General features: G+C 35.5%; 128 protein-coding genes, 3 tRNA genes and 1 pseudogene (2 of these 132 running past the window's edge). 48 read left to right on the forward strand and 84 right to left on the reverse strand.

Annotated elements, in window-relative coordinates:
* The 4 genes from NOX80_RS13900 to NOX80_RS13915 all read right to left on the reverse strand — a co-directional run.
* Window positions 1–252, reverse strand: partial view of a hypothetical protein gene (locus tag NOX80_RS13900; RefSeq protein ID WP_256550401.1) — the start only. 642 nt of this gene lie to the left of the window's left edge; 252 of the gene's 894 nt are visible here — the first part of the coding sequence; it begins with the start codon at window positions 250–252; its stop codon lies beyond the left edge, outside the window.
* A gap of 5 nt (window positions 253–257) precedes the next feature.
* Window positions 258–629, reverse strand: coding sequence for a hypothetical protein (locus tag NOX80_RS13905; protein ID WP_256550402.1), 372 nt, complete (start codon window positions 627–629; stop codon window positions 258–260).
* A 20-nt stretch (window positions 630–649) separates the two neighbouring features.
* Window positions 650–1,222, reverse strand: a complete 573-nt coding sequence (locus NOX80_RS13910; protein WP_256550403.1) for a DUF4738 domain-containing protein — start codon at window positions 1,220–1,222, stop codon at window positions 650–652.
* A gap of 96 nt (window positions 1,223–1,318) precedes the next feature.
* The gene (locus NOX80_RS13915; protein WP_256550404.1) at window positions 1,319–1,879 is read right to left on the reverse strand and encodes a hypothetical protein; all 561 of its coding nucleotides are present in this window, start codon (window positions 1,877–1,879) and stop codon (window positions 1,319–1,321) included.
* Window positions 1,880–2,197: 318 nt separating this feature from the next.
* Between NOX80_RS13915 and NOX80_RS13920 the strand changes: the two genes are divergently transcribed.
* Window positions 2,198–2,791, forward strand: coding sequence for an HD domain-containing protein (locus tag NOX80_RS13920; RefSeq protein ID WP_256550405.1), 594 nt, complete (start codon window positions 2,198–2,200; stop codon window positions 2,789–2,791).
* Window positions 2,792–2,861: 70 nt separating this feature from the next.
* On the opposite strand, the gene NOX80_RS13925 is transcribed toward NOX80_RS13920, so the two are convergent.
* The 5 genes from NOX80_RS13925 to NOX80_RS13945 form a co-directional block, all read right to left on the reverse strand.
* Entirely contained in the window at window positions 2,862–3,272 is a 411-nt protein-coding gene (locus NOX80_RS13925) for a hypothetical protein (protein WP_256550406.1), read from the reverse strand.
* 85 nt (window positions 3,273–3,357) lie between these two features.
* Window positions 3,358–3,837 (reverse strand): hypothetical protein, encoded by a 480-nt coding sequence (locus NOX80_RS13930; protein ID WP_256550407.1) that lies wholly within the window; start codon window positions 3,835–3,837, stop codon window positions 3,358–3,360.
* A gap of 26 nt (window positions 3,838–3,863) precedes the next feature.
* Window positions 3,864–4,394: a hypothetical protein gene (locus tag NOX80_RS13935; RefSeq protein ID WP_256550408.1), complete on the reverse strand. Its 531-nt coding sequence runs from the start codon at window positions 4,392–4,394 to the stop codon at window positions 3,864–3,866.
* A gap of 180 nt (window positions 4,395–4,574) precedes the next feature.
* A complete protein-coding gene (locus NOX80_RS13940) occupies window positions 4,575–5,114 on the reverse strand; it encodes a hypothetical protein (RefSeq protein WP_256550410.1) in 540 nt (179 codons plus the stop codon).
* A 36-nt stretch (window positions 5,115–5,150) separates the two neighbouring features.
* A complete protein-coding gene (locus tag NOX80_RS13945) occupies window positions 5,151–5,753 on the reverse strand; it encodes a hypothetical protein (protein WP_256550411.1) in 603 nt (200 codons plus the stop codon).
* A 760-nt stretch (window positions 5,754–6,513) separates the two neighbouring features.
* Between NOX80_RS13945 and NOX80_RS13950 the strand changes: the two genes are divergently transcribed.
* The 3 genes from NOX80_RS13950 (at window position 6,514) to NOX80_RS13960 (ending at window position 12,433) form a co-directional block, all read left to right on the forward strand.
* A complete protein-coding gene (locus NOX80_RS13950; protein WP_256550412.1) occupies window positions 6,514–9,912 on the forward strand; it encodes an RCC1 domain-containing protein in 3,399 nt (1,132 codons plus the stop codon).
* Window positions 9,913–10,365: 453 nt separating this feature from the next.
* On the forward strand, window positions 10,366–11,307 hold the full coding sequence (locus NOX80_RS13955) for an AraC family transcriptional regulator (RefSeq protein WP_256550413.1): 942 nt from the start codon (window positions 10,366–10,368) through the stop codon (window positions 11,305–11,307).
* A gap of 562 nt (window positions 11,308–11,869) precedes the next feature.
* Complete coding sequence (locus tag NOX80_RS13960; protein WP_256550414.1) at window positions 11,870–12,433, forward strand: hypothetical protein; 564 nt, start codon at window positions 11,870–11,872, stop codon at window positions 12,431–12,433.
* A 119-nt stretch (window positions 12,434–12,552) separates the two neighbouring features.
* On the opposite strand, the gene NOX80_RS13965 is transcribed toward NOX80_RS13960, so the two are convergent.
* Window positions 12,553–13,179: a hypothetical protein gene (locus tag NOX80_RS13965; RefSeq protein WP_256550415.1), complete on the reverse strand. Its 627-nt coding sequence runs from the start codon at window positions 13,177–13,179 to the stop codon at window positions 12,553–12,555.
* Window positions 13,180–13,226: 47 nt separating this feature from the next.
* Window positions 13,227–13,895, reverse strand: coding sequence for a hypothetical protein (locus NOX80_RS13970; RefSeq protein WP_256550416.1), 669 nt, complete (start codon window positions 13,893–13,895; stop codon window positions 13,227–13,229).
* Window positions 13,896–13,979: 84 nt separating this feature from the next.
* Between NOX80_RS13970 and NOX80_RS13975 the strand changes: the two genes are divergently transcribed.
* Window positions 13,980–14,447 (forward strand): hypothetical protein, encoded by a 468-nt coding sequence (locus NOX80_RS13975; protein WP_256550417.1) that lies wholly within the window; start codon window positions 13,980–13,982, stop codon window positions 14,445–14,447.
* Between the two features lie 124 nt (window positions 14,448–14,571).
* Here NOX80_RS13975 and NOX80_RS13980 read toward each other — a convergent pair.
* Both NOX80_RS13980 and NOX80_RS13985 read right to left on the reverse strand, forming a co-directional pair.
* Window positions 14,572–14,649, reverse strand: a tRNA-Val gene (locus NOX80_RS13980).
* Window positions 14,650–14,823: 174 nt separating this feature from the next.
* A complete protein-coding gene (locus NOX80_RS13985) occupies window positions 14,824–15,132 on the reverse strand; it encodes a winged helix-turn-helix transcriptional regulator (RefSeq protein ID WP_256550418.1) in 309 nt (102 codons plus the stop codon).
* A 184-nt stretch (window positions 15,133–15,316) separates the two neighbouring features.
* On the opposite strand from NOX80_RS13985, the gene NOX80_RS13990 reads away from it, so the two are divergent.
* The gene (locus NOX80_RS13990; RefSeq protein WP_256553016.1) at window positions 15,317–16,234 is read left to right on the forward strand and encodes a DsbA family protein; all 918 of its coding nucleotides are present in this window, start codon (window positions 15,317–15,319) and stop codon (window positions 16,232–16,234) included.
* A 135-nt stretch (window positions 16,235–16,369) separates the two neighbouring features.
* The gene (locus NOX80_RS13995; RefSeq protein WP_256550419.1) at window positions 16,370–17,908 is read left to right on the forward strand and encodes a serine hydrolase; all 1,539 of its coding nucleotides are present in this window, start codon (window positions 16,370–16,372) and stop codon (window positions 17,906–17,908) included.
* 66 nt (window positions 17,909–17,974) lie between these two features.
* Here NOX80_RS13995 and NOX80_RS14000 read toward each other — a convergent pair whose 3' ends face one another.
* From NOX80_RS14000 to NOX80_RS14125, 26 genes are all read right to left on the reverse strand, one after another.
* On the reverse strand, window positions 17,975–18,724 hold the full coding sequence (locus tag NOX80_RS14000) for a hypothetical protein (protein WP_256550420.1): 750 nt from the start codon (window positions 18,722–18,724) through the stop codon (window positions 17,975–17,977).
* A 176-nt stretch (window positions 18,725–18,900) separates the two neighbouring features.
* On the reverse strand, window positions 18,901–19,251 hold the full coding sequence (locus tag NOX80_RS14005; RefSeq protein WP_256550421.1) for a hypothetical protein: 351 nt from the start codon (window positions 19,249–19,251) through the stop codon (window positions 18,901–18,903).
* 256 nt (window positions 19,252–19,507) lie between these two features.
* Window positions 19,508–20,110: a hypothetical protein gene (locus NOX80_RS14010; RefSeq protein ID WP_256550422.1), complete on the reverse strand. Its 603-nt coding sequence runs from the start codon at window positions 20,108–20,110 to the stop codon at window positions 19,508–19,510.
* Between the two features lie 357 nt (window positions 20,111–20,467).
* On the reverse strand, window positions 20,468–21,031 hold the full coding sequence (locus NOX80_RS14015) for a hypothetical protein (protein WP_256550423.1): 564 nt from the start codon (window positions 21,029–21,031) through the stop codon (window positions 20,468–20,470).
* A 103-nt stretch (window positions 21,032–21,134) separates the two neighbouring features.
* Complete coding sequence (locus NOX80_RS14020) at window positions 21,135–21,569, reverse strand: hypothetical protein (protein WP_256550424.1); 435 nt, start codon at window positions 21,567–21,569, stop codon at window positions 21,135–21,137.
* A gap of 115 nt (window positions 21,570–21,684) precedes the next feature.
* Window positions 21,685–22,071, reverse strand: a complete 387-nt coding sequence (locus NOX80_RS14025) for a hypothetical protein (RefSeq protein WP_256550425.1) — start codon at window positions 22,069–22,071, stop codon at window positions 21,685–21,687.
* A 120-nt stretch (window positions 22,072–22,191) separates the two neighbouring features.
* Window positions 22,192–22,704 carry a hypothetical protein gene (locus tag NOX80_RS14030; RefSeq protein WP_256550426.1) on the reverse strand — a complete coding sequence of 171 codons (513 nt, stop codon included), beginning with the start codon at window positions 22,702–22,704 and terminating at the stop codon, window positions 22,192–22,194.
* A 73-nt stretch (window positions 22,705–22,777) separates the two neighbouring features.
* Window positions 22,778–23,332, reverse strand: coding sequence for a toxin-antitoxin system YwqK family antitoxin (locus tag NOX80_RS14035; protein WP_256550427.1), 555 nt, complete (start codon window positions 23,330–23,332; stop codon window positions 22,778–22,780).
* Between the two features lie 35 nt (window positions 23,333–23,367).
* Entirely contained in the window at window positions 23,368–23,745 is a 378-nt protein-coding gene (locus NOX80_RS14040; RefSeq protein WP_256550428.1) for a nuclear transport factor 2 family protein, read from the reverse strand.
* Window positions 23,746–23,755: 10 nt separating this feature from the next.
* Window positions 23,756–24,211: a hypothetical protein gene (locus NOX80_RS14045; protein ID WP_256550429.1), complete on the reverse strand. Its 456-nt coding sequence runs from the start codon at window positions 24,209–24,211 to the stop codon at window positions 23,756–23,758.
* 48 nt (window positions 24,212–24,259) lie between these two features.
* On the reverse strand, window positions 24,260–24,745 hold the full coding sequence (locus tag NOX80_RS14050; protein WP_256550430.1) for a DUF6756 family protein: 486 nt from the start codon (window positions 24,743–24,745) through the stop codon (window positions 24,260–24,262).
* Between the two features lie 63 nt (window positions 24,746–24,808).
* On the reverse strand, window positions 24,809–25,393 hold the full coding sequence (locus NOX80_RS14055) for a hypothetical protein (RefSeq protein WP_256550431.1): 585 nt from the start codon (window positions 25,391–25,393) through the stop codon (window positions 24,809–24,811).
* Between the two features lie 146 nt (window positions 25,394–25,539).
* The gene (locus NOX80_RS14060) at window positions 25,540–26,202 is read right to left on the reverse strand and encodes a hypothetical protein (protein WP_256550433.1); all 663 of its coding nucleotides are present in this window, start codon (window positions 26,200–26,202) and stop codon (window positions 25,540–25,542) included.
* Between the two features lie 79 nt (window positions 26,203–26,281).
* Window positions 26,282–26,710, reverse strand: coding sequence for a DUF6678 family protein (locus tag NOX80_RS14065; protein WP_256550434.1), 429 nt, complete (start codon window positions 26,708–26,710; stop codon window positions 26,282–26,284).
* Window positions 26,700–27,317, reverse strand: a complete 618-nt coding sequence (locus tag NOX80_RS14070; protein WP_256550435.1) for a hypothetical protein — start codon at window positions 27,315–27,317, stop codon at window positions 26,700–26,702. Before NOX80_RS14070 ends, NOX80_RS14065 begins: the two co-directional genes overlap by 11 nt.
* Window positions 27,318–27,409: 92 nt before the next feature.
* A complete protein-coding gene (locus NOX80_RS14075; RefSeq protein WP_256550436.1) occupies window positions 27,410–28,015 on the reverse strand; it encodes a hypothetical protein in 606 nt (201 codons plus the stop codon).
* A 126-nt stretch (window positions 28,016–28,141) separates the two neighbouring features.
* Complete coding sequence (locus tag NOX80_RS14080; protein ID WP_256550437.1) at window positions 28,142–28,525, reverse strand: DUF7079 family protein; 384 nt, start codon at window positions 28,523–28,525, stop codon at window positions 28,142–28,144.
* A 117-nt stretch (window positions 28,526–28,642) separates the two neighbouring features.
* Entirely contained in the window at window positions 28,643–29,194 is a 552-nt protein-coding gene (locus NOX80_RS14085) for a hypothetical protein (protein WP_256550438.1), read from the reverse strand.
* Between the two features lie 265 nt (window positions 29,195–29,459).
* Window positions 29,460–29,900: a c-type cytochrome gene (locus NOX80_RS14090; protein WP_256550439.1), complete on the reverse strand. Its 441-nt coding sequence runs from the start codon at window positions 29,898–29,900 to the stop codon at window positions 29,460–29,462.
* A gap of 179 nt (window positions 29,901–30,079) precedes the next feature.
* Window positions 30,080–30,430 (reverse strand): hypothetical protein, encoded by a 351-nt coding sequence (locus tag NOX80_RS14095; protein WP_256550440.1) that lies wholly within the window; start codon window positions 30,428–30,430, stop codon window positions 30,080–30,082.
* Window positions 30,431–30,591: 161 nt separating this feature from the next.
* Window positions 30,592–31,731 carry a tetratricopeptide repeat protein gene (locus tag NOX80_RS14100; RefSeq protein ID WP_256550441.1) on the reverse strand — a complete coding sequence of 380 codons (1,140 nt, stop codon included), beginning with the start codon at window positions 31,729–31,731 and terminating at the stop codon, window positions 30,592–30,594.
* Window positions 31,732–31,821: 90 nt separating this feature from the next.
* Complete coding sequence (locus NOX80_RS14105; RefSeq protein WP_256550442.1) at window positions 31,822–32,256, reverse strand: DUF4304 domain-containing protein; 435 nt, start codon at window positions 32,254–32,256, stop codon at window positions 31,822–31,824.
* 134 nt (window positions 32,257–32,390) lie between these two features.
* Complete coding sequence (locus NOX80_RS14110) at window positions 32,391–32,870, reverse strand: carboxypeptidase-like regulatory domain-containing protein (RefSeq protein WP_256550443.1); 480 nt, start codon at window positions 32,868–32,870, stop codon at window positions 32,391–32,393.
* Window positions 32,871–32,943: 73 nt separating this feature from the next.
* Window positions 32,944–33,474, reverse strand: a complete 531-nt coding sequence (locus NOX80_RS14115) for a hypothetical protein (RefSeq protein WP_256550444.1) — start codon at window positions 33,472–33,474, stop codon at window positions 32,944–32,946.
* 177 nt (window positions 33,475–33,651) lie between these two features.
* Window positions 33,652–34,479, reverse strand: coding sequence for a hypothetical protein (locus tag NOX80_RS14120; RefSeq protein WP_256550445.1), 828 nt, complete (start codon window positions 34,477–34,479; stop codon window positions 33,652–33,654).
* Between the two features lie 91 nt (window positions 34,480–34,570).
* Window positions 34,571–34,999 (reverse strand): DUF2262 domain-containing protein, encoded by a 429-nt coding sequence (locus NOX80_RS14125; protein WP_256550446.1) that lies wholly within the window; start codon window positions 34,997–34,999, stop codon window positions 34,571–34,573.
* A gap of 522 nt (window positions 35,000–35,521) precedes the next feature.
* On the opposite strand from NOX80_RS14125, the gene NOX80_RS14130 reads away from it, so the two are divergent.
* Entirely contained in the window at window positions 35,522–35,746 is a 225-nt protein-coding gene (locus NOX80_RS14130; protein WP_256550447.1) for a DUF2188 domain-containing protein, read from the forward strand.
* 3 nt (window positions 35,747–35,749) lie between these two features.
* Entirely contained in the window at window positions 35,750–36,079 is a 330-nt protein-coding gene (locus NOX80_RS14135; protein ID WP_256550448.1) for a DUF3892 domain-containing protein, read from the forward strand.
* A gap of 149 nt (window positions 36,080–36,228) precedes the next feature.
* Here the strand turns inward: NOX80_RS14135 and NOX80_RS14140 are convergent.
* The 6 genes from NOX80_RS14140 to NOX80_RS14165 form a co-directional block, all read right to left on the reverse strand.
* Window positions 36,229–36,306, reverse strand: a tRNA-Val gene (locus NOX80_RS14140).
* Window positions 36,307–36,390: 84 nt separating this feature from the next.
* On the reverse strand, window positions 36,391–36,768 hold the full coding sequence (locus NOX80_RS14145; protein ID WP_256550449.1) for a DUF4258 domain-containing protein: 378 nt from the start codon (window positions 36,766–36,768) through the stop codon (window positions 36,391–36,393).
* 58 nt (window positions 36,769–36,826) lie between these two features.
* The gene (locus tag NOX80_RS14150; RefSeq protein WP_256550450.1) at window positions 36,827–38,020 is read right to left on the reverse strand and encodes an alanine dehydrogenase; all 1,194 of its coding nucleotides are present in this window, start codon (window positions 38,018–38,020) and stop codon (window positions 36,827–36,829) included.
* A gap of 74 nt (window positions 38,021–38,094) precedes the next feature.
* Window positions 38,095–38,505: a tRNA (adenosine(37)-N6)-threonylcarbamoyltransferase complex ATPase subunit type 1 TsaE gene (tsaE, locus tag NOX80_RS14155; RefSeq protein ID WP_256550451.1), complete on the reverse strand. Its 411-nt coding sequence runs from the start codon at window positions 38,503–38,505 to the stop codon at window positions 38,095–38,097.
* Window positions 38,506–38,610: 105 nt separating this feature from the next.
* A complete protein-coding gene (gene porX / locus NOX80_RS14160) occupies window positions 38,611–40,164 on the reverse strand; it encodes a T9SS response regulator signal transducer PorX (RefSeq protein ID WP_256550452.1) in 1,554 nt (517 codons plus the stop codon).
* A 110-nt stretch (window positions 40,165–40,274) separates the two neighbouring features.
* Window positions 40,275–41,207 carry a phytanoyl-CoA dioxygenase family protein gene (locus tag NOX80_RS14165; protein WP_256550453.1) on the reverse strand — a complete coding sequence of 311 codons (933 nt, stop codon included), beginning with the start codon at window positions 41,205–41,207 and terminating at the stop codon, window positions 40,275–40,277.
* 184 nt (window positions 41,208–41,391) lie between these two features.
* On the opposite strand from NOX80_RS14165, the gene NOX80_RS14170 reads away from it, so the two are divergent.
* The 7 genes and pseudogenes from NOX80_RS14170 to NOX80_RS14200 all read left to right on the forward strand — a co-directional run bounded on the left by NOX80_RS14170 (window position 41,392) and on the right by NOX80_RS14200 (window position 51,310).
* Complete coding sequence (locus NOX80_RS14170; protein ID WP_256550454.1) at window positions 41,392–41,721, forward strand: DUF6660 family protein; 330 nt, start codon at window positions 41,392–41,394, stop codon at window positions 41,719–41,721.
* A gap of 97 nt (window positions 41,722–41,818) precedes the next feature.
* A pseudogene (locus NOX80_RS14175) lies at window positions 41,819–46,230 on the forward strand (CusA/CzcA family heavy metal efflux RND transporter).
* Between the two features lie 4 nt (window positions 46,231–46,234).
* On the forward strand, window positions 46,235–47,503 hold the full coding sequence (locus tag NOX80_RS14180; protein ID WP_256550455.1) for an efflux RND transporter periplasmic adaptor subunit: 1,269 nt from the start codon (window positions 46,235–46,237) through the stop codon (window positions 47,501–47,503).
* A 10-nt stretch (window positions 47,504–47,513) separates the two neighbouring features.
* The gene (locus NOX80_RS14185; protein ID WP_256550456.1) at window positions 47,514–48,116 is read left to right on the forward strand and encodes a methyltransferase family protein; all 603 of its coding nucleotides are present in this window, start codon (window positions 47,514–47,516) and stop codon (window positions 48,114–48,116) included.
* A 15-nt stretch (window positions 48,117–48,131) separates the two neighbouring features.
* Window positions 48,132–48,470 (forward strand): cation transporter, encoded by a 339-nt coding sequence (locus tag NOX80_RS14190; RefSeq protein ID WP_256550457.1) that lies wholly within the window; start codon window positions 48,132–48,134, stop codon window positions 48,468–48,470.
* 37 nt (window positions 48,471–48,507) lie between these two features.
* Window positions 48,508–50,496 (forward strand): heavy metal translocating P-type ATPase, encoded by a 1,989-nt coding sequence (locus NOX80_RS14195; RefSeq protein ID WP_256550458.1) that lies wholly within the window; start codon window positions 48,508–48,510, stop codon window positions 50,494–50,496.
* A 151-nt stretch (window positions 50,497–50,647) separates the two neighbouring features.
* Window positions 50,648–51,310, forward strand: a complete 663-nt coding sequence (locus NOX80_RS14200) for a class I SAM-dependent methyltransferase (protein ID WP_256550459.1) — start codon at window positions 50,648–50,650, stop codon at window positions 51,308–51,310.
* Between the two features lie 14 nt (window positions 51,311–51,324).
* Here NOX80_RS14200 and ettA read toward each other — a convergent pair whose 3' ends face one another.
* A complete protein-coding gene (gene ettA, locus NOX80_RS14205) occupies window positions 51,325–53,019 on the reverse strand; it encodes an energy-dependent translational throttle protein EttA (protein WP_256550460.1) in 1,695 nt (564 codons plus the stop codon).
* 175 nt (window positions 53,020–53,194) lie between these two features.
* Here ettA and NOX80_RS14210 point away from each other — a divergent pair, with 175 nt between their 5' ends.
* Both NOX80_RS14210 and NOX80_RS14215 read left to right on the forward strand, forming a co-directional pair.
* Window positions 53,195–54,304, forward strand: coding sequence for a hypothetical protein (locus tag NOX80_RS14210; protein ID WP_256550461.1), 1,110 nt, complete (start codon window positions 53,195–53,197; stop codon window positions 54,302–54,304).
* A 13-nt stretch (window positions 54,305–54,317) separates the two neighbouring features.
* Window positions 54,318–54,914, forward strand: a complete 597-nt coding sequence (locus NOX80_RS14215; protein ID WP_256550462.1) for a hypothetical protein — start codon at window positions 54,318–54,320, stop codon at window positions 54,912–54,914.
* A 33-nt stretch (window positions 54,915–54,947) separates the two neighbouring features.
* On the opposite strand, the gene NOX80_RS14220 is transcribed toward NOX80_RS14215, so the two are convergent.
* Together NOX80_RS14220 and NOX80_RS14225 are read right to left on the reverse strand one after the other, a co-directional pair.
* Window positions 54,948–55,700, reverse strand: a complete 753-nt coding sequence (locus tag NOX80_RS14220) for an SDR family oxidoreductase (protein ID WP_256550463.1) — start codon at window positions 55,698–55,700, stop codon at window positions 54,948–54,950.
* Window positions 55,701–55,781: 81 nt separating this feature from the next.
* Window positions 55,782–56,144: a hypothetical protein gene (locus NOX80_RS14225; protein ID WP_256550464.1), complete on the reverse strand. Its 363-nt coding sequence runs from the start codon at window positions 56,142–56,144 to the stop codon at window positions 55,782–55,784.
* 247 nt (window positions 56,145–56,391) lie between these two features.
* Here NOX80_RS14225 and NOX80_RS14230 point away from each other — a divergent pair, with 247 nt between their 5' ends.
* Window positions 56,392–57,168 (forward strand): LuxR C-terminal-related transcriptional regulator, encoded by a 777-nt coding sequence (locus NOX80_RS14230; RefSeq protein WP_256550465.1) that lies wholly within the window; start codon window positions 56,392–56,394, stop codon window positions 57,166–57,168.
* A 50-nt stretch (window positions 57,169–57,218) separates the two neighbouring features.
* Here NOX80_RS14230 and NOX80_RS14235 read toward each other — a convergent pair whose 3' ends face one another.
* The 10 genes from NOX80_RS14235 to NOX80_RS14280 all read right to left on the reverse strand — a co-directional run bounded on the left by NOX80_RS14235 (window position 57,219) and on the right by NOX80_RS14280 (window position 63,757).
* Window positions 57,219–57,977, reverse strand: coding sequence for a hypothetical protein (locus NOX80_RS14235; RefSeq protein ID WP_256550466.1), 759 nt, complete (start codon window positions 57,975–57,977; stop codon window positions 57,219–57,221).
* Between the two features lie 65 nt (window positions 57,978–58,042).
* On the reverse strand, window positions 58,043–58,375 hold the full coding sequence (locus tag NOX80_RS14240; RefSeq protein ID WP_256550467.1) for a hypothetical protein: 333 nt from the start codon (window positions 58,373–58,375) through the stop codon (window positions 58,043–58,045).
* 34 nt (window positions 58,376–58,409) lie between these two features.
* Window positions 58,410–58,799, reverse strand: coding sequence for a DUF1398 domain-containing protein (locus NOX80_RS14245; RefSeq protein ID WP_256550468.1), 390 nt, complete (start codon window positions 58,797–58,799; stop codon window positions 58,410–58,412).
* Between the two features lie 38 nt (window positions 58,800–58,837).
* A complete protein-coding gene (locus tag NOX80_RS14250; protein WP_256550469.1) occupies window positions 58,838–59,332 on the reverse strand; it encodes a MarR family winged helix-turn-helix transcriptional regulator in 495 nt (164 codons plus the stop codon).
* Window positions 59,329–59,826: a GNAT family N-acetyltransferase gene (locus NOX80_RS14255; RefSeq protein WP_256550470.1), complete on the reverse strand. Its 498-nt coding sequence runs from the start codon at window positions 59,824–59,826 to the stop codon at window positions 59,329–59,331. The genes NOX80_RS14250 and NOX80_RS14255 overlap by 4 nt, the downstream gene beginning before the upstream one ends.
* A gap of 133 nt (window positions 59,827–59,959) precedes the next feature.
* Window positions 59,960–60,259 carry a hypothetical protein gene (locus NOX80_RS14260; protein ID WP_256550471.1) on the reverse strand — a complete coding sequence of 100 codons (300 nt, stop codon included), beginning with the start codon at window positions 60,257–60,259 and terminating at the stop codon, window positions 59,960–59,962.
* Window positions 60,256–60,993: a DUF4184 family protein gene (locus NOX80_RS14265; RefSeq protein ID WP_256550472.1), complete on the reverse strand. Its 738-nt coding sequence runs from the start codon at window positions 60,991–60,993 to the stop codon at window positions 60,256–60,258. Before NOX80_RS14265 ends, NOX80_RS14260 begins: the two co-directional genes overlap by 4 nt.
* A gap of 39 nt (window positions 60,994–61,032) precedes the next feature.
* Window positions 61,033–61,695, reverse strand: a complete 663-nt coding sequence (locus NOX80_RS14270; protein WP_256550473.1) for a TylF/MycF/NovP-related O-methyltransferase — start codon at window positions 61,693–61,695, stop codon at window positions 61,033–61,035.
* 114 nt (window positions 61,696–61,809) lie between these two features.
* Window positions 61,810–63,165 (reverse strand): glycine-rich domain-containing protein, encoded by a 1,356-nt coding sequence (locus NOX80_RS14275; RefSeq protein ID WP_256550474.1) that lies wholly within the window; start codon window positions 63,163–63,165, stop codon window positions 61,810–61,812.
* Between the two features lie 217 nt (window positions 63,166–63,382).
* Window positions 63,383–63,757, reverse strand: a complete 375-nt coding sequence (locus tag NOX80_RS14280; protein ID WP_256550475.1) for a winged helix-turn-helix transcriptional regulator — start codon at window positions 63,755–63,757, stop codon at window positions 63,383–63,385.
* 86 nt (window positions 63,758–63,843) lie between these two features.
* Between NOX80_RS14280 and NOX80_RS14285 the strand changes: the two genes are divergently transcribed.
* Window positions 63,844–64,317 carry a cupin domain-containing protein gene (locus NOX80_RS14285; RefSeq protein ID WP_256550476.1) on the forward strand — a complete coding sequence of 158 codons (474 nt, stop codon included), beginning with the start codon at window positions 63,844–63,846 and terminating at the stop codon, window positions 64,315–64,317.
* 33 nt (window positions 64,318–64,350) lie between these two features.
* Here NOX80_RS14285 and NOX80_RS14290 read toward each other — a convergent pair whose 3' ends face one another.
* The 4 genes from NOX80_RS14290 to NOX80_RS14305 are packed head-to-tail and all read right to left on the reverse strand — an operon-like array spanning window position 64,351 to window position 67,765.
* Window positions 64,351–65,124 carry a methyltransferase domain-containing protein gene (locus NOX80_RS14290; RefSeq protein ID WP_256550477.1) on the reverse strand — a complete coding sequence of 258 codons (774 nt, stop codon included), beginning with the start codon at window positions 65,122–65,124 and terminating at the stop codon, window positions 64,351–64,353.
* A 16-nt stretch (window positions 65,125–65,140) separates the two neighbouring features.
* Window positions 65,141–65,965, reverse strand: coding sequence for a helix-turn-helix domain-containing protein (locus NOX80_RS14295; RefSeq protein WP_256553017.1), 825 nt, complete (start codon window positions 65,963–65,965; stop codon window positions 65,141–65,143).
* Between the two features lie 58 nt (window positions 65,966–66,023).
* The gene (locus tag NOX80_RS14300; protein ID WP_256550478.1) at window positions 66,024–66,818 is read right to left on the reverse strand and encodes an SDR family oxidoreductase; all 795 of its coding nucleotides are present in this window, start codon (window positions 66,816–66,818) and stop codon (window positions 66,024–66,026) included.
* Window positions 66,779–67,765 carry an SDR family NAD(P)-dependent oxidoreductase gene (locus NOX80_RS14305; RefSeq protein ID WP_256550479.1) on the reverse strand — a complete coding sequence of 329 codons (987 nt, stop codon included), beginning with the start codon at window positions 67,763–67,765 and terminating at the stop codon, window positions 66,779–66,781. Before NOX80_RS14305 ends, NOX80_RS14300 begins: the two co-directional genes overlap by 40 nt.
* A 196-nt stretch (window positions 67,766–67,961) precedes the next feature.
* Here NOX80_RS14305 and NOX80_RS14310 point away from each other — a divergent pair, with 196 nt between their 5' ends.
* From NOX80_RS14310 to NOX80_RS14320, 3 genes are read left to right on the forward strand one after another with little or no spacing between them, the layout of a single operon-like run.
* Window positions 67,962–68,534, forward strand: coding sequence for a hypothetical protein (locus NOX80_RS14310; protein WP_256550480.1), 573 nt, complete (start codon window positions 67,962–67,964; stop codon window positions 68,532–68,534).
* Window positions 68,527–68,961, forward strand: a complete 435-nt coding sequence (locus tag NOX80_RS14315) for a hypothetical protein (RefSeq protein WP_256550481.1) — start codon at window positions 68,527–68,529, stop codon at window positions 68,959–68,961. The genes NOX80_RS14310 and NOX80_RS14315 overlap by 8 nt, the downstream gene beginning before the upstream one ends.
* 4 nt (window positions 68,962–68,965) lie before the next feature.
* Window positions 68,966–69,409 carry a hypothetical protein gene (locus NOX80_RS14320; RefSeq protein ID WP_256550482.1) on the forward strand — a complete coding sequence of 148 codons (444 nt, stop codon included), beginning with the start codon at window positions 68,966–68,968 and terminating at the stop codon, window positions 69,407–69,409.
* Between the two features lie 12 nt (window positions 69,410–69,421).
* On the opposite strand, the gene NOX80_RS14325 is transcribed toward NOX80_RS14320, so the two are convergent.
* From NOX80_RS14325 to NOX80_RS14335, 3 genes are all read right to left on the reverse strand, one after another.
* Window positions 69,422–70,153 (reverse strand): YggS family pyridoxal phosphate-dependent enzyme, encoded by a 732-nt coding sequence (locus NOX80_RS14325; RefSeq protein ID WP_256550483.1) that lies wholly within the window; start codon window positions 70,151–70,153, stop codon window positions 69,422–69,424.
* Window positions 70,154–70,173: 20 nt separating this feature from the next.
* Window positions 70,174–70,243, reverse strand: a tRNA-OTHER gene (locus tag NOX80_RS14330).
* Between the two features lie 42 nt (window positions 70,244–70,285).
* Entirely contained in the window at window positions 70,286–70,732 is a 447-nt protein-coding gene (locus tag NOX80_RS14335; protein WP_256550484.1) for a GNAT family N-acetyltransferase, read from the reverse strand.
* Window positions 70,733–70,819: 87 nt separating this feature from the next.
* On the opposite strand from NOX80_RS14335, the gene pdxR reads away from it, so the two are divergent.
* From pdxR to NOX80_RS14385, 10 genes are all read left to right on the forward strand, one after another.
* The gene (gene pdxR / locus NOX80_RS14340; protein ID WP_256550485.1) at window positions 70,820–72,274 is read left to right on the forward strand and encodes a MocR-like pyridoxine biosynthesis transcription factor PdxR; all 1,455 of its coding nucleotides are present in this window, start codon (window positions 70,820–70,822) and stop codon (window positions 72,272–72,274) included.
* A 140-nt stretch (window positions 72,275–72,414) separates the two neighbouring features.
* Window positions 72,415–74,013 (forward strand): T9SS type A sorting domain-containing protein, encoded by a 1,599-nt coding sequence (locus NOX80_RS14345; RefSeq protein ID WP_256550486.1) that lies wholly within the window; start codon window positions 72,415–72,417, stop codon window positions 74,011–74,013.
* A gap of 11 nt (window positions 74,014–74,024) precedes the next feature.
* Window positions 74,025–77,402 carry an RHS repeat domain-containing protein gene (locus NOX80_RS14350; RefSeq protein WP_256550487.1) on the forward strand — a complete coding sequence of 1,126 codons (3,378 nt, stop codon included), beginning with the start codon at window positions 74,025–74,027 and terminating at the stop codon, window positions 77,400–77,402.
* 11 nt (window positions 77,403–77,413) lie between these two features.
* A complete protein-coding gene (locus NOX80_RS14355) occupies window positions 77,414–80,857 on the forward strand; it encodes a DUF6443 domain-containing protein (RefSeq protein WP_256550488.1) in 3,444 nt (1,147 codons plus the stop codon).
* A gap of 7 nt (window positions 80,858–80,864) precedes the next feature.
* Complete coding sequence (locus NOX80_RS14360; protein WP_256550489.1) at window positions 80,865–81,356, forward strand: hypothetical protein; 492 nt, start codon at window positions 80,865–80,867, stop codon at window positions 81,354–81,356.
* Between the two features lie 175 nt (window positions 81,357–81,531).
* On the forward strand, window positions 81,532–81,951 hold the full coding sequence (locus NOX80_RS14365; protein WP_256550490.1) for a hypothetical protein: 420 nt from the start codon (window positions 81,532–81,534) through the stop codon (window positions 81,949–81,951).
* A 214-nt stretch (window positions 81,952–82,165) separates the two neighbouring features.
* Window positions 82,166–82,720, forward strand: a complete 555-nt coding sequence (locus NOX80_RS14370) for an REP-associated tyrosine transposase (protein ID WP_256550491.1) — start codon at window positions 82,166–82,168, stop codon at window positions 82,718–82,720.
* Between the two features lie 61 nt (window positions 82,721–82,781).
* Window positions 82,782–83,510 carry a polymorphic toxin type 44 domain-containing protein gene (locus NOX80_RS14375; RefSeq protein WP_256550492.1) on the forward strand — a complete coding sequence of 243 codons (729 nt, stop codon included), beginning with the start codon at window positions 82,782–82,784 and terminating at the stop codon, window positions 83,508–83,510.
* 560 nt (window positions 83,511–84,070) lie between these two features.
* On the forward strand, window positions 84,071–84,415 hold the full coding sequence (locus NOX80_RS14380) for a hypothetical protein (RefSeq protein WP_256550493.1): 345 nt from the start codon (window positions 84,071–84,073) through the stop codon (window positions 84,413–84,415).
* Between the two features lie 9 nt (window positions 84,416–84,424).
* On the forward strand, window positions 84,425–84,859 hold the full coding sequence (locus NOX80_RS14385) for a hypothetical protein (protein WP_256550494.1): 435 nt from the start codon (window positions 84,425–84,427) through the stop codon (window positions 84,857–84,859).
* A gap of 640 nt (window positions 84,860–85,499) precedes the next feature.
* Here the strand turns inward: NOX80_RS14385 and NOX80_RS14390 are convergent.
* Window positions 85,500–86,318, reverse strand: a complete 819-nt coding sequence (locus NOX80_RS14390; protein WP_256550495.1) for an alpha/beta hydrolase — start codon at window positions 86,316–86,318, stop codon at window positions 85,500–85,502.
* 342 nt (window positions 86,319–86,660) lie between these two features.
* Here NOX80_RS14390 and NOX80_RS14395 point away from each other — a divergent pair, with 342 nt between their 5' ends.
* Window positions 86,661–86,930 (forward strand): hypothetical protein, encoded by a 270-nt coding sequence (locus tag NOX80_RS14395; RefSeq protein WP_256550496.1) that lies wholly within the window; start codon window positions 86,661–86,663, stop codon window positions 86,928–86,930.
* Between the two features lie 231 nt (window positions 86,931–87,161).
* On the opposite strand, the gene NOX80_RS14400 is transcribed toward NOX80_RS14395, so the two are convergent.
* From NOX80_RS14400 to NOX80_RS14415, 4 genes are all read right to left on the reverse strand, one after another.
* Window positions 87,162–88,160, reverse strand: coding sequence for a phosphotransferase (locus NOX80_RS14400; RefSeq protein WP_256550497.1), 999 nt, complete (start codon window positions 88,158–88,160; stop codon window positions 87,162–87,164).
* 276 nt (window positions 88,161–88,436) lie between these two features.
* Window positions 88,437–89,126 (reverse strand): hypothetical protein, encoded by a 690-nt coding sequence (locus NOX80_RS14405; protein ID WP_256550499.1) that lies wholly within the window; start codon window positions 89,124–89,126, stop codon window positions 88,437–88,439.
* Between the two features lie 810 nt (window positions 89,127–89,936).
* A complete protein-coding gene (locus NOX80_RS14410) occupies window positions 89,937–90,950 on the reverse strand; it encodes an alpha/beta fold hydrolase (RefSeq protein ID WP_256550500.1) in 1,014 nt (337 codons plus the stop codon).
* Window positions 90,940–91,503, reverse strand: coding sequence for a hypothetical protein (locus NOX80_RS14415; RefSeq protein ID WP_256550501.1), 564 nt, complete (start codon window positions 91,501–91,503; stop codon window positions 90,940–90,942). Before NOX80_RS14415 ends, NOX80_RS14410 begins: the two co-directional genes overlap by 11 nt.
* A 392-nt stretch (window positions 91,504–91,895) precedes the next feature.
* Between NOX80_RS14415 and NOX80_RS14420 the strand changes: the two genes are divergently transcribed.
* Entirely contained in the window at window positions 91,896–94,367 is a 2,472-nt protein-coding gene (locus NOX80_RS14420; protein WP_256550502.1) for a hypothetical protein, read from the forward strand.
* 48 nt (window positions 94,368–94,415) lie between these two features.
* Here the strand turns inward: NOX80_RS14420 and NOX80_RS14425 are convergent, their stop codons facing one another.
* The 4 genes from NOX80_RS14425 to NOX80_RS14440 form a co-directional block, all read right to left on the reverse strand.
* The gene (locus NOX80_RS14425; protein ID WP_256550503.1) at window positions 94,416–94,976 is read right to left on the reverse strand and encodes a hypothetical protein; all 561 of its coding nucleotides are present in this window, start codon (window positions 94,974–94,976) and stop codon (window positions 94,416–94,418) included.
* Between the two features lie 68 nt (window positions 94,977–95,044).
* Window positions 95,045–95,743: a hypothetical protein gene (locus tag NOX80_RS14430; protein WP_256550504.1), complete on the reverse strand. Its 699-nt coding sequence runs from the start codon at window positions 95,741–95,743 to the stop codon at window positions 95,045–95,047.
* A 77-nt stretch (window positions 95,744–95,820) separates the two neighbouring features.
* On the reverse strand, window positions 95,821–97,179 hold the full coding sequence (locus NOX80_RS14435) for a serine hydrolase domain-containing protein (RefSeq protein WP_256550505.1): 1,359 nt from the start codon (window positions 97,177–97,179) through the stop codon (window positions 95,821–95,823).
* 26 nt (window positions 97,180–97,205) lie between these two features.
* Window positions 97,206–98,675, reverse strand: a complete 1,470-nt coding sequence (locus NOX80_RS14440; RefSeq protein ID WP_256550506.1) for a serine hydrolase domain-containing protein — start codon at window positions 98,673–98,675, stop codon at window positions 97,206–97,208.
* A 689-nt stretch (window positions 98,676–99,364) separates the two neighbouring features.
* Here NOX80_RS14440 and NOX80_RS14445 point away from each other — a divergent pair.
* The 4 genes from NOX80_RS14445 to NOX80_RS14460 all read left to right on the forward strand — a co-directional run bounded on the left by NOX80_RS14445 (window position 99,365) and on the right by NOX80_RS14460 (window position 100,924).
* The gene (locus NOX80_RS14445; protein ID WP_256550507.1) at window positions 99,365–99,658 is read left to right on the forward strand and encodes a Bor family protein; all 294 of its coding nucleotides are present in this window, start codon (window positions 99,365–99,367) and stop codon (window positions 99,656–99,658) included.
* A gap of 43 nt (window positions 99,659–99,701) precedes the next feature.
* Entirely contained in the window at window positions 99,702–99,887 is a 186-nt protein-coding gene (locus tag NOX80_RS14450; protein WP_256550508.1) for a hypothetical protein, read from the forward strand.
* A 70-nt stretch (window positions 99,888–99,957) separates the two neighbouring features.
* The gene (locus NOX80_RS14455) at window positions 99,958–100,470 is read left to right on the forward strand and encodes a hypothetical protein (protein WP_256550509.1); all 513 of its coding nucleotides are present in this window, start codon (window positions 99,958–99,960) and stop codon (window positions 100,468–100,470) included.
* A gap of 52 nt (window positions 100,471–100,522) precedes the next feature.
* Window positions 100,523–100,924: a hypothetical protein gene (locus tag NOX80_RS14460; RefSeq protein ID WP_256550510.1), complete on the forward strand. Its 402-nt coding sequence runs from the start codon at window positions 100,523–100,525 to the stop codon at window positions 100,922–100,924.
* A gap of 69 nt (window positions 100,925–100,993) precedes the next feature.
* On the opposite strand, the gene NOX80_RS14465 is transcribed toward NOX80_RS14460, so the two are convergent.
* From NOX80_RS14465 to NOX80_RS14490, 6 genes are all read right to left on the reverse strand, one after another.
* Entirely contained in the window at window positions 100,994–101,944 is a 951-nt protein-coding gene (locus NOX80_RS14465) for a S41 family peptidase (protein WP_256550511.1), read from the reverse strand.
* A 27-nt stretch (window positions 101,945–101,971) separates the two neighbouring features.
* The gene (locus NOX80_RS14470; protein WP_256550512.1) at window positions 101,972–102,412 is read right to left on the reverse strand and encodes a hypothetical protein; all 441 of its coding nucleotides are present in this window, start codon (window positions 102,410–102,412) and stop codon (window positions 101,972–101,974) included.
* 75 nt (window positions 102,413–102,487) lie between these two features.
* Window positions 102,488–102,925 (reverse strand): hypothetical protein, encoded by a 438-nt coding sequence (locus NOX80_RS14475; protein ID WP_256550513.1) that lies wholly within the window; start codon window positions 102,923–102,925, stop codon window positions 102,488–102,490.
* Window positions 102,926–103,001: 76 nt separating this feature from the next.
* Window positions 103,002–103,358, reverse strand: coding sequence for a hypothetical protein (locus NOX80_RS14480; protein ID WP_256550515.1), 357 nt, complete (start codon window positions 103,356–103,358; stop codon window positions 103,002–103,004).
* Between the two features lie 190 nt (window positions 103,359–103,548).
* The gene (locus NOX80_RS14485) at window positions 103,549–103,953 is read right to left on the reverse strand and encodes an ester cyclase (protein WP_256550516.1); all 405 of its coding nucleotides are present in this window, start codon (window positions 103,951–103,953) and stop codon (window positions 103,549–103,551) included.
* A 36-nt stretch (window positions 103,954–103,989) separates the two neighbouring features.
* On the reverse strand, window positions 103,990–104,355 hold the full coding sequence (locus NOX80_RS14490) for an MmcQ/YjbR family DNA-binding protein (protein WP_256550517.1): 366 nt from the start codon (window positions 104,353–104,355) through the stop codon (window positions 103,990–103,992).
* Between the two features lie 144 nt (window positions 104,356–104,499).
* Here NOX80_RS14490 and NOX80_RS14495 point away from each other — a divergent pair, with 144 nt between their 5' ends.
* From NOX80_RS14495 to NOX80_RS14510, 4 genes are all read left to right on the forward strand, one after another.
* Window positions 104,500–104,880, forward strand: a complete 381-nt coding sequence (locus tag NOX80_RS14495; protein WP_256550518.1) for a VOC family protein — start codon at window positions 104,500–104,502, stop codon at window positions 104,878–104,880.
* Between the two features lie 152 nt (window positions 104,881–105,032).
* Window positions 105,033–105,713 (forward strand): GNAT family N-acetyltransferase, encoded by a 681-nt coding sequence (locus tag NOX80_RS14500; RefSeq protein WP_256550519.1) that lies wholly within the window; start codon window positions 105,033–105,035, stop codon window positions 105,711–105,713.
* A gap of 5 nt (window positions 105,714–105,718) precedes the next feature.
* The gene (locus NOX80_RS14505; RefSeq protein WP_256550520.1) at window positions 105,719–106,888 is read left to right on the forward strand and encodes a hypothetical protein; all 1,170 of its coding nucleotides are present in this window, start codon (window positions 105,719–105,721) and stop codon (window positions 106,886–106,888) included.
* A gap of 73 nt (window positions 106,889–106,961) precedes the next feature.
* Window positions 106,962–107,342, forward strand: a complete 381-nt coding sequence (locus tag NOX80_RS14510) for a VOC family protein (RefSeq protein ID WP_256550521.1) — start codon at window positions 106,962–106,964, stop codon at window positions 107,340–107,342.
* 96 nt (window positions 107,343–107,438) lie between these two features.
* Here the strand turns inward: NOX80_RS14510 and NOX80_RS14515 are convergent, their stop codons facing one another.
* Both NOX80_RS14515 and holA read right to left on the reverse strand, forming a co-directional pair.
* Window positions 107,439–107,621, reverse strand: a complete 183-nt coding sequence (locus tag NOX80_RS14515; RefSeq protein ID WP_136401298.1) for a CAL67264 family membrane protein — start codon at window positions 107,619–107,621, stop codon at window positions 107,439–107,441.
* Window positions 107,622–107,684: 63 nt separating this feature from the next.
* Window positions 107,685–108,689, reverse strand: coding sequence for a DNA polymerase III subunit delta (holA, locus tag NOX80_RS14520; protein WP_256550522.1), 1,005 nt, complete (start codon window positions 108,687–108,689; stop codon window positions 107,685–107,687).
* Between the two features lie 55 nt (window positions 108,690–108,744).
* Between holA and NOX80_RS14525 the strand changes: the two genes are divergently transcribed.
* The 3 genes from NOX80_RS14525 to NOX80_RS14535 all read left to right on the forward strand — a co-directional run bounded on the left by NOX80_RS14525 (window position 108,745) and on the right by NOX80_RS14535 (window position 111,118).
* Window positions 108,745–109,194: a type I restriction enzyme HsdR N-terminal domain-containing protein gene (locus NOX80_RS14525; RefSeq protein WP_256550523.1), complete on the forward strand. Its 450-nt coding sequence runs from the start codon at window positions 108,745–108,747 to the stop codon at window positions 109,192–109,194.
* A gap of 11 nt (window positions 109,195–109,205) precedes the next feature.
* A complete protein-coding gene (locus NOX80_RS14530) occupies window positions 109,206–110,201 on the forward strand; it encodes a glycosyltransferase family 2 protein (protein ID WP_256550524.1) in 996 nt (331 codons plus the stop codon).
* Between the two features lie 77 nt (window positions 110,202–110,278).
* On the forward strand, window positions 110,279–111,118 hold the full coding sequence (locus NOX80_RS14535) for an OmpA/MotB family protein (RefSeq protein ID WP_256550525.1): 840 nt from the start codon (window positions 110,279–110,281) through the stop codon (window positions 111,116–111,118).
* 205 nt (window positions 111,119–111,323) lie between these two features.
* On the opposite strand, the gene NOX80_RS14540 is transcribed toward NOX80_RS14535, so the two are convergent.
* Together NOX80_RS14540 and NOX80_RS14545 are read right to left on the reverse strand one after the other, a co-directional pair.
* Window positions 111,324–111,944, reverse strand: a complete 621-nt coding sequence (locus NOX80_RS14540; protein WP_256550526.1) for an L-threonylcarbamoyladenylate synthase — start codon at window positions 111,942–111,944, stop codon at window positions 111,324–111,326.
* A gap of 25 nt (window positions 111,945–111,969) precedes the next feature.
* A complete protein-coding gene (locus NOX80_RS14545) occupies window positions 111,970–114,309 on the reverse strand; it encodes an ATP-dependent helicase (protein WP_256553019.1) in 2,340 nt (779 codons plus the stop codon).
* 151 nt (window positions 114,310–114,460) lie between these two features.
* On the opposite strand from NOX80_RS14545, the gene NOX80_RS14550 reads away from it, so the two are divergent.
* Together NOX80_RS14550 and NOX80_RS14555 are read left to right on the forward strand one after the other, a co-directional pair.
* Window positions 114,461–114,979: a DUF7935 family protein gene (locus NOX80_RS14550; RefSeq protein ID WP_256550527.1), complete on the forward strand. Its 519-nt coding sequence runs from the start codon at window positions 114,461–114,463 to the stop codon at window positions 114,977–114,979.
* Window positions 114,980–115,249: 270 nt separating this feature from the next.
* Window positions 115,250–115,343 carry the 5' end (the start) of a hypothetical protein gene (locus NOX80_RS14555; RefSeq protein ID WP_256550528.1) on the forward strand. It continues 338 nt past the right edge of the window, so the window shows 94 of its 432 coding nt (coding positions 1–94); its start codon is at window positions 115,250–115,252; the stop codon falls past the right edge of the window.

The raw sequence follows: 115,343 nt of genomic DNA on the forward strand, positions 1-115,343 counted from the left end.
ATTCTCTTTTAATGTTTCGTCTTTTGCTTTTATAGCACTGTCATTTATTTCATATTTCCTGTACAATTTTTTTAATCCTTTTTCGGAAAACGAATTGCTGAAAGTCTGACTTGAAAATTCAACGCCATCTACATTATAAAAAACGATGGTTTGATTATGTATCGCTTTAAGTCGTTTTGCGAAATCATCATTCTCCTGCGAAAATGACACTGTTGTTATCAGACTAATAATCAAGAAAAATATAGTTTTCATAGCTATTATTTTACGATGTTAAAAATATAAACCGGTTTTCCGTCTTTGCCGACCGTTTTAACCCAATTTTGACCTACTTTGGGATCATTAAATTCCAGACCATCCGTTGGAAAAATAGTAAACTGCGTAAACCATTTTTCCGGGCTAACATCATTTCTGAGCGCTACTTTTCTGGCCAACACACTATCGTTTGGTTTAACTGTAAAATTCTGATTAATAACGTAAGGTCCGCTTTGGGAAAATTTGGTTACCGAAGCATCAAAACTAACCGATTTATCGGATGTGTTTTTTACATAAAATGTACTCATTGTATAATTTCCGCAACTCATAAGAATTAGCGGTAAAAGAACAAATAGTATTTTTCTTATTTTCATCATCGTCTGTTAGTTGGTTTTACTTAATCCTCAGATTCATAATCGATCCATTCCAGTTTAAAGCTTCCGTTTTTGTTGACTTTTAAATAAAAGTCATTTTCAAAATCAGTATTCGGAATTAATAATGTGGTTTTAAAAATAAGTGTATCTGTACCCTCTTCCATACGGTTAAACACAAAGTCTTTCATGATTGCACTACGCAACAAATCGTAAAATGTTCCTTCCGGCAAATCCGTTTTTCTGAATGTTTTATTGAAAAAAGGAACTCCGTTTTTTTTAATCGTGATTTTTGATTCCATCTCCGGATAAAAACTCTGAACTACAATTGAATCACTAATTCTTATATTCTGCCTAACATACTCTTCCGTATTTTTATTATTAATTCTAATTTCATAATTCCCTACAATCGTATCTTCTGTAATATTATAGGTCACATACTGATTTCTTCGAATGGTATCCGTTTTTACAGTATTATTTTTAATTTCTTTTTCCTTAGCAACGTTCCGATTTTCATTTTCAGATTTACTTTTAGTACAACTTGAAAGAAAGAAAAGCGTATTAATTAATAAAATCGGAATTAGAGGGTGTATTTTCATAAAATTTCTTAATGCGATGCGATTTCGTTTTTATCAAACTTCAAAAAGAGAAACAAACAATTTTACAAGCTGCTTTTAGTGCTCATTTTATCAACCTTATTCCGGCTGACTGTCTTCTTTTCGATACAATAATAAAGCCAGGCCTAAAGAAAAAAGCAGGCAACTCAGTAGCATATATATTCCGTTTTTCATTATAAAAAAGGAATAACCGATTGCCGGCGCGCCAAGTATCACCATTAGGGCTTTTAGCGTATGCGTTTTAATAAAGTTTGCCGCATGAACCGCTAATCCGATAAAAAGTAAGGAAGGTCCGATAATGATAAAAGGAAATAAAATGGAAGGCGTATTGCTTATGTGTTCGCTTAATTGCATTCTGGCATTATCATCGTCTCCGAAACTCCACATGATAAAGTCGATAGTACAAAGTCCGATATGCGCAATAACACCTAATGCCGTTAGAAAAGAGGCAACCGTATTCAAATTGTTTTTCGGAAATACTTTATTAAATGAAAGTAGTAATACTGCTCCGATTAAGTTAAACCAATGGGCAAAATCGATAGGTTTCTGAAAAAAGGCAAGCTTAGCACCTTGAGAAAACAGAACATAACTAACAACGAAAAACAATAACCCGATTAAACAAACACTTTTTGGCTTCATAATTTTTTCCAATAGACAATTATTTTAAATATAGTTGATACTTTGAAACCGTTACGAAAACGGCAGCGGATTTTCCTACGCCAATATACAACTTTCCCGGTTCGATCAAACGAAAAACTACTTTTACTTAATTAGCGTATTAATAAGGGTTTTCTTAATACCCCGATCAAATTGAAATCATTTCGAATCTTAAACTGTCAATAAAAGAAATATTCAGCGATAAAGAGTGCAATACTAAATGTTAATCTGATGTTGTCTTTTGTGCCGATTATACCATAACAACTATCTTTGTTCTCTTAATTAAAAAACGGTTGGAAGATGTTTTCAGATACGCTATTAAAACAAATTGATTTTATAAAAGAAATCGATAAGATTAAATACATACAACGTAAAACAAAGCTTTTCAATAGTGATCGCCGTGAAAACGATGCGGAACACAGCTGGCATCTGGCGATGATGGCTATTGTGCTTTCCGGGCATTCCAACGAACCGGTAGATCTCCTTAAAGTAATAAAAATGGTACTTATTCATGACATCGTGGAAATTGATGCCGGTGATACTTTTATATACGATACACAGAAGAACCATACGAATACCGATGAAGAACGACTGGCTGCCAATCGTATTTTCGGGATACTCCCTAAAGAACAGGCGGAGGAATTAATTGCTATCTGGGAGGAATTCGAATTAGGTGAAACGGCTGAAGCAAAATTTGCTAAATCAATGGACCGACTGGAACCGTTGTTACAAAACAGTTCCAATAACGGCGGTACTTGGAAGGAACCGGGAGTAACTTATAAAAAGGTATTTGCTAAAAAAAGAACGATTAAAGAGGGAGCAGAAAGTATCTGGCCTTATGCTGAATCACTAATTAATGAAGGCGTTAAAAAAGGATTTTTAAAGGAGGAATAAGGTAAACATCGGCAATTGTTTTTTACAAACTTTCTGCGCAAGCTTTGCTTAGTACTATTTCATTAGTAGGTTAAACACGGATATTAATTAAGTTTTTTTCTTCCTGTGTCAGGTTTTTAAGCCGGATCTCAACGTTTGTTGATGTGACACTCGATTCACCAAACTCAATATGAACAGCATTCCCAAAAGAATTTAAATTAAATCGTTTCAATTTTCCGATACCACTTACTGAATTATCGTTTATAAGGAAAAAATTAATGTAAATCTTATATTTTCCTATGTTATAAAAAGGAATTATTACCAGACCATTTTCCAGAAAAATTAAATCACATTTTTTAAAACGATAACCTGTATTTCTTCTTCCGGATATAAACGTCTCACTCTTTACCGATTTTTTCTGATATAGAATTTTATCCTTAAAATTGACATAAAGTTCTTCCAGTTGTTTAATTACGTTGTCATTTCTTCTTTTTTGAGTCAAAAAAAACAGTATGACTAGTATTACAATAATTATATAAGAATAGAGTATCATCTTTTTTGTGTGCTATACGTTGTTTACAGTAATTTTATCTGTATCGCTTCCAATCAGAAAAATAACTGAACGGGACAAAACCGCAGTCTTTCAATTTTGATCGTACTTTATTTTTGATTTCTTTGTAATTTGAAAAATGGAATTCCGAAATGTGAACTAAAACTTTATTGTCTTTTATTAAATACAGAATCTCATAGCTTTTCCCTCCTTTAGAAGTTTCAAATGTCGTTTCAAAACCATCTAAATCTTTGAATTTAATTTTCAGTTCCGATTGCAAAATATTTTTTACAACAATTTCGTTATCGGATAAATTCACTGAAATTACTCTTCGTAGTATTACTACAAATAAAAACAAACACGTAATTAGCATAAGTGAACCTACAAATAAAAACTTGATATTATAATTTTCTCCGAAAGCCTCTCCCCTTTTAATAAAAAGATAAACTGGAAGAATTAGGGTCGGAATGATCAAACCGACTTGAATATAAGCTTGATATGTTAATTTAGATTTCAATGCTTAACAAATGTATTTTTAAATTATTATTTATTTCTTTGATTCTCTTTCTTATAGAATAACCGCGGAAAAGTAGCCTCCAGTTCTCCTTTTTTGATCAGTTCGGCAACCTCTTCCTCACTCCATTCATACGGATAATCTACTCCTTTAGCAATACCGATTATTTCCATCGTATCCAAAGCGGTAGTAATGATATTCTCAAAAGCAGTTTCATGAGGCTCAAATATATAATCTCTTGTTGTAATGGCAATATATTCAATAGTTCTGTTATCTAATGATCGAAACTCAACTCCAATATCATAGGGAGCCAATCCTTCAAATTTTTCTTTACTGCCTCTATAATTTACTAATCCGCCGGTTCTGTGATTTCTAAGCTTTTCAATAGCCTCATCCCTTTCTTGTTTTGACTCCGGATAAATGGATTCAGATTCAAATATATAATCTTCACCATCATCTGTATCGATATCGCAAAGAATAACAGAATCGAATGGTTCTTCTTCAAATTCAAAGTTATTTTTCCTGAAAACGGCATCCATCTTATCAAATACGTCTTTCATATTTGACGGCGGAACGACTATTACTATAACCTGGCTAAAATGAGACATTTTCTATTTTGAATTTCTTTTAATTGTTTAGCAAGAATGCCTTTATTATCAAAACCCATGCTTGTGCGAGCGTCTCGCTCGTGCAGAAACCGGATTCACGAGCGAGACGCTCGCGCCAGCAGAAAGGCTTTATTATTTCAAATCGATTCCATCAACATACGTTTCGATATTTTTTGTTTTAAGATAGAAAACATAATTCTTTAAATCCTCTCTTTTTTCGCGATCTTCAATAACAAATCGTTGTGTTATAATACCGGTTGTTGTTTTAATTTCAATTTTGTTGTTTGCTCCTTCACTACTTCTGTTATAACCTCTTGTTCTTACTGCTCTTAAATGTATTTTTTTTACTTTTTGTAGATCAATACAATTCTCATTGATCTCAATACTATTTTCTGTTAATCTTATCTTTCCTGTAATATGATAAAGCGCATCAATATTGCAATTGAGTGCCCTGTAAATACTAATCATAAAAGCTATGATTCCAAATATCAGTAGTATTGCTACCAGCACTGCGATAAGATTACTAAACGGAATATTATTTTTTTGTAAAATCATCAGTATAAAAGCACCCAAAAACCCTGAAACAGTTATACAATCCAAGATTTTAGGGATTCTTTTTCGCTTTCCGTGCGCCAGTAATTCGATTGTTATTTTTGATTTTTCAATTTCCATTTAGTTGCTATAACTTAAAAATACTTTATAATTCTTTTAATCATTTACCGTTTTTTCAAATCTGCTTAATGTTTCGGCATATTTTTCCTGATGGTACGACCAGTCTTTGTCCGGGAAAAGCAACGGGAGTGTTTTTGCAGCCACGCGCATGTCTTCTAAAACCTCTTCAATCCGTGGAATTTTCGCAGTGATGTCGATGTAAAAATATTGCCATCCTTTAAAACCGTAATTTTCAAATAAAAGTTCCATGTAGCGATAATAATCGAAATTAAGTTTTACGTACCAATCACGTCTAAAAAATACAATAGGAGGCGGAAATGTACTTCCTGGTCCTTGTATGATAAAACACCCTCTCATAGAATCGTCTACCCCTTTCGGAAGGTTTTCGAACCTTTGCAATTTTTTTGAAAAATCTTCCTCCCCACTTACATTAGTACTCTCGTTAAAATACTCATCTCCAAAATCACAGATGGACTCCGAGGGGCTGTTCAGTACGAAACCGCCTCTTAATGTAGTTTCATTCCGCAATTTTAATTGGCTATCCCAATTCAATTTTACGGAACAAAAATTATAATACTCAAGATCTTTTTCAAGTAAAGTGATATTCTCCTCGGCGAATTCTTTTTTTCGCCGTTCCATAAACCTTTCGGAGGCGCTTCGACTCTATAATAATTTTGCTCGCTGTATTTCCCTAATTCGATATTGGGATTGTTTTGAAGTTCTTCCAGGCATTTCAGGAATTTTTCTGTAATGGTCATATTGTTGTTTTGTTTTATCTTTTTAATAATGTTTTATCTAAGCATTCTGTAATTTGTCGGCTTATCGCGAATAAGTCATAAGTCGGTTTACTTTATGCAAATCGGATTCATGGTTAACGTTTATCCGCTGCAATGTAGGAATTTGCAGCTAAAAAATTCCACTGTCCAAAAATAGAAAGATAATAATTGAAATTTTATTGGAATGTACGAACGTAACAGTTAAATGTGTAAGCGTAGGTTATAAGTATAAAACCGTACTCGTTTACCCTCTTTATCATCGCGAGCATCTTGCTCTTGAATACAATTTTTCTGCAACAATACCATACAATCTTCCCTTGTTGGCACGAGTCGGTAGCTTGTCAACATTTATACGCTCAGCGCTCGACTTGATTTTTAGAAAACTGTCGGATTTTATTATCGCTGCCGGATCTCACTAAATAACCCGGTTATTGTAAGTATTTTCATTTTTAAAACATATCCCGAAAGAACGAATATCCCGTAATAGTTTACAGTAATTCACTTATAGGTCGCAATTGTTCATTGGCTCCGATTTTTTCTTGCTTTTGAACTATCATTGCAACCTATTATTGATTTTCAAATATTAATAGCAATCGTAAATTAATTAACCCGCAATACCAAACATGAAAAGAATAATTACAATTTTATTGATGTCACTAAGTCTACAGTTGTCAGCACAATGTATTCAAAAGGCCGGCGCAGGATCATCCTCCACTTTTGTAATCAAAGCAGACGGAACACTTTGGGCTTGGGGTAGAAATAACTACGGCCAATTGGGAATCGGCAATCTTGTCAATACTCCGGCAAAAACTAAAGTCGGTACTGCTTCAAACTGGCAGAGCATAGAAGGCGGCCAATTTCATACAGTCGCCATAAAAGCAGACGGGTCACTTTGGACATGGGGTTATAATGCCAGCGGCCAGTTAGGACTTAATAATACCACTAACAAAAACATCCCAACTCAAGTATCCTCAAGTAATATCTGGGCTAGCGTAGCTGCCGGATATGACCATACGGTGGCGATTACGAATGATGGAACCCTGTATGCCTGGGGACTCAACGATCATGGCCAGTTAGGTGACGGTAGCAGTAGCAACAGGACCACTCCCCGATTTATCGGAACGGGTTGGAAGAGTGTTTCCGCAGGAAGCAATGTCACAATCGCTATAAAAACGGATGGAACACTTTGGGGTTGGGGCGAAGGTAGTCAGGTTGGTGATGGTACGACTACCGACAAATATTCACCTGTTCAGCTTGGAACAGACACTAATTGGAAGAGCGTAAGCCGTGGTGTAAGTCATACCTTAGCCGTAAAAACGGATGGAACACTTTGGGCTTGGGGAACGAACGGACGTGGTCAATTAGGTAACGGTACTACTTCCGGAGGCTCACTACCTACGCAAGTGGGAACCGAAACCAACTGGGAAAGCGCTAAAGCAGGTTTTTTCTTCAGTATCGGAAAGAAAACCGACGGTACGATATGGTCGTGGGGACAAGGTACTTACCATCAATTGGGCTTAGGAGCAAGCACTGCGAATGTATTGGTTCCTACCCAAATTGGCACTGAAAATGACTGGCATACCATTTCAGTAGGTACAAGTTCACTATTTGCCGGAGCTATAAAAAATGATGGTTCTTTCTGGGCCTGGGGCTATAACAATTACTCGCAATTGGGTGACGGGCTTACGGCGCAACTGCAAGTACCGACATTCATTATCTGTCCGGGAAGTACAAGCATAACGGAAACCGCTTGTGACAGCTATACATGGGCAGATACCGGAATAACTTACACTACAAGCGGAGTGTATATCAATTCGGTTACCAATAATGAATTGCATTTAACAATCAACAACAGTACAACATCAACTGCAACCGAGACGGCTTGTGATAGTTATACCTGGGCGGAAAACGGAACAACTTATACAACAAGCGGAACCTACACCAACGTTACAACTAACGCTTCCGGATGTACAAACACCGCAACACTAAATCTTACGATCAATAATAGTACGACATCAACTGCAACCGAAACGGCTTGCGACAGTTATACATGGGCGGAAAACGGAACAACTTACACAACAAGCGGAACCTACACCAATGTTACAACTAACACTTCCGGATGTACAAACACCGCAACGTTAAATCTTACGATCAACAACAGTACGACATCAAGCGTGACTGAAACGGCTTGTGATAGCTATACTTGGGCGGAAAACGGAACAACTTACACAACCAGCGGAACCTACACCAACGTTACAACGAACCCTTCCGGATGTACGAACACCGCAACGTTAAACCTTACGATTAACAACAGTACGACATCAAATGTTACCGAAACAGCTTGTGATAGTTATACCTGGGCGGAAAACGGAACAACTTATACAACAAGCGGAACCTACACCAACGTTACAACTAATGCTTCCGGATGTACGAACACTGCAACGTTAAACCTAACAATTAATAATAGTACGACATCAAATGTTACCGAAACAGCTTGTGACAGTTATACCTGGGCGGAAAACGGAACAACTTATACAACAAGCGGAACCTACACCAACGTTACAACTAATGCTTCCGGATGTACGAACACTGCAACGTTAAACCTAACAATTAATAATAGTACGACATCAAATGTTACCGAAACAGCTTGTGACAGTTATACCTGGGCGGAAAACGGAACGACATATACAACAAGCGGAACCTACACCAATGTTACAACTAACACTTCCGGATGTACGAACACTGCAACGTTAAACCTGACAATCAACAGCAGTACAACATCAACTGCAACCGAAACGGCTTGTGACAGTTATACCTGGGCGGAAAACGGAACAACTTATACAACAAGCGGAACCTACACCAATGTTACAACGAACACTTCCGGATGTACGAATACTGCAACGTTAAACCTTACGATTAACAACAGTACGACATCAACTGCAACCGAGACGGCTTGTGACAGTTATACCTGGGCGGAAAACGGAACAACTTATACAACAAGCGGAACCTACACCAATGTTACAACGAACACTTCCGGATGTACGAATACTGCAACGTTAAACCTTACGATTAACAACAGTACGACATCAACTGCAACCGAGACGGCTTGTGACAGTTATACCTGGGCGGAAAACGGAACAACTTATACAACAAGCGGAACCTATACCAACGTTACAACTAACCCTTCCGGATGTACGAACACCGCAACGTTAAACCTGACAATCAACAACAGTACGACATCAACTGCAACCGAAACGGCTTGTGATAGTTATACCTGGGCGGAAAACGGAACGACATATACAACAAGCGGAACCTACACCAACGTTACAACTAACGCTTCCGGATGCACAAACACCGCAACGTTAAATCTGACAATCAACAACAGTACGACATCAAGTGTGACCGAAACGGCTTGTGATAGTTATACCTGGGCGGAAAACGGAACAACTTATACAACAAGCGGAACTTATACCAACGTTACAACTAATACTTCCGGATGTACCGACACGTCAATATTAAATTTAATCATAAACAATTCAGAATCTCCAGTTGGTGAATCGTCCCAGATAATAACCGGCAATGCAACAATCGCTGATATTGTTATCAGTCCGTCAACTGTTGTTTGGTATGCATCTGAATCGGATGCAATATCGCATACTAATCCGCTGAGCAGTACTACAGCTTTGGTGAACGATGCTACTTATTACGCAGTCAATACGACTAGTCAAGGCTGTAGCAGCGCACCATATCCGGTAACGGTTTCAGTTACATTGGCTACGAATTCTTTTGATGATACACAGTTTAGCTTTTATCCGAATCCTACTTCGAACGTACTGTACCTTAAATATGACCGTACAATTAATACTATAAGTGTAAATAATGTATTGGGTCAGGAAGTATATGCCAAATCGCTAAATGCGAAAGATGGTGTAGTAGATTTTTCGAATTTACCATCAGGAAATTACTTTGTTAGGGTAACTAGTGGTGATTTCGTGAAAATTATTACAATTATAAAAAGATAAAACAAATTGTTAATTACAAAAAATCCCAAATTCCGATAAGAGTTTGGGATTTTTTTATTGATTTCCCTGAATGGAATTTGATGCAAAATAAATTTATTTTATTGGCAGAAGCGGATGAAAACGATTCATTAAGAACAGCTAACTTGGCTTTTTCTTTGTGGAGTGTCAGGGACTGTAATCGAACACTTAATTCCAATCTTAACTTTTTTTGAAAACTTAAAACAGGCTTTTAAAGAATTAAAAATCCTTTTGATATTTTTTACTTTTAAAAGTAACTGTAAACAGGTGATATTAGTTCGAGACCATTCATAAGCCTTTACTTTATAAACAAATTAACTTGCTCTAAAAGATGACTTTAAAAACATACAGTTTTATAATACATCTTAACTTTGTATATGCTAATTTGCACAAACGAATAAAATGTAACTAAGGAGACATTACAGATTAATAAACATGACAAAAGAAGAGTCTATCAAAGAGTATTGCTTTAGAATCAATAAAAGCATAGATTATATTAAAGAAAATCTTCATGAAGAACTCTCTTTAGAAAAACTGGCTGGTCTTTCCAATTTTTCAAAATTTCATTTTCATAGAATTTTTAAATCCGTAACGGGAACGACTATTAATGAGTTTATTAAAAATGCAAAAATAGAAAGAGCTCTATTTTTCTTAATGAACAATCAGTCAAAAACTATGAACGAAATTGCTAATGACTGTGGTTTTTCAAGTCTTTCCTCTTTTTCAAGGAGTTTTCGTGAAATCAAACAGATAACACCAAGTGAATGGAAAAAACTTTATAATAATAGCAATATTGGTATAACAGATAGCAATATTGGAAAAATGCAGTCCGAAATCGAAAGCTACCTTGCACTCAAATTAAATAATTTAAAAAAGATTGAAATGAGTGAAATTGTAAAACTTGATTTTGAAATCAAAAAGTTGGAAGAGTTTAATGTTATTTATATCAGAAACCTCAATATCAATAATCATGACAGCGAAACATTTGGAAAAATGTTTGAGCAGCTTTTTAGCTGGGCCACTCCAAGAAATTTAGTTAATTTTCCTGAAACCAAAGCATTAACCGTTTATCGAAGCAATGCTAATTTATCCGGAATGCTCCAGGCTGATGTTTGTTTGTCTGTTCCTGAAGGAATCGTTGGAGAAGGATTAATTGGCAATACAAGAATAAGCGGAGGATTATATGCTATTTTCCATAAAGAAGCACCAATATCTGAATGCTTCAAAACATGGAATTACATTTACGAAGTATGGTTTGAAGAAAACGGTTACCAACCGGATAATAGAAATTTCTTTCTAAGTCATTTAAATGATCCTAAATTACATCCTGAAAATCTTCATATTATTGACATTTACATACCAATTAAGTTATTGTGAGAATTGTGATATGCAAGCTTTAATAAAATCAAATTAAATTTTATGAAATTGTCATTTATTGTATCATTCTCTTTGACAGATAATGGTTTACGATTTAATTTTAGACTGAAGTATCTCTAAGAGAATTTAAAAAATATTTAAATCAAGGTCTTTATTGAAAGAAAAAAACGATAAAAAAATAAAGCCACTGTAAGACAGCCCCTTTATTTGTTTTTCTGTGGGCGATGAGGGATTCGACCCCCCGCCCCCCCCTTGCTGGCGCGAGCGTCTCGCTCGTGCAGAAACTATATTCACGAGCGAGACGCTCGCGCCAGCAGGGGGAACATTAAATTGTTCCAGATTAAAATTGCACAAAATTGTAGAATAATATTACTGCACACAACAGCAGTCACGGCTTATTACTAGATTTCATAAACCGGAAAATTTTTTCCTCACGAAAAAATTCTATCTTAGTGGAGAAAACTCGTTTCGCTTAACCGCAACAAGCCGTGGCTGCGAAACGTTATGCGATATGCTAAGAACTTGCTGATTAAAACTAAGCAATTAACCTAAAAACGCATTTATGAAATTTTTTAAATTTTTATTTACTTTATTTGGATTGTTACTTTTAGCTGGTTGTCGACTTGAAAATGCACCTAAAGGTTTAATGATAGATTATCCATATTTTATAACCAAAGATTCAATGTTTGTTAAAAAAATAATGGTTCCAAAGGGAACCGAGTTAATTTATCAAGAGGATGGTTTTAACAAAGGTAAACAAGAAAAAATTTTGAACGAAGAAAATCTCAAGACAATAAAACTTCACAATGGTGCAACAATCGATTGGGGAGGCGTACCCGTTTATGAAATTGAACTTTTTTTTAATACCAAGATGCATGGATTTACAGTTTATGCAAACTTTTACAGATTGAGTAAAGACAAAAAAACTAAATTTTCCGAGTTATGGCAAAGCTGTAATGATGGATTAGGTGTGACTGTAAAAAATCTTAATGATTGGTCTTTTAATCCTAAAAACATCTCTGATATTGAAAGTTGTAGTGTAAGCTACCAGCGATATTTCAAAGAAGATGCAAAGCAGCAAAAATTTTTGGATTCTATTTATAATGAAGTAACTAAAAAAAAATAAAGCTAAACTAATAAGCACATCGCATAACAGCGGTTAAACCCTTGCTGGCGCGAGCGTCTCGCTCGTACACAAACTATATTCACGAGCGACACACTCGCTCCAGCAGGGGATCGTAATTTTTAATCTACAGCTTCTCTTCCTTTTTTGTAAATACCCAAACTTCTTGTTTTTATAAATCCATCTTTTTGAATTTTTATATCAATTAATTCTTTGCTTAATGGATATTGATGATATTTCATTAAACGTAATTGATAGCCATTTTCAATTTTTTTATATTGACTCGCTTTCAATTCAGTGTCTAATTGATAACCATAAGTATGAGCCAAAAGTATAGCCTCTTCTAAGTTATCTATTTCACCAATAAAATTTCTAAATTCTTCATCGGTTCGGATATATTTTACTTTTTGGTTCACAATAGTTGTCACATAATTACAGCGATAACTCGGATGTCCCCCTTCAAATATTCCATATGGTTCAAATTTTTGAGTTATTTCTTTTTTCAATAAAGTATCACCACCTTCCTTTAGGATTGTTCGACTAATTTTCTGGTCACCATAGCTTTCATGGTAAGATGAATAGGCCCAATATTGAAAATTATCATTTGGTACAATTTTCTTCCCGATACTATCTAAATAATTATATTTCAAACTGTAGTCTATTTTTCGAAATTTTGTGTCGCTTTTTTCAATCTCTTCTTTTTTTGAACAAGAAATTAATAAAACTAAAAGTATAAATGTAATCCTCATTTTTAAGATTTTTTAGAGTCATGTCGAAAAACGTTTCCCCTTGTTGGTTACAGGCTGTTACCAGAAGCTGACCTTTCTTTTTCTAATCTTTTTCTTTCAAGCAAAATAGCATTTGATAAATCTTTCTGAAAATGATTTTTATAATATTTATAATAATCACGGTTACGAGTATGTTTATATCCCAATTTCATTTCAAAAATTATCTGATCATTTATTTCGACTACAAGAGCTTGCATTTCCGCAGGTTTTGGAATTACTGTGTATGCTGATTTGGTACGCAATTTTCCATCAAAGTTTACGTAAGTATACATCGCAAAATAAACATCCGCAATCGTAAGCACTTTATTTTTTAGATTTTTATTGTTTGGCAAATAGGCTTTCGACAATACATTAAGTCTTGAAACTTTACGTATAAGAGTATCATAGTCAATCATTTTAATAAAACTCTCCTTGTACTTTGCTAATGCTTGCAAATTTTTAGGTGGTTCTTTTCGGTTTGCAAGAACTTCAACTTTTTCTTCCATATCTTTAAAAAGTAAAAACAATCCTTTGTAATGAGAATCTAAAAAACTTAGTATTTCAAGAACCTCTTCGAGTTTACCTAATCTTAATTGTTTTTTTAAATTTTGCCTCGTAAAGTAAATACTAATGATTGAAATAGCAATTGCTATAGACGAAAACACAATAGGAATAATTTTATAAATATCGATTTCCATAATTATTATAAAGGTTTTTTCCAATCTCTAGTAACGTTCTCACATTACAGCAGGCTTAGGACTAAATTAAGTTTATCTTCGGATTTGCCAAATAATCCACTTTGCTGGCATAAAGGAAAAGGAGAAGAAGATCTAAGAGATTTTGGCTTAATGATGCTTGAATCGAGATATGAAAGTGCAGTTGCAGTTGGTGAAGCCTTTAACAAGGAAGGCAAAACAGATATTATTCTGAAATCAGATAATGGAAGTAATCTTTTTGTTGCTGAGTGCAAAGTCTGGCATGGGGCAGTACAATTTCATGAAGCTATTGATCAGCTTTTTGGCTATCTTACATGGAGAGATACAAAGTCAACTTTGATATTTTTTGTACGCAATGCAGACTTTACAAGTGTCCTCGCTAAAATTAAAGAAGAGGCGCAGAAGCATCCCCTTTTTATGGAGTATGTCGGCGATAGAGCGGAAACAAATTTTTCTTTCAATTTTAAACACAAAGAAGATGGAGAAAGAGTAATCAAAATTGAGATAATGGCATTTTCATTTCCAGCTAACTAATTATTTGACGATTACTACTTTAGAATTAAAAAAGGAACTCATTAATTTAAGCTATAATTGTTGTACTTATGTTGTACCAAAATAAAAGCCCCGCAAGGAAATCCTTGCGGGGCTTGTGTTTTCTTGGTGGGCGATGAGGGGTTCGAACCCCCGACCCCCTCGGTGTAAACGAGGTGCTCTGAACCAGCTGAGCTAATCGCCCTAATTTCTGTAATCAGCAATTGTGTTCCTGATTACGGGTGCAAATATAGGCAAGATATTCGATTTTACAAGCCTTTTTCAAAAAAAATGTTCTTTTTAATCCTTTATAATTCCTGTTATTCTTTGCATTTATCCGACATTCAACACTAACATTTTAAAGATCAAACAGATGTCGTTATTCCGAAACAAATTCAAGTTGTCTGAAAATCGGTACAAGCGCATGCCCTTTATCCGTAAGAGTATATTCTATATGTAGCGGTTTTTGCTGAATCACTTTTTTTTCCAGTAATCCGAACTCCTCCAATTCCCGTAAGGCCACCGAAATTGTTTGTTTATTTGATCCTTTTATATTCCGTAATAAAGTATTAAACCGGATCGGACCTTCCAGTGCATGACGAAATAACTGTGCTTTGTATTTTCCGGACAATAGTTTTAATAAACCTTGTGCCGGGCAATCATAAGCTTCATTGGTATCTTTTTCCATGGTCATTTTTTTCAGACTAATTGACTTGTATTGAAATTCTTTCAAACTTTGTATCAAAACTACGAATTTATTAGCAAACCATTTTTGAACTATTAAAAGCCATGCCTTAATAAAAATGAAACTATTATCGTTACTATTAATACTGATCAGCAGTGTAAGCTGCCAATCGCAAACCCAATCCAAGATGAGTGAAAACAAAACAAATCCGCTATTATGTGATCCTGAAACCGGTTCTTGCGAAATCCCTTCCGGTAACACACAAGGAGAATCCATAACAATTCCCGCGAATGCAAAACCCGTTAAAATAATTTATTATACTGATCCGATCTGTTCTTCCTGTTGGGGCATCGAACCGCAACTGCGCAAACTAAAATTAGAATACGGTTCGCTTATTGAAATCGATTATCGTATGGGCGGACTCCTACCCGACTGGAGCTATAATAGCGGCGGCATTAGCAAACCCAGTGATGTAGCGCATCATTGGCACGAAGCCAGTTTATACTATAAAATGCCAATTGACGGAAATGTATGGCTGGAAGATCCGTTGGATTCTTCCTATCCATCCTGTATCGCTGTAAAAGCAGCTCAAATTCAGGATAAAAACAAAGCTGTTACCTTTATGAGAGTCCTGCGCGAAAAACTTTATTTAGAGAAAATGAATATTGCTAAATGGGAAAACATTGAATTATGCGCTCAGCTAACAGGACTGGATACTAAAAAATTAAAGCAGGATTACGACAACGAAGCGAAAAAACTTTTCCAGGACGATTTACAACTGGCACGTCAACTGGGCGTAAGAGGATTCCCTACTCTATTCTTTTCGGATGCCGACGGCAACAAGTTAACCGTTTACGGTTCGAAGCCTTATAGTGCGTATGAAAATGCTCTTTTGGCTTTATATCCGGATGCAAAAAAGAAAAAAGTAGAAAACAACGAACCTTTATCTTTATTTGATCATTATCCAACACTTGCCGTAAGAGAGTATGCCGAAATTTTAGATATTCCGTTTGCTAAGGCCAATGAAATTTTAGAAAAATACACCAAAGAAGGTATTCTGACTAAAAAAAACATCGAAACCGGTGCTTTATACCGAAAAAAATAAGCTGTTTTAAAAACTATCGAAAAATTTAAATATTGAGAAAAATGCTATTGGTAACAATGGCATTTTTGTTTTTTATCCGGATACAGCGAGCCATAGCAATAGAAAAAAATGTAGTTTTGAGAAAAATAAGAACATATGAAGTTTCTTTTACGCTATCTTTTTTGTTTACTCACTCCTGCTACGCTATTGGCTCAGACTGCAAAAGCGAATCATAACATTGATCAATTGTCAGGTATCGATTCTGTACTTAACAGTGTTTTAAAAGACCAGCATATTGCCGGTTTTGCGGTAGCTGTTGTAAAGGGAAATGACGTGATTTATAGCAAGGGATTCGGTTATCGCGATGTTGCGAACAAGAAACCGGTAACCCCCAATACGCTATTTGCAATTGGTTCCAGTTCCAAAGCTTTTACGGCTTCTCTTTTAGGAATCCTTAGAAAGGAAGGAAAACTGACATTTGAAGATAAGGCTGTTGGCTTACTTCCGCAATTGCAATTCTATAATGATGAAATGAACCGTCAGATTACGCTCAGGGATTTGATGGCACACCGATCCGGATTATCCCGATACGATTTATCGTGGTTTTTATTTAATACCCAAAACAGAGATAGTATAATCGCACGGGTGAAATATATGAAGCCCACTGCTGCCGTACGCGAAAAATGGTACTATAATAATTTTATGTATCTCGCGCAAGGTATGATTACTGAGCGATTTACCGGTAAAACATGGGAACAAAATATAACGGAAAAGTTTTTTATTCCGTTAAACATGACACGTTCTAACACTGATATTAAAACCTTCCAAAACGATAATGATGCTGCTTTACCGTATACGGTAGAGAAAGATAATACGATTAAAAAGATCCCGTATTACAACATTAACGGAATGGGACCGGCCGGAAGTATTAACAGTAGTGTAACCGACATGGCCAACTGGTTAAAAATATGGCTTAATGAAGGGAAACTTAACGGAAAGGAAATTTTACCGGTTGATTATATTACGGAAGCTGTCAGTTCTCAAATGGTTATGGAAGCCGCTTTACCGGACAAACACGAAGATGTTTTTCTGGCTAATTATGGTTTAGGTTGGATGATCGGTTCCTATAGAGGCCATTATGTGGTGGAACATGGCGGTAATATTAATGGTTTTTCCGCTAATGTCGCTTTTTTCCCTTCGGATAAATTAGGGATTGTTGTTCTGACCAATCAAAGTGTTTCAAAAGTGCCGACAATTATAACCAATTCAATTGCCGACAAAATGCTTAAACTCACACCTTTTGACTGGAACGGAGAAGTAACAGCAAAGGCTAAAAAGGCAACTCAAACAAAAAAAGAAGCTCAAAAGTTTGCTTTAAATACAATGCCGTCACATCCGTTAAAAGACTATGCAGGTTCTTTTTTTAATCCTGCTTACGGAACAATCAAAATAACGTTTGAGAATAAAAACTTATATACAATATTAGGTGACGAAAAGATAGTCCTAAAACATATGCATTATGATGTTTTTGATCCGAGATCCATCGATAAAAACGGAAAAGCCGATACGGAACAAAGTAATTTAATGTTTAATTTTTCAACCGATTTAGAGGGCAAAATTCAGTCAATAGGAATTTTCCTTGACGGTAGCGAAAAACCGGTACAATTTGATTTAATTAACCCGGTAAAAAAGTAAATAAAAAACTCCGACATGGCTGTCGGAGTTTTTTATATAAAGTCATAGCAATGTTGTAAATAGCTATTAGTGAGCATAACTGTTATAGTAGCGACCATTTATTTCCGGTAGGCTTTTATCTTTAAACCAACCGGGATGTATCAGTACTTTATAAGTAGTCGATAGTGTATAATCGTCTTTTTTTCTGGATTTTTTAATTTTACCTTTTGAATAGCCGATGATAAGATTATCGGCTACATCCCGTCCGATATCAAAATAATCAATACCGTTCTTTTTAAACCACTTTCGGAACGGATTTTCCTCTCCGTTATTATCAGGACCAATTTCGTATAATTCAAGATAGATATCATGGATTAATCGTATAAGAAAACATCGTTCTTTATATTCTCTACCGATTCTATGGAAATCAAAATCAACATCCGGATGCGTTGTTTCGACTTCTAAATCCAATTCTAAGACCGGAAGTTCTTTTTTACCCAATAACGGCGCCCAAATATTATAACCGACAAATAACGGTGACCAAAAAAGCTCTTTTATTTCATTTGAATAAGAGTCTTCCAAAATTTGCCATTCTTCTTTTAAAACATAAGGATGCATCTCCTCGGGTAGCATTTTAGAATTGTACTTATTCGATTGGGATACCAATTCCTGAAAACGCTTAACACCAACAAATTTTTCTTCATTCGTTACATCAATTCCTAATGATTTAGCATACGATTTAAAATTTCGGGAAGGCGCCTGAATACAAAGATTCACTAAATCTTCTGTATCCCATAACTTCTCATTGGATTGGACACAAAATCTATATTTGCTCATGTTCTTTTGTTATTTGTTTTTAACGTTTAATATCCTTTACAATTTCAGCTTTTTTATTACTGATTACTACAAATATAATAAAAATATTGAAAGAAAAAACTTACTTTAAAACAACCGTACTTACTCTAAATTTTATAATGTTCCTTTATTAAATCCCTTTAGAACTGTGCTTACCTTTATTTATAATAGTCTGTAAAATTTACTTCGACTTTTATATAATTTTCATTGGCTTCCAAAATTGAATTTATTTTTAAAAGACATTCCTGGTTATTACCCGCCATTATAAAAGCTAAACCCCAAATATCTTTTGAGATTATGAATCCCCCCATTTCAGAAGCGATACTTATCAAAATCTCGTCATTCATCCATAGATCCGTTATGTCTTCGATATTAGGGTTCAGTTCTGAAATTGCATTTAATAAATCAGATAGAAAAGCTTCATTTTCTGCACCTTCTACAAACTCTATTAAAAGTCTTAAGGAATCATTTGAGGAGCCATATTCCGGACGAAACTTGTATTTGTACATTGTATTTACTTTAAGCTGGTCTTTTAAACTTTTAAACCCTTAATTTCACAAAACCGCAATTATAAGATGGTTGAATTGAAGCTGTATTTTTCATCCAGCTCTTCAGTTTTTATTTTGTGCGTTTCTATTAATTCACCGAACTTATTGTAAATGGTAAGCCGGCCAAATTCATTTTTATATTTAAGTTCAACTTTATGAATTTGATCATTATGTATAACAATTCTTTGAAATTTCTTAAAACTATTGCTATACATAATTATGGATTTCTTGGAATTTCACTAACTTCTGATTCATATCTCCGTTGAAATAATTCAACCTGATGATCGGTCAAAAGAAAAGTTGAAAGATCATTTCCCCCATTAACTAAATAGAATCTTTCATCTGATTTCTTTAGCTTAAGAATTTCGTTTAACTTCTTGAAAAAATTATTTGCCGCAGAATTCCAAAACGTTTCATTATCTAATTCTTCCTCTGTATAAAGAATTATTTTTTCCCCATTAATACTGATTTCTCTCATTTTTTCAGTATTGTCTGTTTTTTCTACAATCAATGTAATATTTCTTTTTGACAGCATTTTAACCAATTGAGGTACAAAATAATCAAAACTGAATTCTGCCAGTTCTTCCGCATCTATTGCCGCAAACTTATTTGTGTTTTCATTGTAAATGTCTAAAGAATCAATTTTATTAATATCCACATTTTGTTCTGAATATTTAAAAAAATCTTCTTTAATCAATTGACTTTTAAACTCTTTTTCTGTAATATTTAATTTCTTGGCCTTGATATTACCTCTAATTCCGTTTTCTGTTTTCTTAGAACACGAAACAAATACAAGTATAATAAAAATAATGTTCCTCATAAATTAGGTTTTAGCATTTAGGCATACCATTCTGTAGCTTTACGCAGTAACAACATTGATAGTACCTTTTATATTTTATTCTTAACGTTACAATATTATAAAATCTAACTTTCCGTTATTCATTTTATCCCTTTGGGCAATACAAGTATATCAAGGAATTGCAATGTATTTTGAATGATCAACTTCAGTTAAATGAAGATGCATTCTTTTCTTTAAATAGGTCTCATTCTCTATTTTAATTTTTCTTATGCTGCTTTTTGCCATTTCTCTTTTAAATAAACGAAGTGTTTTCCCAAAAAACGAACCGTTATACCAAACCCTTGTTACTGATTAGCTGTTTATTTTAAACTAACTATTCTAATGTCTCCACTTTCCTTTAAATTTACCATTGTAAAATATTCCGTCCCCTTTTGCTACAATGTTGCAATTCGGAATTTCGCTTGCTATTTTTAGAAGACCTTCAAATGTATAATTGTTTTCCCATATGTCTATAATAATGGTTTCCAGGTTTTCTAATACCGTTAATTTTCTCAGACCTTCTTCCGTTATTCCTGTTTCGTGAATTTGCAGGTCCAGTAAATTTTCCAATTCGGCTAAGTCTGAAATACAAGCGTTTGTAAGTTGCGGATTATCTTTTAATCTAAGGCTTTTTAATTGTTTTAGTTTCTTCAGATAGTGCATACCGGCGTTTGTAATTTCAGTTTCCTGTAAATTCAAATTTTCAATTCCACTGCAATTTGATAGATGAAGTAATCCTTCGTCATTAAGATTAGTACCGGAAAAACTAGCCGATTTCAGATTCGGAAACCGGTTCAGATAAGATAACTCATTGAAATTACTGAGTGGTTCTTCCCCTTTAAGCAAAAAATGTTCACTGTTTATATCGTAGTAGTGATTCCCTATTTTTATTTCACTTTCCATTTAATGATCATTTATCTTATACCTTATAGGTTGTTATTTCATGGATTTAAATTTGTGCTGTCAGGACTGAATTCAAATATAGAAAAATGCCTTAAAGCTCCCATTAGGATCCAAATAACCATCTAAAAATGGTATAAAAACCAATTACGGCTCCTATAACTACTATTGCAATTAACGATAAGCATCCATATTTAAACATTTTGTCCTTAAAGCTTTCTACATGAGGTGTTGTATCTTCTTTAATTTCATTGCGCGCTTCAGAAACCGGTTTTATGTAGGCAATCATTTCCCCGCTCATCCACTCCTTTCTCCATTCAAAATCAATATAGTTTTTTTCGGTGTTATTGATAATCGTTTCGGAATCCCTTGATGCTTTTAAGAGTTCAGCAGCAAACAATTCAAAGCCTTCTTTATTTGCTTTAATATGCATTTCATCTTCATCTTCACCTTCACCATAATATAAGCCAAATGAAGCTTTATCTTCAGCATTATTATTCGTTAAACTTTGAATGATTTTGTCTAATTCTTCTTTTTCCATTTAGTTTGTTCAAGTTGCTTTTATGCATAATTTAAATAATCGACAGCTATCATTTCGAGAACCATTATAGATTCAAAACCAATCTTTAAATCCATGTTTCGTTGCCGACATTATTTTATTCGTAACGTATTCCGAAGCTATAACGTTTCTTTTTTGGGTTTTTAATGATATAGGTCGCTTCTACGATGGCAGTAGATGTACAAACTTCATCAGATGTTAATCTATATATTAAAATAATACTATCTTTTTTTATTTCTAAATCCCCGGAATAGGTTCCGCAGGCATTGGCATCAATTTTTTTTGATATATAAATAATCTTGTCAATGTATTTGGCTTTTACTTTTGAGTTTAAATTAGCTTTAAGTTTATCGTAGTTCACATCGTCAAGTTCGGCAAGAAATTCAGAGTTAAAATATATTAGATTGGGATTTACTTCTTTTTTCTTTTCTGCACAAGAAAAAGTAAGAATGCTCATAATTAAAAAGCAATATGTTTTTTTCATTAGAATTTATCGTTTTTTTTGCTCCCCTGACCTTATGCAAAGACAGAACTAAAATATTCAAAAGTTAGCTTCATTATAATCTAAAAATTTCAGGAAAACCGCTGTTAGTTGTAGTCTTTTTTAATCACTCCCTTTTATTTGAAGAAATACAATTTTTGTTTCATCAATTTCAAAAATAATATCGATTCCTGTTAATCTATAGAAGCTATTTTCAATGAGTTTTAATTCATAAATATCCGATGCGCTTCCTGCAAATTCTTTCTCCATATAATTAATGAAGTGATCAATTGCATTTTTGATGCTAAAACCTAAATCTTTAGTCAATTCATTTTCAGTATAATCAGCAGTAAATCTTCGGGTTAAACCGGATTTTAATTCCGTTTCCAGTTTATTTTTCCAGTCATTACATTTAACTATTTCAAGTTTCCAATCATATGGATATACACCGAAAAGTTCGTATGAATTATTTTGAATTGCACTTTCAATATTTCCGGCTGAAAAGTTAAACGCAAACAGTTTATACTTCATTCCAACCACAGAATAAGATTTTATTAATTCCAGCGCATTCAGATACCCATTCAGATAGGTTAATTTTGTTTGTAAAATTTGATCTTTTAGTTCTTCGTTTAACATGCAATGCTATTTATAATCTTTCGGTTAAAATTACAGCTAACGCTCTTTCAGGAGTTGTTTGAGGTTATAAAAATTAGTTTTTTATTTTACCATTTTCAAAATTTTGAACATCAATCCGATTGCCGTCTATGTCATATGAATTCAGGCTTCCGGTTCCTTTTTTTAAAGTGCCTTTTTCTAAGGGATTTCCCTTTCCGTCATAACAGGAAAAAATTTCCATTAAATTTCCGTCTTCATAAAGCCTTTCGGTGTAGAGATTACCATTAGAATGATACCAGATCCACTTCCCGATCATTTTACCGGATGCTAAATTTCCTACTCCTTCTTTATTTCCGTTATCATGATAAAAAAGCCATTGCCCATCTTGTTTTCCCTCTTTAAAATTTCCGATTTGCCGCAACGTTTCATTTTCATGATAAATTTTCCAAATACCGGTCTCTTTATCATCTTTAAATGAACCTTTTTGGTACATTTTTCCATTTTGATGATAATATTTCCATTGCCCGTTTTTTAATTGATCAACCATTTTTCCTTTCATTTTTAATTCTCCCGTTTCATAGAACGTTTCTGATGATTTACAGGAAATAAATAAAATGAGTGTCAAAAAGGATAGTAAATAGTTACGCATTGATTTTATATATTGTTTGATCATTATTACAAGCCTTATATTGCCATACAGCTTCCGGCTATCACTTTTAATTGATTGTCGACTATTTTCCAAACTCGCAGATAACGAAAATTTCCTTCAAATTTTTGCCCCGACATTGTTCCTGAAATCCTGGAAGACAGAGTAACTACAACGTTTTCTCCGATTTCTTTTATAGCTTCTATTGCTGACGTGATTTCTTCTAAAACCAGGTTTCCGGATTTGTGTGTTTCTAAATCCATTTCCTTGGTAATTACTTCGCCGCCCGGAAGAACAAAAAGCAAATCATCATGAAGTAATTGCTCCAGGATCTCGACATCGCTTTTCTTCATCGCTTCGAGGAGTCGGTTTTCAATTTCCAGTATTTTTTGTTGGTTAAGAGTTGTTGAATTCATAAGTAAATTTTTAGCCGTTTTTTTTAATTTCGTCCGTATATTCACTAATAAAATAATTGTCTCTTTTAATTACATATCCATTAATGATATAATCACCTTCACATTGAGAGAATGCATAAATTTTATCATTTTGCTTTTTTATGGTAATAAATTCAGCCCATTTTTCACGTTCAAACCTATAATCATCACTAATTTTCTCTAGCTTTTTTTCGACTGTGCTCTTTAATGTCAAGAATTCATTTTCAGATAATTCAAATTTTAAATCACTCTCTTTTATATTTGAAATTCCCCAATGACCTTCTGTTTTTCCGTGATCCTGCTTCCGTAAATAAATTTCGCAACTCGGACACCTAGCTTTGTAAGTAATTCTGTCAGCTTGAGGTTTTCCGTCCTTATCTCTCATTCTTGCCCGACGAATTATTTGTTTTTCTTCCAATTGATAATTACAAATTATACAAATATCCATATCATTTATTTTTAAATATTGGCTAACGCTCCGTTACAAGCTCTTTTCTTAGTTATTAATATTGGTAAGTTGTCTAAGCCTGTCCGGCATTATATGCCCGGTTGCTATTAAGATTCCATGATGATTAATACATAATAGCCAATCATATTTCTTTGAGACAATATAAAGTTCGTCTATATAGGATGATTGTTCAGTAATTATCTGAATAGGCTTGATCTGCCCTTGATAAAACCAAAATTTGTTCATCTCATTTACTGTCTCGTTAACGAAAAACCAAACACTCTCCTTACTGTCTATAAGTTTATCCAAATACACATAAGGATATTGTTCAATCGAAATAGAATATGTTTCAAGTTTAAAATAGTTCCAAAGCCAAACAGGTCTCGATTTATGGTGCGTCAGTTTACAAAATGTCTGGTAAATTTTGTCCTCAACCTCTTGCCATTCATTTAGTCCTAAAGACCGGAATTGATTCTCCTTAAACTCAAAGTCTTTACTTATTGTTTCAATTTCTTTCCGTAAATCAGTCCACATAATTTTTATTTTTAACAGAAAAAAATAAACCAACAATTACATAAATCATTGTTAGCAGTAGTTCTAATTATAATATTCCGTTATTTTAACAATAGTCTTTTTCTCTTTTTCTAAAATCTGAATGCCTCCATAAATTATATTATCTTCAGGATCATCATCTTCAAATTCTAACAGAACGGATGCATCATCATTATCAACTCGTTTGAATTTACCTTCAACTAATTTTTGGCAATAATTGTCAAATTTAAACTTACAGGCTACATCATTAATTTTTTTTAACAGCGTACTGTCTGTTTCTTTATTAGGATAAAGAGCTGTGCTAATTTCTACAGAACTGACAAAATGATAACAACCACCTTGATATAAAGTTAAAGTATCTCCGTTATAGGCGACTATTGCTCTGTTATTTTTCGGATCCCAAACATATTTTTTGATACCAAGTTCATCTAGCCATTCTTTGGTTACTACTTTGTAATTATCATCAAATATACAATCCGAATTGCTTTTCTCTTTACTGCTTTCTTCTACTTTAGAAACTGTATCCGATTTGCTATTTTTATTAATTTTATTATTATTTGATTGCGTCTTTTTCTCCGTACAAGAAAGCGTTATAATGAATAGTAATAGATAGTAAATTGTTTGTCTCATAAAATTATTATTAACTTTAACATTTTTAATACGTTAACTTTTTGCTTTAAAACCATTCCGTTAAGACGGAATTCAAACATATATAATTGCCCTGAACTCCCAAACTTACACTTCTGTCCGCCAAGTGTAAAACCGGATTGCACAGATTAGTAATTTTCCATCTGCCAGTCAAAATCTATTTTTCTGAAATCGTGATCAACATATTTGTATTGACTTACCAAAGTATTCATTTCGATATCACGTTTAGCAGGATCCAGGATAAGCCAAAGCGTTTCGTCTATTTCATTTAAGTTGTCCTTAATAAGTTTTTTTAAGTTGTTTTGCAGATAAAAACTATAATGCAGACCGGCTGAAAAACCTTCTAACATCCCTTCGTTCGGATAAATCAGTTTATAAACCTCTTTTCTAAAAAGGAACAAATTATTATACAACCAACTTATGTTTACAGGTCTTTCATTAATATCCTCTTTCATAAACGGATACAGTAAAATTATAGTTTCTCTGATTTTTTCAGAGAGTACTGCATTTCCATTTTCTTCCCGGTCATGAAGGAATTCACCTTTTAATACATAATCAAGATTGGTCAATTTATTCAGATGTCTTGCTCTGTCCAGACTTTCCTTGTCACCTACAATGGAATATTTTATTTGAACAAGCGGATTTACATACTTTTTTGTAAGTCCGAATGCATCAAGTAATGCTTCTATTTGCTCTAATCTGAGGTTTGCCGGTTTACTATTTTTATTTTGAGGAAGTGACCACAAATATTGATAGTCTAAAATTTTATATAATAAGTCTTTTGCTGTCATTTTTTAATTTGTATATAATATTTGACGTTGCTATAAAGGTAAACTTTTGTTGTCAGCCTTGTTTTTGATTATCGTACCTCTATTTATATCCGTAAATTTTTAGTCCGTCTTCTGTTCTATCATACTCAAATTGACCCAAAAGGTTTATTATTTTTTCAAGTGTATCTAATGGTTGATCAATAATTTCAGAGGTTAATTTTTCATTTCTGTTCCAACGTTCTGTTTCATATTTGTCAGGAATCAATAGCCACTCTATTTCTTTGAACTTAAATGGTCCTAATTCGCTTACATCACCAAAACCTGTTTCATCAAATCCGCCAAAATGGAATTTATACTTTCTGTCGGTTAATAGGAATTTAATGTATGCCGAATGGATTTTTATGTTTTCATTTTCAATTTCTGAAAATAATTTAAACCATTTTGCATTATTCATAAAGGAAGTTCGTTTTAAAATTTCCTTTTCCAACTTACTTGCATGGATTGAATAATTGTCTTTATTATTTGTCATAATACGTATACGGTTCTTTCAGGTTATATTTTTGTTTCACCTCGGTTGCCCAGGTGAAATATTCCTCTTTAAAGTTGTTAAAGTTACATGGAATACCTTTTGTCCAGTACATATCACCGTGGACTAACAACATAGCCCAATGAAACTCTAATTCGTGGGTAATAAATTCAACGTCAGAAATTGTTCTGGGTACTTTTATCAGGTAGGAATTATTTAGTTTTTCAGTTGCTAAATCATAGTCTATCTTTCCATAGTTGACCATGATATGCTTTACAAATTCACAAAAGGAATATTGATTAAACAGTACTCCTGTTTCGTCATCTTCAATTCGAAGTCCGTCTGTGATACTTTCAGTTATTAGTTTGTCCCATACTCTCATGTCCGGACTACACCAACCTGTAACAATGTCAAGTATATCATAGGCGTTGTCCCGTAAAGTTTCATCATTTGAAAAGTCGATGGCTAATTGTTCCACAAGTTTTTTAGCGGTTTCCTGTTCTCCTCCTGAATCCTTAAAGTCTAATAGAATCTTTTGAATGTCTTTATTAAAACAGTCATCCTGTTCTATTTTCTCTTTTAAAATTTCTTGTAGTTCCTTGTCGGTCATTTTTTTATATGGTGTGGTTCTAAACAGCTTAGTGAAACGGTGATATGTAAAACCGTTTTTAGCGGTAACATTTATAAATGGTAAGTTATGAGCTATTTAGAATATATATTCATAATATATTTGATAAGTTGCTGTTTTTCAGAATCATTTGGTGGTACAATTTCTTGAATTTCATTAACAAATATTTTCAAAACCTTAAATTCTTTTTTGTAATCTTTATCAATTAGCTTACAACCTTTAAACTTAATTCTACCTAAATAATATTTGTTATGCTTTATTTTTTTTAAAAAGTATTTTTTATCAGTTTCATTTAGATTACCATCATCTTGATAATGAAAATAAACCAGTCTAAAGTTAGTATTAAAATAATAGTCCAGGTCTTTTTCTTTTGTTTCAATACATTTTTCATTTTTAAAAGAAAAAGGATATTTGTAAAATTTTAAGCCATTTGAAGTTCTAATTTTTAATTCTAACTCGTCATCTTCAACTTCTACATTTTCTTTATTAAAATGAACACTGATTTTCATATAATCAATAGGAATATAATAGTACTCATTTATTTCTTTTAACCCTTGACTTGAATTATCGATACATAATATATATCCATCATAGCTTTCTTGAGAAAATAATGACTCTGAAAATAAAAGAAGTAATAAGAGATTAATAATTCGTAGCAACATTTTACATTTAGAATTCATTATTTATGAAATAGTTATTGTCTTGATAAATTTGCTACTTACGTCTCTTTAGCTTTAAGAAGTTGTTTCTTTATCCCTAACCTTTCCATCACGACAGAAATCAAATATAGAAAAATACATTCAATCTCAATTTCTTAAAACCGCTGTCGTTTTTATTTTTTTATATTCCTTTTCCGTATTAATCCAATGCTTTTTACACATCCAGCTATTTATAAAATAAGAGAATTCAATACTTAATTTTCTAAAATAATTTCTTTTTTCTATCGATTTTACAATGCTTTCTTCCAGCCACTTTTCATCAAATCCTGCCCATTCACCTGCTATGTTTGATAAATTAGCTTGTAAAACCGGAAAAACTTCATATTTGTTGATATTTTTTATTTCTTCCAGACTAAACGGACTTTCTATCATTTTTAAAGCAATTCGTTTAAAATCTTTTTGTTCAAGTTCGGTATCAAGATAGAACTCCGATAGCGCTATCCATATTGGTTTTCGTTCGCTTATATTCATCACGTTATAAATGTACACTATGTTCGCGGCTTTGTGTAGTAGCTCTAATTTAAGAAAAAGTAATCCAAAGCACTTGATATTCTCTTAAAAAAAACCAGCTATTGTATATTGATATAGTTAGTTACAGTTTCTTTTATTATCGGGGAACTCTTTTTCATTCCATTTTTCAAATACTGTATTTCCGGCGGAATCGTCACTTTTATACGAACTCCATTTAAAACTACACTTTGAGCATTCATAAATTATGTAATTATAATAGCCGTCACAGCCGAAGCCTACTTTATCCAAATGCGTTACATCAGGGATTTGATTGTATTTATATTTTATTTCGCAATCGCAAACAGCCTCTTTAAGGTTGTCTTTTTCAAGATGAAATTCTATTTCTTCTGCAATTTTTGTTAGTTGGCCGGTCAATAACATTGGATTGACTAAACTATAGAATTTCCCCATAAACGGTAATTCCGAAATCTCATTTTTGTACGATTTTATTAATTTATAGAGTTCACTAAAATTGAAATTTTCGTTTTCTGCTTCAATTTGAACTAACTTTTTAAAATCATCTAAAATCTCATTATATAATTCCGATTGTTTTAATCCGTTGTCAATTTTATTAAAACTGACCCAATCTTTTTGAATTAAGTGCAACAAAAATGCTTTTATTTTATCCATAAGTCTTTAAAATAGTAGGATTACCATCCTGTAACTTTATAACTGTTGAAACTGAATTAGCCCAGTTGAATTAAAACGAAAATAGGAAAAAAGTAGCGCCGTTACAAGTCATTCCCCAATCTTTGATTTCTTTATCTATGTTCCAATACCAATAAAATTGTTAACGACAAAACCAGTCCTAAAGCGATATACGGAATGAGTGCATATTTCATTTGCTGTGACTTGTTGCCAAATAACAATTTTGCAAAACTGCTGTTGGCCGTAATTAGTATGTTTTTACAGGAATACCTTTTTTTGACATTTCAAATCGTTCTTCAATAAAATAATAAATGGCATCTAATTCATAAGTGGTTAAATTTATAAAAGAAGGCATTAGTCCCCATCCTTCTTCTCTTAAATTAACTGCAATACTATCACCAAGCTTGAACATTTGGTGTGGATTTCGGGTGTATTTATATAGCCAGTTTTTTTTCCTTCTTTTTGTTATGCCTCCTAATGCAGGTGCGGTCATCACTTTATCCATTCCGATATAATGACAAGAAGCGCAATTTTTAATGAAGAGTTTTTCACCTTTTTCAAAAGAATCATTTTGAACAACATTGGCTTTTCTAAGTGGTTTTAATTTGTCGTCATTCGATTTTATAAAATGTGTTGTTCCCATAGCAGAGACAATAACTAACATAAAAAATATTATGCTTTTCTTCATGATTCTATTTTGTAGATTTTATCTTACAGCTTACATTCTGTTATTTTATGGTTTTGGATATTTTTGTACTCGAACTATTCCGTTAGGACTGAAGTCAAATATATAAAATGGCCTTTTTAATATTGCTTAAAATCTCAATTTTACAAAACCACTGTTAACTGCTATCCTATTTCTTTCAATCATATATTAAACCTATAATTTATCATTCCAGTTTTGTCAAAAGTGGGTATAAGAATTTTGGTTTCTTTTCCATTTAACTCAACTAACTTCCACTCATTTGAATTTATTAAATTCTCAAATAAGCTCTCTTTCTTTAAAAGTATACTTTCTTTAGTTTGATCAATTTCGGAAGTATTTAGATAAAATTCCGTTAATTCAGATGAGAATTTTATGTATTCAATTATTTGGTAGGAAATTGAATTTGTTGGTTTTAATAATAAATTAAAAAGACCACAAAGGTTTGGAAAATCTCTTTCTGCATTAGTGATATTTCCAATTAAAATGTTTCCGTAGTATAATTTCGATGTCATATCAGATGTCGTTTTGGGAGCTTTCTGCTACCGTTTGGAGTTTAATGCAGTGCTGGATTTCAGAAAAAAGGTCAACCTGCACTGACCTAGAATAGAAGTACAAAACTCCAAGTTTGTAAGTCACCCCGCCAGACGTAAAACATGTGCTAACAGTGATATTTTTATTTCTTAGTCGGTTTTGATGTCACTGTCGGTTTAACTTTTCCCTCAAGTAGGTCAATTACAGATTTCTTCAAGTCATCATATTTTAAATTGTCGTTAAAACCGATATTGAAAGTTGAATGTTCACCGTCTTTGCTCATACAGAGAAGATATTTGACTCCTCCTTGTTCCACTGAAATAGGCGAATATTCTGTCTGTATTCTAAATTCAATTTTTTCATCTGGATTTACTACATAAAACAAGTGTTTGTTGTAAATATTGCTTTTATCTCCTTCTTCATACCTCTCGTATGCCTGAATTAACTTGTCTTTCCACTTAAATTGATCATAACAAAACATATCTTCTAAATTGTCTTTTAGTAATCCTTTTTTATGAGCATCATATAATTTGTCTTTGTATGGCTTTGCCTTGTCATACTCTTTTCTGTGATAGTAGATTTGAATAAGTTTTGCGTAAGAATGATAGTCCGTCGGGTCTAATTGAATAAGTTCAACAAATGCCGGTTCTGCTTTATCATAGTTTCCTTTTAAAGATTCAAGTAGCCCAATGTTAAACAAGACATTTATATATGAGTTTGATTTTTTAGAGATTTTTGATTTTGCCGTGTAAAATGCTTCTAATGCTTTGTCACTCTGTTTTAAGTCAGAATAAATTTGTGCTATCATTGAATATGGTCTGTCAGGACATTCATTTTGTTCAGTTGCCTTTTTATAGCTTTCAAGTGCCAGGTCTTGCTTTTCAAGTTGGTAGTAGGAATCTCCAAGTCCGCTATAAAACTCTGCATCGTCTGGCTTTAGATTTATTGCTGTTTGAAAACACTTTATAGCATCGTTGTATTTTCCCATATAGTTCAATGTCGAAGCCTTTATGTAATGTGGTGCTGGGTCTTTACTGTTTTTGTTTATTGACAAGTCCATAAACTTGATGCAATTGTTGTCATCTTCTTTCATATAGTAAGCAAGTCCAATATAATACAGGGATCCTGCGGAATAGTCCTTAGATTTTGAGGCGTGTTGTTCAATTATCTTGTCATACTGTTTGTTTTCTGATAAGGCCTTTAACTCATCGGTGATTTTGTCTTGAGCAAAAATTGTCAAGCTATAAATTATCAAAATGAATGTTGTTAGTATTTTGTTCATTACTGTCGTTTTTAGAATTGGTGCTAACGGTTTGGGGGGTTGCTTTCGTTGACACGAGCGTCTCGCTCGTGTCAGTAGTACTTTCATTTATTATTTTAGTTTCCCATAATCAATTGGATTTTCTTCCCACCATTTTTCAGCGTCATTCCAAAGTTCTATAATTTCGTTTGCAATTTTTTTATAATTATCTGTGAATAAAGATTCTTTTCCATAATCAAACCAGTAATCTATATTTTGTTTATCGCTTCCTAACCGCATTCTATATACCACATCATGTGCAGTTACTTTGTTTTTTGGTATTTCTTTCCCCCAATGTGTAGTTATTCCGTTTGGATCACAGTTCGCTATTTCAACTACAAATTTTGTGTCATACAAACTATGTTGGAAAGTTAATAGATTGATCCTGTCTGATTGTTGCCTTCTAAAATGTGGAAGAGAACCTTTAAAACCTTTTTCACGTAAAAATGGTATAAAGATTTCTTTAAGTGCAATATCGATTTTATTTCTGTGTTCTTTTCTTTCCATTTTGTTAGTTTAAATAACGTATAACGTCCCGCCGGCTTTAATAAATTGCGCTAACCATTCCGTTAGGACTGAAGTCAAATATAAAAAACTAGCTTTAAATTTTGCCTAAAACCCCGATTACTTAAAAACCGCTGTTAGTGCTTCGTAGTGATAAAATCCAGGGTCTTAAAAATCAAATTACTTATGTCAGGTTTTTCAAAAACAAACTCAATTTTCCATTTTTTAGACAAAACATTGTCATAGTTGTTTAGTTGAGCTTTAATGTATTTAGTATTAGGAAGAATTTCGATCTCTTTAGGGTTGAGATTTAATACTTCGAAACGCAGAAAGACTTTGTCTTTAAAATTTTTAAGTGGAATTTTTATCGTAAATTTTCCGTTATTGTCTGTCATTACAAAATTTCCTTTCCCTTTCTCCAATACAACAACATTCGATAACGGTTCTAAATCCGATACTATTCCGCTTATTTCTACATGTTCAAAAATAGAATTTTCAACTGATTTTTTTTTGATTCCATCATCAGTTTCTTGAGAATAAAAACTAACCGTAAAAAAAAGTAATTTGAAAAGGATTATTTTCTTTACCAATATTTTAGATTTTCTTGAAAAAATCATCGCTGTCAATTTTTATGATAATCCTGATTAAGGTTTATGATTAATTTTATTACTGTTCAGTTCTCTATTTCTGCTACGTTTTGTCTACTTGCGCAACTAAACTCATGCCCGCGTCAGCAGAGCAGTTTTTTCCTTTGTGGACTATGTTCCCTTTATTATCATAAAGGTTTGTATAATTGTCATTATAGTTCCGACTTGTCACGCCTAGTTTGTCAAGTAAGAAATTTGATTTTTGCCTTATCGAAGTCCAGGTCTTGTGATTGTCAATAAACTCCCAATCCCAAATTTCTGTCGGAATTTCGTCAACCTCTTTCTTGAACATTAGCAGTTCGTTTTTTAGTGAGACCTCAATTAGTCCCATTCTGAAAACTGTCTCGAAACAAACTGGCGTAAAAGCATGTTCAAGCTCTTCATATAACTCAGCCAATGGGTCTATCAATATCGGAGCCATTTTGTCTAACTTCTCTGTGTCGTATGTGTATAAAATAATTGAATTGACAATGTTTGTATAATAAAAGTCAACGTGTTTGTCATATTCAATTTCTTCCTTGTCGGCTGATGATTTTTCTGACGATGTAGGTTTACTACCAAATATTGATTTCAAATTTATCCTCATTTCTCTCGGTTGTCAAAATTGCCCACAACCGTTTTAGGGCTTTGTGTTTGGCAGGTTTCGAAGTAAAAAGTTTCAATTTATTACTAAAGTTTATTAAAAGCTAAAAAAACCAAGTTTGCACATCAGCCCGCCAGACGCAAAACATGTGTTAGTGGCTGTTTTTAATCAATAATATTCGTAATTTCTATAATGAAATTCCTGAGTTCGCCTTAAATAAAAATTGTCTGTGATTAAACTGTCAAGTTCGTCAACAATTTCATTTAGTTTTTTGGTTCGCTCAACTTTTTCTTTTCCTAATGTTTCAAAATCAATTTTACTTTCGTCTTCTATTAGTTGTCTTAAAGATTTTATATAAAGTTCCTTTTGCTTATTTATATCATACGTTTTATCAAATTTATTTTTCTCCTTAGGGAAAAGGTAAACTGAATACTCAGCGTATCCTAAAATTCTAATCTGTTGGTGTCCGAAGTATGTTCCTCCGTATTGAAAATGCCCGAATAAAGAGTTTATTCTTGAATATATTTCAATAAGGTTCTTTCTTTGTTGAGCATACTTTGCGATACCGTTCTTTTGTTTTAAAAAGTATGCATATAAAGCATAGTAAACATCTTGTCCTTGTTCGCTTCCAAAGTCAACACTTTTTACAAAACAATAATAAAGCTTGTCAGGATGTTCCGGGAATTCTTGAAATAATTCAGGATGTTCGTCTACAATTTTATTGAAGTCTGATTTAGTAAATCTGAGAGTATCACTAATTTCGGTAGCAATTAAAATGGTGTCTTGTTGTGTATAATATTGTGAATTATCAATCTTTACAGTCTTAGTGTCTGCATTAGCAATAGTAACCTTGTCAACTTGTTTATGTTGATTATTACAGCTTAAAAGTCCGATTGTAATTGTCAGTATGTAGATTATATGTTTCAAGGTCGTCTTAAAATAGCCGCTAACGTCATGCCGGCTTTGAGAAGTTGGAGATTTTTGTTCCCGATCCATTCCGTTAGAACTGAAGCCAAATATATAAAAATGCCTTTAAATTTTGACTATACCTCAAATTTCTCAAAACCGCTGATAGCGGCAGTATTTTTTATCCGTACATTGTTGTATCATTAAAATTTTCTCCGTCAAATGATTGAGCAATTAGATAGTGATTTCCAAACATTCCGTTTTCAGAATAGAAAAAGTCAACAGAAGTGTCAGATAAAAATGTTATGCTATTTAACGTCAAGTTTTCGCTAAATGCTTGTTCATCTAACTCGGGTTCGTCATCTTCTTCATTTCTCCAATTGTCGTTATAGCTTTCTAAATACTCTTGAATAATCACTTTTTTTGCCTTTGACTCGTAAAGTTCAAATTGTCCAATTATTTTATTTACCAAGTTTATTGTCTTCTCTAATTCAACGTCATCTGGGTCTAGTGAAATTTCAATAGATTGTCCATTTACGACAAATTTCGTTTGGAAAGCGTTTTCATTATCAGGGTTTATCTTTAGATTTTCTTTTGTAATCTTATTCATAAAAGTAGTTTTTAATTCACTTATAGTTTTCAAAGTCAAAATTCAATTTTTAGTCTTATCCCCTCGCTGACACGAGTATCTCGCTTGTATAGAAACTGTATTCACGAGCGAGATGCTCGTGTCAGCAGGGTGTGCCATACCCGCAAGAACATGAAATAAGTTTGCCGAGATATAAAATGCCATACTGACAGAAAAATATGTCTGTATGGCATTTTCTTAAAACACAACAAAACATGTTAATGTTATGACAATCAAACCATTAAATAAATCATAAAATATTTTACAATTAAATGAGATAAAAGCAATATTTTGGCATGACAGTTGTCATTATCAATACCGCTTTAATGAATGTTCTAAAATTGACCCTTCAGGACATTTGGAGAACCATTGAAAAGAAGGTTCTCAATAATAAGTGAGCAAAAATAAATATTTCTCCAATTTCTGCAAATTTTAAAGCCGATTTCTTTTCCGGAACTCAACGCCGATATAAAGATTGAGATTAATCCCTAAAAAAACAAAAACATGGGAAAAAATCAACACATTACACCGCATCCTGACGGAGGATGGCAGGTTAAAGGTGAAGGTAATACTAAAGCAACTGTTATTACCGACACACAACAAGAGGCGATTGACGCTGGTAGAAACATCGCTAAGAACCAGCAGTCAGAATTATTAATTCATGGAAGAAATGGTCAAATCAGAGCTAGGGATAGCTATGGTAATGATCCTCATCCCCCAAAGAACTAAGGCATGGCAGAGTATAGAATTACTGGAGTTTGGAAAAACGGAGGTGAGATTACACATTATGCAGTTCATGAACGTGTAAGAAATTCTACTAATGATGGATACACAATTAGGCACGCAATAAAAATGAGAAAAGCTGACGTAGTTGCGCTTTTAGAAACTCGTGGTAATACCGCCAAAACTTACCTTTGGAATTACGGTTCTGCATCTTGGTCAGCTGGTGCTGATGTAACTGTTGTTGCTGGAACACCGAAATTTCTCCGCACAACTCATGACGGATCAGTTAAGGATAATTTATTGCATCTGCCTGATTATGGATATGTCTGGAATCCGTAAAATCAAAATCCGAGAATAAGTTTTAAGGCCAACACTGCGAAGCCAAAAGTTACTTCCCATTCTATTAGGCCTCGTGCATCTAATTGTTGTACCTATGTTGTTCCAAAAGAAAAAGCCCCGCAAGGATTTCCTTGCGGGGCTTTTTCTTTTGGTGGGCGATGAGGGGTTCGAACCCCCGACCCCCTCGGTGTAAACGAGGTGCTCTGAACCAGCTGAGCTAATCGCCCTTATGTTTCAACCAGTAAACTTGTTCCTGATTGCGGGTGCAAATATAGGCAAGTTATTTGATTTTACAAGTCTTTTCAATAAAATTATTGCTCTTTTTTTACATCCTTTACCACAACTCTGTCGCTGTAGTTGATCACCTCTACTATAATATCCTCATTAGCAGCATTCTTCCCTTCCACAATATATAATTTTCCTTTATCCATCGGAACATTACTTTTGGAAAAATCAACATCGCCAAACTCTAATGTCTTTTTAATATCCTCTAATGATACCCATTTTTCAGCAAACTTAGCAGTAGTAGCCTCCGAATACGAAATCGATTTACTTCTCAGGTCTTTTAAAACACGGCAATTCGGTAAATAACAAAACTCCGTTTTCTTCTCTTTAAAGAAAAAAGCCAGGAACATCGAACCTAATAATAAACCAAATAAATAATACGCCAGACGGAACTTGAATTTCATAATCTTTTAATTTGCTGCAAAAGTACTATTTGTTTCGGGCTAAGCCAAACAACGTGTACTAAAAAACAATCAGATTTATATCGCGGTACGGAATCGAAAACCAATCAGATATGGATCTGTTCGTTAAAATACCGTGGTAAAAGTAAATTCCGTTCTTTAGCGAACGATTACAACGGATCGCACTTTCAACTCCGCCATCTTCTGCAATCTGTAATAAAAAAGGCGTAATTATGTTGCTGATCGACATTGAAGCGGTTTTAGAATAGCGCGACGGTATATTCGGTACGCAATAATGCACGACATTGTGCTTGATAAAAGTCGGTTTTTCATGAGTTGTAATTTCCGAAGTTTCAAAACAACCTCCGGTATCAATACTCACATCAATAATGATAGCGCCGCGTTTCATGTTCTCAACCATCGTTTCCGATACGATAATCGGTGCCCGGTTTTTCCCTTTCATACATCCGATCGCCACATCGCAACGCATTAATGATTTCAACAATGATTTTTCTTGTATGGTAGAAGTGAAAATACGCTGATTTAACGTATTCTGTAAACGTCTTAATTTTGTAATGGAGTTATCAAACACTTTAACACTGGCTCCTAATCCGATGGCCGTTCGGGCTGCATATTCCGCTACCGTTCCGGCTCCTAAGATTACAACTTCCGTTGGACGTACACCGGTAATATTCCCTAATAATAATCCTTTTCCGAATGACTGATTAATCATCAGTTCCGCAGCAATTAATACTGAAGCGGTACCGGCAATTTCACTAAGGGATTTTACGGCCGGATACGAACCGTCTTCGTCTCTGATAAATTCAAAAGCCAAAGCGGTTACTCTTTTTTCGGCTAACGCTTCAAAATAGGCTTTGCGTTGTGTTTTTAGCTGAATCGCCGAAATCACCAGTGTTTGCGGATTCATCATATGAATCTCATCAATCGTAGGCGGTTCTACTTTTAGAATCATCGGGCAACTAAAAACCTTTTTTCGGTCTTTCGTAATTTCAGCACCGGCCTCACTGTATTCTTTATCTGAAAAACTGGAACTCTCCCCCGCTCCGGATTCCATTAAAACCCGATGTCCGTGAAAGGTTAGCGAATTGACCGCATCCGGTGTCAGACAAATTCTTCGTTCCTGATATGAAATTTCTTTTGGAATCCCGATAAAAAGCTCGCCCTTTTGTTTGGCTATTTCTAACTTTTCTTCTTGTGGAAGTAATTGTTGTCTGGTAAATGGGGTCAATGACATGATTTTACGCAATAATTTGTACTAATGTACAATTTTTTTTGTGATAAACGAGCTATAAACGAAAGACTTACCTACTAATTTCGAAGTTCCAGTAATCGCTTACCTCCGGGAAGTAATTTGATATGTATAGCCGCATGATCAATCGGAATTAAATTGGGTGTTTTTTCCGGCCATTCGATAAAACACCAGTCACCTGAATAAAAATATTCGTCGATTCCCATATCATAAGCCTCTTCTTCATTATTCAATCGGTATAAATCAAAATGGTAAATGCGTTCTCCCTCATTCCCTTCATATTCATTAACAAGGGAAAAAGTCGGACTACTGGCCATATCGCGTACGCCAAGTTCTTGCACCAATGCTTTGATCAATGTTGTCTTACCAACACCCATCTCAGCATGGAACGTAACTACCTTTTTTAAGTTTTGTGACAGTATTTGTCGGGCTACATCCCGGATTTCCTCCAGAGCGAAAGTTCTTTGCATAGCGATATCCATATTGAACAAATATAATTATTTTATCCAAACTATATTACAAAATTTCTTACATCAAATTCAGACAAAAAAAGGGCTTATTCAGCCCTTCCTATTTTATTTCGGATTGAAGATTAACAACGGAATAATCATTTCTTCCAATGATATTCCACCGTGTTGATAGGTATTCCTGTAGTAGCTTACATAATGATTGTAATTGTTTACATACGCCAGAAACAAATCGTTTTTAGCAAAAATATACGAACTACTCATATTGATCGCCGGCAAACCGATTTTCTTCGGATCTTTTACCGCATATACATCTTTATCTTCATAAGTAAGACTTCTTCCGGTTTTATAACGCAGGTTCAGACTTGTATTTTTATCACCGATTACTTTCGACGGATTTTTACAGTTTATCGTACCGTGATCGGTTGTCAGAATCAATTTAAATCCTTGTTGTTGCGCCAACTGGATGATCTCCAATAACGGTGAGTTTCGGAACCAACTTAATGTTAACGATCGATATGCTTTATCATTGGATGCCAATTCTTTTACTACGTCCATTTCGGTTTTCGCATGTGAAAGCATATCTACAAAATTATAAACAATAGTCGTCAAATCGTTATTTTTCAACGTTTTAAAGTTGTCAACCAATTTTTTACCGTCTTTAAAGTTCGTGATCTTATAGTATTCCTGTTTAATGTCGATTCGCAAACGTTTTAATTGCTCAGCCAAAAACTCGCCTTCATATAAATTTTTACCGCCTTCATCTATGTCATTTTTCCAGTATTGCGGATACATTTTTTCCATTTCTAACGGTAATAATCCGGAAAATATCGCATTACGGGCATACTGCGTTGCTGTTGGTAAAATCGAATAATAGCTCGCTTCTTTTTCCAACTTATAATGATTATTCACTACGCTTTCAAAGGCTTTCCATTGATCATAACGTAGGTTATCAATCACTACAAATAAAATCGGTGCTTCTTTTTTACGAAGTTCCGGCACAACATATTCCCGAAACAACTGATGCGACATAATCGGTGCATCGGCTTTCGGATCAAACCAATTCTGATAATTTTTTTCGATAAATTTTCCGAACTGAGAATTCGCTTCCAGCTTCTGACTTTCGAGAATTTCCACCATACTCTGATCTTCGATGTTCTCCAACTCCATTTCCCAGAATACTAATCTTTTGTACAGATCAATCCAATCTTCAAAGGAATTAACCATGGCCATATCCATCGCAATTTTTCGGAATTCCTTCTGATAATCCATTGTTGTTTTTTCAGAAACCAGACGCGAATGATCCAGATTCTTTTTCAAACTCAACAGAATCTGATTCGGATTTACCGGCTTAATCAGATAATCGGCTATTTTAGAACCGATCGCCTCCTCCATAATATATTCTTCCTCACTCTTTGTAATCATGATAACCGGCACTGCCGATTTCTTTTCTTTTATTTCCGATAAGGTTTCCAACCCACTTAAACCGGGCATATTTTCATCCAGAAAAACGATATCAAAATTTTCTTCATCAAATATATCAATCGCATCCTGCCCGTTGTTACAGGTTGTCACACTGTACCCTTTTTTCTCCAGAAATAAGATATGCGGCTTTAACAAATCGATTTCGTCATCCACCCATAATATTTTAATCGTGCTCATATGCGCTTGGTTTTGTAATTTCTATTGCAATTTATTGTTTTAAGAACTCAACGAGGTTAAAATTATTATAAAACTAATCGCTGTTTTCGGTTCTTTTTTGTCATCCATACTCATATCCATTCCGTTGCCGTTTCATATTGTTCCGGAAAATAGGTCAGATATTGTACCATTCGCGGTGCTGCTCCGTGATTAGCGCTGGCACAATGCGGCAATGCCTGATGCCATATCACAAAATCACCGGCATTACCAACTATCGGAATTGGTTTTAAAGTCTGCAATGCTACATTTCTCGGATTTTCTCCTTCTTTTAAGCCCGCCATCCAATTTCCGATTTCACGATGAAAACCGGGGACACAATGAAAAGCTCCGTCTTCCGGTCCGCAATCCGTCAGATATAACAATCCTTGTATTCCATAGGGTATCGGTTGTTTCAGGCTGACATCCCAATGCAACGGACTCCCTAAAAAGTGATACGAATCGGTTTCCGGCGGATTAAAACTTACTTTATCGATTGTTTTATAAATTTTATCCGATCGGTATAATTGTTCATACGCTTTACGGATACGTTCTGAGCTGCGGTTTTTATTCAGTATCGGATGATCCGAAAAAGTCAGCATCAAACCTCTCTGTTCTTCATGCTGGCGGTACCAACCATCGCGATCTTCCGGTTGTAATCCTAAAAAAGTCCAGATCGCCTGTACCGTAGCCTGACAATCTTCTTCTGAAATAGCATTTTTCAATACCAGATAACCGTTTTCTTCCCAAAATAACAAATCGGCTTCGGTTAACACATCTGCTGTACTATTTATATCTTCCGTCAACGGCACTACCTCCCGACTTGTAACCCATTTATAAAATTGTTCAAAATCAGGTTTTTCAAAAAAAAGATACTGCATTGCTCCTTCAATTCCGATACCATATCGGTACAAGGTTTCCAATTCTTCATTCCAAGTAGCTTTCGTTACCTGATCAGGATATAAAGTCCGTTTCCAAAGCTGTTCTAAAATCTGATGTTCCATAGGATTTCTAAAATTCTTACTCAAAAATAAAGATTTTTATTACTAATCCTGTTTTTTTAATCCGGAACTTTTACTCTCAAAATGACGTATTATTTTTTAGTATTTCGTACTTACTCCGAACACTTTAAATCCTGTTTTTCCCTTATAATTGATAAAAAGACCTTAAAATGACTCCATAGCTATAAAAAAATAATCTATCTTTACCGTCATGAAATGGTTAACGATTTTATTATCCTTATACTTTGTCCTGCTAGCCGGCATACCTTGTGCTGATGCAGCGACAGGTCATACCCATTTCCGTACACAAAGCAAAACACCTGCGCAACATGAGAATCATTCCCATGAAAAACAAAGCGATATGTGCTCGCCATTTTGTGTTTGCAATTGTTGTGGCGCTCAGATTATGAATTACGCTCCGGTAATTATTTTCACGCTTCAGCCTGCCACTTCCGAAATTACAACTCCGGTGCCCAATTATCAATCCGTATTCCATTCGGATTACTATGGTAGCATCTGGCAACCCCCGCAATTAGTATAATAGATTCCCGGCACCAACCGGGCTAAGATGTCATGTAGCATTGCTACCCGATACAGGTATTATATCCTGTTTGTACTTATTTCTATTATACTGAAACATGCTAGATAAAATCATTCATTTCAGTATCAACAATAAATTTATTGTTGGACTGTTCACACTTATACTTATTGCGGTGGGAGGCTACTCTGCCTATACCCTTCCGATTGATGCTTTACCCGATATTACTAATAATCAGGTACAAATCATCACCAGTTCACCTACACTGGCTACACAGGAGGTCGAACAATTTATCACTTATCCGATAGAACAGGCCGTAAAACCTATTCCAAAAATTGTTGAACTCCGCTCTATTAGTCGGTTCGGACTAAGCGTAGTTACGGTTGTTTTTGAAGAAAGCACCGATATCTACTGGGCACGTGCTCAAATTTCCGAACGTCTTAAAGAAGCCGAAAACAGCATCCCAAAAGGTGTCGGATCTCCCGAAATGGCTCCGGTAAGTACCGGTTTGGGTGAAATTTACCAATATGTTGTATTTCCTGAAAAAGGATACGAAAAGCAATATGATGCCACTCAGCTACGAACGATACAGGACTGGATTATCAAACCCCAGCTTATCGGAACAAAAGGTGTAGCTGAAGTAAACACATTAGGCGGCTATCTAAAACAATATGAAATTGCCGTTCAGCCTGATAAGCTAAAAAGTATGAACACCACCATATCCGAAATTTTCGATGCTTTAGAAGTAAACAACGAAAATACCGGGGGTGCTTATATCGATAAAAAGCCATATGCCTATTTTATCCGTGGTATCGGTATGGTTAACGGCATTGACGATATCAATAAAATCGTAGTTAAAAATCAAAACGGAATCCCTATTCTGATTCGTGATGTCGCTCAGGTTCGCATCGGAAGCAGTATTCGCTACGGAGCCGTAACTAAAGACGGTAAAGGCGAAGAAGTAAGCGGAATGGTGATGATGCTAAAAGGCGAAAACAGCGGTGAAGTAGTGACGCGTGTTAAAGAAAAAATGGAGCAAATCAAAAAGTCCTTACCAAAAGGGGTTACGATTGAACCGTTTATGGATCGAACCCAATTAGTAAACAAAGCGATTTCTACCGTAGAAAAAAACCTGATTGAAGGTGCCTTAATTGTAATTTTCATCCTGGTTTTACTTTTAGGAAACTGGCGTGCCGGATTAGTCGTGGCTTCCGTTATCCCGTTATCACTCCTTTTTGCAATTTCAATGATGCGCTTATTTGGCGTCAGCGGGAACCTGATGAGTCTCGGTGCTATTGATTTCGGACTTATTGTCGACGGTGCCGTTATTATTGTGGAAGCGATTATCCACAGACTTCAGGTTAGTCGTAAAGGTATTCTGACGAAGCAACAGATGAATGAAGAAGTTTTTGAAGCTGCTTCTAAAATCAGAAGTAGTGCCGCTTTTGGTGAAATAATCATTCTGATTGTTTACCTTCCTATCCTCGCATTGGTTGGCATTGAAGGTAAAATGTTCGGGCCAATGGCACAAACCGTTTCCTTTGCCATTCTAGGTGCTTTTGTACTATCGTTAACCTATGTTCCGATGATGAGTTCTCTAGTATTGAAAAAAGAAACCGGACATAAGAAAAATATCAGTGATACCATCATACAGAAATTATATAATTTCTATTCTCCGATTCTGGAAAAAGCCTTACAAATCAAGGCCGCTGTTATTGGCGTAGCCGTAGCTTTATTTATAGCGGCACTACTCCTTTTTAATAGTCTGGGCGGTGAATTTATTCCAACTTTGGATGAAGGCGATATTGCTACACATTTGATCATTGCATCCGGAAGTTCATTATCACAGGAAGTAGAAGCAACAACTAAAGCCGAGCAGATTTTAAAAGCCAAATTCCCTGAAATTAAAATGATTGTCACCAAAATCGGTAGTGCGGAAATCCCAACTGATCCGATGCCGATTGAAGCCGGTGATATGATTATTTTATTAAAGGATAAAGATGAGTGGACTTCGGCTACAACCAAAGAAGAATTAATGGCTAAAATGGAAAAAGCGCTGGAAGATATTCCGGGTGCCACCACCGAATTTTCCCAACCGATACAAATGCGTTTTAATGAGCTAATGACGGGCGTTCGTAGTGATGTTGCTATTAAAATCTTTGGTGAAGACATTGATATGTTAGTCAGCAAAGGTGATGAAACCCTACAACTTATTCAGGGAATTCAAGGCGTATCGGATGCGAAACTGGAGCGTGTAGCCGGTTTACCACAGATTACAGTACGCTATAACAAAGATAAAATGGCTTTATACGGTCTGAAAATCGGTGATCTGAATAAAGTAATCCGTATGGGATTTGCCGGTGAAGCTGCCGGATTGGTATACGAAGGTGAAAAACGTTTTGATCTGGTAGTCCGGTTAGAAGGTGACAGCCGACAAGATATTTCCAATTTAAAAGCCTTATACATCACTTTACCGTCCGGAAATCAGATTCCATTGGAACAGGTAGCCGATATCAATTATGAAGACGGTCCGATGCAAATCAGCCGAGAAGATGGTAAACGCCGAATTGTTGTCGGTTTCAACGTTCGCGGTGCGGATGTAAAATCGGTAGTAGAAAAAATTCAGCAAAAATTAGATGCCAAACTTACACTTCCGGACGGGTATTATGTTACCTATGGCGGCCAGTTTGAAAATCTGATAGAAGCAAATAAAAGACTTGCAGTAGCAGTTCCGGTAGCGCTAGCTATGATATTCGTTCTCTTATACTTTACCTTTAAATCAGTTCGTCAATCACTGTTGATTTTTACTGCCATTCCACTGGCGGCAATTGGCGGTGTTTTTGCACTTTGGCTACGCGATATGCCGTTTAGTATTTCGGCCGGTGTAGGCTTTATCGCACTGTTTGGCGTAGCAGTTCTTAACGGTATCGTACTGATTGGTTATTTTAATCAGTTAAAGACCGAAGGAATGGCCAATATTTACGACCGGATCCGTGAAGGGACAAAAGTACGTTTACGCCCTGTAATTATGACCGCAGCTGTTGCTTCATTAGGATTTCTCCCGATGGCTATCAGTACAAGTGCCGGAGCGGAAGTGCAAAAACCATTGGCGACTGTTGTCATTGGCGGACTTGTAACCGCTACGTTACTTACCTTAATTGTGCTTCCTATTTTGTATCTCTATTTTGAAAAAGGAACACCAAACCCTACCACCGATAAACCGGAAAATAACGCATCATGAAAACAATATTTCAAATAAAATCCGACAATTTAAAACCTAAATTTATTATTTATATAATAACATTTTTAGCTTTAATTATCAATCCATTAGATTCAATATCGCAAACCAAATTAACTTTAAAAGAAGCTATTGAATCCGGAATGAAAAACAACCTCGGCATACAAGCTTCTGAATTGGAAAGTAAAATGCATAGTCAACTTACCCGTTCGGCTTTTGAAATTCCGAAAACAGAATTATCCGGTACATTCGGACAAATCAACTCCAATGCAAAAGATAAAAATTTCGGTGTGTCCCAAAGCTTTAATCCGTTTCAATATGGTGCCAAAAAGAAATGGCTAAACGAGAATAACGCTGCCGGGCAATTAAAGGTAAAAGCCACCAAACAAGACATCACATTTAATATCCGTCAGGCCTGGAATACAATGTTGTTTTACGCCAAACAAAACCAGTTATTAGGTCAGCAAAATCAATTGATGGAGAAATTTGTCCGCTCGGCTTCCCTGAAATTCCAAACCGGCGAAAGCAATTCACTTGAAAAAACAATTGCAATAGCCAAGCAACAGGAATTACAGCAGCTCATCAAACAAAATGAGGCAAAAATATGGGTTGAAAAATCAAAAGTAAAAACATTGATCAATCTGGAAACCGACTTTAACCCCGCTGATACGTCATTTATTCCGATGACTACATTAGCTGTTGCCGACAGTACTTTGCTCAAACAAAACAGCAACCTACAACTGGCTACCAAACAAATTGAGATTGCCGAAGCTGCAAAAAAAGTAGAAAGATCCGCTTTCTTCCCTGATTTTACAGCCGGTTACGCTATTCAGTCCATTACCGGAAATCAGGAAATCAACGGCGAAAGTGTAAATTATGACAATGCATTGCGTTTTCAGACTTTTTCTGTCGGAATTGCGATCCCTTTGTTTGCCGGTAGTACAATTGCCAAAACTAAAGCCGCTCAAAGTAATATCGAAATGCAGCAGAAAAATGCCGCCTATCTGGAAAATCAGCTCAAAAGTCAGTTTCAACAACAATTTGAAGAGTTAAAAACATTTCAGTCTTTAGTTGATTATTATCAGAGTACCGCATTACCCAACGCTAAAAAGATCAGTACTAATGCGACCAAAGCCTATCAAAACGGTGATATTTCATATGTCGAATACGTGCAAAGCATCGAAACGGCACTTAATATTCGTCTGAATTACAGTAATGCTATTCATAATTACAACCAGACTGCGATCAATATCCAGTATTTAATCCATCAATAACGCCATGAAAAAATCAACTATATTATATATCAATATCGCCGGACTTCTGATCATCGGAACCGTATTATACTTCGCTTTACGTCACGATCACAATGCAGAAGACGGCCATGATCATACCGAAAAAACCACATCCGAAAACGCAAATCCGGAAAAGGAAGTAGAATTAAACGAGGCTCAGTTTAAAGCAGCCGGTGTCGAACTGGGAACCTATTCGCTTAAAAACCTGAGCGAAGTCATCAATGCCAACGGTTATACCAAGCTTCCGCCACAAAATCAGGCTGATGTATCGGTACATCTTCAGGGCGTAGTGAAGACAATTTCTGTTATAGAAGGTCAATTTGTACGAAAAGGACAGGTTTTAGCCACAATAGAAAGCCCGGAATTCACTAAATTGCAGGAAGCTTATCTGACATCAAAAAGTAATCTGGAATTCCTGAGTCAGGAATTTGAAAGACAAAAAACATTGAGCGAAGAAGAAGTCAACTCAAAAAAGGTATTTCAGAAAACCAAAGCCGAATATCAGATCGAAAAAGCGCGGTATAATTCGCTGAAACAACAATTAAACGTTCTTAATATACAATCCGGATCTACAGCGGTAGCTACTGTCCCGATTTTGGCTCCGATTTCGGGCTATACAACCGAAATCAACGTGAAAATAGGTAGTAATGTAGAAGTCGGAAAACCCATTTTAAGCATTGTAGACAACACCAAATTACACGTGGATTTGCTGGTTTATGAAAAAGATCTTCATAAAGTAAAACCGGGACAAACCGTTCAATTGGTACTCACCAATCAGAATAACACGGCTATTCGCGGGACCATTTTCAGCGTTGGTAAAGCTTTTGAAAACGAAACAAAATCCGTTGCCGTTCACGCGGATATCAACAATGAAAAAAATGCACTGATTCCCGGAATGTACGTTAACGCACTGATTGATATCGGAACCAATGCTGTAAACGCACTTCCGGTAGAAGCTATTGTGAAAGCCGACGGACGTGAATTTATGTTTGTTTTGGAAGAAGGGCACGAAGAAACGGCACACGATACCGAAAAAGGGCATTCACACGAAGATGGTCATCAACACGATGATAACGAAGCGAATAACTTCCATTTTCGTAGAGTTGAAATTAAAACCGGAACGTCACAACTCGGTTATATTCATGTTACACCGCTACAGAAAGTGGCATCCGATGCTAAAATTGTGCTAAAAGGAGCTTATTATATCCAAAGCCATTTATTAAAAACCGAAGGCGGCGGCGGACATTCACATTAAAACTAAAAAAATGGAATACTTTTTAAAACTATATCTCCCTTTTTATCTGGTGCTTTATCTGCTGGTTACTTTTGTTATTCCCACGTATCGGACATATAAACAAACCGGTATTAATCCGGTAACCTTCGGTAAACAGGATAATGCACATGATTATATCGGTTTTGTGATGAAGTTTTTAATCGTCTTATCAACGCTATCCGTACTCTTGTTTTCTTTGGGAAGTAATTACTATCAATATACCGCACCGATCCTTTTTCTGGAAAGTGAACCGATTGTAATTACCGGATTATTCTTCATTCATATTTCACTGATTTGGGTGATGATTGCGCAATATCAGATGCAAAACTCATGGCGGATTGGTATTGACGAAACACATAAAACGGAATTGCGTACCACCGGAATTTTTGGCATTAGCCGAAATCCTATTTTTTTAGGAATGATCATTAGTATATCGGGACTTTTTTTAATTGTTCCCAATACATTGACTTTTTTTACGATGTTAGCGACTTATTTTATCATCCAAATACAAGTACGTCTTGAAGAAGCATTTCTTTTACAACAACATCCGGATACCTATCCGAACTACAAACAACGTGTAAAACGATTTTTATAACCCTATAAATTCTATATGATGAAAACTTTTTATATAATCGCCCTTATGACCCTGACGATGGCTACAGCCAAGGCACAAGTACAAAAAGCAGTGATCAAAACAGCTATTACCTGCGATCATTGCAAACAATGTGAAACCTGCGGTCAATTATTCGAAAAGAAACTGATTCGCCAGAAAGGTGTCCAAATGGTTACTCTCAACGAAACGGAAATGACCATCACTGTATTTTTTAATTCCAAAAAGACCGATCTACCGGCTATTCGCACCGCGATTAGTCAACTGGGCTATGACGCTGACGAAATAAAAGCGGATCCGAAAGCCTACGAATCACTGGACGGTTGCTGTAAAGCCTGATCATCTCTGTATTTATATTTTCATAATCCTGAAAATTATGACAACTAAAAACCATCAACACACAAACGTCGAAACGGACTGCTGTTCAGCCGATCGCAAAGTCAATACTTCACACAGCCATAATCATGATGACCATGATCACGGACATGATCATAATCATGACGGAGCCACCGGTTGGAAACTATTTCTTCCGGCTATACTTTCCTTTGTATTGCTGATGATCGCTATCGGAATTGACAATTATTTCCCGATTCCGGCTTTTACCGGATGGGTTCGCATCGGTTGGTATATCCTTGCCTATTTACCCGTAGGCTGGCCGGTTTTAAAAGAAGCCTGGGAAAACATTCGCAAAGGTGCTTTTTTTACTGAATTCTTTCTGATGTCGATTGCTACTTTAGGCGCCTTTTATATCGAACAATATCCGGAAGGAGTTGCAGTTATGCTTTTTTATGCCATAGGAGAATTGTTTCAGACATTAGCTGTTAGTCGGGCTAAATCCAATATTAAAGCGCTACTGGATCAGAGACCGGATACCGCAACGGTAATAGCAGACGGTAATCCGGTAACTAAAAAAGCGGAAACCATTACGATTGGTGAAATCATTCTGCTAAAACCGGGCGAAAAACTAGCATTAGACGGTAGACTTTTATCCGATTCCGCTACTTTTAACACAGCCGCTCTAACCGGCGAAAGTAAACCGGATACAAAGCGCAAAGGCGACATCGTATTAGCCGGAATGATCAATTTGAATACAACCGGTCATGTGGAAGTAACAACTGCTTATACCGACAGTAAATTATCCAAAATTCTGGAAATGGTACAGGAAGCTACAGCCAAAAAAGCGCCAACGGAATTATTTATCCGGAAATTTGCTAATATCTACACTCCTATTGTCGTATTTCTGGCCATTGGAATTTGTCTTTTGCCTTTATTTTTTGTTTCAGACTATAATTTCAACGACTGGTTATACCGCGCTTTGGTGTTCCTTGTTGTATCCTGTCCGTGTGCCCTGGTGATTTCCATTCCACTTGGTTATTTTGGTGGAATCGGTGCTGCCAGTAAAAACGGAATTCTGTTTAAAGGCTCGACCTTTTTAGATACAATGGCTGCAATACAAGCTGTCGTGATGGATAAAACCGGTACGCTTACCAAAGGTGTTTTTAAAGTGCAGGAAGTCGTAGCAACCGGCATTACCGAAAACGAACTGGTTCAATATACCGCTGCTTTGGAAACCCATTCTACACATCCGGTGGGAACGGCTATTATTGCCTATGCCAACGGATTGGAAAAGACGGTAACAGTAAGTGATGTTGAAGAAATTGCCGGCCATGGTTTACAAGGCGTTGTAAATGGTAAAACAATAGTAGCCGGTAATCTAAAACTGCTTAAAAAATTCGGCATTTCCTATGATACGGCTATTGAAAACACGCCTTATACTATTATCGCAGTCGCTTTAGACGGACAATATGCCGGTTATTTTCTGATTTCCGATGAAATTAAGGAAGATGCGCCACAGGCTATTGCCAATTTACATCAACTGGGAATTAAAACCGTTATGCTTTCGGGTGACAAACAAGCTGTTGTAACCGCAGTCGCAAAGGAACTCAATATTGATGTCGCCTATGGTGATTTGTTACCGGAAAACAAGGTCGAAAAAGTACAGCAGTTAAAAGATCAGAACCTTAAACTGGCTTTTGTAGGCGATGGTGTTAACGATGCTCCGGTTGTTGCTTTAGCCGATGCCGGTATCGCAATGGGCGGTCTGGGAAGTGATGCCACTATTGAAACCGCCGATATTGTAATTCAAAACGATCAGCCTTCTAAAATATATACCGCTATTTCGATTGGTAAAAAAACCAAACAGATTGTCTGGCAAAACATAGGAATGGCTTTTGTTGTAAAAGCTTTTGTATTAATCCTCGGTGCCGGCGGACTCGCTACGATGTGGGAAGCTGTATTTGCCGATGTAGGCGTTGCATTATTAGCCATCCTGAATGCTGTTCGAATACAGAAAATGAAATTCTAACACACTTACACCTGACAGGTTTCTAAAACCTGTCAGGTGTTAATACGGTTTTTAAAACCTGTCAGGTGCAATGTTATAACTCTTTCGTAAAATACTACAACCTTTTTCCGGGTTTATTCCAATATTTTCGTCTTTCTAAATCTAGTTAATTATGACACCTTTATCTCCTTTAGAAACCGGTATACAATTGCGGAAACCGGAAGGCGAAAACGGCATTGCAATCGGACGTGATATGAATCGTTCCAACAGTCAGATGTATAATGACCTGTTTTCTTTACTACACTTAAAAGACAATGATATCCTACTGGAAACCGGTTACGGAAACGGTATTCATTTCCCGAATTATTTCGCTACCGAAAAAGCCATCACGTTATATGGTATGGATTATTCCGAAGTAATGTATCAGGAAGCAGTTAAAAATAATGAATCAGCGATAAAAGAGGGTAAAATCATCGTGGAATACGGCGATATTAAAGATTCTAACTATCCGTCCAATCAGTTTGATCATATTATTGCGCTAAATACCGTTTATTTCTGGGAACCGTTGGAAACCTATCTTAAAGTATTACATCGAATACTAAAACCCGGCGGAAAACTCTATATCGGCTACCGACCTAAGCGCGTTTTACATAACGTTGATTTTGTACAACACGGTTTTTCGCTATATGATGAGGCCGTTTTAAACGAACAACTTCTGAAGTCCGGTTTTGAAATCATTCAGGAGTATCAGAACGATTACACTAAAATGACCGTAACCGGTCAGCCACTCAACAGTACCGATCTGATCACTATAAGTATAAAAAAAGAGGCTTAAAAGCCTCTTTCTTACTATCCTCGGATCAATTTTTTGTATTTAATACGTGTTGGCGTTAAATCACCTCCAAGACGTTTCTTTTTATTTTCTTCATAGTCAGAGAAACTTCCTTCAAAGAAATAAACCTGTGAATCGCCTTCAAATGCCAGGATATGCGTACAAATCCTGTCCAGGAACCAACGGTCGTGGGAAATTACTACAGCACAACCGGCGAAATTTTCCAAACCTTCTTCTAAAGCACGAAGTGTATTGATATCCAAATCATTCGTTGGCTCATCCAGTAACAATACGTTTCCTTCTTCTTTCAACGTCATGGCTAAATGCAAACGGTTACGTTCTCCTCCGGAAAGTGTCGCTACCTTTTTATTCTGGTCACTTCCTCCGAAATTAAAACGGGATAAATACGCTCTGGAATTTACCTGACGTCCTCCCATCATAACCAATTCCTGTCCATCGCAGAAGTTTTCCCAAATAGACTTATTCGGATCGATATTGGAATGCGACTGATCTACATAAGCGATTTTAGCCGTATCACCGATGATAAACTCACCGCTATCCGGATTTTCTTCTCCCATAATCATTCGGAAAATTGTTGACTTACCGGCACCATTCGGACCGATAATCCCTACAATTCCCGCTTGTGGTAATGTAAAATTCAGGTTTTCGTATAATAGTTTATCACCAAATGCTTTTGAAACGCCTTTTGCTTCAATTACATTTGTTCCTAAACGCGGACCATTCGGGATGTAGATTTCTAATTTCTCATCCAATTGTTTTTGGTCTTCATTTAATAATTTATCGTAGTTCTGTAAACGGGCTTTTTGTTTCGTCTGACGCCCTTTGGCTCCCTGACGTACCCAATCTAACTCTCTTTCTAATGTTTTTCTACGTTTGGACGCTACTTTTTCTTCCTGTTCCATACGTTTTGATTTCTGATCCAACCAGGAAGAATAGTTTCCTTTCCACGGAATACCTTCACCACGGTCTAATTCTAAAATCCATCCGGCTACATTATCCAGGAAATAACGGTCGTGGGTTACAGCAATTACCGTTCCCGCATATTGTTGTAAGTGTTGCTCTAACCATAGTACGCTTTCCGCATCCAAGTGGTTGGTAGGCTCATCTAATAATAATACATCCGGTTGTTGTAATAATAGTCGGCATAAAGCAACACGACGACGTTCTCCTCCGGATAATACTTTGATTGGCGTATCCGGTTCCGGCGTACGTAACGCATCCATTGCGATTTCCAGTTTGGTATCCAGTTCCCACGCTCCTACTGCATCAATTTTATCCTGAAGTTCTGCCTGACGATCCATTAATTTCTGCATCTTATCCGCATCTTCGTATACTTCCGGCAATCCGAACATATCGTTGATTTTATTAAACTCATCCAGGATTGCTACAGTCTCGGCCACCCCTTCGCGAACGATTTCGATAACGGTTTTGGTTTCGTCTAATTGCGGTTCCTGCTCCAGATAACCTACGGTATAACCCGGTGCAAAAACGACATCACCCTGATAGTTTTTGTCAACTCCGGCGATGATTTTTAATAAGGATGATTTACCCGATCCGTTTAATCCCAGAATACCGATTTTAGCTCCGTAGAAAAAACTCAGATAAATGTCTTTTAAAACCTGCTTATTCGTGCTCGAGTAGGTTTTACTTACCCGTGACATCGAAAATATTACTTTCTTATCGTCTGACATGTTAGAATGTATTTTAGTATCTATTTAGACAGCAAATATAAGTGAAATACGATAGAATAAAAATTAAGGAGTGCATAGTTACGATAATTCATTCTTGTTTTGATTACTTTGAATTTTTTATGTCACGAAGTTGAATATATTTGTATTACAAACTATCATTACTTTACATCAACTCATGAAATTTCTAAAATATCTAATCCTTTTTATCCCTTTTGCTTCTTTTTCTCAAAGCGTAGACGAATTAATCGGTCAGGCGCAACATGCCTATAGCGGTAAAAACTATAAAATGGCTTCGGAAAATTACCAAAAAGCGATTGCCTTACAGGATATCGGAAACTATTTTGTCTATTATTATGCGGCTTTGACAGCCAATTTGAATAAAGAAGAAGACCTTGCTCTAAAAATGTTGCAACAATCCGTTTCAAAAGGCTTGGGACAGGAAGACAATGAAATCGATTTTATCGAAAAGATGCCGGAATTTGCTAATTTACATGATCGAAGCGAATGGAAAAGCATTCTTTCGCAGATGAGAAACCGAAATACGGAGATCAAAGAAAAGGCTCGTAAAGTAACGGAAGACTGGAAGAAAAGTATTTACGACAATAAAGCGATAAAACCCGGTTTTACACTACTCTTCCAGAAAATTGACACGATCGATTTTCCGTATCTCGTTTATGTTCCAAAAAGTCCAAAACAAAAAAACAAATTACCGTTGATTGTTTATCTTCACGGCGGTACCGGATCACAGGATTTTAAAGAGCTTTATGAAAATCCGGAGATTCAAACCGAACCCATTTTTACTTCCGCCCGCTTTTTAAATGCTATTGTAATTTATCCGATTGCCCGGGAATCTTTTAGCTGGTATAACAACAAAAAATCTCTGGAAAGTATTGTGCAAATTGTTTCCGGTTTTGAATCGAAATTCAAATACGACAAAAAGAACGTTATATTGGGCGGTATGTCTATTGGCGGACGAGCGACCTTTTGGTTTGCCGAACATCAGCCGAAATTGTTTAAAGGATTCTATACGTTCTCCGGAATTCCGGAACTAGACTTTGAAAAACTGGATTTTAGTAAGTTTGATACTACCCGACCGATTATCAGTGTGAATGCGAAAGATGATACCACCTATAAATTGGATGATGTTCAAAAAATTTACAATCAGCATAAATTTGACAAATGGACATTGGAAGTATTAGAAAAAGGTACGCACGGTTTTATTTATAATTCACAAGTCGACGGTCAGGAGATTGTAACAGAAACACTCAAAAAACTGTTAGATTAATATAGCAATCATCATGAAGTATCTAAAACAAGATATGATGCGGCTATTGACCGGTCTTTTACTACTGCCTTTTTTCTATAGTTGTGCCAGTTATGAAAACAAACAGGTTCGCAAAAATGCAGTTCAACTTCATGAATCCGAGATCAACCGGTTTAACGGAACATACGAACTGTATCCGGATATCGACTATGATCATAAAGATAATCCCAAATCGTCGGAAAAGTGGGCTTCCAAATTGCATCTGCCAAGCGCTATCGATAATCGGTCAACCGTATATGATAGTCTGAAACAATATACGGTTCGATTAAATGTATTGGATAAAAACACCATGCAATTTATCGTTCATGATCAGCAAAAACCAGTTGACACCATTCTGCTAAAAGGAAAACTAAAGCGTAACGGTCTGTTTTATTTTAAAAATTTAGAAGTTAAATCGCATGGCGTTCCTTATCTTTTTGGCGGTACGCAAAGTAATAAATCACGGATCGGATTAACAGCCGACAATGGTTTGCTTGTCAATCAGGCTTACGATAATTCCGGAGCGCTATTGCTTATTTTCTGGTCGGGTAATGCTTATAATTCAACGTTACATTATAAACGAATCGAATAAGAAAAAGGTGGTCATATAACCACCTTTTGTATTTTAACGGATTACAGCTATTCCGGCATCTACTTTTAATTCTGCACCATGAATATAAGATGCGGCATCCGAAGCCAGGAAAAGTACCGCTTCTGCGATTTCTTCCGGTTCTCCTTGTCGTTTAAACGGAATCGTAGGAATCAGATTGGTTACCGCTTCTTCGATCTGTTGCGTATTAAGTCCCGTATTGCTGTAAATATTGGTTTTAATATGCCCCGGACTGATTCCGTTCACGCGAATTCCTTTTGTAACCAATTCAGCCGCAAAAGTCTTAATAAACGACTGTACCGCTGATTTAGCAGCCGAATAAACCGAAAAATTAGGGATTCCGACTTCCGTTACAAAAGAAGTATTAAAAATGATACTACTTCCCGGTTTTAGTAGCGGTAAAAGCTGTTGTACGGCAAAAAAAGGCCCTTTAACCAACATCGAAAATAATTCGTCAAAATGAGCCTCATCTGCATTTTCGACAGCTGCAAACCGACCGTATCCGGCATTCAGAAAAACCAGATCCAATGTATTGGTCAGCTCTTGCACCTGTTTGCGTAATTGGGTTAAATCCTGCCAGTTACCGGCATTAGAAACTAAACCATAACTGCTTTCCCCTAATTGTTCAGTTGCTTTAGTTACTGTTTCGATACTCCTTCCGGTAATAATTACGTGTCCGCCTTCGGCTATAAACTGTCTGGCAGTAGCCAGGCCCATTCCGTTGGTTCCACCGGTTATCAGTGCCCATTTGTTTTGAAATCGTTGCATTGTATTTGTTTTAAATTACAATACAAAAATGGATGATCAAGTATTTAATCCCAACCCGATTCTTGCGGTCTTACCAACGGATCAGAAGACTTCAACCCGAATGGCAGAACTGGCCGAATAGCAATTGGTAAACGTATTATCAAAAAATACGCGTCCGTAGGCATTTAGAGCAACGTTTCCGGTGTACGTCAGTATGTTGTTGACAAAAATTCTGAAGTTAAAACTGGTAGCGATGTTTAAATTGTTTATTATTTCGAAGTTATTCACACAGGTGTGTACTCCATTAATAACATCGTAGGAAAAGATAAAATTATGCGGATTTGCTCCAACAGAATTCAGCACATTAATTGTTGCATAAGCCTGATTATAAGGCTGTGCCTGCATTTTTGTCGGCGCTATTGCAAACAAAAGCAGGAATACGGTTTTTAGTAAAAGTGATTTCATTATTTAATTGTTTATGATTACTACACAAAATGCCTCAATATTCACTATACTATTTCTATTCTGAGTTTTGATCAAAATCAATAAAAAATCAACCAATTAGAAAATTTACAGGCATTACAATCGACTACAATCAATCTTAACTCTAATTTATTTTAAATTTCTTAACAAAAAATCACTAGTATTAGCGATTTTTTAATTCTCAAATTGAGAATTTTATTTATTTTTACATATAATCTTTCAATCCGATATGGAATTACTTCAATTCAATACGATGAAAAAAACCTGGCATCAGATAGCCCGGTATCACGATGGTAATACACCACCGTCTTTTGAATTGGAGGTTTATAAAAAGCTGTTGAATTTCTTCCATATCGGAGCGTTCTACTACTATATTGTGAACTTACCGCATGTTACAATAGAATTTGTAAGTGATTCCGTTAAAACTGTTTTAGGGATTGGTACTACCTCCGATTTTAATGTCGAATATATACTAAGTAATATTCATCCGGATGATTTAAATCGGTTTATGGCGTATGAACAACAAGTTACCGCATTTTTTAATGCGTTACCGCCGGATAAAGTCTTAAAATATAAAGTGAGTTATGACTATCGTTTACGATGTGCCGATCGTTCCTATAAATGGATTCTGATGCAAACCGTAACGATACAAAGTGATGAAAAGGGATCTGTAATTCGAGTATTGGGAATACAAACTGATATCACCCATCTTAAATCCGATAATAAGCCTTCCGGACTTTCTTTTATAGGCCTTGACGGAGAGCCTTCTTATTATAACGTAGGCGAACTAAACACAAAATCATCTGCTTCAAAAACGCTTTTCACCTGTCGGGAGCGTCAAATTTTACAATTAATCGTTACCGGAAAAAGCACCAATGAAATTGCCGATTTACTGAATATTTCCCGGCATACCGTTAATACACACCGGAAAAATATTCTTTCCAAATCGGATTGTAAAAGTCTTGTTGAATTAGGTTCAAAAGCGATACGGGAAGGTTGGATATAAAATTCTATTCAGGAAAACATTCACATATTCTACAACAATCTCTGATACAATTAGAATGTTCGGTCATCTAACCATGTGGTATCATCATGCGTGATCCATTTGTTATTTTCAAATCGATATGTAACTGTGATCTTTTGAGTATGTTGAACCTGAAAGTCGGAATCTTCGTTTAATTTTCCTTCTTCTAAGGTATAATGCACTAAAAGGGTGTCTTTTTTAGCTACAATCCAACTATCCAGTTTCTGCGATAATCCATTAAAACCAAGAGAGGACCATAAATCTACCGGTATTTCCAGAAATTCACCCTGTGCTAATTTATTTTGAAATAAATGGAGATAACCGGCACAATAACCCGATCCGGTTGCACAGGTTTTTATTCCGAAAAAATGGCCGTATTTCTGAAATCCATCATAATAATTTCCCCAGCAACATGGATATGCTCCGTGATAAAAGCGTTCGGTGTCGACTATAGTACCGTTTTCTTTTATCTCAATAAGTAAATGGGTTTCAAAATTATATTTAGATGATAAATCTATGGTGCAAAAGTAATAGTGACCGGTTTCTTTTATTTTGTAATATTTGCCTATTGTGTCATTTTCTTTTGCGTGATTCCAATAGGAATCCACGGTATCCGTTAGCTTTTTAGTTAACAGAAATAGAAGTCCCTCCTTTTTAGTCACAAAACCGGAATCTGCAACAAACAATGAAAAACCGGAATCTTTTTTAATCTGCCTATTTATATTTGAAGAACGCTGCTGACAAGCGATCAATAAAAAGAGAACAACTAAACAGTATAGTCCGTACTTCATTTTCTTCCGACTTTTATATCGTTTATTTTCAATACTATTCCGAATACAACTTTTTTCATCCGTTGTTATTCAACTTCATCATAATCGTCCGTATTAAATACGATTTCGATTATTTCACTCATTTCAAGATCCCAAACACCGCCGGCATCGTCTTCCCAATATTGAATACCTTCAAGATGCTCTTTGGTAACTTCATTTTCTCCGGTCTTTTTTCCGATGGAAAGCAGAAGCTGTTCGGCACTAACCGGTAAATGTTGTACTTCACATTCACTGTCCTGATACGCTACATGAATGATTTTTTCATTGTCAACCTCATCAATTCGCGTTATCGTTATATGACCGTTGGGCGTATTTTTCACATTCCAGCAATCCCCTACTTTTAATTTAAAATCCTGCATTTTATTTTGCTTTTATCGTTACGCGAATAAACGATTAATTCGGGATATTTTCAACAAGTATTTCATTGCCCGCCCAATCATAATACGTACATGTTCTTTTTTGCATATCCATTGCCCATTTTGCTATTCCCGACCGGGCACAATCGTTACAAAAAGCCATATAATTCGTTAGTCCGCGCTGGTGTGCTTTTAAATCGTCTAAAAACGCAATCCGATCAGTTTTCGTAGCAATAATAAGTGGTTCATATACGGGGCCGGAAGTGATTTGATAATTTGCTTCACCATAATATTCCGTATGCCCGTCCTTTACATATGTTTCATAAAAAATAACGCCCAATTGTATCAGATCCTGAACATAATCGGGGAAATCGGCACCTGAATGTACTTTAGCATGAGCGGCTTTGATTTGTTCTATTGTAAACATAGGGTTTGTCTATTTATTAACTCAAATATACGGTTTTCCTATGGTTTCAGGGCTTCCTGCTCTTGCTTTAATTGCATAACCCGTTGTAAAAAACTTTGCGTTGCGATTTTATTTTCCGCTTCGGTAATCGCCTGTAATAACCGGTTTTCATTATCAGCTATTTCATGTAAAGCCGTACGAATTACTTCCCAAACCGGTTTCATTTGTTCGATCAGTTCCAGTCCTTTATCCGTTAACAGAATCATACGTCTACGCTCGTCAACTTTATCTTTTTTAGAACGGATCAGCTTTTGTTTTTCGAGTTCTTTTAACAAACTGATTGTTGACGGATGGGTATATCCGATTTCGTTTGCAATTTCCACTACACTCAGCATTTCTTTATGGTACAAGGTATAGATCACCGGGAACCATTTGGGTTCAAATGCGATTCCGTACGCTTTATAAATTTGCGCTCCGTCTTTACGCAGTTGTTCGCTAAGGCGTTGTAGACGTGTTGATATGGCTAATATTCCCGATTCGTCAATAATGTTCATGGCTGTTTGTTTAAGTTTAAATGACAAAATACATTATCCGCCTGCATTACCGGAAATGCATCCGGTAGTGATTCCTTTTCAATTCGCACAAAGTTATTCTTTTCATAAAAACGAAGTGCCGCTTCCAATATGGAGACCGTTCCCAGATATACCTGATCAATACCGTTTTCACGACAATAGGTTAATAGAATATCCAACAATTGCTGTGCGATTCCGAGTTCTTTTCCGCGGTATTCTTTTTTGACAAACATTTTGCGAATTGCCGCTTCATTATCTGCGTATTTGATCAAAGCAATTGTACCTACCAGTTCTCCGTTGCGAAATGCGCCCCAAAACGAACCGCCGCTCTGATAATAAAAAGCTTCAATTGCCATTAAGTCCGGTTGATCTTCAATTGTGATCGGTACGTTAAATTCCTTTTGCTGAATACTTAAAATCAGATCAATCGCAGCTTCCGAATATTCATTCCCGATCGGTTTAATAATGGTTTCCATAGTTTATTTTAATTTACAACACAAAACTACGTAGTCAAATACATAAATACAAAATATTTAACATTTCAGATGACCAAGAATACAATTATTCAATTGTATAACAACACCTTACAATAATAAAAAGGGATAAATATTATATATTACATTCTTTTTTCAGTTCTGAGAGGAGTGCAAAAATTGTCTCCCCCAATACCAATCCGTCTTCCCGAATTAAAGTGTCCCAGTCACAAGTTGGTGCAAACCATAGCCAGAGTTTATTTAGCTCGGCCGTTTCGCCTTCCTTTAGTTGTATGAGCTTTTCTGATAGTGCAGTATGAAATTCTTCTGTCGAAATAAAATTATTAGAATATCCACCGGAAAATTGAGCAGCCAGTTGTTCCGCTTCTTCTAGCCGTAAAATGAGTTGTTTGTATTCTAAACGTTCTTTTATCATTTTAAAATACTGCTTTTTAATCGCTCCAAAATCCCTGTTACGGTTAACGCAATCAAACACGCTGCAATTATTGTAACGATAAGATGTCCGTATAATTTATAATTCAGTCCGCTAAGAAGTCGTAAAATAACAATTAATAGCGCTAACCCGGAGAGAATACTCCAGTATTGCCAATTAAACCGTACTGAAATATCTTTTTCTTTTGGCAATCTGAGTAAAGCGAAAAGTATCACAATACCACCTCCGACTGTACTTAAGTGTTGTAAAATTTTTAGCACTGGTATAGAGTAGTCAAAAACATTTGTTGTAGTACTCAATACCGGAATGTGCTGGACAAAATAACCATTTTCATGTGTAAAACTATCCCAAAAAATATGAGACATAGCTCCGATTAAAATCGAAACAATTACTATAAATACCTTTTTTTTACAATATTGATTCCAGTTAAACTTATTAAAACTGATCAGCCTTGATTTTAAAAATAAAGGTAAATTTTCAAACAAACTGTTTCTGACGATATTATGAAAAATATAAGCCAGTACAAATCCCAACGGTAGATCAAACCAAAAAAGACCACTTATAGTATGACTATAATCACTTTGAATTCGCATTCGTAAAAAATATTCAAAATCGGGCGTCAAACTTCCAATTATAAGTCCGGTTAACGAGAACCATTGCTTTTTAATATGCGGTAACGGTAAAACTATAGCCGGATGCGAAAATGTAAATGGCATTTATATCATTTAATTTATCCACAATTTATTTTATGATCATTACTTTTTTATGATGTAAGAAGGGATATGATTGTATTTCGGTTTATGGATTGTAATATCCTTATCTTTAAAAAATTCATCTACTGCTTTGGTCTCCCCTTCTACCGTTCCGTAGTCGTCTAACATTACGATGCCGCCAACAACTACTTTATCCCAAAGGTTTTCCAATATCATTTTTGTAGGTTCATAAACATCGACATCAATATGCAATAATGCGATCTTTTTATGTTTGTTTTTTTCGATAAATTCCGGTACGGTTTTTAAGATGTCACCTTCTATCAATTCATAATTGCCGAATCCTTTAGCATCCAAATGGAATTCCAATTCGTTTTTACTGATACCATAACCGCCGGCATCTTCAAATTTATGTACAAATTGTTTATCGGATTCCAACTCTAAATTTTCCGGAAACTTACCGAATATATCAAATCCGAATACTTTTCGGGAGCTTTCATTCTCCAACAAATCCCGAAACGAAAGCAGTCTTACGATAGAAGTTCCTTTGTAAACACCAAATTCCAGGATATCTCCCGGTAATTCGACAATTTTTTTGTAGATCTCCAAATGATTTAAAAATTTTCCGATTCTACTGGTTTCACAAGTCAGATAGAATCCGTTTTCATAATCCCATTTTTTTGTTACATCTACTGTATAATTTTTCATATTGTCTCTTTAGTTATCTTGGTTTTTATTGGAAAAAAGTAAAGCTGTTCCGGCCACTAAAATACAAAAACGGAAATAAGAATGAGTATTATATCTTATAATGTTCATCATTTTTTAATCGCCGCCACATCCGCCGCAACTACTACAGGAACTACCGCAACTACTACATCCACTTCCTGAGGAAGACCAACCATTACTTTTTTCGTCTGATAAATGAATTAACGGTATGAACGACGCCATTAAAACAGCGTTACCGGATAAAAAATAACGCCATAGCCAATTGTTTTCGATTTGTTCGGTAGTTAAAATCGTATCTTTATACAAATCCGGTATTGTTACTGTTGTCATCTTCTTGGTCAGTCGAAACAACTTGACACCTATAAATACGCTCAATACTATCGTTGTAAATATAATACCGCCAACCGGTTTATCTCTTTCCATACCGATAGTAATTCTTGTATAACAGAGTAATAAGAACACTAACCAAACGGTAAAATTGGTCACAAACAACGATCCGAATTCTTTTGATTTTGTCCCGTATTTTTTAAAAGCCTCCATGATGTTAGCTGTATTACTAAAAACGGGTTTTGTTTGTAATCGTTCTACTAAATTGGGATAAAATAAGCTTTTTGTTTCTTCTAAAATCGACAGGATTGCTCTTTCCTCTTTATTCGCTTTTGTATTATCATTTACAAGTTCAATGGCTTTATTACTATTTATGATCAATGTTCCGTTATCCATAAGTCCGTTTAGCACACCAATAATAACATTTTTCAATTGATTTGTTTTTAAGTAAACCAGTTCCAACGGTTGAAGATGGTATACAAAAGATGATTTATCGGTTTTAGTTACAATCGCTTTAAGTTGTCGGTTATTATAGTGTTCCAGTAATTTTGATATAAGGATTGCCGATCCGATAAGACCAAACATAAAATAGGGATTGTCAAGCTTTATATATAAAGGCCGTAAGAGATAATAAGCCGGAAACGTTGCGAAAAAAAACGCTATTATCCCGATGATGATAATGCTACTGATTTTTAATTTGGTTTCTTCGAGATGTAGACTTTCAAACATCGTATGGTATTCCCAAATACTTTTCGGTTGTTCGCCGAAGTTGCTTTCATACAACTGACCCGTTCTTTCCTTCGCTTGTCGGAACTTGTCCGCATCCTGTTTGTTATGAGTTGACGGAATATGTTGAATTTGTTTTCCGAGCAACTTACAAAATTCGTGGTAGGATTGTGTAAAGAGTAAATGTTGATGCCAGACAATGTCTACAATTTCTGACGGTGCGACCATAAAATCGGAAGTGGCTGCCAGATACATAAACTTTTTGTATTCCAAAATGGCCTGTTCTGTAAATGACTTTGTCCAGCTGTTTTCGTGTGCCAATCGTGTAGAAAATCCGTATTCATCGGATGGGCTTTCAAAGTCAAAAGCTACTATTTTTTTCCAAAGTTTTTCATTCATTCTGTTTCAATATATAGTACAGTAATATTACCGTTATTCTATCATTTTCTGAAATATTTCGTTACAGAAAACAGCCGGATTGAAACAATCATTAGTATATTTTATTTTTGCCTGTTTTTATACTGTTTTTCTTTTTTTTCGGTGAGCAAATGAATCCCCAATCCTATCGCAACAATAACGTCTACTATATTCCACAATTATTTGTCGGGTTGCTATCTTATCTTGCTTGCTTTATCATCGTCCTATGATCAAATCCCCATTGGACAAGGGCATCAATAACCGGGATAACCGATTTTCCATAGTCGGTTAAAGCATAGGTTACTGTTATCGGGCGTGTATTCTGAATTGTACGTGTAACCAATAAGTTGACTTCCAATTCTTTTAATTCTTTACTCAGCATTTTGGCGGAAATCCCCTCTATTCCCCGTTCGATCATTTTAAAATGGACCAAACGATCCTGTCGGTTTTTCAGGTAAATCAAAATCAATAATTTCCATTTACCGCCTAAAATTTCCAGACTGTCCCGGATTGCAAAAAGTTCTTCGGTGCAATTGGTTTCGCGTAATACGCCCTGATCTTTAATTTGTGTCATAGTTTCTTTCAGGTAACTAGTTACTTAAAGTTAACCCATAACAAATATAAAGTATTTGCCGGTTACTTTTGCCCAAAACAAATGCTATGAAATCCATACCAAGAAGAGTGGTTACCGGAATTAAAAACGGTAAATCTGCTATTATTCAGGACGAAACGGTTCAGAATGCCGTAGATCATTTAAAAGGACTCCTTATTTCAGATATCTGGAATACACAGGAAACACCGGCTAGTCTGGATAACGAAAAACGTATTCCGAATACAGCCTTTCCGCAAACGCCTAAAAACGGGACTTATTTTCGATATGTCAGTATTCCGCCGGATGCCGATTTAGGGATTACGGCACAACCGGGTCAACCGCATCCTTTAATGCATCAAACCGATACGCTGGATTATATTATTATCCTGTCGGGTGAATTGTATCTGATTATGGAAGAAGGTGAAACACTATTACAACCCGGTGATATTGTAATTCAAAGAGGTACGAATCATGCCTGGAGTAACCGTTCCGATCAGCCTTGTATTCAATTGGCCGTTTTAATCGATGCGCAAAACAATTAAAAAACAGTCAGGTCGATGGCCTGACTATTTTAGCTATTTCTTCCGACCGTATAACAGCAATCGCTTAAACGCATAAATCGCCGGAAATCGCTTAAATTCTTGTCGGATTCGGGATTTAAATTCGTCGGTAAACTGTTTTTGTTCGCTTTCTGATAAGCGCTCCATATACGGAATTAACGAAGAACCGGAGATAAAGTCGAATAATTTTTCCGGATTGCCGGCAATAATCGGATATACATTCTGAGTAATCCGAATGTCTTCCAATCCGTTTTCAAACAGGATTTGTGCATACTGATCAATGCTTAACAACGGGGAATCTCTTTTCCATCCTTTTAAATATTCTGCGAATGGTTGTTCCTGTACGAGATCAAATAGAATTTTGTTTAGCAGGTTTTCCTTTTGTACCGGCATTTGTACCGCAAACTGGCCATTTTCTGTTAACCTCGAGAGTAATTGTGGAAATAACGTTTCGTGGTTATCCGACCATTGTAAAGCGGCATTACTAAAAATAAGATCCCACTTTTTTACATTATCCGAAGCCAGAAATCCTTCAACAGTAGCTTGTTTAAAATCCAGATTTTTACTTTTAAATTCCTCGCTTTTCAGCAGCATATCGGGAGACGAATCAATTCCTAAAAAACGGGCTTTATCAAATCGACCTGATAAAATACCGGTTTGTTCTCCGGTTCCGCAACCGATATCGATACCTTCCTGAAGTCCTTCTTCAGAAATCATCGCCATCAAATCGAAAAAAGGCTGATAGCGAATATTTTTAAACTGATTGTATAATTCGGGGTTCCAAGGCATAATTTGTAAGTTTTATTTATAGAATAGCATCATCTGATAGTCCTAATAATGTCGTAGGCGCATAACCGTATTGTTTTTTAAAAGCATATGAAAAATGCGACAGGTTCTCAAATCCGACTTCATAGCAAACATCTATCGGTTTTTTCTTCTTTTCCACAAACTGATAATGTGCCAGTTCGAGTCGTTTTTGTGTTAACCATCGTTGTGGCGTAGTATTAAACAGTTTACCGAAATCACGCTTAAACGTTGTCAGACTACGTCCCGTCAGATAGCCGAACTTTTCCAACGGTAAATTGAACATAAAGTTTTTTTCCATATAACCGGCCAGATCTATCTTTCCGGGTGCTTCAAAATTCGCCAACACCTGATCGATATCGCTGTCAATCGTCCGTAAAATACTGATGGCTTCCGTGATTTTGAGTATTGCAATATCTTCCGGAAGTTCACTCATTTCAAAATACGGAATCAAGGAGGCCAGACAACTTTCCAGTAACGGATGATTGTTAAAAGCGTAAATTTTTGACGAAACTGTCGCCTGCGGTTTTATATTCCGATTGGCATAATAGTCCCGGAGTATTGCTACCGATAAATGCATCACTACCGTTTTATGCGGTTGCCCGTCTTTCGGGTAATTGATGATCGTCGCCAACTGATTTCTCGGAATTAGAAAGATGTCGCCCTTTTTAAAAATATAGGTCGCATCGGCCTGAATAATTTTTGTCTCTCCCGACAGAAACCACACCAGCATATGTTCCTCAAACATGATATCCGATTTAAAGAATTTATCTTCATAACAGGAAAGTTTGATGGCATCAGTTATATATTTTGCTTTATACTCCATTTCTTTTTTATTCCGTTTTAAAAAGGAAGCCGTTACTACAAAAATAAGAAATAACATCTTATACCGACTGTCCGCCGTCTATCAGAAAATTAGCTCCGGTAATAAACGCGGCACTATCGCCCGACAGATACGCTATCAAATCGGCTACCTCATCCGGTTTTCCGAATCGCGCCAACGGAATACTGTTTAGCATTTGTTCCGCAATTCCGGAGTTTACTCCCAGTTTATCCATAATCTCCGTTGCTACAGGACCGGGACTTACAGCATTAACGCGAATTTGTCGGGAAGCCAGTTCCAATGCGGCTATTTTTACCACGGCATTTAAAGCGGCTTTACTGGCCGCATATACCGCAGCTCCTTGTGGTGAAATGGTCGCAGATGTAGACGATAATACGACAACCGATGCTTTATCATTTAAAACAGGAATGAATTTACTCAATGTAAAATAGGCCCCTTTAAGATTTATATTCATGATTTCATCAAACAGATCTTCGGTCGTTGCTGCTATCGGCGTCAGTTTTGTAATTCCGGCATTAATCAATAAAATATCTATTTTTCCGAACCGGGCTGTGATTTCGGTAACCAAATGATCAATATCCGATAAACGAGACTGATCCGCCAATAATCCGGTTACTCCTAATGTCCGGGCGGCCGTTTCAACCGCTTCTTTTCGTCTTCCGGTGATAATAACCGTTGCTCCTCTTCTATTCAGTTCGTATGCCGTTGCATATCCGATACCGCTGTTACCCCTGTAATAACTGCCACTTTTCCTTTTAAATCGTTCATTTTCGCTTGTTTTATCCGTTACTGATTCTAAAATGTAATACCGGTTATCGCTTCTGTCCACTTCCATAAACGTTGTGCATCGGCTTTATCCAGCGAATAGGCTTTTACTCCGTTCGATACATTTGTACCTGTTGCCAACACCGCAATATCAGCATCTTCACAATAAACACCTCCGATATCTTGCAATAACGGACTAGTCGCACACCATACCGTTGTTGCTGCACCTTGCGGAATTGTTTTTAGCGACGCAAGCACTTCCGGTAAAATAACGCCATCGGCATCACAAAACCCCATTTTTTGAAATAGTTCCGGTGAAGCTTCTCTTCCCAATTCTGTTCCGTGAATCGATCCGGGATGTAATGAATAAGATCGTATATTCCATTCTTGTCCGAGTTGATCTAATGCAACTGTAAATAAATTACAAGCTGTTTTCGATTGTCCGTAAGCTGCTAAAGTTTCATAGTCCCTGTTTAAAAATTGAGGGTCTTCAAAATGGAAAGGTGCAAATTGATGTCCCTGCGAAGATACATTGATCACTCTGGCTCCGTTTGCTTTTTTTAAAGCCGGCCATAATCGCGCTGTAAGCTGATAGGATGCCAGATAATTGGTGGCCAGTTGGGATTCGATACCGCGATCATCTCTGCGTAACGGTACCCACATAATTCCGGCATTGTTAATTAATAAATGTAGCGGTCGGCCTGATGTAATAAATTTTTCCGCAAATTGATCAATTGATTCCGGACGCATCAGATCCATAGCTTCCAGTTCAATATTCTGAATTCCCTGAAGATTTTTCCGTGCTTTTTCAATGTCTCTCGCCGGTACGATTACCGTAGCTCCGGCAGCTGCAAGTGTTTTGGTTGTTTCCAATCCGATTCCCGTATTACCGCCGGTTACGATGGCAATTTTACCGCTTAAATCGATTCCTTTGATCACATCATTAGTGGTTGATGTTGCGTTAAATCCGGAACCGATTGGTTGTTGTAACGCTCCCTGATAATTGTTTAGTCTCATCTTTATAAATTTTTATTGTTTTGATAAGACAAATGTAGTGCGGCGCTTTTCGCCTGACTTTGTTGAAACGTCCGTAATTACTTTGTTTAAAAGTCCATATGTTTTTATACGAAACAACAAACGAATAAAAAACAGAATTGTAATCACTTTATTGGTATCTTAGTAAGAGTAAAAGAATAGTATAACAATGATCCGTTTGGCTGCTAAAACAAATCATACAATAAAGCAATTTCTTATTTTCTCTTTGTTAGGGCTTCTTCCCGCTATCGGAGCAGCGCAGGAAAAGAAAATCGTTTCATTATTAAATCAGGAACTTCAGAAGGAGATCCGCCGGCAAAAAAAAGATCCTGAAAATTATATTGGTCCTTTTTTTGAAGTACTGCGGAATTATCATATCGGAATGTCCTCAATAAACGTAAATGACATACCAACCGATTCAATCATACAACATTCTATTACTAATAATATAAGAACAATCAGCCTTATTGTTCGAAAAAAGATCAGCGATTCTGATTATGCTATTGAAAAACAAGAAGTCCCTTTAAGCAAGATTAAAGCAATTTCTAAAGATATTAACATTCTATTGGAGACAGAACCCGATGCCGTAACAGTTAAGACTACCGTAAACGGTACGGTTACAACTCACAATACCGATTTATTTTTCCTGTATTTATCATATAACAAACAAAATCAGGAGCTGGCCGAAAAGCTTATCAGTGCTTTTAAAAAAGCGGGCTATATCCTCAAAAACGAATATTGGTATGACTAGACTTGTAATAGTACTCCTCTTTATGTACTCTTTCCCTGGTGTAACGGCGCAAACCGGAAAAAGCATCGATAGTCTTTATGCTGTAAAAGATTATTTACTACAGGTAAAAGCTGCGGTTAATACTACCAATGTCAAGGAAAAACAGATTGCCCTGGATAGTTTAATACGTATCGGTATCCAACAGGAAAAACGTTTAACCCGACACTTAAAGGTAATTTTACCGCACCGGAATGACGAACGGGAAAAAACGGAATTATCTTTTCATCTTATACTGCAATCAGTTGCTTTATACCGTGCTGATCTTAAACAAAACAGCAATAGCAAATCGGAAGCTGCTTATATGAATAAAAATATTCCGCCTTTGGTAAACAAAATATACTATTATTGCCGTTTGGCAGTTAATCTAAAAGATACTAATACCCGTTAATCTGATGAATTCCCGTTTTCAGGACCAAAATAAAACCCTTTCCGATTTTCAAACCGAAACATTGGTTTATTGTCCGTCTTGTGAAAAGAAAGCAGTAGCCAAAGTGGATTATCCGACAAAAAACGCCCGATTGTTTTGTACTAACTGCGGTTATAATAAAGAATTGTCAACCCGAATTAGTATTTCAGGAAATACTGCGAGTCTTCAAATCGCTGCTCATCGCTATTTTAATGCCCGTTTATGGTTACAACATTCGTTTAAAGAAGACCTGTTTTGGGCCTATAATTATGCTCATCTGGACTATCTGGAACAGTATATTTCGGCTAAATTACGGGAGCATCATGACAGAACGCATTTTACACTTTTAGAAAAGTTGCCGAAGTTTTATCATGAAGCAAAAAACAGAGAACCGTTGTTAAAGATTATTCAAAAACTAAAAATCAAATAACCGATTGAAACTTTAACTTCTTTCGTTCCAATAATAGCTATCCGGATAAATCCGTTGTCCGAAAATTGCGGTTCCCACCCGAACTATCGTAGCGCCTTCTTCGATTGCAGTTTCCAGATCACCGCTCATTCCCATCGAAAGTTCGTTCATTTCAACACCCGGAAGTTCCAAGGCTCTTGCTTCCTCCTGTATTTGTTTTAATAATCGAAAGCACGGACAGACTTTTTCCGTTTCGGCACTAAACAACCCGATTGTCATTAATCCCTTTATTCGTAAGGCTGATAATTGCGCTACTTCTTTTATAAATGGTATGGCGTCATCCGGAGCAATTCCGAATTTACTGGCTTCTCCTGATGTATTCACCTGAATCAATACCTCCATCGTTTTATTTTCGCGTAACAATCGCTCGTTTAATTTTAAGGCCAAATCCAAACGATCCAAAGACTGAATACAGGAAATCGAATATTTTAGAATGTCCTTTATTTTATTCGTTTGCAGATGTCCGATAAAATGATTCTCGTGCGGAATATCCTTTAAACCGGCATATTTATCTTTAATCTCCTGAACCTTATTCTCTCCAATCAGCGTTTGTCCAGCTTTTAATGCCATTCTGATCCGGTCAGCCGGAACCGTTTTAGTCGCCAATAGTAACCGAATCTCATCCGGATTCCGATTACATTTGATTGCTGCTTTTGTGATCCGGTTTAGAATTGTTTCCAGATTATGTAAAAGAATTGCTTCCATACTTCGTTTTATCATTTTTGAGGCCGGGAATGGATTCGAACCACTGTACAGGATTTGCACATCCTTGCCTGACCACTCAGCTACCCGGCCTTTTAAAACGGCAAGTCAATTTGTACCTGCCGTCATTTTACTTTATCGCCACCAATGATAATAATTATGAGCTGCATCATACTCAAATCCACATCGCGGATAAAGTTGGTTTCCGATATCATTCGTTTTTTCCGTTTCCAACATCAGTCCGCAGGCTCCGGTTTCTTCACACCATTGTTTACTGCGATCAATCAAAGCGACCGATAAACCTTTGCCTCTATAATCCGGATGAACAAACAAATCGCTTAGCAACCATTGTTTTTGCAGTTTTGTATAATGGAATAATTTATAAAGTTGTACAAACCCAACCGCTTTGTCGTTTACAACTGCCAAAAAAATATCGGATTCGCTATTCAGAAAACGTTCTTTTAAAAAGGCTTTTCCTTTTTCTATATCCGATTGTTGTCGATAAAAAACACGATAATGATCGAATAATACGGCTGTTGCCTCCAGATCTTCCAGGCTTGCTTTTTTGATTTTGTAGTCCATGTTGTATTTATTTTGATTTTACAGGACAAAAATATACCTAAACAGGACTATATTTGTGATCCAGTTTAAACATATAAGGTAGTCCAGATGTTTCCGTTCGAACACATTATTAATATTGATAAAACCAGTAAAATTCCGATATACAGGCAAATTGCCATTGCTATCATTACAGCCATCCGAAACGGTTCGTTAAAAGCGAGTACACCATTACCGGGTAGCCGTGAACTGGCGCGGATATTACAAGTGCATCGAAAAACAATTGTGGCAGCTTATGATGAATTAAGCGCCCAGGATTGGATTCTTGTGATTCCAAGAAAGCAGGTTCTCGTTTCCGATCGCATTCCGTTACTACCACCGAAAAAATGGAGTGCGGCTATTTCAGAATCGGCTTATACTAATGATTTTAGTCTTCCGTTCCGACAATTAACCGAGGATCAAAAAGAAACATTTTTAAATCCAATACCCGACATCATTATCGATGACGGGCATCCTGATGTACGTTTATCTCCTATTTCGGATTTATTAAAAACCTATCGTTCTTATACCGGACGCAAACATGCCATCAAAACAGCTCATATCGGGACAACTCAGGGAACTTTAAAACTCCGGGAAGCTTTGGTTACTTATTTATCTGAATCGCGAGGACTTACTATCACCGCCGAAAATATCATGATAACGCACGGTGCGCAAATGAGTATTTATCTGGCTTCTCAATTATTACTAAATGCGACCACTTCTATTATTGTAGGTCAACCGAATTATCAGGTTGCGGATGCGACTTTCCGGCAAACCGGTTCTAAAATTATAACGGTTCCTGTTGATGAATACGGTATCGATACAAAAGCCATTGAGTTGATCTGTAAAAAGAGTCCCATTCATGCGGTTTATGTTATTCCGCATCATCATTACCCGACAACGGTAACACTTAGCGTAGCAAGAAGGATGCAACTATTGGAATTATCCAGGCGCTATTCGTTTGCGATTATCGAAGATGATTATGACTACGATTATCACTATACGTCATCCCCTTACCTACCTTTAGCAAGCAGCGCACATAATGGCCATGTGATTTATATCGGTTCTTTTTCTAAAATACTGGATCCGTCTTTGCGTATGGGCTTTATGATCGCACCCCGTAACTTTATAGCACAATCCACCGCATTACGAAAACTTATTGACGTTGGCGGCGACGGTTATATGCAAAATGCGCTTGCAACATTAATCAAAGAAGGCGAATTAAAACGGCATCTTAAAAAGGCTAAAAAATGGTATCATCAACGACGGGATTTTCTGGATACATTACTAAAAACGCATTTATCCTCTTATGTCACTTATACCTTACCTTCAGGCGGAATGGCCATCTGGATTCAACTTAAAAAAGGGTATACCGTAGCTTCTTTAAAAGCTGTTAACCACTTAATTATTAAGGAAATTGACGAAACCAACAATGCTTTCCGATTTGGTTTCGCTTCTCTAAACGAACAGGAATTAGAAGAAGCTGTCATGACGCTAAAAACGATATTTGCGTCCTTGCACACCTGACAGATTTTTAAAACCTGTAAGGTGCGCAATTTATAAAGATTCTAATTTTCTATATATCGCAATTTTTCATTTGTAAGTGACGTTATTTAAGTATAATTTCGCACTTCACTAACTTAATTGACAACTATTTAATGACAAAAATGACGAATCGTACCTTCGCTAAAGGTAGGATTTCGGCACTACTATTGCCATGCCTTTTTCCGATGGTATCCCAGGCGCAGGATATTCTATGGGAAAAATCGTATGGAGGTAAGCATGCCGAGTTCCTCGCAGATGTACTGCCCACACCCGACTATGGGTTTCTCTTAGCCGGCAGTTCCTTATCCGACAAAAACGGAAACAAAGAAATGGCTTCCAGCGGTAATTTCGATTACTGGCTTTGGAAGATGGATGAACACGGATCGCCCGAATGGCAAAAAAGCTTCGGCGGTTCCGGTATGGATTTCTTGCAAAGCGTCCAATTAACTTCCGATGGCGGTTTTATTCTGGCCGGAATCTCCCAATCGACAGAAGGAGCCGGTAAAAAAAATAAATCCCGTGGACAAGACGATTTCTGGATCATCAAGCTCGATGCAAAAGGAAGCGAACAATGGCAACGCACTATTGGCGGTAGCGGACAGGAACAACTCGCTTGTATCCGTCGTACCAAAGACGGTGGTTATATTATTGGCGGCTCCTCCGCTTCGGGTAAATCCGGAGATAAAACCGAAGACCATTATGGCAATCTGGACTATTGGATTGTTAAATTAAATGCCGAAGGTACCATCGAATGGCAAAAAACCTATGGCGGTAAACACCTGGATCAATTGAAAACCATCGAACAAACCCCGGATGGCGGTTATATTATTGGTGGGTATTCCAATTCTCCGGCTTCGGGTAACAAACAAAGCGATAACATCGGTGCCGGTGATTACTGGATTCTGAAAACCGATAAAAACGGTCTTGTCGAATGGCAACGTACTTTAGGCGGTGACGGGGATGATAACCTGACGGCACTCATCCAATGTCAGACAGGCGGTTATTTATTGGGCGGAAGTTCCAATTCGAATCCCTCACGCGATAAAAGCAGGGCTAACGGTAAAGGAACGGATTTCTGGTTGGTGCGTTTGGATCAGGACGGGCAAACGATCTGGCAGGAAACCTACAACTACGGTAAAACAGATTTGCTGACTTCCATTATTGAGAATCCCGATCATACCTTTTTAATCGGCGGCCATGCTGCTACAGAAGTGGGCGACGGAAAAAAAGACAAAAAGGACATCAACGATTATATCGCATTAAAGATCAATGATAAAGGCGAAGAATTGTGGAGCAAAACCGTAGGTAGTGACGGAGAAGACATTTTGTCCCGATTAGTTGAAACCCGGGACGGCGGTTATCTGTTGGCCGGTACCTCTAAAGGTACAGCATCCCGTGATAAAAACGGTAGTCATGGCGGTAGTGATTTCTGGGTGGTAAAACTCAAAGATCGTTACAAAAAAGAACCGGACAAACCGGCGATCGAAGCCTTACCGAATCCGGCGCAGCAATTTACCAACATCATTGTGGGCTATGACTTTCAGACCGGAACCGCATCGGTATTCGATTTATCCGGAAGACAACTCCAACAATTCACAATCGACAGTCGTACCGTACCGGTTGATTTAAGTACGTATCCGGAAGGGATCTACATCGTAGAAATCCGAACCAACGTACAAAACAACTCGGTAAAAGTCATTAAAGGCATCCAACCTAAATAAGAAAAAAATACATGAAAAATATACTATTCACCTTACTGCTTTTAGGGCTTTATGGGACTGCTATGGCGCAACCCGATGGTCCAGGTCAGATTGTTAAGCCGGAAGTAACAGCACCTTCTCCGCAAGCTTATGCCCTGACAAAATTCGGAGATATTCCGATTAATGAATTTACAGGAATGGTAAATGCAAATATTCCTATTTATACAGCAAAAGTCGGAAAACTACAATTGCCAATCATATTGAATTATTCGGCATCCGGTGTAAAAGTGGCACAAACCGCTACCTGGACAGGGATTAACTGGACATTGAATGCCGGAGGTGTTATTTCCAGAACGATTAATGATGCTCCGGATGAATCAATTTCTGCGGATAAACGATTAACAGCTGATATGATTATACCTAACCAATTGGTAAACGGTTCGGCACATGCGTACTTTTTAAACGGAGTCTTTGTCGGAGCAAGGAAATATTATGATTTTAAACCCGATCTGTGGAGTTTTTCATTCGGGAACTACTCGGGAACTTTTTATCTGGATGGTGATTTTATACCGCGACTTTCTAAAGTCGATAGTAATATGAAGATCGAAATTGTGGGTACTGAAACCGATTTGCGACAACGATTCCGTAATAATCAGGCTTTCTGTATTACTACCCCTGACGGTATTAAATACTATTTTGGAGGTACAGACGCCTGTGAAAGTTCTTTTATGGGATCACACCGGGATAATCCGTATGCAAATACCGGATTTTATTTGACTAAAATTCAACATCCTGATAATGGTATTATCCTGTTTGAATATGATACCGATCTTGCAACACATTCCGTTTGGGCCAATGAAGAGCATAGTATCACTTATAAAAATTTTGAAAACCATATCGAGTCCCTTTGTAAACGACCTCCAACGAATGAAGATCAGTATATAATAAGCAGTACGGCAACGGTGACACTAAACGGGAAACACCTGAAGCGAATCTACAGTCCAAGTAGTTATTTGCAGATATTCTTCAACCGAAGCAACGGTTCGAGCGGGCATTATAAGTATGTATTGGACAATATTGAAGTAAAAGAAGGTAGTACGGTCATGCGTAAAGCCGAATTTACCTACCTGTTCCCACAGGCCAAGAATAATTCTGAACGTTTCTTCTTAACCAAAGTTGAACTGGATAAAGACCGGAATTACGGAAGCGGCCATGGCCGAAAAAACGAAGAATATATTCTGGAATACAATGATCCTTTAGGATTACCGATTCGCCGTAGTCAGGCTAAAGACCAAGCCGGTTATTTCAATGGAAAATTCAGCAATACGATCGCATTACCGCAAAATGAGGATCTGCAATTCAGTAATTATCATAATAATTTAGCCGATCGTACACCGGATTTTAATTATGCTGTAAAGGGTACATTAAAAAAGATTACACATCCGACTAAAGGCTATACGTTGTTTGAATATGAGTCGCTAAAAGCAAAAGCATACGATAGAGAACATCGATCGTTAACCATTTGGAGGAATGATCCGGGAATGAATCCGACATCAAAAACATTAGCTACAATACCTTTAGGTAATTTTTATGCCAATCCGGACGGAACAATGGGTACCACTGCGGCTGTTATAGATGAAGAGATAAAAGTACGGGTGGTATTATCTTCCAATGCCCAGATGGGTCACCTTGATCGTGTCCTTTTTAAATTAAAAGACGAAACTGCCAATTCAACCCAACTCATAACAATACAGATGCCGGACGGTAACGAAGAAATCGGAACCGGAGCCTTTAATTATGTTCGGGAGTTTACTGTAAATGTGATTAAAGATCATATATATACCGTTGAATTGAGTAATACCTATTCCTCTATAGTGAAGTTTCAAGCATCTGCTTATTTCTTTAATACCAAAGGTTTTAAAACGATCGATGAAAACGGAGGCTTACGCGTGATGCGAACTACCGACTTTACCGCAGAAACCCAAAGTGCTTTTATAAAACGTTTTTATTATTACAAAGCAAAAGACCTTCAGGCTGATCCCTATTCACTATTGAATTTTAAAACCAATTTTGAATTTGTAACCGATCTTCTGGTGCTAAAATGTTGTAATCCGGCCTGGGGTGATTTACTGACGCAAACCGGCTCTATTTTACTGCGTACATTTTCATCTGCTCCACTATTTGCTGATGACTTGGAAAAGAAATATGAATATGTAACGATCAGTTATGGAGGAGATAACTTTGAATTGGGAGGCAAGCAAAAGCAGTTTAACAATACTCATTATATAACCAGTCAGGATATTCATGGCTTGGAAGGAGGTCCTTTTAAGTCGGAAAAATTAATGTATCGCGGGAATCTGGAATCCATTTATCAGGGAACTCTATTATCGGAGGTTGACCTGATTAAAAAGGAAGGTAAATTCTATAAAGTAAAAGAACAGTTTTATGAATATGATTATGTGCCGGAAGGTAATGGTATGACCGGTATAACCGGAGGATACACAAATATGAACTGTGCTTATCCGCAAGACGGAGCGGACAATCTGGATATCGGAAAATTTGAATTCCTTTCTAAACGAGTAAATCTGATTTCTAAAACACAAAAAGAATTCACCAGTCCGATGTTAATTACAACCGATGTCATATTTGAAGGCGGATATAAACCGATTATTACCAAAACCGATTACAGTTACGGAACTTTGGCCGGACTACCGACAGCTATAAAAACCACGACGAGTGAAGATGACATAGTTAACCGCGTTCATTATTTTTATGCCAATCAGTCCAATCAGATTCCGGATATCACACCTATACAAACGGCAGCTTTGAATAAACTGGTAGAATTGAATAAAGTAACCCAACCGGTAATGATAAAAACATTCCGCGGACCGGATAATGGTATACCAACTTTAACGGATACAAAGGTCCTGTTATACAAAAGTTGGAACAACAATCCGAACCTGATCCAGCCGGAGATCATCCGTTTTGCAAAAGGAGCCGGTGCTTTGGAAGACCGTATCTATATGCGAAAGTACGACAACAGAGGGAATCTTCTTGAAATGGCTCTACCGGACGGAACCAGAACACATTATGAATACGATCCGTATGATAACCTGACGGTAAAGATTGAGAATTACGGAGGGTCGGATTCACTACCTATTGATATTCCTGTTGTTCCGGTAGACTTTGAACCGGGAACTCCGGGGCCGTGTACTTTTAGTTCTACATATCCGGGAGCAATGGTAACCTGGTATTATTACGATACGTTTACACGATTACTACGTCGTACCGTCGATTCTAATTGTCGTAGTACCTATTATGAATACGATGCTTTATTACGCTTAAAACGCATTAAAGATCATGACGGGAATATCATCGAAGAGTATGATACTAATTATAAACTCAACTAAACTGTAGCACCATGAAAAAAATACTATTGGCTTTATTGTGCGCTCCTGTTGGGATGTTCGCACAAACAATTAGTCAGAACTGGACAAAAAAAACAACTTATCGGGATGCAAATAGCGGGCGTCCGGTGTCGACCGTTACCTATTATGACGGTTTAGGCCGACCGGTACAGCAAAATGCAAATAAGCAATCCGGAACCGGAAAAGATATGATTACCCATATGGAATACGACATGGGACGTCAGTTAAAAGAGTATCTTCCCTATCCGGCTACGGTAAACGATATGAGTTTTCAGGCCGATGCGCAAGCGGCTACATTAAATTATTCGCAATATAGCGGACAATCACCGTTTAGTGAAAAAATACTGGAATTATCGCCATTGGCTCGTCCTTTAAAACAGGGAGCGCCCGGAACGGACTGGCAGGTTAATCCGAATGCCGATACCGATCATACGATCAAAATGACGTATCTGACCAACAATGCCAATGAAGTCAAAAATTACTTTGCACTGACAACCTGGGATAATACAAACGGTTTGTATACTATTCAGTTACAGGATAAAGGTTTTTATAGCGTTAATCAGTTGTATAAAACGGTGATTAAAGATGAAAACTGGAAATCCGGAACCAATAATACCACCGAAGAATATAAAGATAAAGAAGGTCGTGTGGTTTTAAAGCGTACCTTTAATAACGGGGCTTACGACACCTATTATGTTTATGATTTATACGGTAATCTGACCTATGTGATTCCGCCATTGGCAACCAATCCGGCCTCACAACTGGACAATCTGTGTTATCAGTATAAATACGATTCCCGTAACCGTATGGTTGAAAAGAAACTACCGGGCAAACAATGGGAGTTTATCGTATATGACCGATTAGACCGTGTGGTGGCAACCGGACCTGCATTATCACCGTTTGGCGGTACTGAAACCGGATATTTAATTACCAAATACGATGAATTAAGTCGCGTGGCTTATACCGGTTGGCTACAAACGGCTTCAACCCGAAGTGCTTTACAGCAACAGTACAATACGACTGCAAGGCTTTCGGAAGAAAGAGTGAAAGTCGGAACAACTCAGAATGTGGATAATGTGGGTATTGGTTATACCAATCTTGTGATTCCGATGACAGGAATGAAACTGCTTACCGTTACCTATTATGATAATTACCAATATCCGAACAGTCTTGTTTCGACACAACAAACAGATCCTTTCGGACAGGAAGCTGCTACGGCTACAACCGGACAGGTAACCGGTAGTTGGGTACGCGTACTGACTACGCCATCGGAAACGTTAAATGAGCAAAGTTATACGCTATACGATTCGAAATACCGACCGATTCGTACTTATACAACCAATCATTTGGGCGGTTATACCCGTGTGGACAGTAAGCTGGATTTTAGCGGAAAAGTAGAATTTACACAAACTTACCATAAGCTAAACAGCAGCAGCTCGGAATATACGGTAAAAGACACCTATACCTATACCGATGAAGACCGAATGTTAACGCATGTTCATCAAATCAATGGCGGTGATGAAGAGCTGATCACCAAAAACACCTATGACGAATTGGGCCGTTTGGAATCTAAAATCGTAGGCGGACCGGATACAACCGGAACCAGTGGTATGCAAAAAGTAGATTATCGCTATAACATTAGAGGTTGGATGACCGATATTAATAACGACGCCCCTTTAAATAATCCGGAATTAGTTTTGGGTGACGGTGACTTATTCGGATTTAAGATCAACTATAACCAGGTAACCAAAGGCGAAGCCGGTAAAGTTGTTTTAGCTTCCGAAAGTATGGGCGGTGATGTTGTACCACTTTACAACGGGAATATTTCCGAAACGTTTTGGATCACTCAAAGCGATAATATATTGCGAAAATATGGTTATCAATACGACGCCTTAAACCGATTGAATAAAGCATTCTATCAAAAACCGATTTCCGATAATCCGACTCCGGGTTCGTATAATGAAACGGTTGCTTATGATAAAAACGGGAATATTACGTCTATGAAACGTACCGGAAATCTGGATCACCCGACGGTAAAGATTGATATTGATGATCTGACCTATTTCTATAACGGAAACCGTTTGATGCGGGTAAACGATCTGACCAATAATCCGGAAGGTTTTAAGGATAACGGTTACGGGAATACCTATAACGATTATGCCTATGATGCCAACGGTAATATGACGCAGGATGCGAATAAAAAGATTACGAATATTGTTTATAATCATTTAAACCTGCCAACAGAAATTCTGTTCGCGGATAGTAATAAAATTACTTATATTTACAACGCAGCCGGAGTTAAGGTACAAAAAAGTGTACTGGATGGCGGTAGTACGTCTCGTGTTGATTACCTACAGGGCTTTCAATATGAGAATCAGGAATTATCGTTTTTTCCGCATGCGGAGGGCTATGTTAAAGTAACGGAAAGTAACTATTTTAACTATGTTTATAATTATACCGATCATTTAGGAAATATTCGTACGAGTTGGACCTGGCATAAGAAAAGCGGTAGTGTAGCGGTAATGGAAGAAAACCATTATTATCCGTTTGGATTAAAACACCGGGCTTATAATATCGAGTCGTATACTTATGCTATGCCAATGGATGGCTCTCCGGGATATAACGTACCGGAACTGATTGAAGAAACGGTTGATAATCCGAATCCGTATAAATATAAATACAACGGTAAGGAATTACAAGACGAGCTAGGATTGAATATGTATGATTATGGCGCGCGTAATTATGATGCAGCAATTGGTCGTTGGATGAATATTGACCCGCTGGCGGAGAAATCAAGAAGGTTTAGCCCTTATACTTATGCTCTTAATAATCCTATTTATTTTATTGACCCTGATGGGATGCAAGCGGATGATTGGAGAAACAAAGCAGGACAACAGGTTTATGACCCTAAAGCAAATGGTGGTAAAGGAGCCTATACAGAGCATGCTACCGCAGATGATAAAAATTTAGGAAAAGCTCTTCAACAAACAGCAACAGGTAGAGAACAGTTTAATAAGCTTGTAAATTCAGATGTTAAAACTTATGTCTCGATAGACAAAGTTAACAAACCGGTTGATGAAAGTGGAAAAATGGTAGCAGGGGAAACAACTCCTATAGTATCAAAAAGCGGTAGTGTAGCCCAAGTGAAGGATGAAGCAGGTAAAGTTGTTGGTTTAAAGCCAGAAGGATTCGAAATAACTATATATCAAAAAAATGTGGTGTCTTTGGTTGATGGTAATACTAAAGGTGGCGCTGTAGTTTATGGTAAAGAGCTGCCAAAAGAAACAACGTTTTCACAAGCAATGGGAGTAATTTTTGGGCATGAGATAGAACATGCAACTCCACAGGATTTACTATATGGTGTGAAAAACCCAAACAAAGAAGAAGTTCCCGCAACTAATGTTTCTAATAAAATTATTGACGAATTAAAAAAATAAAAGCAAAATGAAAGATTTAATTAAAATAGGGTTATTCTTATTGATAGGGACATATTCATTAAATGCACAAGTTAAAACAGAACCTGATTCTATTAAATTTAGCAATAATAACTGCGCAACCAAATTAGCAAGGGAGTATATGTTTAAAATGGGTGCGATTGACAGTAACGATTCTAAACAAAAACCTTTAAGGTCAAGTGAATTATTAAAAGGTACTGAATTTGAAAAGGAAATAAATGGCGTTTTTCTTATATCCCCCTTAACCACACACCGAAAAAAGTTAATTGTTTTAAAAAAAGGAAATCAAATAAAATTATTGACATTTAAAAATGTTAGTAATTCGCTGATAGAATTAATTTCATTTCTTCGGGATATTAATACAAGTAATGATGAGTTACTTAAGTATATAGATTCAGTTCAGATTTACATTGAAAGCTCTAAAAGCACAATAAAAGCCAATAATAAAATGAATAATAGTGATTGGATTAAATGTAAATAAGATTGACAATTTCCAAAAATCCCGATCGCGCGGATTTGTAATCCGTGTAATTAAAACTAAAAACTACAACCCTAAAAAGTTGTAGTTTTGTTTTTTATGGAATGTGCAATTATAACAACTACCCTACTAATCTTGACACGGATTACAAATCCGCGCTATCAGTAATTAACATATTATGAAATATATTTTATTTATATTATTATCTTTAAACTCTTGTCATAAAGAAGTCATTAAAGAGGAAATTTGTTTAGTTGGAATAACTTATAATGATAACGAACAAGTTTTGGGACCATCAGCGATAAAATTAGATTTTATTGATAAAGCAAATTTTCTTGAGAAAAAAATAAAAGCAAATAGTTTAAAAACAGTTTTTTTCTACGCATATGAAATTAATCAAAGAAAATCTACTTATATGAAAAGAGATTATTATGAAAAAAAGAAGGATACTATATCGCTGTATGCTACAACTTCTTATTTTGAATCTGATAAGTTTAAAAAATGGACATCTAATGAGATTAAATCTTTTTTAAAAAAAGAAGGGATAGGTATTGTAATTGACAATGATACATTAAAAATTTTAGAATGTAAACATTAAAAACCCGATCGCGCGGATTTGTAATCCGTGTAATTAAAACTAAAAACTACAACCCTAAAAAGTTGTAGTTTTGTTTTATGGAAGTGTCATCTAGCGTACACTTATTTTGGAACGGATTGCTAACCCCGATCGCGCGGATTTGTAATCCGTGCCAATAAAGAAAGAGCAAACTACAACCCTAAAAAGTTGTAGTTTTGTTTTTATATATACTGCCATGTCAACAAAATATAAAGCCACAACAACCGAAAATGCCTATTTTATTACTCTAACTATAGTAGGATGGATTGATGTATTTACAAGAGTAAATCAAAAAACAATTCTTATAAATGCATTACAGCATTGTAAACAAAATAAAGGATTAGAAATATATGCATATTGTATTATGTCTAGTCATTTACATTTACTTTGTAAAGCGACTAATGGTTTTATACTCTCTGATGTAATACGAGATTTTAAAAAATTTACTTCCAAGAAAATAATACAGACTATTATTGAAGAACCTGAGAGTCGGCGGGAATGGATGTTGGACTATTTTAAAAAAGCTTGTCAGCATTTAAAAAGAACGCAACAATATAAAGTTTGGCAAGATGGTTATCATGCGGAAATTGTTGAAACCATTTCGTTTATTATCCAGAAAATAAACTATATTCATAATAATCCTGTGAAAGATAAAATTGTAGTTCTTCCCGAAGATTATTATTATAGTTCTGCGAGAAATTATGCAAATTTAGATAATGATTTAGAGGTTGTTTTACTGGACTTATTTTAGTGTACACGGATTGCAAATCCGCGCTATCTGGACTCCGTATAACTATGCGAATAATAACCCAATGTATTTTGTTGACCCTGATGGGATGCAAAGTGAAAGAAATGATGGGGTGGTTTACGGTCAGGCAAGTGATCAGGGACATTGGTCCGATTCAATAAGAGAACAAAAATCACATAATACTCCTCCTGATGATATTACAGTAAATTCAAAAGGAATAGTAACAAATGTGGTGAAAAATAATAAACCTAATAGATTTTTTGATGAAAATGGACAACAGCTTTTCTTTAATGACCCTGAAAATGATTTTTCGGAAATTGATAGTTGGGCTGTAGGAGACGAGCTTTACACTCCAATATCAGAAAATCAATTAGCTGAGGGTGTTAGAAATGCTGGCTTATCTCCCTTATTATTGAGAGCTCAAGGAAAATTAGGAGAGGCATGGTTAATGGCTGCTTACATGTCACATGGAAGTGCTGACTTTACAATGTCCTATTTAGTACCAAATTTTATGACAAATAGCGAAGCAGCACATTCTGATATTGGAAGATTTAGAACAGAATACAATTCGTATACTAGGTTTTTCAGATTTGGTAATTCGAAAAGTATTTACAATCTTTATGATGCTGGAAATTTTATGTGGGGTAATTGGATGGGAATGAACGGATTTAGTTTAGGTTCATTGAAAACTGGGGCTAATATTAATTCGGTTATTTTTAGCCAATCGATTGATACCAAACCCGACAAAAGAGCAATTAAAAATGGATTTAATTTTTATAGATTTAGAAGATGATGAATGACAAACAATTAAAAAAATATTCAGTTTTAAGTTTTATTGGAGTAATTATTTTAATTAGCATTAATTTATTATTTTACAATGAGGACAACTTTTCGCCATATTTGACGAGAGGGTTTGTTGGTTTGACTATTAAAATTTTCTTATTGATAATTTTTGTGCTATGTTTTTCTATGACATCAAAAGTTGTACTTCATTATATTAAGAACAAAAAAGTAATAGATTTATATTTTATACTAATTTGTCCGTTTATTACTTATTTATTGTATACAATTTGGTTAATATGTAAGTCATTAATAATCCAATAATAGATTAGAACCTCGATAGCGCGGATTTGTAATCATAAGTGTTCGAAACCCGATCTCACGGATTTGTAATCCGTGTAATTAAAACTAAAAACTACAACCCTAAAAAGTTGTAGTTTTGTTTTTTATGGCAGTAAAAAGTTGTAACAACTACCCTACTTATTATGGCACGGATCGCACCCGAGGCTTTAGCCGAACTGACGAAGTAAATCCGCGCCAACTGGGTAAAACATACAAATTTTAAAAAGTATTATGAATAAAATATTTTTTCTTTCGGTTATATTTATATTTCTTTCATGTGAAAAAATTGATTGTGAAAGATTGTCAAAAATTACAAGAGAAGAAGAGTGCCTTCTTGTAGTAAAAAAAATAAATGATAGTAATTCTGTATATAATTTTGATATAAACGGACAGAGTTTAAAAACATTTAAAGACACACTGTATAAAGAACAAAACAGATGGTTCTGTACATATTATAAATACCTAGTTAAAGGAGATACAATTATTAAACGTAAAGGAGAACTGGTTTTTAACATTCATAAAAAAGACACAATATTATCCTTTAATTGGGAATGTGAAGGTAAAGTATATAAATAACTTCGTCATATGAAAAATAGCATAATATTCATATTCATAGTAGTAGTATTAAATTCTTGTAATTTTAATGCCAATATAAAAAAGGAAAATAATATTCGGGATAAAGAAGCTGCAGAATCTGTTGTTGGATTTTTATATCTATATACTGCCAAAAAAGAGTTTGATTCGATACCAAAACTAATGAGTCAAGACTTTTATAAATTAGTAGCAAGAGAAGACTTAAAGTCTTATTTAATCAGTAAAAAGGAAAAATTAGGCGACTTTAAAGATTTTACCTTAAAAGATTGGAAGACAACTGAAACAAGTGGAACAAATCCTAAAACAGAATATCTTTTGATTTATGATGTGACATATTCCAATGGTCATGCTGAAGAATCTATTTCTTTAGTAAAAGAAAACAATAAAGTTAAAATATTCGGATATAATGTTAATCTTAAAGAGTAAACCCGATAGCGCGGATTTGTAATCATAAGTGTTCGAAACCTTAAAAGCTATACTTTTGAAATAAAAAAGATGAATGTTTCAGAGGTGTTGAATTATATCCCGATCGCGCGGATTTGTAATCCGTGTAATTAAAACTAAAAACTACAACCCTAAAAAGTTGTAGTTTTGTTTTTTATGGAAGTAAACAGTTATAACAACTACCCTACATATTATGGCACGGATTGCACCCGAGGCTTTAGCCGAACTGACGAAGTAAATCCGCACCATCTGGGGTAAAAATGGTTATTATTTAAAAAAATGAAAAGAACATCAATAAAGTTTTCGTATTATACATTAATCGGATTTATTATTTTGATTTTAATTAATCTTTACTCAGTGTTAATACCTGAAGATTCAAATAAAAGATTAAATGATATTTCAATCTTAATAAATTGGTTTCTTTTTATACCAGTATTTGTATTAACCACATATTTTTCATGGAATGTTTTTATAGATTATTTAAGAAACAAACTGAAATTTGAAATAAAACACCTTATATTAATAATTCCTTTTTTAATATATTTTGTATTTTATGTAGGTAATTTTGTCTATATTTTTTTATAAGATAAGGTTTAACACCCCGATAGCGCAGATTTACTTTTTATTTCGTTTGGTTTAATGTCCAGATAATTGCTTTTTCTTTTGTCGCTCTAAATATAGTTGTATGCTTTTCTTTTGGTTCGTCGGAAAACCTCCATTTTATGTTTGTTCGGTTTTCGGCTTTCAATAGATTTGCCAATTCTTTTGTAAAGGGTGCAATATCTTCTGCATTTGAGCCTGCAAACCAAACTCGTTTGTCAGTTGATGGAAATTTTGCTAAATGCTCTTTTGCAGTCCTTACTAAATAGTGATTATTCCACCATAGTGAAGGGTCAAAAGCAATATAATTGTCAAACAATTCAGGAGTTAAGAAAAATGTTTCCATTACAAAAAGTCCTGATGCCGATTCTCCGATAATACTTTTTTCGCTCGTTGTTCTGTAACGTTTCTTAATTTCAGGGAAAAGCTCCTCTTTTATAAAAGCTCTAAATTTTTCAGAACCACCAACAACGGGTGCTATTTCCTTGTCTTTTGCTACTTCGGTAAAACCTGTTAAATCTCTTCTTCTTTCTGTATTCTCTATTCCTACGAGAATAATTGGCTTTATTTTGTTCTCTTTTATAAGTTTAGCCAATGTATTTGCAATGTGCGGAAAGTCTTCTTTTACTCCTCCGTCTGCCATATACATTACAGGTAATGAGTCGGTGCCAGTTTTATAGTTTTCCGGTGTCCATACATTAATTAACCTTTCTTCTCCAACCTGTCTCGATTGAATTTTAAAAGTTTCGTGCTCCGGAATCGGGTCGTTTGATTGTGATGCGTTTGAGCAACTCGTAAGTGTTATCAATAGCAAAATAAGGTTGTAATAGATAAATTTCATTTGTTTTTATTTTGTATGTTGTTTGAAGCTATATTGTTGTAAGCTGATGCTCCATTTTGTTAATCTATTAAAGATATATCTGTTACTGGTAGATATGTTTGACAAGAACTACATTCACTTGCTAATATAATAATTTAAAAATAGCATTTCAAAATCTTTGATCCGTTTCTTTATGCTGCGAGGTCAGGAGACACTCGCAGAGCAATGTTTTTTATAAGATCACTTTGCTGAGCTGGTTACACCCCTAAAAAGTTGTAGTTTTGTTTTATGGAAGTGCCAACTAGCGTACAGTTATTTTGGAACGGATTGCAAATCCGCTCCATCGAGTAATATACTTCATGAATGAATAATATTAGAAAAAATAAATCAAAAAGCAAGTTTCTTTCCATCAAAGAGAAAATTATGTTTTGGTTAAAAAAAACAGAAAACATTGTATTGATGATTCTATTAATCATTGTTACAATAATTGGAATAATTGATGGTAATTTAGAAATTATAGCAATCGTTTATGCTTTTCTATATTTATTAGGACTTTTATTCGGCGTAATATTTTATTTAAAAGATAAGTTTTTTTTAATATCTTTCCTCATTCATAAGGATTTAAGTCATTAGAATAAAAGAGTATTTATGATAGAATTAATTTTTGAGATAGTGGTTTTCTCAATTTTGAGGTATTCAGGTGCTTTTATAAGATGGCTTTTTTTGCATCGCAAGAGAACGTTTAAATCTTTGCTACAAGAGGGTGATCATTTTAATACTATTGTTTCAATTTTGGTGGTTTTAGGAATAGTATTTCTATTTCAGTTTGTTTAATACGTAAATTAGATTAAAATAAAAAAGTCATTATTGTTTTTCTCCATTTTGTCTTTTTTCATAATAATCAATCCAATTTCTTATTCTTCCAACAAACATTTTAAGATAGTTTTCAGTGAAAAATATATTCGACCAATCAAATCTTTGTGCTTGTACACCAAGATAGAACACAAAAATTGATGCTCCGGCTTCCGGAATTAATTCAATTTCTTTTTCTGATAAATTTCTTATACTCTGGTAGCCATTTAGAAAGCTTTTTACTTTTGATTCATATTCATTTTTGTCCGATTCTATAAAAAATAACTGTTTGCAAAAATAACCGACATCCAAAATTAATAAACCGTTTCCGCAATTGTCAAAGTCAAAAATAGTGATCTCATTTTCATTATTTACACTCAGATTATCATACCAAATATCTAAATGAACGATTCCTTTTTTATTTTCTAATAAATCACTTTCATTCATTCTCTTTGCTATTTTACTACCAATTGCTTTTAAGAATTTCATTTCATCTAAATCTTCGTCAAAAAATGGCTTTATCTTATTATATGATTCATTCAAAAGTAGTTCAGCATCATAATTTACTCTGTCAATTTTTTCACTTTCAGTTACGTTATGAATTTTAGCCATTAGGAAACCGATTGAAAAGCAAGTTTCGTTTGACATAAATCGCATTTTTTCGCCTTTAGCAAATGAAAAAAGTACTGCATATCGAATTCCTTCAGGCGCATTAATTTCCTGAATGAAGTTTCCGTTACTATCTGAAATCGGATATGAAACAGATAGAGCATTTTTTCTAAGTAAATTTAGAAGCGCTAATTCTTGCTCAATTTCTATTTTTGTTCGCCATTGATGACAATAGACTCTAAAAACAAATTTTGTTTCATTATCCGAAATAAAGTACGTATGATTTACGCCCGTTCTAAATAATTGACAATTAAATTTTTCTGATAACTGGTACTTTTCTTTTATAAAGTTCCCTAATGCTGTTTCTGATAATGTGGAGGCTGTTACTGGAAAAGTGGTCATTTAGTTCGGTTTTATAGAATTGTGGCTAGCTTGTTAATAGGTACAAATATAGCTGTTCCCGGAAGATCTGTATGATAAAAACTACAATCAATTGACTACTATACTAACTCTATCGTACGGATTTATTTCGGCCGTTCGATTGTGCGAGTTTGCAATCCGTATAATTAAAACTAAAACTACAATCCTAAAAGTTGTAGTTTTGTTTTATGGGAGTATTACAATTATAACAACTACCCTACTAATCCTGACACGGATTGCAAATCCGCGCCATCTGGGTTACCTTCTAAACTCTTTAACGGAATGAAAAGTTTCTTTAGTTACATAAACCACATCACACAGAATTTTCATTAACACTCCTTCTTTGTATTCATATTTTCTAGTCAATTTACCTTCTTTAAAATTATATGTCTCTCCAAACACATTGTTATTATTGTCCAATATAATTTCATAGTCCGTTATAATTGAATTTTGAGGAATATACTGTTCTATTTCAGAGGGGTAAAACCTAATGTTTTGATTGAAATTTTTAATGGAAATTATTTTATGACCATCAACTACTCTTTCATCAAATCTCTCAATTACACTAAATATATTTGCTATATCACTTACCTCACTTGAATTGATAAATGGATATTGTATCATGATTTTTTTCTGAATCAAGAATCTATTTTTATATTCAATATCCTTGAAATAGAAATCATACCATTTGCTATCGAGTCCTGGTGAATTATTTTTCAGTTTTATATTATGTAAACTATTTTCCTTATAATTAAATTGAATTATGTTTTCTATTACTCCATCCTCATTGTATAAAATCTGACTTATTAAATGACCTTTTTTATCTAATAAATTTTGACTTATCCTTTTTTCATTTTTATACAAATCAATTTTATCATTATTTTGATTAGAGCAAGCTATATTTAGCAATGAAAATATAATTATGATTAAGACTTTTCTTTTATTCATATAATGAAAATATTAATTAGTTTCATTTTTTCTTTTAGTAACTTCATTCCCTTTTAATTCTTTCCCAAAGATAGTATGTCTAAATTCGATCACGCGGATTTACAATCCGTGCAATTAAAACTAAAAACTACAATCCTAAAAGTTGTAGTTTTGCTTTTATGGTAATATGCAATTATAACAACTACCCTGCTAATCTTGACACGGATTACACCCGAGGCTTTAGCCGAACTGATAAAGTAAATCCGCGCTATCAGGTATCAGATACCAAAATATATTAAAGTAAAAATTGATCGCAAAAAAAGAAATAAAACAAATCAATGAAAAATCTTATCTATTTAGGATATTACAATTTAATTTTAATTAATCTCATAACTGTATTTTACTATAGTTATGAATTATACCTATTTAATGTAAGCATCTTAACTCAAGACGGTTGGCGATATTTGATATTATACTTTGTAATCGATATATTTCTTTTTATTTCAGCTTTGTTTTTTCTTTTAAATAAAAAATGGAGATTAATATTGATTACACTTTTAATAGGAATTCTTCAAAATTTAACCATTTCTTTTACAGCTGTAGCAATAACAGGAATAATAACTTCTTTACTAATTTTATTTTGTTTATTCTTTTTTAAAAGACATTTGATGGTATAAACTTATTTATGTGACCCTATAACCCGATCGCGCGGATTTGTAATCCGTGCCAATAAAGAAAGAGCAAACTACAACCCTAAAAGTTGTAGTTTTGTTTTTATGGGAGTATATAATTACAACAACTACCCTACTGATCTTGATTCTTACATCTTTATTATTTTACAATCTTTATCCAATTTTCAATTTCTTGGAACGTTTTTTCTGAATTCTCAATCCACGGAAAATGTCCGGCTTTGTCAATCAATACAAGTTTAGAATTTGGTAAAACTTTATTCAATTCATCTGCGTATTTTGGCGGATTATTAGTGTCATATTTTCCATTAACAATCAAAATAGTAGTTTTAATATTGGGAAACTTTTTTTGATAATCAAGATATTTTTCTCGCTCAGCTTCGGTTTCTATAGGATAAACCTCTTTAATCGGTTTTCGCCTTCCTGCTTTCAATATTTCTTTCGCGATTGGAATTACTTTTTGAGCACTTTCTTCATTATAACACCACCATTTTATTGAAGCATCAGAAATATCTTTTCCTATTTCGTTTGTTTGGGTTTTATGCGTCATCATATAATCCCAATCTTTTATGACTTGAGAAAACCACGCCGATTCTTCTGCTCTTTGGGTTTCGGCTTTTTTTCTTCGTTCAAATGTTTCTTGTTGCGTTCCAACTAAACTTGTTCCTGTTAAAATTAGACCCGAAGTGCTTTGTGGAAATTTTAAAGCATATTCTAAAGCAATCGAACTTTGGTCGGAATGCCCAAAAATCCAGATTTTATCAACGTTTAATTTTTTTCTTAAGTCTTCGATTTCCTGAACGATATAATCTTGATTATATTCTTCAATTGTTTTTGGCGTTTCCGATTTTCCGGTTCCTCTCGGCTCATAATAGACAATTGTAAAATCACTTTCCAACGGTTTTAACGTCAATTCATAACCAATTTTTCCGGAATTTAAATGTCCGACAATCAGTATCGGACCTTTTCCTCTAATTGTGTAATTCAATTTTAAATCGCCAATCTTTTCGTAGTAATTCCCATTTTGAATTTTGCTTTGACAACTTACAAGATTTGAGATTGTAAAAAAGAGAATACTTAGATTTAATATTTTAAAATTCAACCTCATAACCTGTTCTGTAACATTGCATAGCACTTTTTGTTTCTTATCTGGCAATCACACCAACACCTGTTAACGGTTCCTTTTTTTCGACAGAAATTGAGGTTTCAACGGTAAAATTCCACCAATTACTAAATTCTAGATCATCGTCCTGATTTCCGGTATGCGTATCGACTAATTCTTTCCAGCTATTACAATACATAATAAAATTATCCATAAACTGTAGTCTGTATGCTAGTGGAGTTGTTCTTGCAAAATGAAACCGAATCCCTTTTTCTTTGGATAAGGATAAAATTACCTGCTCATTATCGGTTGTCAGAAAGGGAAAAACCTGAAAATCATCAGGAAGTCCTAATCTACGCGTCTCTTCACTAACCAGTTTTAAAATCCGAAGCAAGTCGGCAGTGATATACGACCAGTAATGTTGGGTTATTGAATAGGCCGTGTTCCATCGGTTCATAATTGGAGATGCTTCAAAAATGCTGTCCTCTTCAGTGGGAAGCCACATAGCAAATTGTACTTCTTTTAAGTCATTCCATTCAATTGATTCCAGAATGGTATTCTCAAAATTCAGAATGGTGTTTATTCGAGAATTGTCTGATTCGTTCATTTTTTTAAGGTTTAGCGGTTTGTTTATTTAGCTATCGAATATCTTTTTTGAATAGGCTTCGTTTTTCTTTTAAAGTTGCTGCTAAACTTATTTATGAAGCTTTTTCGCTTATTATTTTGTAAAAACTAAGCAGCCTGGATTTTACAAATATTTTACTAATCTACATAAAAATGTAAGTTAAAACTTAAAAATAAATAAAAATTTCCAAAACATAAAATGATCATAAAATCTAATACGATTAGAATAGATAATATAAGGTCATTTAAAGGACAATAAATTATGTAATTCTTAATCCCTTTCAAATAAATTTTACATTCGATTTGAGGAAAATCACACAATATTTACGGAATTAAAATCAAAGTTTAACTTTTATTGATCATAATACATAATTTATGCTAAACAGCTTCAAAAACACTAAAAATCCATTTCAGTTCCTTAAAAAAAAGGCCACTTATAAAATACTGGTCATTTTATTGTTCGGATATCATACCGTATACTCACAACAGGTAAGCAGTGATTATATATATTCTTATCGAACGAGTAACTATACAGCAATTGATCACAGCAATGCAACAAATGCATTTCCTTCTAATACTAGTTGGAGTAATATTGCTGCACTTGCTGTTCCTATAGGTTTCACTTTCAATTTTAACGGTATAAATTATAGCAACTGTACGATTGTTTCCAATGGTTTTATTGCTTTTGGGAATACCAATATCAATATAGGACTTATAACAAATCCGATCTCTTCCAATGAATCATATGACGGAGCCGTTAGTGCCTTAGGAACAAATCTTATGTCTATAAATCAAGAATCTCGTGTTATTTATCAAACGATTGGTTCTTTCCCAAACAGAACCTTTGTAGTACAATGGGGAAAAGTTAAAGCAGCCACTCGAAACGGATATTTTAACTTTCAAATCCATTTAAATGAAGGAAATAATACTATTGATGTTATATTCGGTCCCGCTACTCCGACTACTGGAGAGGGATCCTTTCAAGTGGGGCTTAGAGGGGCTGATAATAGTGACTTTAATAATAGAAATAAAGAGCTGGATTGGAACTATACGTTAAGCGGAAGTTCCAACACTGCCGCTATTAAATCGCAAAATAGTTCTCATCCTAGTTCAGGCTTAACCTATTCCTGGAAACCTATTTACAAAAAATGGAACGGAACGGATCACAACTGGAACAATCCGAGCAACTGGTTACCGGTTGGTGTGCCATCTACAGATAACAATGTATTTATTAATCCCACTACCACTAATAACTATCCGATCGTGAGCGGAATCGCACAAGCCGGAAAACTTACTGTTAAAGGACGTCTGGATATCGTATCCGGAGCTATAAGGATTTCAAACAAAATTGACGTGCAACAAAGCGGTAGTTTTACGGTTCACAATAATGCCGAAATCATACAAACTGATAATGATGTTCAAAACTCCGGAATTGTGGCGATCAAACGTACTACCCGTCCCATGTACCGCTATGATTTTACCTACTGGAATTCTCCCGTAACACTTTCTTCCGGTTTTACACTAGGCATGTTATCGCCCAATACATTAGCCGATAAATATATGAAATGGCAACCGACTCTTAACGGTGGCGGTAACGGAAACTGGACTAGTGTAAATGCCAATACCGTCATGGATCCGAAGACCGGATACATAGTAAGAGCTCCGCAAAGTTTTAATCTTAATCCGAATAATAAAACACCCTATACCGCTACCTTTACCGGAACTCCGAATAATGGGGACCTGCTCGTTCCGATAATCGTAGGAACTATGTCCGGTAATGACGATCAGTGGAATCTTATCGGAAATCCTTATCCCTCGGCCATTGATGTCATGTCATTTGTAAATAACACTTCCAATATGGGTCTTTTGGATGGTACTATTTACTTATGGACACATAATTCACCGCCATCCGGTACTGCTCCCAATCCGTTTTACGGTAGCTATACCTATAATTATACCGCTTCCGATTATGCAACCATCAATCTGTTAGGAGCAACAGTTACCGCTTTAGGTAACCCTGTTCCAAGTCGTTATATCGCATCCGGACAATCATTTTTTATTAAAGGTTTAAGAAACGGTAATGCGCTTTTCAGTAATTATATACGGGTAATCGGTAATAATAATCACTTTATGAAAACCGGTAATACTCCAAACGGGCAAACAATCTCCGATGAAGCCGTCGAAAGAAAACGAATCTGGTTAAATCTAACCAACAAATCAGGGACATTTTCTCAAATTCTGATCGGATATGATAAAGACGCAACGTTGGATTTCGACAGAGGTTTGGACGGAGAACTATTCGGCGGAAACGAGGCTACGCTTTATTCTATTATACCCGATAATCAGCTGGCTATTCAAGCACGTCCGCTACCGTTTAACAATGGCGATCAGGTTGAACTAGGATATAAAACCGAAATAGCAAGTGACTACGAAATCGGTATTGATCATTTTGATGCTTTTTTTGAAAACAAAACTATTTATTTGGAAGACAAAATTACCAATACGATACACGATTTAAAAACAGCACCTTATTCGTTTATATCTGATTCCGGAGCTTTTAACGATCGTTTTATTCTTCGTTTTAACAATATTACTTTAGGTCATAATAGCTTTAGCCCGGAAAACAGTATTCAAATAGTAAGCCGCGATGAATTGACGGTAAGTTCTTCCATTGAAAAAATAAAGGATCTTACCGTTTATGATCTTTTAGGTCGGAAAATTGACGAGTATTTAAATACTAACGAAAACGAAATTGTGCTGAAAAATGTAAAAAAAATATCCGGCGTAATTCTATTAAAAATCACATTGGAAAACGGTACAACGCTATATCGGAAAACCTTTTTTTGATATCGTATACTACTTATCGATTGTAGCAATCAATTCTGATTCCATTGTTTAAAGCAAGGAATCCAAATACTGATTGATCCTTTTTTGATCCGATAAATCAATTATGTTTCTCTCATACCAGTCAATTAAAATAAAGGCATATTTCTGGCCTAATTCGTTTAATATAGCAGAAACAGCCAATCGGTCGCTTTCAGTTGAAAAGTCATCTTTATAATCGAACCAAATATAGTCAACACTGTCGTTTACCGAACTAAAGAAAACAGCATAGGATGTATTACTAAAACAATCGGCATTCCCTATATTTTGTCGGTAATCATCCATTTGCTGGTCTTCTACAAATTCCTTCTTTTCACTGGGAATAAGCCCCTGATTCAGCAGGAATTCTTTCAGATCAGTATTTGTTATGTTTAAATCCAAAATGGAGAAAGGTCGGTTCCCTCCTATTGGCCGTTGCTGAAAGTAATAATCACTGGTTTCTGAATGCTTCCAGGTATTGATATCGTTTTCTTCCAGATCATTTAAATGATCAAACACATCCAAAACAAAATCCCGGTTTTTTCCGGAAGTTATTTCCTGTGTTAAATAAGATGATTCAAAATAGTAATCCACTGATTATTCGTTTTTCAGATAGTTTAAAATCCTACGGTTATATCACAAATCTAAATAAAAATACTATGTTAAGCTTTTTTTAGGTTCGGAAATTTATTTTGCAAAATAGTCACCAATTTTTCGCCTACTACTTGATATTTCACTCTGGTTGCTACTTGTTTATTTAGGTTGAGTATATCTTCCGGATCTACTATATAATTCAGTCTATCGTGAATTTCAAGTGATAGTGCATTTCCCTCAATGTCGAACGTGATAACATGTGTTTTGGGTAAATATTCTTCCGATGATTTTGAATAAACCCCTAATTGCGATTTTAAAATACCACCATATTGCAACGTGGCGTTTTCAATTCTAAAATGATCAAAAACAATATGTTCCTCTAATTCACCAACTGTATTGGTGCTAAAAAAATGCAAATCATGTCCGCTTAAAACCCAGAAACAATCCGTTTCAATTCGTTTTAATTTTACACCAATGGCAGATAAGGCTATATTTTTTATGCCATCCGTTACCAGTTCCTGCACTTTATTTGTAGTTGATTGCGGAACTGATGCCGATGTAAAAGCATCAATTGTTTTGCCGTTCATCCATTGCTTTAATTTTGAAAAATCGCGATTCAAAAGTTCTAGTTTATAATGGTCATATTTAGATCGTTCCGAATTTAAATCGACTTCAGACTTTGCCGTTTTGTGTTTTTTATTCATGATAACCATGAAAACGACACCTGCTATTATTAATACGATTGGAATTAAAAATAATGGATTCATATTTTTTTGTTTTTAGAAGTTTGTTGATTTACTTTTTTCAGTTTCTCTTTTGCAATGAATTATAATCATTGCTATTATTATTGTTTCTTTCGTATTTCGACTACCCCGGCCTTTGTTAGCTTAATGATGGTGTATTTTCCATCGGCATCTTTGATGAATTCAACTGTTCTGTTGGCATCATCTGACCGGAAGAATTTATAATCTGATTCCGGAAATAGTTCAATTTCAAAGTCATTATAATACAGTTTACCGTTCTTTTCCAGAATTTTAATAGTTTCATAATTTCCTTTAAAGAGTTGGTAAAGCGCCGTGTTATTTTTGACTTTCTTATGATGATAAGGAAGCTCTACTTCTTTATCAAAGCATATCGCAGCTAATCCATAGGCCAGCATATAAGCCGGAGACTCATTATTAGAAAGGACAATGACAAGCAGTCCGTCATCTGTAAAACGGTTAAAGGAAGTCATCGCTCCGAAAAAACCACCATCATGAGCTATTAATTTATGTCCCTGATTATAAAATGGATTGATCAGAAAACCATATCCGAAATTTTGTTCATTATAGGACGCAAACATCAATTGTTTTCCTTTTTCACTTAAAATTGTCGTACCGTATAAGGCCTTATTCCATTTTAACAGATCATCAACTGTAGAATAGCTACCATCATGTCCGATATTGTACATCCAGTTGATATAGGGATTTTTAGTGTACTTTTCTCCTTTCCTTATATACCTGTCGGCCATATTGGTTATCACTTCCTCATTTGTCATAACACCGGAATCCTGCATTTTAAGCGGATCAAAAATATTTTCTTTTAAATACGCCGAATAGCTTTTTCGGCTTACCTGCTCAATAATACGTGCCAGTAAATAATAACCGACATTACTATATGCCGTTTGCTCACCCGGTGTAAAAAGAAGTTCGTTTTGCGCGATATACTTCAATACTTTATCGTCAGTTAAAGAAACTTCGTTAAGATAGAGCGTATCGAAATCCATCGGAAGTCCTGACATATGTGAAAGCATCATATGAAGCGTAATTTGATCCCCTTTTGGAAAGTCCGGAAAGTATTTATTTAGCTTATCATTAACCGAAAGAAGCTTACTTTCTGCCAACTGAAGTAGCGCCACCGCAGTAAACTGCTTGCTTACGGAAGCCAAACTGTATTTTGTATTGATGGTTGTTTTTATTTTCCATTCATAATTCGCATATCCATAGGCTTCCCGCAACAGTATAGTATCCTTTCGGACGATCAAAACAGTTCCGCTAAATCCGTTTACCGCGGTCTGAGCCTGCATATAATCTGATAATTTTGCAGAAAGATTGTTTCGATTCTTCGTTACAGTAGCTTTCTCCTTAATCGCTCCGGTTTGTGAAAAACCATTGAGCGCGAATAGGCTAATTCCTAACAAAAACAGTACTCTTGTGTTTATCATACGAAGTGGCTATGTTAAAATCAATATTATTTATCTTTACTAACAACTTTAATTTCAGCTTTTAACGCATCTCTTGTTAAAATAACGGAACTAATTTTTCCATTGCTGAAGTCAAATTTTAATAGATTCGGATAATCAACAATTCTAAAGAATCCGTTTTTCAGAAGCAGTAATTCATAGTCATTTTTTCCTTTAAAATGTTCCAGGATTGGCGATTCTACATAGAGACGGTTATTCTTTTCTATTATTTTAGTGTCTATTCCCTGTCCGTAAAGGAAATCATCATACACTCCAATCAGTTTTTCTTTTAAATCGGAAGGAATTTCCTGAACTACTTCATTCGGTCTTTCTTTATTCCAATCCATTACGGTCAAAATTTTTCTTAGCGTTTCGCTCATTACCGGGATACGATTCGGTTTTTCACCGTTAGCAAGTATTGCAAAGCCATTACCGTCTGTCATAGTACCAAAAACGATACCGCCAACTCCGGTATTGGAACCGTTACAAGAAAACCAGTCGTAGTTGTTGTATCCGAAAGATTTTTGCCAGCCATATCCCCAACCTCCAACAGCATTTTTTAAAACGGTTACTTCTGTCATTTTTTTCGCAATACTATTTGAGATCACCTTATTCCCTTTATTGCGTAACGCATTTTGCATTTCAATAAAAAGCTTCGCTAAATCGGTTGGTGTAGACCACATTCCTGACGCCCCTACTTGTGGTGTAATTGGTAATCCTGTTTTAATAACTTTCCCAACGTTATCATGAACAAGAGCAACATTTGTTAAAAACCCTTCTTCATTAGGTTGTGCCATTGTTGTATTTTTTAGTCCAAGAGGTAAGAATATATATTCCTTTGCCAATTCCGCAATCGATTTATTTAATGTGTCTTCTAATGCCATCTGGATAATTACATAACCGCCGCCGCTGTATTGCCAATCCGTACCGGGTGTGAACAAAAATTCAATTTCTTTATCGTATCTCGGAATCTGGCCTAAAAGACTCTGCTTTAGAGTTGGAATCGCTTCTCCTTCATAATGGTCTTCAAATCCACTCTGACTTGTGCCGGCCGTGTGATTAAAAAACTGTTTCCAGGTTGGGCTATTATTTTCAGTAAACTTGCTTTTTGGCAAATGCCAACGCTTTAAGTATTTATCTATCGGATCATCCAAATTGATCAATCCTTTTTCTTCAAGAATATGACAAAGTAATACTGTTATGGGTTTAGAAATAGATGCTGTTGAGAAAGCCGTATTTTCATTTAACTTTTCGTTAGAGTTCGTGGATTTCACTCCAAACTGGTTGGAATATACAATCTCATAATTTTCAAATACAACAAGACTAAATCCCGGAAGTTTGTATTTTTCTAATTGCTTATCGATATGTAAGCTATCCGTAAGAAAGCTATAGTCTTTTCTTTTTGATACTATTTTATTGCTTGTTTGGCAACTTGAAATTAGTATTGTAAAAATGAGTAAATAAAGAGCATTTTTCATGGTATTGTTTTTTGGTTAACGATTTATTTCGATAGCAAAGATGTGGAAGACATTACAACTATGCGACCGAATAAAAGTATTCGATCTCATTTGCTCAGAAAAATAGGTGCGAATCTTTACAAAAAAGAGTACGAGTAATTACAAAAAACTATAAAACAAGTATTTACAACAAAAAAACAAGTACATTCCCTATCTCTTTTTAAAGGTAGTAGTAAAAGATTATTTTGAATTAAATCCTAATTCAGACAGTATTTCAGGGATTATTATCTTACTTTTTATATAAATAATCGTGCAGATTTACTAGATTAATTCGGCTAAAGTCATCGATGTAATCCGTTCTAACTCAAAAATAAACTCAAATCCTAAAAAACTTTCATTTGTTTCCCTTTATAAAAAATAGAATACCTATAAAACTTGTATAAGCAAGATTACAAATCGGGTGATCAAAGATGCTTTGCGCTTCAATAATATTATTTTACAAACCTGAAATTTCATTTATGAAACAGCTTAACTGATGGAATATATTTTTTTGTTTCTTTATAAAAAATAATACCTTTTATAAGAATAAAATGATATGTTTGCATTTCTTAAAAGTGAGAAATATTTTAACATTTTACTACTAAATAACAAATCACAATTCGGACTCAATCGAGTATTTATATCATATAACTTTTTAAAATTTAAGACAAATGAAAAAAGCATTTAAAGCTTTAGCTGTTGCATTTACGGCATCAATCATGTTAACTTCATGTTATACTTACACTAGTGTTGTAGGTAAAGGGGCACAAGGAAATCAGAAAACTACAAAATGGAATCACTATGTAATTTACGGATTAGCCCCGGTTGGCGTTTCCGATTCAAAAGAAATGGCCGGCGGAGCTCAAGATTATACAGTTACCACTAAACAGTCATTTGTAAACGGTCTTATTTCTGCTATTACTTTTGGAATTTATACACCAACCGTTACTACTGTTACTAAATAAGGTTCAGTGTCAAACAATTGTTTTAATTGCTTAAAATTATAAAATGAAAAAAATAGTCTTTTATGTTTCATTATTGCTTTCGGTATTTTTCTTTATCAAAATAATGAAAATTCTGATCTACGATTATACCAACCTAACCAATTATGGAATGGGTTTCTTAACCGGTCAGATACTATTATTAGTATTATTTCTATTTACTTCTTTTAAGCTTAGAAAAGCTAGAAAATAGCCTTTAATTCAAGTATAATAAAACGGAGAATATTATTATTTTTCTCCGTTTTTTAATTATAGTAGCTTAAATGATACACTTAATCGGAACAAAAGAGAAATTAGGCATTGAATTTAGTATCCTTGATAATAAAAATCTTACCGGAAATGCGAAAATTTGGGTGGGTAATGCATTTTTTGGAACAAATGAAGATGTTATTTTTTTAAAAGGTTATCTGTTAAACGGATTAAAGGAATTACTAAACGCAAGAGTGATAGATAGTCCTATATTTCAAACCTTTAGCAATTATAAATTAAAAAATATTTTTTATTATCTGAAACACAACTTAGATTGTAAAAAAGAAGCAATTAACACCTATCCGTATCTTATTCATTTCGGAACATTTACTGATGATTATATCGTTTTTGCTTTTTCATATCAAAACAGTATATATATCCTTTGGAAAATCATTAACAAGCATTCTATTTTTAAAGATATTCAGGCTAGTAAAAAAGGAATACATTTATTTAAAACTTCAAAAGAGGAGCTACAAGTAATCATTAGTCAACTTGAAATTTTTCTGGAAAATCAATTAAAAGATTGAAATCAGTACTATGAAAAGCATTCTGAAATCGCTGTGCCTTTTTATACTTGTCATGAGTTCCCTTCTGTCTTCTTCCTGTTTTTATCATTGTTCTATAGCCGGTATAGAAGTTTCTGAAAATATCCTGATAAGTGCGGAAGAAAAAGGAATTAACTATTGCGAACTATTGGAACAATCCCTACAAAAAAATAAAAGAGCCGTTATACAATTATCGTTATTGAATTTTGACGGTGCTATTGGTTATGATCACGGAACATTGTTAGTCGAGTTAATCCGTAAAATAGGCGAAAATGAATATCTTTCTCTGATCCGTAATCTAAACGATACGGAAAAGAAAACAATCGAATCCTATTTGCAAGCCGGTTTAGAATATCATTATGACAGTTCGTTAAAAGAAAAATCTATAAAAAGTGTTTTTCCGGAATTAAATGCCTTTCTTCAAAATAGAAATTAATTAGTGTAGTAAATTCATTTCGACTGTTAAGTAAAACAGATGTAATCTGTCTCAAATTTTGATTCACAATTATCTATTTTCAAGCCATTTTATTGCTTTATCCAAAGCTTCATCACTTTTACAAACAACATCCGGAATGATACTTTTACCGTATTTCTGTTTGTTTCTGTCGGCAAAAACAGTAGTTGCCAAATTGATTCGGGAACCGTCAGACAGTGTAAAAGATTGGCAACCGGTCGAAACTCCGAAAGTCGGCTCGCCAAATGATTTTACGTTCGGAAGTCCTCTAAAGACAACTGACATTGCTTCTCCGGAACTCGCCGTCCGATTATTTGTCAGCACTGCAATTTTTACGGCTTTTGTTTTAAGTAGTATTTTGTTTTTATTTTCTGCTAAAAGTTCCTGATCGCCAAAAGCTTTCCCGTTGTTGTAAATCCAGGGAGTCGGTTTATCATTCGGATCAAAAAAGTATCCTTGTACTCCGTTATCAAGTAAAGGACCAACTGCAACCAACATCGGCCACATATTTCCGCCGAAATTTTCCCTCAGATCGACAATCCATCCTTTTTTCGCTTGCGTATTTTGTAATGCTATTTTTGCTGTGATCGTTTCAATATAATGTTCAATTTCCTTTTCTCCGCCGATACAAAATGGAATTCTAATATAACCGATAGCATTCGGCACTACCTCATCCGTAAAAACCGGTAAAGGCTTTTCTTCTTCCGAATTGTTTTTATTTGCAGCGGAAAAATAACTATGATTATCTTCTAAACGCGTTATGGCATGAGTAATGGCCGGATAGGTGTCTGCTATGGTATGACTGTTATTTGCATACTGGTACACTTCATTTCTAAAACGATCCCAGTCTATTTTGTTTTTATTGACAGAATGTGTTTTTAATAGTCGAATTACCTCTTCAATATAACTTTCGGATTTTGGCGACACATTATGTAACTGTTGGTTTTTACAACTCATCACCATCAAAAGAACTGTCGTAAGAAAAAGGATTTTTTGTTTCATCTAAATCTGATTTTTATCGGTAACTTCTTAAACAATACTATCATGATTCTTTCTGTAATCTTCAAATGTAAAATATATTGCTGTTTTTCCGTTTAAATGATTCAGCGTTATATATTTATCGGGATTCTGAATTAATTCAGCTAAAACTTTGAGTTGATAAATTTCCGGTAATGCTTTCTTTATCAAATCAAAAGCAATGTCTTTGGTATTTACGATGAAACGACATTCGCTGTCATCATAGATCGACAACTGACCTATTTCATTTAATTCAATCTTACAATTGATAATTGTTATATTGTTATCATTCTCTAAGAACGTAATAAACTCTTCTATAGTATTAATCTCAGGAATGTCATTTTCGGTTGCAAATCCTATTTTTTTATAGTTGGTCGCACCGAATTCTTCTATCTTTATTTTTGTGTTTTTATTGAGTAACCTGATTCCTTCTAATGTTGAATATGTGCCCAAATATATTTCATATTTATCATTCGTTTTTCTTAATAAATATACTTTCGGATATATCATAAATAGCTTTATATAAAATTATCTGCCTATTTTAAAACCTCCAACAGATAAAAGATCGTTTAAATCAGGATCTTCCGGTTCTTTATACGGATTTAAAAGACTGTTTGTATAGCAACGGTCTAATTGTCGTACTAAAAATCCTTCCGGTGTTTCGTCTGTCAGTTTTACGCTTAGTGATTGTACTGAATTCCAAAATAGCTTCTGAAATGTGGTATGCATTAATCGGGTATCCAAAATTCGCAAAATACTTTCGGTTCCGTTTTTATAAAAGCAATATCCCGAATCGATATCTCCGTTTTCTTCATCGGGTAAAATATAGTGTATCCAGTTTTTTAGAATTCCTTCATCATCTGAATTCGAAAGTTCATGCATTATTTGTTCTAAAACCAAATCGTAACCGGTAGATCGCGAAGACCAATCTGTTCCATCCGGTAATGTTATAAATCCTGACGCCATGTGACTCGTTTATGATTGGCAATAAAGTTAGAAAAACTAAGTCCGTATTTAGTTATCTATCCTAATCATTTTTATGCTAAAATCCGGCTTTACTAATCTGTATCAAATCCTTTACTTCTTTGCTCCAGTCTAATTCATTAATTTCCGGATTTGTTTTAGAAAACTTTACAATAAAATATTTAGGTAACGGCGAGCTAATTGCTGAATCAATAGTAGCATATCCGATATATTTAATATCGTTTACATAGAACTGATATTGGATACAATCTTTAAAACCATCGGAAAACTGATACTTAATGGTTTTCCCCACAGTAAAATCACAATCCTTATTCAAATTATTATTACGTTCGAAGCCAACATACCAATTGATTAAAAATACTAACAATATTCCTGTAAAAATCAGTAAATAAAGCTTATAACGTTCTTTTTTCATAACTCTTTTCTTATAATATTTTATTGGATACGGTTTTACATCCGAGGTTTAGCCGAACAGACTCTAAATATGGAGACAGAAATATACGGGTTGGTTATATTATTTCAGTATTAACCGTTAGTTTTTTAGTATATCTGATGATCAAAAATAACAGCCAAACAAAATAAATCTATATTACTTAATGTAACGATCATTTACCTTGTTTCAATTCAGAAAGCAAACTTTGCAGGGTATTAATTCCCCAATGTTCAAAATACTGTCCGTCTTTTATCCGTACAATATCAATAATATTAATCTTAATCGATTTACCGGTTGGCTCAAAATCAAAAAGTTTCCCCAAATGAGTGCCTCGTATTATTTTTCGAGTTACTACTTTGTCATTCTCCTCAATCTGGTCCTCTATTTCGACTACGAGATCCGGAAAAGCCGGTTTCAGAATAGTATGAAACGTATACCACATCCCTTCTGCTCCGTTTGCTGTCGGTGGCGCCGTATGGTTTATAAACTCAGGATGCATCAATGTTTTAAAGGTTTCGTAATTTGTTTGTTCGATTACTTCTTTATTGAATTTTTTTACAATTTCTTTATTGTTCATCTTTATAGTATTTGGAGTCTGTACTAGTGCTTATTATTACCAGGTTCGAAGCGAATCGTATTCCTGTCGCAATGCTTTGGACAACTTACCAACCACCTCATCAATTGAATGCCGGATACATTCCTTTACCTTACTGTCATTCATATCATTATTTAATACAATACTATTCCAGTACTTTTTGTTAAAATGCCAGGCCGGAGTAATACTTTGATAACGATCCCGGAGTTCCATTGCCAGATCCGGATTACATTTTACACTGATTTTCAGATCCGGATCATTCATCGGAATTACAGCAAACCATTTATCGTATACCCGAAAGATCAGGTATTCCTCCTTAAACGGCATATATTCTGTAACCAACGGCAACGACAGACAATATTCGCGTAGTTCTTCAATGTTCATCCTTTTATATCCTGTTTATACATTGCTATGCTAAAAGTACTGAATTTAATCATGACCTTTATTATAACAGTATAAAAATGCTCGTCGGATTTACAGTAATTTTGTATTACCTTTAATGGAACGTATATTCATAATTACTTATTTATGGAGATTCAACAAATCGATCATATTGTATTAACGGTAGCCGATATTGATACAACTGTACAGTTTTATTCCACTGTCTTAGGCTTTCAGGAAGTAACATTCGGAAATAACCGAAAAGCACTGACATTTGGAAATCAGAAGATCAACTTACATCAAAAAGGACAGGAATTTGAACCTAAAGCCAACAAACCCACCTGCGGATCGGCTGATTTGTGTTTTATAGCCAAAACCGCTATTTCAACAGTTCTGAAAGAATTAGAAGAAAAAGGTATTACCATTATTGAAGGAATTGTTGAAAGAACCGGAGCTATGGGGAAAATCCAGTCGGTTTACTTTCGTGATCCGGATCAAAACCTGATTGAGATAAGTAATTATCTTTAACCATAAATCGTTAGTTGAAATATTTGATATAGCAATTATTTTATAATTCTTAAACGTTTTTAATATGTTAATTCCATCATTTTTATTGTAAGATAATTTTTATTTGAGTTATTTTGAGTAGTACGTTTATTCGCAATCAACTCACACAATTTATGTCGGCATCAACACATCCGTTAGACAATCCGGTTTATCATTCCTTACACGAAACACACCAACACCTTTCTATTGAATACAATGGTATGGCTTGCTATAATCCGGATTATTGTCCGTTTGGCGGTTTTATAAATCCGGATGCTACCGAAAATAGCATTGCGCAATATGCCCGGTTAACCGATACCTTTTTTATTGTAGGAGAAAAACCTTGTTTTGGCAATTCGGTAAAATTAACCAACGAGTTGATTTGTGATCAAATGATCCTATCCGAACCGATTCCGGTTTCAGAACAACAGGAAATCACCTTATTACAAGAGCACCAACGCAAAGAATTACTGGAATTAGTGAACCTTGTACAACCCGGGTATTTTAAGATTAAAACACCGGAAATGGGTCGCTATTACGGTATTTATAAAAATGGTATCTTAGTAGCTGTTACCGGCGAACGGATGAAAATGAACCGCTATACCGAAATCAGTGCTGTTGTAACACATCCGGATCATACCGGAAAAGGATATGCTTCACAATTGGTAACCTATGTCGCAAATATGATTTTTCAGGAAAATAAAATCCCGTATTTGCACGTCGCATCATCAAACACAAGAGCGATTGCGGTTTACGAAAAGCTCGGTTTTGTTACCCGACGTAAAATCAGTTTTTGGAATTTTATAACGTTGTAATTACTATGACCATTCGATTATTACTTTTCTCTTTGTTTTCAATTACGGTTCAGGCACAATCGGAAAACGACTATTATCGATTTTCTGCCGATCTGTATCACAATCTGAATAAAGATACCACCGCCTGGAGATATCAGATGAGTGCCACACAGTTTTCTATTAGCGGCTACTATAAAACCGGATTGGAAATATGGGATAAAAACGGTGTTCGGAAACCAAATCCGATGTCTTCTCAGGATAGTTTGCTTTTCTTTAAATCCAAACAACTAAAGGCAAAGGATTATATTGTAGATCGTTCTAAAAACGAACAGATCATTATTATTAATGAAGCGCATACCAATGCCCGTCACCGAACTTTTACCCGATCGTTATTAAAAGGATTATATGATAATGGCTATCGTTATTTAGGGCTGGAGGCTTTACAGGATACGATTATCAACCGGCGAAAATTTCCGGTTTTGGATAGTGGTGTTTATACCAAAGAACCGGAATTCGGGAATTTGCTTTCCGAAGCTTTACAGATCGGTTTTACGGTATTTGGCTATGAAGCATCGGAAGGAAAAAACAGAAAAGAACGGGAAATCGAACAGGCTCGTAATATTCAGGCGTTTATTGACAGTCATCCGAAAGGAAAAGTATTAATCCATTGCGGACATGATCATGTTTTTGAAAACGAACATAAAACCTGGGAAAAAGCGATGGCCGGAAGAATTAAGGAATATACCGGTATTGATCCGTTTACGATTAATCAGATTCCTTACACTGAAAAAGGAAGTCCGGAATTCAACCCGCCTTATATCAATCAGATTACCGAAAACGATCCGGTTGTATTACGCACGGAATCCGGAACACTTTTTAACGGTTTATCTGCTCCGAAACAAACGGATATTATTGTCCTGTTTCCACCGACACGTTATGAAAAAGGACGTCCGAACTGGCTTCAAACCGGAAAAGTATCCTATATTCTTCCTAAGAAAAAAATAAAAAACAGTCCGCTATTAATTGCCGCTTACCGGACAAAAGAATACGAACAACAAGGAATTCCGGCCGATATAATTGAAATTACGGAGAAAAATGTTATTCCACCTTTATATCTTGCTCCGGGAACATACGACATTATTATTAAAGACAAAACGTATAAAATACAGGATCGCTATTCGGTGACCTTAAAATAAAATCATCACTATAGGAGATTACGAAAATGAATGATTTACCATACCCAACAGGTATTTATCCTAACCACTGAATATGCTATCAAAACAAAATCCCGTCGTTTATTTTGAAATTCCTGTTACCGACCTCGATCGGGCCATACGATTTTATACCGCTGTTTTTGATTTTAACTTCGAGAAAACCAATATCGATCATAATGAAATGGCATTATTTCCGCTATCCGATACTCTACCCGGAATTAGCGGCGGTTTAGCCAAAGGAGAAATTTATAAGCCTACTTTAAATGGTATCGTTATTTATTTTCATACTAACAGTATCGAGCAAACACTTCAAAAAGCAATAGCCAATGGCGGACAAGAATTATATCCGAAAACGTCTAACGGAGAACTGGGTTTTGTGGCTGAATTTATGGATTCAGAAGGCAATAGAATAGCCTTACATCAACCGGCTGATTAAACTTTAGCCAAATATGGAATATGATCATCAAAATATAGTAAAAAAACAAAACCCCTGAGCGTGTACTCAGGGGTTTTATGTATCTTTTGAAAAGTGTTATACTCTTCCTTTTAGCGCATTAAATACCCATGCAATAGCAAAAAATCCGATTCCTACTGCTCCGAATCCCCAACCGGCTACATCCGCATATCGGTAAACAGCTAATCCGATTAACAATAATCCCATTAAAACCATAATTAAAGTGGCCCACCCTAAAATGGTATTTTTATTCATGCCCATAAGTCTTTAGTTTTTGAACGGCAAATATCGTAATAATATCAGAGTTACAAAAGCGTAAATGGGTTAATTAAATATCTTAACCAGCATTTCTTTTAGTAAATCCTGTTGTGGTAAAGCATTGGCGCCCACTCCCTTGCTTTTTACATCGATATCCCGTAAAACCGCTACAATCTGACTCACTTTTTTCATCGGGTAGTTCTTTAGTGCTACATCGTAATCTTTCAGGAAATACGGATTTACTTTTAGTACTTTCGCTACATTGGCCGGATTTTTATCTTTTAAACCGTGATATTGCAACAATTGAGAAAAGAATCCGAAAATCAGACCGGTTGTAACCACCAATGGATTGTCTTTTGGATTTTGTGCAAAATAATCGGCAATCTGATAAGCCTTTAACTGGTTTTTCTCCCCTATCGCTTTTCGTAACTCAAAATTGTTGTAATCCTTACTAAATCCGATATTATCTTCAATAATCTTTGGCGTTATTGTACTTCCTTTGGGTAGAATAATGGCCAACTTGTCCAGTTCGTTCGCTATTTTACTGAGATCCGTTCCGAGGAATTCCACCAGCATGGCAGCCGCTTTTGGCTCGATTTGATATCCTTTTCCGGATAAAACCCGCTTTAGCCAGTCACCTACCTGATTTTCATATAGTTTTTTACTTTCGAAAACCACTCCGGCTTTTTCGAGTACTTTGGTTACTTTTTTTCGTTTATCGAGTGTTTTGTATTTGTAGCAAACAACCAAAACGGTTGTTGGCTGCGGATTTTCGGCATAACTTTCCAGTTTGTCAATCGTACGCGACAATTCCTGTGCCTCTTTTACTATTACCACCTGACGATCGGCCATCATCGGATAGCGTTTGGCATTCGATACAATCTCATCAACGGTAACATCACGTCCGTACAAAACCATCTGGTTAAAACCTTTTTCCACTTCCGTCAGGATATTATCTTCGATATAGTCGGTCAATTTATCAATATAATAGGGTTCTTCTCCCATTAAAAAATAAATCGGTTTAATATCGCCGGCTTTAATATCTTTTATGATTTTTAATACTTCCTCCAAAACAGTTTCTTTAACAATTATCCGGAAATCAAAAACTTCAATTTATATTTGCAACATGCAAAATCTGAATTTTCCGCCTTATTCCTTTCGGTTCAAAAATAGTGAAAATAAAGTGGCCATTTTCGATGTGATCCGTAAAAAATTTATCCAGCTAACCCCTGAAGAATGGGTTCGGCAACATGTTGTTCAGTTTCTGTTACAAGATCAAAAATACCCGAAATCCTTAATTAATGTTGAAAAAGTCATCAGGATCAACGGACTAACCAAACGATATGATGCGGTCGTTTTTAAACCCGACGGAAAAATTTTCCTGCTAGTCGAATGTAAGGCGCCGGAAGTTCCCATTACGCAACAGGTTTTCGATCAGATTGCCCGTTATAATATGGTACTGGAAGCCGATTATTTAATGGTGACCAACGGACTAAATCATTATTTTTGTCGGATGGATTATGAAAAAGAGGAATACCAGTTCCTAAGAACGCTACCGGATTTTCCGCAGCTATAATATCAGAAACTTTGAAAAAAATTGCTATTGTCATACTCAACTGGAACGGTGTAAAACTACTCGAAACGTTTTTACCCTCCGTTGTTGAACACTCACCGGAAGCAACGATTTATGTTGCCGATAATGCTTCAACCGACACTTCTATTGCTTTTGTAAAGGCTAATTTCCCAACGGTTTCTATAATTGTAAACCGGGCTAATTTCGGATTTGCCGGCGGATATAACGAAGCGTTACAATCGGTACAAGAACCTGTTTATGTATTGGTCAATTCCGATATAGAAGTAACACCAAACTGGTTACAACCTGTTATTACACTTTTTGACAACGAACCGGATACCGCTATCATTCAGCCCAAAATACTGGATTATAAACGAAAAAATTATTTTGAATATGCCGGTGCTGCCGGAGGTTATCTGGATAAGTTCGGTTTTCCTTTTTGTCGTGGCCGTATTTTTGAAACAATAGAAGAAGATAAAGGTCAGTATGACGACATCCGGGAAATTTTCTGGGCTTCCGGAGCTTGTCTTTTTATCCGCAGCTCTGTTTTTCATGAATTGAATGGATTCGATGCTGATTTTTTTGCCCATCAGGAAGAAATCGATTTATGCTGGCGGGCTTTTAATAAAGGTTATTCCATAAAATACTGCGGCTTATCAACCGTTTATCATGTGGGCGGCGCGACTTTAAATGCCGGTAGTCCTCATAAAACGTTCCTTAATTTCAGGAATTCACTGTGGATGATGGCTAAAAATTTACCCAAAAAGCAACTTTTCCCTATTATTTTTCTTCGGCTTTGTCTGGATGGTCTGGCCGGTATTCAGTTTTTTATCAAAGGAAAACCCAAACATACCTGGGCAATTATTCGGGCTCATTTTGCTTTTTATCGTCTTATTTCCAGATTTTTACAAAAAAGAACAACGCCTCAAAAAGAAAACTATTATCTCGTAAACTCCATTGTTTACCGCTATTTCGTTAAGAATGGCAAGTTTTTTGATGTTAAGATTTAACATTTGTTTATCGTTTAAAACTTTAACAAGGAGTAAAATCTTAGTAAATTCGTTACTCCTTATAAATTCAACATTTTATGAAAAAATTCGTTATTGCCCTTTCGGTACTTGCAATTACATTGACATCCTGCGGATCGAAGAAAAAAATTGCAGCTTTAGAAGAAGAGAACAAAAAAATTCAGGATTTATTGAACACTTGTACAGTAAAACTGAATACCTGTTTAACTGAAAAAGACGCTATGGCAGGACAACTGGACTTTTTGAAGAAAAACAACTCCGATTTGATTAATAATATGGGGAATTTAACTACCCTTTCTTCAAAAGGTGCTGAAAATCTTGAAAAATCTTTGGAAAGCTTAAAGGAGAAAGACCTGAAAATCACTCGTTTACAGGATGCTCTTACTAAAAAAGACAGTGTAACACTTGCTTTGGTAACCAGCTTAAAAAGTTCTGTTGGAATTAACGATCCGGACATTCAGGTTAATGTAGAAAAAGGAGTGGTATTTATTTCCATTGCTGACAAATTACTTTTCAAAAGCGGAAGCTATGTTGTAAGTGACCGTGCTAAAGAAGTATTAGCTAAAGTGGCTAAAGTTGTAAACAGTAAACCGGATTTCGAATGTATGGTAGAAGGTCACACGGATAATGTGCCGATTAAAAATACTGTATTAGTAGACAACTGGGATCTTTCTGTAAAAAGAGCGACTTCTATTGTTCGTGTTTTACAAGATGATCTTGGTGTAAATCCAAAACAGTTAATTGCTGCGGGAAGAAGTTTCTATGTTCCATTAGCAGATAATGATACACCGGATAACAGAGCGAAAAACAGAAGAACCCGTATTGTGGTTTTACCTAAAATCGACCAGTTCTACGACATGATCGAAAAAGAAATGAAAAACATGAGCGGTAAAAACTAATTAATAACCGCCCTAGATTATAAAATGAAAAGCAGGTCCAATGGACCTGCTTTTATGTATTCCTAATTATTTTTTTAATAACCAATTAAATATTTAAATTAAGAATGACACCTCTTTTATATTGTTATAATTGTAGCATTTTGTTACGCTAAGTTATTGATATAATACCGGATAAGCAAAGATTTTATTTAAATTCAATAATTTACTACAAAATATCCACATCCCCTTTTCCTTCCCGAACAACAAAAGGCTCTATTCCGGAAAGATCAATTACAGTTGAAGCGTGGTTATCTCCATAACCGCCGTCAATAACCATATCAACCAGGTTTTGCCATTTTTCAAAAATCAGTTCCGGATCTGTAGTATATTCAATTACCTCATCGTCATCGTGAATGGATGTTGAAACAATCGGATTTCCCAGCTGTCTTACTATTTCAAGTGCTATATTATTATCCGGAACCCTGATACCCACTGTATTTTTCTTTTTAAATTCTTTCGGAAGGTTATTGTTCCCCGGGAGAATAAAAGTATACGGGCCCGGTAATGCTCTTTTTAATATTTTAAATGTAGCCGTGTCGATTTGCTTAACATAATCCGACAGATTACTCAAATCACAGCATACAAACGAAAAATTAGCTTTTTCCAGTTTTACACCTTTGATTCTTGCGATTTTTTCCAATGCTTTCGAATTGGTAATATCGCAACCCAAACCATAAACGGTATCCGTCGGATAAATAACCAGTCCACCCTCTTTCAGGCATTTAACCACTTTAGCAATGGCGGCCGGATTGGGATTTTCAGGGTAAATTTTAATGAATTCTGCCATGATTTTATCTATTTAAGGTTAACTTCTATCCGATTATCTGCAATTTCGCAAAACGCAGTAACAGTTTTTTAATTCCGCCTACTTCAAATTTGATCTCTGCTTTTTTATCCGCTCCGGCTCCTTCCAGATTCAAAATCTGTCCTTTTCCGAAACGTTCATGCATTACAACATTTCCGATATTTAATCCGCTGTCATACTGACTTGGTCCCGCTGCTGCCGGTACGGATCCCGACATCGGTTTTAATTTACGAATATTACGGTCCGGTTTCGGCTCTTCATTATCCGTAATATATTTTGGCGGTGTTCCGGAAACCGGTTTGGCCAATCGCAATTTCGATTTGTCTACATCGCCGAAAATATCAGCATTGATTGTCGGTTTGTAACGATAGTTGGTTTCAACCGGTGTCAGATATTCAATATACTGTCCGTCAATTTCTTCAATAAAACGCGACGGTTCACTGTCAACCAGTTTTCCCCAACGGTAACGCGATTGCGCATATGTCAAATACGCCTGATGTTCCGCCCGGGTTAAGGCAACATAAAATAAACGGCGTTCTTCTTCCAATTCACTTCGCGTATTCATACTCATCGCGCTCGGAAACAGATCTTCTTCCATTCCGACAATAAAAACAGTCGGGAATTCCAGTCCTTTTGCCAGGTGAATCGTCATTAAAGCCACACGGTCATCGTCACCGGTATCATTATCCAGATCCGTAGCCAAAGCGACATCCTCCATGAATTCCGATAAAGCACCACGCGCTCCGTCAACTTCCTTCTGCCCTTCAATAAAATCTTTAATACCGCCCATTAAAACTTCGATATTCTCAATACGGGCAATCCCTTCCGGTGTTCCGTCCTTTTTCAGTTCCTGAATCAATCCGGTTTTCTTCGTCACATGATCGGTCAGATATAAGGCATCCTGCGTTTCATTAATCACCTGAAAACTTCGAACCATCGTTACAAAATCCTGTAATTTGGCTTTCGTCCCGGAATTTAGTTTTAAGTCAATTTTATCGATATGCTCCATAATTTCAAAAATGGAACGTTTATAATGATTTGCTGCAATTGTCAATTTTTCTACAGTCGTATCCCCAATTCCTCTTGCCGGATAATTGATCACCCGAATCAATGCTTCTTCATCTTTCGGGTTAATAACCAATCGAAGGTAAGACAATACATCTTTGATTTCTTTCCGTTGATAAAACGACAAACCACCATAGATTCGATACGGAATATCTTTTTTACGCAAAGCATCTTCCATTGCCCGCGATTGTGCATTCGTACGATATAAAATAGCAAACTGATTGTTATTCATCTGGTGTTGCATCTTTTGTTCGAAGATGGTACTGGCCACAAAACGACCTTCTTCACCATCTGTAAGACTACGATGCACTTTTATTTTCGGACCGAATTCATTGGCCGTCCAAACTATTTTATCAAGTTTGGTTTTATTTTTATCGATAATTGTATTTGCTGCTTCCACAATATTTCGGGTGGATCGGTAATTTTGCTCCAGACGATAGGTATTTACCCCTTCATAATCTTTCTGGAAGTTCAGAATATTATTAATATTTGCACCCCGGAAAGCATAAATACTCTGTGCATCATCACCAACTACACAAATATTCTGAAAACGATCAGACAAAGCGCGTACAATAAGGTACTGGGAATGGTTAGTATCCTGATACTCATCCACCAATATATAACGAAAACGATCCTGATATTTCATTAAAACATCCGGAAAGCGAGTCAACAACTCATTGGTTTTCAACAATAAATCATCAAAATCCATGGCTCCTGATTTAAAGCAGCGTTCCACATAATTTTGATAAATTTCCCCCAGACGCGGTTTTTTACTCATCGCATCCGCTTCCTGCAATTCCGGATTATTAAAGTACGCTTTAACCGTGATCAGACTGTTTTTATAAGACGAAATACGCCCTAAAACCTGTTTCGGTTTATAGATATCCCTATCCAATTGCATTTCTTTGATAATCTGTCCGATCAATCGCACACTATCCTGCGAATCATAAATGGTAAAATTGGACGGATAACCTAATTTATCCGCTTCATTTCGTAATATTTTGGCGAAAACCGAGTGAAAAGTTCCCATCCAAAGGTTTTTAGCTTCACTATTTCCTACAATACTGGCAATACGGGTTTTCATTTCCCTGGCGGCTTTGTTGGTAAATGTTAAAGATAAAATATTAAAAGCATCAACCCCCTGATGCATCAGATAAGCAATACGAATGGTTAATACCCTTGTTTTTCCCGAGCCGGCACCGGCAATCACTATCATCGGCCCGTCTTTTTGTAAAACGGGAGCCCTCTGGGCTTCATTAAGCTGGTCAATATAATTTTGCATGGTCATGATATCAAACTTCAAAAATACTACTCATTAGGGTTTATTACAATTAAAATCGGCATAGTTTTTTATTTTGTTTGTTTATTTCTTTATTCGTTTATTTGTAACACTTTGAACCGATTTTAAATTAACAAATATCCGATCCTATCTTATGGATACTACCAAAATAGTAGAACTACTGTCTTATACTGTACCTGCCATCATTACCGGCGGTGTAGCGTATTACTTTTTTAACCTGCATACAAAAAATGAGGAAGGCCGTCGTCGTTTTCTGTTACACAAAGAAGCTCAGAAAAGTGCGCTTCCGATACGTTTACAGGCTTATGAGCGTATGACTTTGTTTCTGGAGCGTATTAGTCCGGCTAAGTTACTGGTTCGTATTGCGCCACATTCATCGGATAAAAACGATTATGAAAATTTACTGATCCAACATATCGAACAGGAATACGAACACAATCTTACGCAACAGATTTATATTTCAGAGGAAAGTTGGAATATTATCCTGACGGCTAAAAATACAACAATTCAGATGATTCGTAAAGCCTCTTTGGGCGCTGAGAGTGCCAATAAATTACGCGAGATTATTTTAAGCGAAATGATGGAAAAACAATCGCCTAGCTCGGTGGCTTTATCGTATCTTAAAAATGAAGTCGGTGAATTATTCCGATAATTTCATCTAAAACTAAAGTATAAAAAAGGCTTTTCATTGGTTTGAAAAGTCTTTTTTTATGATCATAATATTCTGTTTACCAAATCAAAAAGTTTCAAAAAAACAGCGAGTAAGCCTTCACAATATCCCGAAAAACATAATGAAGCTATAGTTAGTCAATTTGTTAACTATTAGAGACATTTTTTTTAGAAAATTTTTCCTATACCATTATTTTTTAACTTGTTACATACAATACTACACAAAATATTGTTCAACGTTAAATATTTTTAGATGAAAAATTTCTTTTTACACTTTTCACTCATGCTATTTCTAACAACAGCATGTCATTCCGACAATAATAGTTTGGAAGCATCCGACCCGATTC

The sequence above is a fragment of the Flavobacterium cerinum genome (assembly GCF_024496085.1).
Classification (GTDB): domain Bacteria; phylum Bacteroidota; class Bacteroidia; order Flavobacteriales; family Flavobacteriaceae; genus Flavobacterium; species Flavobacterium cerinum_A.

Coding starts and splice junctions, on each gene's coding strand:
- NOX80_RS14540 (WP_256550526.1), bottom strand. CDS start 111,944: ATGGCAGAATTCATTAAAATTTACCCTGAAAATCCCAATCCGGCCGCC.
- NOX80_RS14300 (WP_256550478.1), bottom strand. CDS start 66,818: ATGGAAGTGGACAGAAGCGATAACCGGTATTACATTTTAGAATCAGTA.
- NOX80_RS14500 (WP_256550519.1), top strand. CDS start 105,033: ATGTCGGCATCAACACATCCGTTAGACAATCCGGTTTATCATTCCTTA.
- NOX80_RS14275 (WP_256550474.1), bottom strand. CDS start 63,165: ATGAATGAAAAACTTTGGAAAAAAATAGTAGCTTTTGACTTTGAAAGC.
- NOX80_RS14080 (WP_256550437.1), bottom strand. CDS start 28,525: ATGAATATAAGCGAACGAAAACCAATATGGATAGCGCTATCGGAGTTC.
- NOX80_RS14035 (WP_256550427.1), bottom strand. CDS start 23,332: ATGCGTAACTATTTACTATCCTTTTTGACACTCATTTTATTTATTTCC.
- NOX80_RS14350 (WP_256550487.1), top strand. CDS start 74,025: ATGAAAAATATACTATTCACCTTACTGCTTTTAGGGCTTTATGGGACT.
- NOX80_RS14505 (WP_256550520.1), top strand. CDS start 105,719: ATGACCATTCGATTATTACTTTTCTCTTTGTTTTCAATTACGGTTCAG.
- NOX80_RS14090 (WP_256550439.1), bottom strand. CDS start 29,900: ATGAAGAAAAGCATAATATTTTTTATGTTAGTTATTGTCTCTGCTATG.
- NOX80_RS14235 (WP_256550466.1), bottom strand. CDS start 57,977: ATGAAGTACGGACTATACTGTTTAGTTGTTCTCTTTTTATTGATCGCT.
- NOX80_RS14015 (WP_256550423.1), bottom strand. CDS start 21,031: ATGGAAAGTGAAATAAAAATAGGGAATCACTACTACGATATAAACAGT.
- NOX80_RS14180 (WP_256550455.1), top strand. CDS start 46,235: ATGAAAAAATCAACTATATTATATATCAATATCGCCGGACTTCTGATC.
- NOX80_RS14460 (WP_256550510.1), top strand. CDS start 100,523: ATGAGTTCCCTTCTGTCTTCTTCCTGTTTTTATCATTGTTCTATAGCC.
- NOX80_RS14250 (WP_256550469.1), bottom strand. CDS start 59,332: ATGAACATTATTGACGAATCGGGAATATTAGCCATATCAACACGTCTA.
- NOX80_RS14420 (WP_256550502.1), top strand. CDS start 91,896: ATGCTAAACAGCTTCAAAAACACTAAAAATCCATTTCAGTTCCTTAAA.
- NOX80_RS14305 (WP_256550479.1), bottom strand. CDS start 67,765: ATGAGACTAAACAATTATCAGGGAGCGTTACAACAACCAATCGGTTCC.
- NOX80_RS14335 (WP_256550484.1), bottom strand. CDS start 70,732: ATGGACTACAAAATCAAAAAAGCAAGCCTGGAAGATCTGGAGGCAACA.
- NOX80_RS14020 (WP_256550424.1), bottom strand. CDS start 21,569: ATGGAAAAAGAAGAATTAGACAAAATCATTCAAAGTTTAACGAATAAT.
- NOX80_RS13950 (WP_256550412.1), top strand. CDS start 6,514: ATGAAAAGAATAATTACAATTTTATTGATGTCACTAAGTCTACAGTTG.
- NOX80_RS14085 (WP_256550438.1), bottom strand. CDS start 29,194: ATGGATAAAATAAAAGCATTTTTGTTGCACTTAATTCAAAAAGATTGG.
- NOX80_RS14525 (WP_256550523.1), top strand. CDS start 108,745: ATGCAAAATCTGAATTTTCCGCCTTATTCCTTTCGGTTCAAAAATAGT.
- pdxR (WP_256550485.1), top strand. CDS start 70,820: ATGTTTCCGTTCGAACACATTATTAATATTGATAAAACCAGTAAAATT.
- NOX80_RS14055 (WP_256550431.1), bottom strand. CDS start 25,393: ATGAGACAAACAATTTACTATCTATTACTATTCATTATAACGCTTTCT.
- NOX80_RS14135 (WP_256550448.1), top strand. CDS start 35,750: ATGGCAGAGTATAGAATTACTGGAGTTTGGAAAAACGGAGGTGAGATT.
- tsaE (WP_256550451.1), bottom strand. CDS start 38,505: ATGCAAAGAACTTTCGCTCTGGAGGAAATCCGGGATGTAGCCCGACAA.
- NOX80_RS14380 (WP_256550493.1), top strand. CDS start 84,071: ATGAATAAAATATTTTTTCTTTCGGTTATATTTATATTTCTTTCATGT.
- NOX80_RS14240 (WP_256550467.1), bottom strand. CDS start 58,375: ATGCAGGATTTTAAATTAAAAGTAGGGGATTGCTGGAATGTGAAAAAT.
- NOX80_RS14005 (WP_256550421.1), bottom strand. CDS start 19,251: ATGTACAAATACAAGTTTCGTCCGGAATATGGCTCCTCAAATGATTCC.
- NOX80_RS14550 (WP_256550527.1), top strand. CDS start 114,461: ATGGATACTACCAAAATAGTAGAACTACTGTCTTATACTGTACCTGCC.
- NOX80_RS14210 (WP_256550461.1), top strand. CDS start 53,195: ATGAAATTTCTAAAATATCTAATCCTTTTTATCCCTTTTGCTTCTTTT.
- NOX80_RS14000 (WP_256550420.1), bottom strand. CDS start 18,724: ATGAGCAAATATAGATTTTGTGTCCAATCCAATGAGAAGTTATGGGAT.
- NOX80_RS13990 (WP_256553016.1), top strand. CDS start 15,317: ATGAGTGAAAACAAAACAAATCCGCTATTATGTGATCCTGAAACCGGT.
- NOX80_RS14145 (WP_256550449.1), bottom strand. CDS start 36,768: ATGAAATTCAAGTTCCGTCTGGCGTATTATTTATTTGGTTTATTATTA.
- NOX80_RS14345 (WP_256550486.1), top strand. CDS start 72,415: ATGACGAATCGTACCTTCGCTAAAGGTAGGATTTCGGCACTACTATTG.
- NOX80_RS13945 (WP_256550411.1), bottom strand. CDS start 5,753: ATGGAACGGCGAAAAAAAGAATTCGCCGAGGAGAATATCACTTTACTT.
- ettA (WP_256550460.1), bottom strand. CDS start 53,019: ATGTCAGACGATAAGAAAGTAATATTTTCGATGTCACGGGTAAGTAAA.
- NOX80_RS14195 (WP_256550458.1), top strand. CDS start 48,508: ATGACAACTAAAAACCATCAACACACAAACGTCGAAACGGACTGCTGT.
- NOX80_RS14200 (WP_256550459.1), top strand. CDS start 50,648: ATGACACCTTTATCTCCTTTAGAAACCGGTATACAATTGCGGAAACCG.
- NOX80_RS14255 (WP_256550470.1), bottom strand. CDS start 59,826: ATGGAAACCATTATTAAACCGATCGGGAATGAATATTCGGAAGCTGCG.
- NOX80_RS14045 (WP_256550429.1), bottom strand. CDS start 24,211: ATGGATATTTGTATAATTTGTAATTATCAATTGGAAGAAAAACAAATA.
- NOX80_RS13910 (WP_256550403.1), bottom strand. CDS start 1,222: ATGAAAATACACCCTCTAATTCCGATTTTATTAATTAATACGCTTTTC.
- NOX80_RS14405 (WP_256550499.1), bottom strand. CDS start 89,126: ATGAATAAAAGAAAAGTCTTAATCATAATTATATTTTCATTGCTAAAT.
- NOX80_RS14110 (WP_256550443.1), bottom strand. CDS start 32,870: ATGATTTTTTCAAGAAAATCTAAAATATTGGTAAAGAAAATAATCCTT.
- NOX80_RS14390 (WP_256550495.1), bottom strand. CDS start 86,318: ATGAAATTTATCTATTACAACCTTATTTTGCTATTGATAACACTTACG.
- NOX80_RS13955 (WP_256550413.1), top strand. CDS start 10,366: ATGACAAAAGAAGAGTCTATCAAAGAGTATTGCTTTAGAATCAATAAA.
- NOX80_RS14105 (WP_256550442.1), bottom strand. CDS start 32,256: ATGGAAAGAAAAGAACACAGAAATAAAATCGATATTGCACTTAAAGAA.
- NOX80_RS14370 (WP_256550491.1), top strand. CDS start 82,166: ATGTCAACAAAATATAAAGCCACAACAACCGAAAATGCCTATTTTATT.
- NOX80_RS13940 (WP_256550410.1), bottom strand. CDS start 5,114: ATGGAAATTGAAAAATCAAAAATAACAATCGAATTACTGGCGCACGGA.
- NOX80_RS14365 (WP_256550490.1), top strand. CDS start 81,532: ATGAAATATATTTTATTTATATTATTATCTTTAAACTCTTGTCATAAA.
- NOX80_RS14465 (WP_256550511.1), bottom strand. CDS start 101,944: ATGAAACAAAAAATCCTTTTTCTTACGACAGTTCTTTTGATGGTGATG.
- NOX80_RS14415 (WP_256550501.1), bottom strand. CDS start 91,503: ATGAACGAATCAGACAATTCTCGAATAAACACCATTCTGAATTTTGAG.
- NOX80_RS14290 (WP_256550477.1), bottom strand. CDS start 65,124: ATGCCTTGGAACCCCGAATTATACAATCAGTTTAAAAATATTCGCTAT.
- NOX80_RS14455 (WP_256550509.1), top strand. CDS start 99,958: ATGATACACTTAATCGGAACAAAAGAGAAATTAGGCATTGAATTTAGT.
- NOX80_RS14150 (WP_256550450.1), bottom strand. CDS start 38,020: ATGTCATTGACCCCATTTACCAGACAACAATTACTTCCACAAGAAGAA.
- NOX80_RS13965 (WP_256550415.1), bottom strand. CDS start 13,179: ATGAGGATTACATTTATACTTTTAGTTTTATTAATTTCTTGTTCAAAA.
- NOX80_RS14215 (WP_256550462.1), top strand. CDS start 54,318: ATGAAGTATCTAAAACAAGATATGATGCGGCTATTGACCGGTCTTTTA.
- NOX80_RS14535 (WP_256550525.1), top strand. CDS start 110,279: ATGAAAAAATTCGTTATTGCCCTTTCGGTACTTGCAATTACATTGACA.
- NOX80_RS13935 (WP_256550408.1), bottom strand. CDS start 4,394: ATGAAAGACGTATTTGATAAGATGGATGCCGTTTTCAGGAAAAATAAC.
- NOX80_RS14450 (WP_256550508.1), top strand. CDS start 99,702: ATGAAAAAAATAGTCTTTTATGTTTCATTATTGCTTTCGGTATTTTTC.
- NOX80_RS13985 (WP_256550418.1), bottom strand. CDS start 15,132: ATGGAAAAAGATACCAATGAAGCTTATGATTGCCCGGCACAAGGTTTA.
- NOX80_RS14070 (WP_256550435.1), bottom strand. CDS start 27,317: ATGACCGACAAGGAACTACAAGAAATTTTAAAAGAGAAAATAGAACAG.
- NOX80_RS14245 (WP_256550468.1), bottom strand. CDS start 58,799: ATGTTTACAATAGAACAAATCAAAGCCGCTCATGCTAAAGTACATTCA.
- NOX80_RS14170 (WP_256550454.1), top strand. CDS start 41,392: ATGAAATGGTTAACGATTTTATTATCCTTATACTTTGTCCTGCTAGCC.
- NOX80_RS14220 (WP_256550463.1), bottom strand. CDS start 55,700: ATGCAACGATTTCAAAACAAATGGGCACTGATAACCGGTGGAACCAAC.
- NOX80_RS14435 (WP_256550505.1), bottom strand. CDS start 97,179: ATGATAAACACAAGAGTACTGTTTTTGTTAGGAATTAGCCTATTCGCG.
- NOX80_RS14295 (WP_256553017.1), bottom strand. CDS start 65,965: ATGGAGTATAAAGCAAAATATATAACTGATGCCATCAAACTTTCCTGT.
- NOX80_RS14285 (WP_256550476.1), top strand. CDS start 63,844: ATGAAATCCATACCAAGAAGAGTGGTTACCGGAATTAAAAACGGTAAA.
- NOX80_RS13920 (WP_256550405.1), top strand. CDS start 2,198: ATGTTTTCAGATACGCTATTAAAACAAATTGATTTTATAAAAGAAATC.
- NOX80_RS14010 (WP_256550422.1), bottom strand. CDS start 20,110: ATGAGGAACATTATTTTTATTATACTTGTATTTGTTTCGTGTTCTAAG.
- NOX80_RS14040 (WP_256550428.1), bottom strand. CDS start 23,745: ATGAATTCAACAACTCTTAACCAACAAAAAATACTGGAAATTGAAAAC.
- NOX80_RS14025 (WP_256550425.1), bottom strand. CDS start 22,071: ATGAAAAAAACATATTGCTTTTTAATTATGAGCATTCTTACTTTTTCT.
- NOX80_RS14185 (WP_256550456.1), top strand. CDS start 47,514: ATGGAATACTTTTTAAAACTATATCTCCCTTTTTATCTGGTGCTTTAT.
- NOX80_RS14225 (WP_256550464.1), bottom strand. CDS start 56,144: ATGAAATCACTTTTACTAAAAACCGTATTCCTGCTTTTGTTTGCAATA.
- NOX80_RS14030 (WP_256550426.1), bottom strand. CDS start 22,704: ATGTTAAACGAAGAACTAAAAGATCAAATTTTACAAACAAAATTAACC.
- NOX80_RS14065 (WP_256550434.1), bottom strand. CDS start 26,710: ATGACAAATAATAAAGACAATTATTCAATCCATGCAAGTAAGTTGGAA.
- NOX80_RS14490 (WP_256550517.1), bottom strand. CDS start 104,355: ATGAACATTGAAGAACTACGCGAATATTGTCTGTCGTTGCCGTTGGTT.
- NOX80_RS14320 (WP_256550482.1), top strand. CDS start 68,966: ATGAATTCCCGTTTTCAGGACCAAAATAAAACCCTTTCCGATTTTCAA.
- NOX80_RS14050 (WP_256550430.1), bottom strand. CDS start 24,745: ATGTGGACTGATTTACGGAAAGAAATTGAAACAATAAGTAAAGACTTT.
- NOX80_RS13960 (WP_256550414.1), top strand. CDS start 11,870: ATGAAATTTTTTAAATTTTTATTTACTTTATTTGGATTGTTACTTTTA.
- NOX80_RS13995 (WP_256550419.1), top strand. CDS start 16,370: ATGAAGTTTCTTTTACGCTATCTTTTTTGTTTACTCACTCCTGCTACG.
- NOX80_RS14315 (WP_256550481.1), top strand. CDS start 68,527: ATGACTAGACTTGTAATAGTACTCCTCTTTATGTACTCTTTCCCTGGT.
- NOX80_RS13915 (WP_256550404.1), bottom strand. CDS start 1,879: ATGAAGCCAAAAAGTGTTTGTTTAATCGGGTTATTGTTTTTCGTTGTT.
- NOX80_RS14120 (WP_256550445.1), bottom strand. CDS start 34,479: ATGGATCGGGAACAAAAATCTCCAACTTCTCAAAGCCGGCATGACGTT.
- NOX80_RS14510 (WP_256550521.1), top strand. CDS start 106,962: ATGCTATCAAAACAAAATCCCGTCGTTTATTTTGAAATTCCTGTTACC.
- NOX80_RS14355 (WP_256550488.1), top strand. CDS start 77,414: ATGAAAAAAATACTATTGGCTTTATTGTGCGCTCCTGTTGGGATGTTC.
- NOX80_RS14440 (WP_256550506.1), bottom strand. CDS start 98,675: ATGAAAAATGCTCTTTATTTACTCATTTTTACAATACTAATTTCAAGT.
- NOX80_RS14385 (WP_256550494.1), top strand. CDS start 84,425: ATGAAAAATAGCATAATATTCATATTCATAGTAGTAGTATTAAATTCT.
- NOX80_RS14375 (WP_256550492.1), top strand. CDS start 82,782: ATGTATTTTGTTGACCCTGATGGGATGCAAAGTGAAAGAAATGATGGG.
- NOX80_RS14475 (WP_256550513.1), bottom strand. CDS start 102,925: ATGGCGTCAGGATTTATAACATTACCGGATGGAACAGATTGGTCTTCG.
- NOX80_RS14515 (WP_136401298.1), bottom strand. CDS start 107,621: ATGGGCATGAATAAAAATACCATTTTAGGGTGGGCCACTTTAATTATG.
- NOX80_RS14125 (WP_256550446.1), bottom strand. CDS start 34,999: ATGAATAAGATTACAAAAGAAAATCTAAAGATAAACCCTGATAATGAA.
- NOX80_RS14190 (WP_256550457.1), top strand. CDS start 48,132: ATGATGAAAACTTTTTATATAATCGCCCTTATGACCCTGACGATGGCT.
- NOX80_RS14075 (WP_256550436.1), bottom strand. CDS start 28,015: ATGAATTCTAAATGTAAAATGTTGCTACGAATTATTAATCTCTTATTA.
- NOX80_RS14485 (WP_256550516.1), bottom strand. CDS start 103,953: ATGAACAATAAAGAAATTGTAAAAAAATTCAATAAAGAAGTAATCGAA.
- NOX80_RS14260 (WP_256550471.1), bottom strand. CDS start 60,259: ATGATAAAAGAACGTTTAGAATACAAACAACTCATTTTACGGCTAGAA.
- NOX80_RS14445 (WP_256550507.1), top strand. CDS start 99,365: ATGAAAAAAGCATTTAAAGCTTTAGCTGTTGCATTTACGGCATCAATC.
- NOX80_RS14360 (WP_256550489.1), top strand. CDS start 80,865: ATGAAAGATTTAATTAAAATAGGGTTATTCTTATTGATAGGGACATAT.
- NOX80_RS14480 (WP_256550515.1), bottom strand. CDS start 103,358: ATGAAAAAAGAACGTTATAAGCTTTATTTACTGATTTTTACAGGAATA.
- porX (WP_256550452.1), bottom strand. CDS start 40,164: ATGAGCACGATTAAAATATTATGGGTGGATGACGAAATCGATTTGTTA.
- NOX80_RS14230 (WP_256550465.1), top strand. CDS start 56,392: ATGGAATTACTTCAATTCAATACGATGAAAAAAACCTGGCATCAGATA.
- NOX80_RS13970 (WP_256550416.1), bottom strand. CDS start 13,895: ATGGAAATCGATATTTATAAAATTATTCCTATTGTGTTTTCGTCTATA.
- NOX80_RS14395 (WP_256550496.1), top strand. CDS start 86,661: ATGAATAATATTAGAAAAAATAAATCAAAAAGCAAGTTTCTTTCCATC.
- NOX80_RS14325 (WP_256550483.1), bottom strand. CDS start 70,153: ATGGAAGCAATTCTTTTACATAATCTGGAAACAATTCTAAACCGGATC.
- NOX80_RS14060 (WP_256550433.1), bottom strand. CDS start 26,202: ATGACAGCAAAAGACTTATTATATAAAATTTTAGACTATCAATATTTG.
- NOX80_RS14280 (WP_256550475.1), bottom strand. CDS start 63,757: ATGACACAAATTAAAGATCAGGGCGTATTACGCGAAACCAATTGCACC.
- NOX80_RS14400 (WP_256550497.1), bottom strand. CDS start 88,160: ATGACCACTTTTCCAGTAACAGCCTCCACATTATCAGAAACAGCATTA.
- NOX80_RS14095 (WP_256550440.1), bottom strand. CDS start 30,430: ATGACATCGAAATTATACTACGGAAACATTTTAATTGGAAATATCACT.
- NOX80_RS14100 (WP_256550441.1), bottom strand. CDS start 31,731: ATGAACAAAATACTAACAACATTCATTTTGATAATTTATAGCTTGACA.
- NOX80_RS14130 (WP_256550447.1), top strand. CDS start 35,522: ATGGGAAAAAATCAACACATTACACCGCATCCTGACGGAGGATGGCAG.
- NOX80_RS14265 (WP_256550472.1), bottom strand. CDS start 60,993: ATGCCATTTACATTTTCGCATCCGGCTATAGTTTTACCGTTACCGCAT.
- NOX80_RS14270 (WP_256550473.1), bottom strand. CDS start 61,695: ATGAAAAATTATACAGTAGATGTAACAAAAAAATGGGATTATGAAAAC.
- NOX80_RS14495 (WP_256550518.1), top strand. CDS start 104,500: ATGGAGATTCAACAAATCGATCATATTGTATTAACGGTAGCCGATATT.
- NOX80_RS13905 (WP_256550402.1), bottom strand. CDS start 629: ATGATGAAAATAAGAAAAATACTATTTGTTCTTTTACCGCTAATTCTT.
- NOX80_RS14430 (WP_256550504.1), bottom strand. CDS start 95,743: ATGAATCCATTATTTTTAATTCCAATCGTATTAATAATAGCAGGTGTC.
- NOX80_RS14545 (WP_256553019.1), bottom strand. CDS start 114,309: ATGCAAAATTATATTGACCAGCTTAATGAAGCCCAGAGGGCTCCCGTT.